Source organism: Aeromonas sp. SE22 (genome assembly GCF_038739755.1).
In the GTDB taxonomy this organism is placed as follows: Bacteria; Pseudomonadota; Gammaproteobacteria; order Enterobacterales; family Aeromonadaceae; genus Aeromonas; species Aeromonas jandaei.
In genome coordinates this window covers 172,324-287,666 of the sequence record NZ_JBCGFD010000003.1, presented here as the reverse complement: position 1 = coordinate 287,666, position 115,343 = coordinate 172,324, and the positions used below count along the sequence as shown (strand labels likewise).

The 115,343-nt window shown below is 59.8% G+C and carries 98 protein-coding genes, 1 tRNA gene, 1 other RNA gene and 2 riboswitches (1 of these 102 running past the window's edge); of the genes, 37 read left to right on the top strand and 63 right to left on the bottom strand.

All coding sequences use genetic code 11. From position 1 onward, the window contains the following. Both AAHA39_RS08275 and AAHA39_RS08270 read right to left on the bottom strand, forming a co-directional pair. On the bottom strand, positions 1 to 686 hold the 5' portion of the coding sequence (locus tag AAHA39_RS08275; RefSeq protein WP_320656229.1) for a FecCD family ABC transporter permease. The gene continues 331 nt to the left of window position 1, outside the view; only the first 686 of its 1,017 coding nucleotides appear in the window; its start codon is at positions 684 to 686; the stop codon falls past the left edge of the window. 176 nt (positions 687 to 862) lie between these two features. Continuing rightward, positions 863 to 1,666 (bottom strand): siderophore-interacting protein, encoded by an 804-nt coding sequence (locus tag AAHA39_RS08270; protein WP_320656230.1) that lies wholly within the window; start codon positions 1,664 to 1,666, stop codon positions 863 to 865. 322 nt (positions 1,667 to 1,988) lie between these two features. On the opposite strand from AAHA39_RS08270, the gene AAHA39_RS08265 reads away from it, so the two are divergent. Next, a complete protein-coding gene (locus AAHA39_RS08265) occupies positions 1,989 to 3,506 on the top strand; it encodes an HD domain-containing phosphohydrolase (RefSeq protein ID WP_071911019.1) in 1,518 nt (505 codons plus the stop codon). Between the two features lie 79 nt (positions 3,507 to 3,585). Here AAHA39_RS08265 and AAHA39_RS08260 read toward each other — a convergent pair whose 3' ends face one another. Continuing rightward, the gene (locus tag AAHA39_RS08260) at positions 3,586 to 4,851 is read right to left on the bottom strand and encodes a TIGR03503 family protein (RefSeq protein WP_320656261.1); all 1,266 of its coding nucleotides are present in this window, start codon (positions 4,849 to 4,851) and stop codon (positions 3,586 to 3,588) included. Further along, positions 4,848 to 5,582: a DNA polymerase III subunit epsilon gene (gene dnaQ / locus AAHA39_RS08255; RefSeq protein WP_043849544.1), complete on the bottom strand. Its 735-nt coding sequence runs from the start codon at positions 5,580 to 5,582 to the stop codon at positions 4,848 to 4,850. Before dnaQ ends, AAHA39_RS08260 begins: the two co-directional genes overlap by 4 nt. Positions 5,583 to 5,634: 52 nt before the next feature. On the opposite strand from dnaQ, the gene rnhA reads away from it, so the two are divergent. Then, positions 5,635 to 6,099, top strand: a complete 465-nt coding sequence (gene rnhA / locus AAHA39_RS08250) for a ribonuclease HI (RefSeq protein ID WP_043849545.1) — start codon at positions 5,635 to 5,637, stop codon at positions 6,097 to 6,099. Here the strand turns inward: rnhA and AAHA39_RS08245 are convergent. Next, positions 6,087 to 6,809 (bottom strand): methyltransferase domain-containing protein, encoded by a 723-nt coding sequence (locus AAHA39_RS08245; RefSeq protein ID WP_320656231.1) that lies wholly within the window; start codon positions 6,807 to 6,809, stop codon positions 6,087 to 6,089. The genes rnhA and AAHA39_RS08245 overlap by 13 nt on opposite strands. A 72-nt stretch (positions 6,810 to 6,881) precedes the next feature. Here AAHA39_RS08245 and gloB point away from each other — a divergent pair, with 72 nt between their 5' ends. Next, positions 6,882 to 7,646, top strand: coding sequence for a hydroxyacylglutathione hydrolase (gene gloB, locus AAHA39_RS08240; protein ID WP_268016982.1), 765 nt, complete (start codon positions 6,882 to 6,884; stop codon positions 7,644 to 7,646). Between the two features lie 70 nt (positions 7,647 to 7,716). Next, positions 7,717 to 9,267 (top strand): lytic transglycosylase, encoded by a 1,551-nt coding sequence (locus AAHA39_RS08235; protein WP_320656232.1) that lies wholly within the window; start codon positions 7,717 to 7,719, stop codon positions 9,265 to 9,267. A gap of 373 nt (positions 9,268 to 9,640) precedes the next feature. Here AAHA39_RS08235 and astE read toward each other — a convergent pair whose 3' ends face one another. Together astE and AAHA39_RS08225 are read right to left on the bottom strand one after the other, a co-directional pair. After that, entirely contained in the window at positions 9,641 to 10,666 is a 1,026-nt protein-coding gene (astE, locus tag AAHA39_RS08230) for a succinylglutamate desuccinylase (protein WP_320656233.1), read from the bottom strand. Between the two features lie 272 nt (positions 10,667 to 10,938). Beyond that, positions 10,939 to 11,148, bottom strand: coding sequence for a DUF1127 domain-containing protein (locus AAHA39_RS08225; protein WP_005337823.1), 210 nt, complete (start codon positions 11,146 to 11,148; stop codon positions 10,939 to 10,941). Positions 11,149 to 11,674: 526 nt separating this feature from the next. On the opposite strand from AAHA39_RS08225, the gene AAHA39_RS08220 reads away from it, so the two are divergent. After that, entirely contained in the window at positions 11,675 to 12,568 is an 894-nt protein-coding gene (locus tag AAHA39_RS08220) for a DNA replication terminus site-binding protein (RefSeq protein ID WP_320656234.1), read from the top strand. A 110-nt stretch (positions 12,569 to 12,678) separates the two neighbouring features. Here the strand turns inward: AAHA39_RS08220 and AAHA39_RS08215 are convergent, their stop codons facing one another. The 3 genes from AAHA39_RS08215 to AAHA39_RS08205 all read right to left on the bottom strand — a co-directional run bounded on the left by AAHA39_RS08215 (position 12,679) and on the right by AAHA39_RS08205 (position 18,760). Continuing rightward, positions 12,679 to 16,515: a DEAD/DEAH box helicase gene (locus AAHA39_RS08215; protein ID WP_320656235.1), complete on the bottom strand. Its 3,837-nt coding sequence runs from the start codon at positions 16,513 to 16,515 to the stop codon at positions 12,679 to 12,681. A gap of 434 nt (positions 16,516 to 16,949) precedes the next feature. Continuing rightward, positions 16,950 to 18,035: an ATP-binding protein gene (locus AAHA39_RS08210; RefSeq protein ID WP_320656236.1), complete on the bottom strand. Its 1,086-nt coding sequence runs from the start codon at positions 18,033 to 18,035 to the stop codon at positions 16,950 to 16,952. Continuing rightward, on the bottom strand, positions 18,032 to 18,760 hold the full coding sequence (locus tag AAHA39_RS08205; protein WP_199427257.1) for a response regulator: 729 nt from the start codon (positions 18,758 to 18,760) through the stop codon (positions 18,032 to 18,034). Before AAHA39_RS08205 ends, AAHA39_RS08210 begins: the two co-directional genes overlap by 4 nt. A 157-nt stretch (positions 18,761 to 18,917) precedes the next feature. Here AAHA39_RS08205 and AAHA39_RS08200 point away from each other — a divergent pair, with 157 nt between their 5' ends. Beyond that, on the top strand, positions 18,918 to 20,075 hold the full coding sequence (locus tag AAHA39_RS08200; RefSeq protein ID WP_320656237.1) for an efflux RND transporter periplasmic adaptor subunit: 1,158 nt from the start codon (positions 18,918 to 18,920) through the stop codon (positions 20,073 to 20,075). 15 nt (positions 20,076 to 20,090) lie between these two features. Next, positions 20,091 to 23,225, top strand: a complete 3,135-nt coding sequence (locus AAHA39_RS08195; RefSeq protein ID WP_320656238.1) for a multidrug efflux RND transporter permease subunit — start codon at positions 20,091 to 20,093, stop codon at positions 23,223 to 23,225. An 86-nt stretch (positions 23,226 to 23,311) separates the two neighbouring features. On the opposite strand, the gene AAHA39_RS08190 is transcribed toward AAHA39_RS08195, so the two are convergent. Then, positions 23,312 to 23,401 (bottom strand) — tRNA-Ser (locus tag AAHA39_RS08190). A gap of 382 nt (positions 23,402 to 23,783) precedes the next feature. On the opposite strand from AAHA39_RS08190, the gene AAHA39_RS08185 reads away from it, so the two are divergent. Together AAHA39_RS08185 and AAHA39_RS08180 are read left to right on the top strand one after the other, a co-directional pair. After that, a complete protein-coding gene (locus AAHA39_RS08185) occupies positions 23,784 to 24,695 on the top strand; it encodes a L,D-transpeptidase family protein (RefSeq protein ID WP_320656239.1) in 912 nt (303 codons plus the stop codon). 24 nt (positions 24,696 to 24,719) lie between these two features. Beyond that, positions 24,720 to 25,706, top strand: coding sequence for a DUF481 domain-containing protein (locus AAHA39_RS08180; protein WP_320656240.1), 987 nt, complete (start codon positions 24,720 to 24,722; stop codon positions 25,704 to 25,706). A 65-nt stretch (positions 25,707 to 25,771) separates the two neighbouring features. On the opposite strand, the gene AAHA39_RS08175 is transcribed toward AAHA39_RS08180, so the two are convergent. From AAHA39_RS08175 to AAHA39_RS08160, 4 genes are all read right to left on the bottom strand, one after another. Continuing rightward, positions 25,772 to 27,187: an SLC13 family permease gene (locus AAHA39_RS08175; RefSeq protein WP_320656241.1), complete on the bottom strand. Its 1,416-nt coding sequence runs from the start codon at positions 27,185 to 27,187 to the stop codon at positions 25,772 to 25,774. A 224-nt stretch (positions 27,188 to 27,411) separates the two neighbouring features. After that, positions 27,412 to 28,137, bottom strand: a complete 726-nt coding sequence (locus tag AAHA39_RS08170; protein ID WP_320656242.1) for a MaoC family dehydratase — start codon at positions 28,135 to 28,137, stop codon at positions 27,412 to 27,414. 243 nt (positions 28,138 to 28,380) lie between these two features. After that, positions 28,381 to 29,325, bottom strand: a complete 945-nt coding sequence (gene rlmF / locus AAHA39_RS08165; RefSeq protein ID WP_320656243.1) for a 23S rRNA (adenine(1618)-N(6))-methyltransferase RlmF — start codon at positions 29,323 to 29,325, stop codon at positions 28,381 to 28,383. A 150-nt stretch (positions 29,326 to 29,475) separates the two neighbouring features. Beyond that, positions 29,476 to 29,964: a C40 family peptidase gene (locus AAHA39_RS08160; RefSeq protein ID WP_033114246.1), complete on the bottom strand. Its 489-nt coding sequence runs from the start codon at positions 29,962 to 29,964 to the stop codon at positions 29,476 to 29,478. Positions 29,965 to 30,239: 275 nt separating this feature from the next. Between AAHA39_RS08160 and AAHA39_RS08155 the strand changes: the two genes are divergently transcribed. Together AAHA39_RS08155 and AAHA39_RS08150 are read left to right on the top strand one after the other, a co-directional pair. Further along, positions 30,240 to 30,959, top strand: coding sequence for a 4'-phosphopantetheinyl transferase family protein (locus tag AAHA39_RS08155; protein WP_320656244.1), 720 nt, complete (start codon positions 30,240 to 30,242; stop codon positions 30,957 to 30,959). After that, positions 30,959 to 31,807, top strand: coding sequence for a tetratricopeptide repeat protein (locus AAHA39_RS08150; RefSeq protein ID WP_320656245.1), 849 nt, complete (start codon positions 30,959 to 30,961; stop codon positions 31,805 to 31,807). The genes AAHA39_RS08155 and AAHA39_RS08150 overlap by 1 nt, the downstream gene beginning before the upstream one ends. A 133-nt stretch (positions 31,808 to 31,940) precedes the next feature. Here AAHA39_RS08150 and AAHA39_RS08145 read toward each other — a convergent pair whose 3' ends face one another. Then, positions 31,941 to 32,183 (bottom strand): Lpp/OprI family alanine-zipper lipoprotein, encoded by a 243-nt coding sequence (locus AAHA39_RS08145; protein WP_033115038.1) that lies wholly within the window; start codon positions 32,181 to 32,183, stop codon positions 31,941 to 31,943. A gap of 225 nt (positions 32,184 to 32,408) precedes the next feature. After that, on the bottom strand, positions 32,409 to 33,062 hold the full coding sequence (ribB, locus tag AAHA39_RS08140; RefSeq protein WP_043852165.1) for a 3,4-dihydroxy-2-butanone-4-phosphate synthase: 654 nt from the start codon (positions 33,060 to 33,062) through the stop codon (positions 32,409 to 32,411). Positions 33,063 to 33,168: 106 nt separating this feature from the next. Beyond that, positions 33,169 to 33,324, bottom strand: a riboswitch (FMN riboswitch). A gap of 229 nt (positions 33,325 to 33,553) precedes the next feature. On the opposite strand from ribB, the gene purU reads away from it, so the two are divergent. Beyond that, complete coding sequence (gene purU / locus AAHA39_RS08135; RefSeq protein WP_041208675.1) at positions 33,554 to 34,390, top strand: formyltetrahydrofolate deformylase; 837 nt, start codon at positions 33,554 to 33,556, stop codon at positions 34,388 to 34,390. A 67-nt stretch (positions 34,391 to 34,457) separates the two neighbouring features. Here the strand turns inward: purU and AAHA39_RS08130 are convergent, their stop codons facing one another. Together AAHA39_RS08130 and cls are read right to left on the bottom strand one after the other, a co-directional pair. Beyond that, positions 34,458 to 35,720 carry a DUF945 family protein gene (locus tag AAHA39_RS08130; RefSeq protein WP_320656246.1) on the bottom strand — a complete coding sequence of 421 codons (1,263 nt, stop codon included), beginning with the start codon at positions 35,718 to 35,720 and terminating at the stop codon, positions 34,458 to 34,460. 103 nt (positions 35,721 to 35,823) lie between these two features. Further along, positions 35,824 to 37,305, bottom strand: a complete 1,482-nt coding sequence (cls, locus tag AAHA39_RS08125; RefSeq protein ID WP_041208679.1) for a cardiolipin synthase — start codon at positions 37,303 to 37,305, stop codon at positions 35,824 to 35,826. 95 nt (positions 37,306 to 37,400) lie between these two features. On the opposite strand from cls, the gene AAHA39_RS08120 reads away from it, so the two are divergent. Continuing rightward, positions 37,401 to 37,943, top strand: a complete 543-nt coding sequence (locus AAHA39_RS08120) for a DUF1439 domain-containing protein (protein ID WP_198505962.1) — start codon at positions 37,401 to 37,403, stop codon at positions 37,941 to 37,943. A 9-nt stretch (positions 37,944 to 37,952) separates the two neighbouring features. Here the strand turns inward: AAHA39_RS08120 and AAHA39_RS08115 are convergent, their stop codons facing one another. After that, positions 37,953 to 38,393: a GNAT family N-acetyltransferase gene (locus AAHA39_RS08115; RefSeq protein ID WP_042058211.1), complete on the bottom strand. Its 441-nt coding sequence runs from the start codon at positions 38,391 to 38,393 to the stop codon at positions 37,953 to 37,955. A 271-nt stretch (positions 38,394 to 38,664) separates the two neighbouring features. Here AAHA39_RS08115 and AAHA39_RS08110 point away from each other — a divergent pair, with 271 nt between their 5' ends. Next, complete coding sequence (locus AAHA39_RS08110; protein WP_320656247.1) at positions 38,665 to 39,417, top strand: lytic transglycosylase domain-containing protein; 753 nt, start codon at positions 38,665 to 38,667, stop codon at positions 39,415 to 39,417. 80 nt (positions 39,418 to 39,497) lie between these two features. Here AAHA39_RS08110 and aqpZ read toward each other — a convergent pair whose 3' ends face one another. Together aqpZ and AAHA39_RS08100 are read right to left on the bottom strand one after the other, a co-directional pair. Further along, a complete protein-coding gene (gene aqpZ, locus AAHA39_RS08105) occupies positions 39,498 to 40,187 on the bottom strand; it encodes an aquaporin Z (RefSeq protein ID WP_033115030.1) in 690 nt (229 codons plus the stop codon). Positions 40,188 to 40,461: 274 nt separating this feature from the next. After that, positions 40,462 to 40,671: a DUF1653 domain-containing protein gene (locus tag AAHA39_RS08100; RefSeq protein ID WP_201965795.1), complete on the bottom strand. Its 210-nt coding sequence runs from the start codon at positions 40,669 to 40,671 to the stop codon at positions 40,462 to 40,464. 387 nt (positions 40,672 to 41,058) lie between these two features. Between AAHA39_RS08100 and AAHA39_RS08095 the strand changes: the two genes are divergently transcribed. Continuing rightward, positions 41,059 to 42,273 (top strand): pyridoxal phosphate-dependent aminotransferase, encoded by a 1,215-nt coding sequence (locus AAHA39_RS08095; RefSeq protein WP_043851260.1) that lies wholly within the window; start codon positions 41,059 to 41,061, stop codon positions 42,271 to 42,273. A 63-nt stretch (positions 42,274 to 42,336) separates the two neighbouring features. On the opposite strand, the gene AAHA39_RS08090 is transcribed toward AAHA39_RS08095, so the two are convergent. Further along, positions 42,337 to 43,812 (bottom strand): YfcC family protein, encoded by a 1,476-nt coding sequence (locus AAHA39_RS08090; RefSeq protein WP_320656248.1) that lies wholly within the window; start codon positions 43,810 to 43,812, stop codon positions 42,337 to 42,339. A 163-nt stretch (positions 43,813 to 43,975) separates the two neighbouring features. Then, positions 43,976 to 45,169: an enoyl-ACP reductase FabV gene (fabV, locus tag AAHA39_RS08085; RefSeq protein ID WP_005361765.1), complete on the bottom strand. Its 1,194-nt coding sequence runs from the start codon at positions 45,167 to 45,169 to the stop codon at positions 43,976 to 43,978. Between the two features lie 299 nt (positions 45,170 to 45,468). Between fabV and AAHA39_RS08080 the strand changes: the two genes are divergently transcribed. Beyond that, complete coding sequence (locus AAHA39_RS08080; RefSeq protein ID WP_320656249.1) at positions 45,469 to 46,362, top strand: sugar ABC transporter substrate-binding protein; 894 nt, start codon at positions 45,469 to 45,471, stop codon at positions 46,360 to 46,362. An 8-nt stretch (positions 46,363 to 46,370) separates the two neighbouring features. After that, positions 46,371 to 47,120: a substrate-binding periplasmic protein gene (locus AAHA39_RS08075; protein WP_320656250.1), complete on the top strand. Its 750-nt coding sequence runs from the start codon at positions 46,371 to 46,373 to the stop codon at positions 47,118 to 47,120. Between the two features lie 124 nt (positions 47,121 to 47,244). Here the strand turns inward: AAHA39_RS08075 and AAHA39_RS08070 are convergent, their stop codons facing one another. The 4 genes from AAHA39_RS08070 to AAHA39_RS08055 all read right to left on the bottom strand — a co-directional run bounded on the left by AAHA39_RS08070 (position 47,245) and on the right by AAHA39_RS08055 (position 50,408). Beyond that, a complete protein-coding gene (locus tag AAHA39_RS08070; RefSeq protein WP_320656251.1) occupies positions 47,245 to 47,832 on the bottom strand; it encodes a histidine phosphatase family protein in 588 nt (195 codons plus the stop codon). Between the two features lie 161 nt (positions 47,833 to 47,993). Continuing rightward, complete coding sequence (locus AAHA39_RS08065; RefSeq protein ID WP_320656252.1) at positions 47,994 to 48,647, bottom strand: helix-turn-helix transcriptional regulator; 654 nt, start codon at positions 48,645 to 48,647, stop codon at positions 47,994 to 47,996. Positions 48,648 to 48,712: 65 nt separating this feature from the next. Then, a complete protein-coding gene (locus AAHA39_RS08060) occupies positions 48,713 to 50,002 on the bottom strand; it encodes an L-cysteine desulfidase family protein (protein WP_320656253.1) in 1,290 nt (429 codons plus the stop codon). Between the two features lie 22 nt (positions 50,003 to 50,024). After that, on the bottom strand, positions 50,025 to 50,408 hold the full coding sequence (locus AAHA39_RS08055) for a Rid family detoxifying hydrolase (protein ID WP_033115021.1): 384 nt from the start codon (positions 50,406 to 50,408) through the stop codon (positions 50,025 to 50,027). Positions 50,409 to 50,658: 250 nt separating this feature from the next. Here AAHA39_RS08055 and AAHA39_RS08050 point away from each other — a divergent pair, with 250 nt between their 5' ends. From AAHA39_RS08050 to AAHA39_RS08040, 3 genes are all read left to right on the top strand, one after another. Then, on the top strand, positions 50,659 to 51,954 hold the full coding sequence (locus AAHA39_RS08050) for an amino acid permease (protein WP_201929396.1): 1,296 nt from the start codon (positions 50,659 to 50,661) through the stop codon (positions 51,952 to 51,954). A 191-nt stretch (positions 51,955 to 52,145) separates the two neighbouring features. Continuing rightward, positions 52,146 to 54,152 carry a methyl-accepting chemotaxis protein gene (locus AAHA39_RS08045; RefSeq protein ID WP_320656254.1) on the top strand — a complete coding sequence of 669 codons (2,007 nt, stop codon included), beginning with the start codon at positions 52,146 to 52,148 and terminating at the stop codon, positions 54,150 to 54,152. A 275-nt stretch (positions 54,153 to 54,427) separates the two neighbouring features. Continuing rightward, entirely contained in the window at positions 54,428 to 54,718 is a 291-nt protein-coding gene (locus AAHA39_RS08040; protein WP_320656255.1) for a hypothetical protein, read from the top strand. 50 nt (positions 54,719 to 54,768) lie between these two features. Here the strand turns inward: AAHA39_RS08040 and AAHA39_RS08035 are convergent, their stop codons facing one another. Both AAHA39_RS08035 and speA read right to left on the bottom strand, forming a co-directional pair. Further along, entirely contained in the window at positions 54,769 to 54,957 is a 189-nt protein-coding gene (locus AAHA39_RS08035) for a hypothetical protein (protein WP_033115019.1), read from the bottom strand. A gap of 269 nt (positions 54,958 to 55,226) precedes the next feature. Next, positions 55,227 to 57,128 carry a biosynthetic arginine decarboxylase gene (gene speA / locus AAHA39_RS08030; protein ID WP_043851250.1) on the bottom strand — a complete coding sequence of 634 codons (1,902 nt, stop codon included), beginning with the start codon at positions 57,126 to 57,128 and terminating at the stop codon, positions 55,227 to 55,229. A 966-nt stretch (positions 57,129 to 58,094) separates the two neighbouring features. Between speA and pepT the strand changes: the two genes are divergently transcribed. After that, a complete protein-coding gene (gene pepT, locus AAHA39_RS08025) occupies positions 58,095 to 59,318 on the top strand; it encodes a peptidase T (RefSeq protein ID WP_320656256.1) in 1,224 nt (407 codons plus the stop codon). Positions 59,319 to 59,461: 143 nt separating this feature from the next. After that, positions 59,462 to 61,174, top strand: coding sequence for a lysophospholipid acyltransferase family protein (locus AAHA39_RS08020; RefSeq protein WP_342690010.1), 1,713 nt, complete (start codon positions 59,462 to 59,464; stop codon positions 61,172 to 61,174). 77 nt (positions 61,175 to 61,251) lie between these two features. On the opposite strand, the gene AAHA39_RS08015 is transcribed toward AAHA39_RS08020, so the two are convergent. The 4 genes from AAHA39_RS08015 to AAHA39_RS08000 form a co-directional block, all read right to left on the bottom strand. Continuing rightward, positions 61,252 to 61,563, bottom strand: a complete 312-nt coding sequence (locus AAHA39_RS08015) for a SelT/SelW/SelH family protein (protein WP_042031353.1) — start codon at positions 61,561 to 61,563, stop codon at positions 61,252 to 61,254. A gap of 40 nt (positions 61,564 to 61,603) precedes the next feature. Further along, entirely contained in the window at positions 61,604 to 62,725 is a 1,122-nt protein-coding gene (locus AAHA39_RS08010; RefSeq protein ID WP_041208706.1) for an adenosylhomocysteinase, read from the bottom strand. Positions 62,726 to 62,922: 197 nt separating this feature from the next. Then, a complete protein-coding gene (locus tag AAHA39_RS08005; protein WP_320656899.1) occupies positions 62,923 to 63,660 on the bottom strand; it encodes a hypothetical protein in 738 nt (245 codons plus the stop codon). Next, positions 63,660 to 64,220 carry a YceI family protein gene (locus AAHA39_RS08000; protein ID WP_219270896.1) on the bottom strand — a complete coding sequence of 187 codons (561 nt, stop codon included), beginning with the start codon at positions 64,218 to 64,220 and terminating at the stop codon, positions 63,660 to 63,662. The genes AAHA39_RS08005 and AAHA39_RS08000 overlap by 1 nt, the downstream gene beginning before the upstream one ends. A 109-nt stretch (positions 64,221 to 64,329) precedes the next feature. Here AAHA39_RS08000 and AAHA39_RS07995 point away from each other — a divergent pair, with 109 nt between their 5' ends. Then, on the top strand, positions 64,330 to 65,226 hold the full coding sequence (locus AAHA39_RS07995) for a LysR family transcriptional regulator (RefSeq protein ID WP_104014340.1): 897 nt from the start codon (positions 64,330 to 64,332) through the stop codon (positions 65,224 to 65,226). Here AAHA39_RS07995 and AAHA39_RS07990 read toward each other — a convergent pair. Then, positions 65,223 to 65,636: a hypothetical protein gene (locus AAHA39_RS07990; RefSeq protein ID WP_320656898.1), complete on the bottom strand. Its 414-nt coding sequence runs from the start codon at positions 65,634 to 65,636 to the stop codon at positions 65,223 to 65,225. The two genes, AAHA39_RS07995 and AAHA39_RS07990, sit on opposite strands and share 4 nt — an antisense overlap. Positions 65,637 to 65,702: 66 nt before the next feature. On the opposite strand from AAHA39_RS07990, the gene AAHA39_RS07985 reads away from it, so the two are divergent. Continuing rightward, a complete protein-coding gene (locus tag AAHA39_RS07985; RefSeq protein WP_320656897.1) occupies positions 65,703 to 67,433 on the top strand; it encodes a formate--tetrahydrofolate ligase in 1,731 nt (576 codons plus the stop codon). 71 nt (positions 67,434 to 67,504) lie between these two features. Here AAHA39_RS07985 and AAHA39_RS07980 read toward each other — a convergent pair whose 3' ends face one another. Together AAHA39_RS07980 and folE are read right to left on the bottom strand one after the other, a co-directional pair. Beyond that, positions 67,505 to 69,154 carry a methyl-accepting chemotaxis protein gene (locus tag AAHA39_RS07980; protein ID WP_320656896.1) on the bottom strand — a complete coding sequence of 550 codons (1,650 nt, stop codon included), beginning with the start codon at positions 69,152 to 69,154 and terminating at the stop codon, positions 67,505 to 67,507. A gap of 381 nt (positions 69,155 to 69,535) precedes the next feature. Further along, on the bottom strand, positions 69,536 to 70,192 hold the full coding sequence (gene folE, locus AAHA39_RS07975) for a GTP cyclohydrolase I FolE (RefSeq protein ID WP_033115004.1): 657 nt from the start codon (positions 70,190 to 70,192) through the stop codon (positions 69,536 to 69,538). Between the two features lie 227 nt (positions 70,193 to 70,419). Here folE and moeA point away from each other — a divergent pair, with 227 nt between their 5' ends. Both moeA and moeB read left to right on the top strand, forming a co-directional pair. Further along, positions 70,420 to 71,646: a molybdopterin molybdotransferase MoeA gene (moeA, locus tag AAHA39_RS07970; RefSeq protein WP_320656902.1), complete on the top strand. Its 1,227-nt coding sequence runs from the start codon at positions 70,420 to 70,422 to the stop codon at positions 71,644 to 71,646. Beyond that, positions 71,643 to 72,398 carry a molybdopterin-synthase adenylyltransferase MoeB gene (moeB, locus tag AAHA39_RS07965; RefSeq protein ID WP_320656895.1) on the top strand — a complete coding sequence of 252 codons (756 nt, stop codon included), beginning with the start codon at positions 71,643 to 71,645 and terminating at the stop codon, positions 72,396 to 72,398. The genes moeA and moeB overlap by 4 nt, the downstream gene beginning before the upstream one ends. A gap of 94 nt (positions 72,399 to 72,492) precedes the next feature. Here the strand turns inward: moeB and AAHA39_RS07960 are convergent, their stop codons facing one another. From AAHA39_RS07960 to moaA, 16 genes are all read right to left on the bottom strand, one after another. Then, positions 72,493 to 73,269, bottom strand: coding sequence for an alpha/beta fold hydrolase (locus AAHA39_RS07960; protein ID WP_182925828.1), 777 nt, complete (start codon positions 73,267 to 73,269; stop codon positions 72,493 to 72,495). A 76-nt stretch (positions 73,270 to 73,345) separates the two neighbouring features. Then, the gene (gene modC / locus AAHA39_RS07955; RefSeq protein ID WP_320656894.1) at positions 73,346 to 74,422 is read right to left on the bottom strand and encodes a molybdenum ABC transporter ATP-binding protein; all 1,077 of its coding nucleotides are present in this window, start codon (positions 74,420 to 74,422) and stop codon (positions 73,346 to 73,348) included. Continuing rightward, positions 74,419 to 75,099 (bottom strand): molybdate ABC transporter permease subunit, encoded by a 681-nt coding sequence (gene modB / locus AAHA39_RS07950; RefSeq protein WP_320656893.1) that lies wholly within the window; start codon positions 75,097 to 75,099, stop codon positions 74,419 to 74,421. The genes modC and modB overlap by 4 nt, the downstream gene beginning before the upstream one ends. Positions 75,100 to 75,203: 104 nt before the next feature. Next, positions 75,204 to 75,932 (bottom strand): molybdate ABC transporter substrate-binding protein, encoded by a 729-nt coding sequence (gene modA / locus AAHA39_RS07945; protein WP_320656892.1) that lies wholly within the window; start codon positions 75,930 to 75,932, stop codon positions 75,204 to 75,206. 84 nt (positions 75,933 to 76,016) lie between these two features. Continuing rightward, positions 76,017 to 76,490 (bottom strand): molybdopterin synthase catalytic subunit MoaE, encoded by a 474-nt coding sequence (gene moaE, locus AAHA39_RS07940; protein ID WP_320656891.1) that lies wholly within the window; start codon positions 76,488 to 76,490, stop codon positions 76,017 to 76,019. 100 nt (positions 76,491 to 76,590) lie between these two features. Further along, entirely contained in the window at positions 76,591 to 76,836 is a 246-nt protein-coding gene (moaD, locus tag AAHA39_RS07935; protein WP_064339746.1) for a molybdopterin synthase sulfur carrier subunit, read from the bottom strand. Beyond that, complete coding sequence (gene moaC, locus AAHA39_RS07930; RefSeq protein WP_208738011.1) at positions 76,833 to 77,342, bottom strand: cyclic pyranopterin monophosphate synthase MoaC; 510 nt, start codon at positions 77,340 to 77,342, stop codon at positions 76,833 to 76,835. Before moaC ends, moaD begins: the two co-directional genes overlap by 4 nt. 9 nt (positions 77,343 to 77,351) lie before the next feature. Beyond that, entirely contained in the window at positions 77,352 to 77,858 is a 507-nt protein-coding gene (gene moaB / locus AAHA39_RS07925) for a molybdenum cofactor biosynthesis protein B (RefSeq protein WP_041208733.1), read from the bottom strand. A gap of 258 nt (positions 77,859 to 78,116) precedes the next feature. After that, positions 78,117 to 78,710, bottom strand: a complete 594-nt coding sequence (locus AAHA39_RS07920) for a cytochrome c3 family protein (protein ID WP_320656890.1) — start codon at positions 78,708 to 78,710, stop codon at positions 78,117 to 78,119. An 11-nt stretch (positions 78,711 to 78,721) separates the two neighbouring features. After that, positions 78,722 to 79,177: a nitrate reductase cytochrome c-type subunit gene (locus tag AAHA39_RS07915; RefSeq protein WP_033114992.1), complete on the bottom strand. Its 456-nt coding sequence runs from the start codon at positions 79,175 to 79,177 to the stop codon at positions 78,722 to 78,724. Continuing rightward, positions 79,177 to 80,052 (bottom strand): quinol dehydrogenase ferredoxin subunit NapH, encoded by an 876-nt coding sequence (gene napH / locus AAHA39_RS07910; protein WP_320656889.1) that lies wholly within the window; start codon positions 80,050 to 80,052, stop codon positions 79,177 to 79,179. Before napH ends, AAHA39_RS07915 begins: the two co-directional genes overlap by 1 nt. Beyond that, positions 80,049 to 80,783 carry a ferredoxin-type protein NapG gene (napG, locus tag AAHA39_RS07905; RefSeq protein ID WP_104014318.1) on the bottom strand — a complete coding sequence of 245 codons (735 nt, stop codon included), beginning with the start codon at positions 80,781 to 80,783 and terminating at the stop codon, positions 80,049 to 80,051. Before napG ends, napH begins: the two co-directional genes overlap by 4 nt. A 14-nt stretch (positions 80,784 to 80,797) precedes the next feature. Then, positions 80,798 to 83,287, bottom strand: coding sequence for a nitrate reductase catalytic subunit NapA (gene napA, locus AAHA39_RS07900; RefSeq protein WP_043851229.1), 2,490 nt, complete (start codon positions 83,285 to 83,287; stop codon positions 80,798 to 80,800). A 154-nt stretch (positions 83,288 to 83,441) separates the two neighbouring features. Continuing rightward, positions 83,442 to 83,699, bottom strand: coding sequence for a chaperone NapD (locus AAHA39_RS07895; protein WP_215805196.1), 258 nt, complete (start codon positions 83,697 to 83,699; stop codon positions 83,442 to 83,444). A gap of 13 nt (positions 83,700 to 83,712) precedes the next feature. Beyond that, complete coding sequence (napF, locus tag AAHA39_RS07890; protein WP_320656888.1) at positions 83,713 to 84,246, bottom strand: ferredoxin-type protein NapF; 534 nt, start codon at positions 84,244 to 84,246, stop codon at positions 83,713 to 83,715. 238 nt (positions 84,247 to 84,484) lie between these two features. Next, the gene (moaA, locus tag AAHA39_RS07885; protein ID WP_320656887.1) at positions 84,485 to 85,480 is read right to left on the bottom strand and encodes a GTP 3',8-cyclase MoaA; all 996 of its coding nucleotides are present in this window, start codon (positions 85,478 to 85,480) and stop codon (positions 84,485 to 84,487) included. Continuing rightward, positions 85,468 to 85,608, bottom strand: a riboswitch (molybdenum cofactor riboswitch). (Overlaps the previous gene by 13 nt.) An 84-nt stretch (positions 85,609 to 85,692) precedes the next feature. Here moaA and narQ point away from each other — a divergent pair. The 3 genes from narQ (at position 85,693) to AAHA39_RS07870 (ending at position 88,722) form a co-directional block, all read left to right on the top strand. Beyond that, positions 85,693 to 87,405: a nitrate/nitrite two-component system sensor histidine kinase NarQ gene (narQ, locus tag AAHA39_RS07880; RefSeq protein WP_041208739.1), complete on the top strand. Its 1,713-nt coding sequence runs from the start codon at positions 85,693 to 85,695 to the stop codon at positions 87,403 to 87,405. Further along, positions 87,405 to 88,043: a two-component system response regulator NarL gene (gene narL, locus AAHA39_RS07875; protein ID WP_033114985.1), complete on the top strand. Its 639-nt coding sequence runs from the start codon at positions 87,405 to 87,407 to the stop codon at positions 88,041 to 88,043. Before narQ ends, narL begins: the two co-directional genes overlap by 1 nt. A 103-nt stretch (positions 88,044 to 88,146) precedes the next feature. Further along, on the top strand, positions 88,147 to 88,722 hold the full coding sequence (locus tag AAHA39_RS07870) for an LON peptidase substrate-binding domain-containing protein (protein WP_033114984.1): 576 nt from the start codon (positions 88,147 to 88,149) through the stop codon (positions 88,720 to 88,722). 248 nt (positions 88,723 to 88,970) lie between these two features. On the opposite strand, the gene AAHA39_RS07865 is transcribed toward AAHA39_RS07870, so the two are convergent. After that, positions 88,971 to 91,067, bottom strand: a complete 2,097-nt coding sequence (locus AAHA39_RS07865) for an ATP-binding protein (RefSeq protein ID WP_320656886.1) — start codon at positions 91,065 to 91,067, stop codon at positions 88,971 to 88,973. 15 nt (positions 91,068 to 91,082) lie between these two features. Beyond that, positions 91,083 to 92,267, bottom strand: coding sequence for an FIST signal transduction protein (locus AAHA39_RS07860; RefSeq protein ID WP_320656885.1), 1,185 nt, complete (start codon positions 92,265 to 92,267; stop codon positions 91,083 to 91,085). A gap of 116 nt (positions 92,268 to 92,383) precedes the next feature. Here AAHA39_RS07860 and AAHA39_RS07855 point away from each other — a divergent pair, with 116 nt between their 5' ends. Beyond that, a complete protein-coding gene (locus tag AAHA39_RS07855) occupies positions 92,384 to 93,298 on the top strand; it encodes a gluconeogenesis factor YvcK family protein (protein ID WP_320656884.1) in 915 nt (304 codons plus the stop codon). A 29-nt stretch (positions 93,299 to 93,327) separates the two neighbouring features. Here the strand turns inward: AAHA39_RS07855 and AAHA39_RS07850 are convergent, their stop codons facing one another. The 3 genes from AAHA39_RS07850 to lpcA all read right to left on the bottom strand — a co-directional run bounded on the left by AAHA39_RS07850 (position 93,328) and on the right by lpcA (position 95,466). Continuing rightward, a complete protein-coding gene (locus AAHA39_RS07850; protein WP_043851223.1) occupies positions 93,328 to 93,663 on the bottom strand; it encodes an Hpt domain-containing protein in 336 nt (111 codons plus the stop codon). 297 nt (positions 93,664 to 93,960) lie between these two features. Beyond that, positions 93,961 to 94,752 carry a class II glutamine amidotransferase gene (locus AAHA39_RS07845; RefSeq protein WP_320656883.1) on the bottom strand — a complete coding sequence of 264 codons (792 nt, stop codon included), beginning with the start codon at positions 94,750 to 94,752 and terminating at the stop codon, positions 93,961 to 93,963. A 135-nt stretch (positions 94,753 to 94,887) separates the two neighbouring features. After that, positions 94,888 to 95,466: a D-sedoheptulose 7-phosphate isomerase gene (gene lpcA / locus AAHA39_RS07840; RefSeq protein ID WP_033114978.1), complete on the bottom strand. Its 579-nt coding sequence runs from the start codon at positions 95,464 to 95,466 to the stop codon at positions 94,888 to 94,890. 256 nt (positions 95,467 to 95,722) lie between these two features. Here lpcA and fadE point away from each other — a divergent pair, with 256 nt between their 5' ends. Beyond that, positions 95,723 to 98,179 carry an acyl-CoA dehydrogenase FadE gene (fadE, locus tag AAHA39_RS07835; protein WP_201965739.1) on the top strand — a complete coding sequence of 819 codons (2,457 nt, stop codon included), beginning with the start codon at positions 95,723 to 95,725 and terminating at the stop codon, positions 98,177 to 98,179. Between the two features lie 156 nt (positions 98,180 to 98,335). Continuing rightward, positions 98,336 to 99,610, top strand: coding sequence for an amidohydrolase (locus AAHA39_RS07830; protein WP_041208746.1), 1,275 nt, complete (start codon positions 98,336 to 98,338; stop codon positions 99,608 to 99,610). A gap of 96 nt (positions 99,611 to 99,706) precedes the next feature. Here the strand turns inward: AAHA39_RS07830 and AAHA39_RS07825 are convergent, their stop codons facing one another. Next, positions 99,707 to 100,069, bottom strand: coding sequence for an RnfH family protein (locus tag AAHA39_RS07825; RefSeq protein WP_104014309.1), 363 nt, complete (start codon positions 100,067 to 100,069; stop codon positions 99,707 to 99,709). After that, entirely contained in the window at positions 100,062 to 100,496 is a 435-nt protein-coding gene (locus tag AAHA39_RS07820; RefSeq protein ID WP_005344096.1) for an SRPBCC family protein, read from the bottom strand. The genes AAHA39_RS07825 and AAHA39_RS07820 overlap by 8 nt, the downstream gene beginning before the upstream one ends. A 169-nt stretch (positions 100,497 to 100,665) precedes the next feature. Between AAHA39_RS07820 and smpB the strand changes: the two genes are divergently transcribed. Next, the gene (gene smpB, locus AAHA39_RS07815; protein WP_005344095.1) at positions 100,666 to 101,154 is read left to right on the top strand and encodes an SsrA-binding protein SmpB; all 489 of its coding nucleotides are present in this window, start codon (positions 100,666 to 100,668) and stop codon (positions 101,152 to 101,154) included. Between the two features lie 162 nt (positions 101,155 to 101,316). Further along, positions 101,317 to 101,676: a transfer-messenger RNA gene (gene ssrA, locus AAHA39_RS07810) on the top strand. 94 nt (positions 101,677 to 101,770) lie between these two features. Here ssrA and AAHA39_RS07805 read toward each other — a convergent pair. The 3 genes from AAHA39_RS07805 to AAHA39_RS07795 form a co-directional block, all read right to left on the bottom strand. Further along, complete coding sequence (locus AAHA39_RS07805) at positions 101,771 to 102,646, bottom strand: aldose 1-epimerase (protein WP_320656882.1); 876 nt, start codon at positions 102,644 to 102,646, stop codon at positions 101,771 to 101,773. After that, complete coding sequence (locus tag AAHA39_RS07800; protein WP_320656881.1) at positions 102,643 to 104,097, bottom strand: sugar porter family MFS transporter; 1,455 nt, start codon at positions 104,095 to 104,097, stop codon at positions 102,643 to 102,645. Before AAHA39_RS07800 ends, AAHA39_RS07805 begins: the two co-directional genes overlap by 4 nt. 72 nt (positions 104,098 to 104,169) lie before the next feature. Further along, positions 104,170 to 107,457 carry a DUF5107 domain-containing protein gene (locus AAHA39_RS07795; protein WP_320656880.1) on the bottom strand — a complete coding sequence of 1,096 codons (3,288 nt, stop codon included), beginning with the start codon at positions 107,455 to 107,457 and terminating at the stop codon, positions 104,170 to 104,172. A 119-nt stretch (positions 107,458 to 107,576) separates the two neighbouring features. On the opposite strand from AAHA39_RS07795, the gene AAHA39_RS07790 reads away from it, so the two are divergent. The 3 genes from AAHA39_RS07790 (at position 107,577) to AAHA39_RS07780 (ending at position 115,125) form a co-directional block, all read left to right on the top strand. Beyond that, positions 107,577 to 108,779: an ROK family transcriptional regulator gene (locus tag AAHA39_RS07790; protein WP_320656879.1), complete on the top strand. Its 1,203-nt coding sequence runs from the start codon at positions 107,577 to 107,579 to the stop codon at positions 108,777 to 108,779. 409 nt (positions 108,780 to 109,188) lie between these two features. Continuing rightward, positions 109,189 to 113,400, top strand: coding sequence for a formate dehydrogenase subunit alpha (gene fdhF, locus AAHA39_RS07785; RefSeq protein WP_320656878.1), 4,212 nt, complete (start codon positions 109,189 to 109,191; stop codon positions 113,398 to 113,400). Between the two features lie 372 nt (positions 113,401 to 113,772). Beyond that, entirely contained in the window at positions 113,773 to 115,125 is a 1,353-nt protein-coding gene (locus tag AAHA39_RS07780) for a tyrosine-type recombinase/integrase (RefSeq protein WP_136501424.1), read from the top strand. Positions 115,126 to 115,343 lie beyond the last annotated feature (218 nt).

Below are 115,343 nucleotides of genomic sequence, written 5' to 3'. Positions count from 1 at the left end.
AGCGCCTGGGCCTGACTGTCCCCCATCTGCATCAGGGTCAGCTGGCGACAAAGCAGCAAGGTGATGACAAACGCCGCCAGCACGAAGGGCAGCACGGCTATGATGGCATCGAGATTGGCCGCCGACAGGGAGCCGAGGTTCCAGAAGCGGTACTGCTCCAGCACCATCTTGTTGGAGAGCAGCAAAAAGCTGGAGAGACCGCCGAAGGTGGCCGAGAGCGCCACCCCGACCAGAATCAGCTTGAGGGGGTTGGAGCGGCCAATCATCATGCCGAGTCCCAGCACAATCACGTTGCCGAGCAGCGCACCGAGTCCTGCCCAGAGCAGATAGCCATAGGCGGACTCCACCCCGAACCAGGTAAGCCCCACCACCAGCGCAAAGACGGCCCCGGCGTTGACCCCGAGCAGGCCGGGCTCCGCCAGCGGGTTGCGGGTCGCGCTCTGCAGCAAGGAGGCAGCCAGAGATAACGAGGCGCCGACCACCATGGCACAGAGGGTGCGCGGCAGTCGCAAGGTATTGAGCACCATGGCGAGTTTCTCGTCACTGACCCACAGGGGATTGTGCGTCAGATACCCGAATACCTCACGGGCACCATAGATGCCGGCCCCGGTGGCCAGCGAGAGGCAAAACAGCGTGCAGAGAAGGAACAATGCCAGCCAGAACAGAGGGGTCTGGTACTTAACCACCCTTTACGACTCCTTGCGTTGGGGTCTGACAACATCCAGCCAAACCGACGTGAAAACAGGGCGCTCTTGTGTCAACGGAAATAAAAACGCCGCCCGGACGAATACCCGGACGGCGCAATACTAAATGCAAATCATTTTTATTTGCAAGTTTTGATGTGTGACTGGCTCTCTTCTGCTCAGCTATCCATCACATCATGGCGGGTCTGATGATAGGCCTCTTCACTCTTGCCTCTGCGCCAATAAGGAACCGCGTAGAGCGACTGGCGATCCACCTCGAGCACGGAACGAAAATGGCGACGCAGCGGCAGCACCAGCGCCTCTTCCCCACCTAGCCAGAAGAAACCGCCATCCCGGGAGAGAGGCAAGGCCTGCACATGCTCCAGAATACCGCTGGTTGCAGGCTCTCCCACAAACCAGTGACAGTGTACGCCGACCGGCAGTGTCAGTGGCTGGACATCCGCCTGATCCGGCAACAGGATGGCAATCTCCCCGCAGGTATCGGCAGGCATCACTTCGCACATCGCCATGATGGCGGGCAAGGCGGTGAGATCGCCCACCAGACAGTAGTGCTCGGCCGGTTGCAGCATGGGGTTGGGGCCACCCGGCCCGGACAGGATCACCTTATCCCCCGCCTTGGCATGGATAGCAAAAGCACTGGCTGGCCCGCTATCACCATGCAGAACAAAGTCGATATCGAGCTCCAGCTCATCACGGCGAAATGCACGGATGGTGTAGGTACGGATGACCGGCTTGTCCGCTGGATGGCTCCAGCGCGGGCCGCCCGCCGTCATGGCTGGCATGACGGGTTCGCTCTGGTGAGGCTGGGCCAGCATCACCTTGATATGGGCGCCGCCGCAGGTAAAGGGATAATCGGCCAGTTCACGGCCGCCAAACGTGATGCGCCGCAGATGAGGGGTAAGTTGTTGCACTCGCTTGACCGTCACCAGACGGGGGCGATTGGGAGGCAGGCTCTGGGTCACGAATAAACTCCTCTTCGAATCAACCTGCATGCTACCCTTAAATAGGAATAATTATCAAATAAGATCTATTATCGTCTTCATCCTTGACCCGAGCCGGATTGGCTTTTTCCCTCGTGCGGCTCAACCGGGCGAGGGACACAAGGTGGTGCATTGGGACACCTTGATTCACAACAGAAAGCCCGCACCTCACCTGGATTGGCCAAAGGGTTCCATTTGCTTATTTCGACCATAGTTTTGCGAGATCAAATTTTATTTCTCAATAAGTTTCCTATCCTTAGTTGAGCAGTTAATGTAAGCACAGGATGCCAAACAGGATTGTATGATGGATGACGAAATCCTGATTATTGATGACGACGATCTTGCTCTCACCGATGTGCAGCAAGCGGGCTGGAAAGTGATGATCGTTGACGATGAACCCGAGGTTCATCGCATCACCAAGATCACCCTGAACAAGTTCGAGTTTGACAATCGCCCCATCGACTTTCTGCACGCCTATTCCGCAGCACAAGCCAAGGAGCTGCTGGCGACTACGCCGGATGTCGCCCTGCTGCTGCTGGATGTGGTGATGGAAGTCGACCATGCCGGTCTCGACGTCGTCAAATACGTCCGCGAAGATCTGCAAAACAAGATGGTGCGCATCGTGCTCAGAACCGGCCAGCCCGGTCAGGCTCCGGAAGATGACGTTGTCACCAACTACGACATCAACGACTACAAGGACAAAACCGAGCTTACCTCCCAGAAGCTGCGAACCCTGCTGCGTGCCAGTCTGCGTTCATATAGAGATATCCGCACTCTGGAAAGCAACCGGCAAGGGCTCGAAAAAGTTATCGAAGCCTCCAAGGGAATTTTCGAGAAGCGGGCCCTGCGCCAGTTTGTTGAGGGAGCACAAGAGCAGCTGAGCGCCCTGCTCCATCTGGGTGAAACCCAGATCTACGACGTAAAACAATACACCTACGAGGTAAAAGATCAGCTGCTTGAACCCCTGCTGCCGGGCCATGCCGCGATGCGACTGACAGATGCTCCCGAGATCCTGCGCCAGGCCATGGCACAAAGCAGCAACGTCTACGGTACCAACCAGATGGTGCTCTACTGCCAGAACCCGCGTCACCACCTGCTGTTCCATATCGAGACAACGCGCCAGCTTAGCCAGATTGATACCAGCCTGCTCACGCTCTTTACCGAAAACATCATAGTGGCGCTGGAGAACATCCGTCTCAACGAAGTGATCGCCGATAACCAGCGCGAAATCATCTACCGCATCGGTGAGCTGGTCGAAACCCGCTCCAAAGAGTCGGGACTGCATGTCAAACGGGTCGCGCTCTATACCGAGCAGTTCTGCCATCTGCTCGGGATGAGCGAAGAACAGAGCGAGCTGATAAAACGCGCCTCGCCGCTGCACGACATCGGCAAGGTCGGCATTCCTGATGCCATCTTGCACAAGCCGGGCAAGCTCACTCCGGAAGAGTGGGAGATCATGAAAACCCACGCCCAACTGGGACAGGACATGCTCTCCGGCAGCGACTTGGCACTGTTCCAGATCGGCGCCACCATAGCGGGCAATCACCATGAAAAGTGGAATGGCAGCGGCTATCCACGTGGCTTGAAAGGGGCGGATATCCCGCTGGAGGGGCGTATCGTGGCGCTGGCCGATGTGTTCGATGCGCTGGGGTCTGATCGCTGCTACAAGAAGGCATGGCCGCTGGAAAAGGTGCTGGCTCTCATCGAAGAGGAGAAGGGACAACACTTCGATCCCCAGCTGGTCGAGCTGATGATGGCCAATCTCGACAAGTTCCTCGAGATCCGTGAGCAGAACAAGGATGTCTATATCGGCGAACACTAGCCCTGCTTTCCCAACTAACATTCGAAAATGCACAATAAAAAACCGCCCAAGGGCGGTTTTTTATTATTTGAACTTGCCGTTACTGCTCCGGCAAGTTGAGATCCAGCTTGGCAGCGGGTTGTTCTGCTTGCTGACTTTCCGCTTGAGCTGCTGCCAGGGCGCGTTTCAACGCCTTGCGTTTTTGCAGGATGATAAACCCGACCCCGCCCAGAATAACCAATAGTCCGCCACCACCGGCCAGCGCCCAGATCAACCAGCCCATTCCCCCCTTCTCCTCCGCTTCCCCGGTCGCTTTGGCGCTGGAGGTTGGCTCGGCAGCAGAGACCGGCGGCGGAGGTGGAGGTGCCGGCGGGAAGACATTGAAGGTTTTCACCGGCATAGCGATCTTCACTTCACGGCCAAGGCGGGTGGTGCCGTAGAGCGCAGCCTCTACCTGATACTGCCCAGGCTCCTTGATGACGGAAAAATCGACATCCAGTTTGGGTGCTGTCGCCACTTCGCTAAACGAGTAGTAGCCACCGGTTTTGCTGGTGACTGTGCCCTTGAGCGCCACAGAGGCGGGATCCAGCTCGTCACGGTCGACCAGCAGTGACAACTTGGCACCCAGCTCTTCGGAGGGAGGCGCCAGATTGTAGGTAAAGGGATAAGGATAAAGCAGCACTTCCTGATAACGCGCCCGGACAAACACCTGATTGCCGGTACTGAACATGGCGCGGTATTTGCCCGCCGGAATATCCTGCAGGATCGCCTCCGCCGTCATGACGCCATCACCCGGAACCTCATCAAGCCCCTTACCGTCGTCAAGGTAGTGGCCAATCTCCTGATCGAGCACCGTATTCTGCTTGCCAGCATCGCTGAAGGATTGCAGTTTGACCTTCATCCCCAGATCGGAGAGGTAGTACTTGTCCTTGGGGGGCTGACCATCGATCGAGAGCCACGCCTTGAGCTTGACCACCTCTCCCTGATAGAGCTGCATCGGCAAGGCGGCGATGTCCATCCGGATATCGGAGAGGATCCGCACCCGGTTGTCGGGATCCACCTCGCCAATCGCCTGCCACGGGCCCGGCATGGGATTGCGCAGGGTAATGAGATCATGCTCCGGCAGCGCCAGCCAGCCCACATCATCCGGTTTGACCTTGCCCACGTAGAGCTTGCTGCCATCGGGGCGCACCAGGATCACCGAGGGAGTACCCGGCTTGCGCTTGATGATGAAGGTGATCTCCTTCACCCCGTAATCGATGCGAAAGCGGTTATCCAGCAACGGAATATCGGAAGGGGCAAATACCTCAGTCGCCGAAGCGCCGAGCGACCCCAGCAGTAAAAAAGAGGCCAGCCACTTGCTCATTGCCGCCACAGACAGCTCCCTCCCTTCTTCTGCACCAGATCCAGTCTCGCTTCATGCAACGCCTGCACCTCTTCGCCCGCTCTGATCACCTTGAGCGCCGGTCGGTTGCTCTCCAGGCGGCGGATGCTGGTGTCCTGACTGCTCTCGTTTTCACTGCTTTCGGTGGCCAGATTGAGTTTGGTCTGGCCGCCGGTCATCAGCAGGTAGACATCCGCCAGGATCTCCGCATCGAGCAAAGCCCCGTGCAGGGTACGGTGCGAGTTGTCGATACCGTAGCGATCGCAGAGCACATCCAGGTTGTTGCGCTTGCCCGGGAAGAGATCCCGCGCCATCGCCAGGGTATCTGTGATGGTACAGATATCGGCCGTCTTGAAGTTGAGTCCGAGCTTGCTGAACTCGTAGTCCATGAAGCTCACGTCAAACGGCGCGTTGTGGGCGATCAGCTCGGCGCCGCGGATAAAGTCGAGGAACTCGTCGGCAATCTGGCTAAAAGAGGGTTTGTCGCGCAGGAACTCGTCGGTAATCCCGTGAACCTGAATGGCTTCCGGGTCCACCAACCGATCCGGCTTGATATAGACGTGGTAATGGTTACCGGTGAGCTTGCGGTTGATCACCTCCACACAGCCGATTTCGATGATGCGGTGGCCAAGGTAAACAGGGCCGCCACCGGTATTCATACCTGTGGTTTCGGTATCCAGGATGATCTGGCGATTCAGTTGGGGTGTGTTCATGATCCAATCTATGTCAAACTTCGGCTTTACTCGCTAGTTTACCCCAAGCCTCATGTTAAAACAGATTGATTTGTATACGGATGGTTCCTGCCTCGGCAACCCGGGCCCGGGCGGTTATGGCGCCGTTATGGTCTATGGCAAGCACCGCAAGGAGATTGCGGCCGGCTTTCGCCTCACCACCAACAACCGGATGGAGCTGATGGCCGCCATCATGGGCCTGCGCACCCTCAACGAACCCTGCCAGGTGCGCCTCACCACCGACAGCCAGTATGTGCGCCAGGGGATCACCCAGTGGATCATCGGCTGGAAGAAGAAGGGATGGATGACCGCCAACCGTCAGCCGGTCAAAAACGTCGATCTCTGGAAAGAGCTGGATGCGGAAGTGAGCCGTCACCAGATCGAGTGGCTCTGGGTCAAAGGGCACTCGGGTCATCCGGAGAACGAACGCTGTGACGAACTGGCCCGCGAGGCGGCCTGCGGCAAGGAGCTGGCCGAGGATACCGGCTACCAGCCCTGACGGGCCATACCCGGTGTGGCGAGGGACTTTGGCAGTTGCCAGCGGCGGCGCACCGGGATCAGCGGAAAGCGCCGTTTACGGGCGGCAATCACATAGACAGAAGCAAACGCCCGGCAATAGTCCCGCCCTACACTCTCCTGCCACCAGTTGTGCCAACTCTGTTTGCCCATAAACGAGTAACCGAAGCGCTCGTCAAACATCACCTCGCACCCCAGCAGATGGAGCCAGTCGGTGACTCGCCCGGGGGTAAACATCCGCGCCGACCAGGGCACCTTGCGCCGCAAAAAAGGGATGCAGTGACCTATGCCCACCAGACTCATGGGGTTGTAGCCACTGATAATCAGCCAGCCATCGTCGGTCAGCACCCTTTCGGCTTCGCGCAACACCTGATGGGGATCGGCAGAGAAATCGAGGCAGTGGGCCAGCAGACAGGCATCGACACTGCCGGTACGCACCGGCAATGCCAGTGGATCGCCATACATGTCGAGCAGCCGCCCCTCGGAAGCGACGCCTACCTGATGGCGAATGGATGAGCGTTTGCAGGAGAGTTCGGCGCTCAGGGCGCCAATCTTGAGCAAGTGATAGCCAAAAAGGTTGGGACACCAGCTGTCGAGCCGCTCCTGGATCTCGGCGGCAACCCAGTCCCCCATAGGCAACGCGGACCAGCTGGTCGGGATCTCGATTTGTTGTTCGGTACGTGCCACCTGCATAATAGGGCTCAACTCGCGGTTTCGAACGCCATCCTGTTATATAAGATACCCTCCCTAAAGAGAAGCAGACTCATGTATCCAGTGATCACAGTTCCTGCCTTTAATGACAACTACATCTGGTTGATTAGACACGAAAATCACTGTCTGGTTGTCGATCCGGGCGAAGCAGCCCCCGTGCTGGAGCGGCTCGCGGCGCTGGGGCTGGTGCTCGATGCCATCCTCCTGACCCACCATCATCACGACCATGTAGGCGGGGTTGGCGAACTGCTCGAACAGTTCCCCCATGCCAGGCTATATGGCCCCAAACTTGACCCAATGCCGGCCCACCATGGCCAGTGGCTGGAAGATGGCGATCAGATCAACTGGCACGGTCTTGCCCTCGAGGTGATCCATGTGCCCGGCCATACCCGCGGCCATATCGCCTACCATGGCAGCGGCATGCTCTTTTGCGGTGATACCCTCTTCTCGGCCGGTTGTGGTCGCCTCTTTGAAGGGACGCCGGAGCAGATGTATCACTCGCTGCAACGGCTCGCAGCCCTGCCCGATGACACCCTCATCTATTGTGCCCACGAATACACCCTGTCAAACCTGCGCTTCGCCTACGCAGTCGAGCCGGACAATCCGGCGATCCGTGATCAGATCGGGCTGATCAGCAAACTGCGGCAACAGGGGCTGCCAAGCCTGCCCAGCCGACTGGGGGATGAACGCAGGTTTAATGTTTTTCTGCGCTGCGAGCTCGATTCAGTGAAATTTTCTGCTGAAAAGCAGGGGCTAAAATGCGTGGAAAATCCGGTAGATACCTTCACGATCCTGCGCCAATGGAAGGATGTTTTTTGAACAAACCTTGATCAGGGGGGGATTGCCCCTTATGATGCGAGCTGTTTTTCTTAAAAATGACCGGAACGAGATGAAGGTACGAACGGCCTTATTGGCAGCGCTGTTGCTCAGCGGCTGCCAAAACCTGAGCCATCAGGATGACCGGGCGCTAACGGCAATCGAGCCGATCAAGTCCCCCCAGGTCAACAAAAAAGCGCATAAAAAACACTCTTCACGATTTCTGTTTGGCGATGAACAGCTGGACGAAATGGAAGATACGGACAATCTGTGGGTGCGTATCAGCGATGATATGCAACTGGAAACTCCGGACAATGCGCGCATCCGCCAACAACGTGAGTGGCTGTTGCGCAATGATAAGCATCTGGCGACCATTGCCAGCCGGGCTGAACCCTACCTCTATCTGATGGTAGAGGAGATTGAACGGCGTGAGCTGCCAATGGAGCTTATTACTGTCCCGATGATCGAGAGCATGTTTGATCCTCATGCCCGATCCCGCAGCAATGCCGTCGGTTTGTGGCAGTTTGTGCCCGCCACCGGCAAGAACTTCGGTCTGCGCCACGACAACTGGTATGACGGACGGCGCGATGTGCTGGCCTCAACCAATGCGGCGCTCGACTATCTGGAATACCTGAACCGCTTCTTTGATGGTGACTGGCTGCAAACGCTGGCCGCCTACAATGCCGGTGAAGGACGGGTTCGCAACGCCATCCAGCGTAACCAGCGTGCCGGCAAACCGACCGACTACTGGTCGCTCGACCTGCCGCGCGAAACCCAGATGTATGTGCCCAAGATCCTGGCCATGGCTGACATGATCAGCAATGCCGACAAGTACAACGTCCAGCTGCCGGTGCTCGCCAACGAGCCGAAGCTGCGGGTGGTGGAAACCGGCAGCCAGATCGATCTGAACGTGGCGGCCCAGCTGGCTGGTCTGCGCACGTCAGAGCTCAAGGAGGTCAATCCTGCCCTGAGTCGTGGCGTGATGTCACCGCGCGGCCCCTACCGCCTGCTGGTACCGGTTGAATATGCCGATACCCTGGAGCTGGCACTAGCCGATCTGCCCAAGAGCGAGCGTATCCGTACCCGCTCCTATCAGGTCACCAGTGGCGACACCCTGTCACGCATCGCCCAGAATCACGGCGTCAGCGTGAGCGAGCTGAAACTGGCCAACAATCTGCGTGGCAACAGCCTGCGTGGCGGTCAGCGTCTGGTCATTCCGACCAGCGGCCATGCCGTCAGCAGCAAGGCAAGTGCTGCCCCGCAGCAGCTGGCCAGCCGTGGCAGCAGCCAGAAAGGCAAGGTGAGCTACAAGGTGCGGGCAGGTGACAACCTGTGGAGCATCAGCCAGGCGCACGGCGTCTCCCACGAGGAGCTCGCCAAGTGGAACGGTTTGAACGCCAAGTCGGCCCTGAAACCGGGCATGAAGCTGGTGGTCTATCCCAAGCAGGGGAAGAAAAGCGACAAGTCGATGGTCTATCAGGTTCGCCGTGGTGACTCCATCTCCTCCATCGCCGCGCGCTTCCAGGTTGCCATCAACGATGTGATGCGCTGGAACCAGCTCGACAAAGGGGATTACCTGAAACCGGGTCAGGAGATCACCCTGTTTGTGAAGAACAACAGCTGATCCCTCGCCAACGTCATTAAAAAAGGGAGCCAGTCAGATGACTGGCTCCCTTTTTTTATCCCCTTCACTCGCCATGACACAGTTCGTGCTCTTCATCCCGATAGGGCCGGACAGCGCTGAATCGCTGCCACACCATATCCATCAGATCGGCCAACCCCTTGAGCGGCCTTACAGGCACTCTCTGTGGCCATCCCGGAGAGCTTGCTGGTCACTATAAGCTGGATTTATGGCATTTCCCAAAATGCCCCAACTTTTGCTTATACCGCACCTCTCATCCCATGACATGACCAAACCGGCCGTAAGAGAGCGGAAAACCCCATTCGCCCGCTCGTCTGGATACGATTCACACCCGCCCCAAGGGCTATTGCACGGCTTATTCCCAGAGCCGGGTCGGTACCACCAGCAACACGGTACGCTGACCAATCGCCACGTTGGCATTGGGGAAGACCACCGCCTCGCGGGGCTGCTCGACGGCGTAGCGCTGCTCGCCATCCTCGGCCAGCACGAACCCTTGCGGGAATTCGGTGAAGTTGTCGACATCGCTGGCGAACAGGAAGCGAAACTGCTCCGATTTTTTGGTGATCACCCGATCGATGGCAAACAGGGTGAAATCATCCGCCCGCCACGGCTCCAGCGCCACCTCATCATGGGTCACCAGCTCCTGCAGCGCCTGGCGGGTTTCGATAAAGCGGGTCATGTCGTTCTCGCCAAATGGCCGCACCTTGCCCAGCTCCACCGTGAAGGCGTGGGCGCCGTGCTGGCGCGAGCTGTAGTAGCTGAAGGTGGTGGTCGGGCTGGCAGAAAGCAGTATGGTGCGCACCCCGCAGGCACCGAGGAACTGCACCTGCTCGCGGCAGTGGGGCCGCTCGTGGGGGAAGGGGTAGACGGCAAACTTCTCGTGGCGCGAGCCGCGAATGGCGGTGTGCAGGTCGTAGTGGTAGCGGGGGCGGGCCGGATCGGCAAAAAAGCGGCTCACATACTGCTCGAGGCGCATGGCGCGGATCCGCTCCCGGTTGCAGAGTCCCTCCCCCTTGCTGTGGGCGCCGGAGAAGAGGCGGTTCATGTTCTCCTCCACCTCCCGCAGCCCGAGGTTCATCGCCGCCGGATTGCCAAACAGGAACAGCACCCGATGGCGGGCGCTCAGCTCGCCCGAGAGCAGACGGGTCAGCAGCTGGTTGCAGATCTCGATGGGGGCGGTCTCGTTGCCGTGAATACCGCAGGAGAGGACGATATCCTTGCGTCCTCCGGGCTGGCCGCCCGCTCCGCTGACAGGCTCCAGACAGATGACACCGGTATCCCAGACGCTGACCCGCGTGCCGTCCGGCAACGCGAAATCAAAGGGATCGAGCTGCCACTCGTGGCTGCGGGTCATGGCCAAAAAATCGTGCTGGGGAATCATCCGTCTCACCCTCTTGCGCTGGAATACTATGGCCGGATTATACGCAAGGCGTTGCGGCTTAAAACCGATTTTTAAACAAATTCAAACATTAACGATACAAATAGCGGCAAGGTAAAACGGCAGCACCGGGCGGAGCAACAACGGGATATGAAGGCGGGGAAGCGAGGGCAATAACGGGGCGAACAACAGCAGGGTTGACGGGGTGACCTGATGTCACCCGACCGTCAGCATACAAGTATCAGCAGATAAACGAGGCATCCATGCCCGGTTGATCAACCACGCCAGAACGGCTTGGTGGTCTCTTGATAACGGTCAGCTTCGTTCAGGCCGATGTCTTTGAGCAGGTACTCGGGCAGCTCGGAGAGCTGGCGACGGCTGCGGCTGCGCTCCAGCCAGGTCAGAACGGTCATTTTAACGCGAGCAACCAGATTCAATTGGCTGGAATGCTGGTAACCGGTTTCGGTATAAGTCATGTTGGCCATGATGTGGCTCCTCTGAATATTTGTTTACGCACTGGGCTTCAATTTGATGCGCAAAGCTTAGTCAGGGAGTCAGACCGACTCAATTGACGAATTTTGATACGTTACATTAGTAAATCTAATGTCTAAGAACGGCAGGATTTAATTTTAACACTTTGATTTTAAACAACTAATTATTTTAACGGTTGGCCAGCAGAGTCGCACAGCATATTGTGCTGCATGGCACCCATCTATATATGCATTTTACTGCTTTACATATGCAGGGACGAGCAAGGTGTGAACAGCAGGCAACAGCGGAGTTACACGAAATTGTTAATTTAATGATCTTGTGGCGATCTTTATTTAACACAATGAAACATAAATAAAACCAGCACCGCATCCCCATTCAGAGGCGCACATTGCCCCTCCCCAAAGTGCCTCTTGGCACTCCAGCCGCATGCTGGTATGTTTATTTATACAGTAGTTTTGCTACCCGCAGCTGATGTCATATCTGATGTCGTCAACAGCGGGTCAGACCACAGGATCATCGATGGATACCTTTACCCCTACTGCCGCCCTGCGTCAACAGATGGAGGCCATTGAAGCCTCTCTGGATCAGCTGGCCACCCTGCTCGGCCAGCTCGAACTGCAGGAGGCCCATGTCTATCCCCTCCCCCCGGTGGCGCAGGGCGAAGAGCACGACCCCATCAGCCAGATTGAGGTGGGTTACCTGAGCGGCGACGAGGCACTGGCCGCCACCCTGTCGGCCTATCGGGACCACAGCGCCCGCCCCGGCTGCTCCACCAAGGCCACCCGTCGTCTGCCGGGCTGGCTGCGCTTTCCCGCCGCCGCCGCTCCGCTGATCCAGCCGCAGGTAGAGGAGATCAACCAGCGCAAGCTCGAGTTCAAGGCGCTGGTGCAGCAGGCGGGCGGACGGGACGAGAAGTTCGAGCTGGTACATACCGCCCTGCCCGGGGTGATCACCCTGCAGGTCTACCGCAAGCTGACGTGGCTACATGGAGAGCTGCACTCCCTCGGTTTTACCTGGGCCGACAAGCAGACCATCAATCGCCTCACCCGCGAACAGGTGCTGGAGATGCTGGAGCGCAGTCGTCGCTACATACCGGCTCTCTCCAACAACGAGGAGTGGAGCAAGATGGTGGATCAGGAGGTGTACGACATTCGCCGCCTACCCGCCGATGCCGAGCTGCGGATCCGCCGCCCGGTCAAGACCCATCCGATGATCAACCTGCTCTGGCAGGATCGCACCCCGCGCAAGCAGCAGATCAAGGCGAGCCTGCCGCTGCTGCTCTGCTCGGACAGCCCGCCCGCGGTCACCCATCTGGGCAACTATCCCCCCAAGAGCCGGCAGGCGCGGCGGGATCGCAAGATTGGCGGCGAGCCCATCATCGAGCGGCTGCATCTCTACCTCTATCAGGGCTAACGCGACGAGCCAGCTAAAACCGGCACGCAGAAACGACAGAGGGGAGCACATCGGCAAGATGTGCTCCCCTCTTTCATATGGCATGGCCATGTCGCTGGTGCTACAGCGGATCAGCTCATCAGCAGGGCCCGCAGGCTCTCCACATCCAGCCCGCGCACTTCCGACTGGCCGCTCAGCAGACCATCGGCCAGCGCCCGCTTCTCGTCGTGCAGGGCGACAATCTTCTCCTCCACCGTCTGCTCGCACACCAGCCGATAGACGGTCACCGGCTGGGTCTGGCCCATCCGGTGGGCCCGATCGCTCGCCTGATCTTCCACCGCCGGGTTCCACCAGGGATCGAGGTGCAGCACGGTATCGGCCTGGGTGAGGTTGAGACCGGTGCCCCCCGCCTTGAGGCTGATGAGAAACAGAGGTACCGCCTCGTGGCGAAAACGCAGGATGGAGTCCTGCCGCGCCTTGGCCGAACAGCCGCCATCCAGATAGCAGTAGTCCCATGACTTCTGCTCGATGCGGGCACGCAGCAGGCTCAGCAGATCGACAAACTGGCTGAACACCAGCACCCGATGACCGCCATCGATCGCCTCCTCCAGCAGCGCCATCGCCTCATCCAGCTTGCTGCTGGTCTGCGACCACTCGGGCATCACCAGCTCCGGCGAACAGCAGAGCCGGCGCAGTCGGGTTAACCCGCTCAACACGTGCATCAGGGCCCGGCCATCGGCACTTTGCACCTGCTGCACCACCTCGCGCCGGGTCGCCTCGTAGAGCTGACGCTCCTCGGGGGAGAGGCTGATGTGGTGGATGATCTCGGTCTTGTCCGGCAGCTCGGTCAACACCTCCTGCTTGAGGCGGCGCAGGATAAAAGGGCTGATCACCGCCCGCAGCAAGGCCATGTGCTGGGGATCCTTGACCGCCTTGCCAAAGCGGCGCTTGAACTCGCCGAGACTGCCGAGCAGCCCCGGGTTGATAAAGGTGAAGAGACTCCACAGCTCGCCCAGATGGTTCTCGATGGGGGTGCCAGAGAGGGCGAGGCGAAAATCGCCATCGAGCTGGAACAGCAGCTTGGCACGCTGGGTACCGGCATTTTTGATCTGCTGCGCCTCATCGAGCACCATGGAGGACCAGCGGCGCGCCTTGAGCGCCTCCGCCAGACTGCCGAGCATGCCGTAGTTGATGAGGATCACCTGCCCCGCTTTGGCATCGCGAATAATGCGCTCGCGCTCGGCGGGATTGTCAAAGATCACCACCTCCAGCTCGGGGGCGAAACGGGCGACCTCCTCCTGCCAGTTAGTGACCACCGACTTGGGCACCACCACCAGCGCCGGCCCCAGATGCTGGCGCATCCGCAGCACGATCAAGGCCTGCAGCGTCTTGCCAAGCCCCATGTCATCGGCCAGACAGGCGCCAAAGCCGTGATGGGCCAGGGTCGCCATCCAGCGCACCCCCTCCTTCTGGTAATCCCGCAGCGCGGTGAGCAGCTCGGGCGGACAGGCCACCTCCTGCTGCCACTCCTGCTGCAGGGATTGCCACGCCGCGTCCCCCTCGGTGGTGATAACCGAGAGCAGACGGGTGAGCGGATAAGCCAACTTGTGGTTGATCCGCTGCTCGTCGTCGAGCATGGCCCCCAGCATGGAGAGCCGCTCCACCAGCTTGTCACTCAGCATCAGGCTGGTCTTTTCGTCGAGCTGGACGGTGCGCTGGCCCGGGGTCAGCTGGCGCAGGATCAGGCGCAAGTCGAGGATCTGGTGTTCATCAAGGGCGAGCGCCCCCTCTACCTGAAACCAGTCCTGACGCCGTTCGATACGCAGGCTCAGGGCCGCCTCATCGAGACTCTTGAGGCGCGCACTGTCCTGATGCCAGTGAATGACCACGCCGGCATCCACCAGCTCGGGCAGGGCATTGACCAGCGCCAGTGCCTGCTCTCCTTCGAGGCGCCACTCGCTGCCGGGCAGATCGATGGGAAGCTGATTGCGCAGCAGTTGGGCCTGCCCCTTCTCGGCGGCAAGATCGCGCTGCCAGTAGTGGTTGCCCTTGATCCCCTGACGGATGATGGTCTCCCCCTTGCCCAGAGGCTGGGGAGGCAGCTCGTCAAAACGGGTCACCAGCTTGACCGCCAGCTGGCCATCCTGCCAATCGAGCTGCACCGAAGGAATGCCCGGCCAGGGGGCCAGTTCGGCATTGCCGTGCAATCCCTCAACCTGGCTGTGCCAGGGCAGATCGGCGATCCCGTCAAGGGTGCGCTGTAACTCGCTCATCCCCTCGGCGGGCAGCAGCGGGATGGATTCGAGCGCCGGCAAGCGGTCGAGCAGCGGCTGCGGGGTGAGGATGAGCTGCCACAGATCCTGCGCCAGCGGCATGATGTGAGCGCCGCGCGCGGCTGCAGCGGGGATCAGCAGGGCGCTCATCCCCTCTTCGGTCGCCACAATTTGCAGCAGCGGCGCCGTGATGGCGAGCTGCAGCTTCTGCCCCTTGGCGTTGAACAGGCGCGGATGGTCGGCGAGTGGCACCCAGACATCCCGGGGCAAGCGTCCCATCACCCGCGGCAGGGTGCGTACCACCGCCCAATCGTGCTCATCGAGCAGGGCCGCATACTGGGTGGAGAGCAGGGTGGGATCGACCCGGCGGCCTGCCGTCCACTCCCCCTTGGTGCTGAGCTTCTGGATCTTGCACTCCAGCTCGGGGCCATCGGCATGAAGCAGCCACACCAGCCGCTCCTGCGGCTTGCGAACGCCACTGGCGCGGCCCAGCCCCTGCAGCCAGTTGAGCCAGCTGGCAGAGGCGGCCCCCTTCTCCTCGCCGGACTCTTCATCTTCCGCGTCGTCATCGGCATCGCTGCTGCGCAGCTGGCCAAGTGGCGCCCCTGTGGCCGCCTCGCCCAGCAACAGGCGCAGCAGATCCTGACAAAACGCCATCAACCGGTGATGGGGTTCGGCATCGAGCAGGTGGGAGAGATCCCACTTATGCAGCATGGCCACCTGCGCGCTCTGGGCGCCGTGACGGGCCAGCGCGCAGAGATCGAGCCAGAGGTAGCCCCAGTGCAGCTCCTCTACCGGCAGTTGCAGGGTATCGAACAGCCCGACCGCCTGACCGTGCCGCTCCCCGGCCCACTGACTGAGCAAGTCGGCCAGCAGCGGAAACTGCCCGCCGAGGCTGCGCTGCCACTTCTTGCGCTGCTCGCTTGCGATAACGGGGTCAGCCTGTTGCAGCCAGCCCAGCCAGAGCAGGGCACTGAAGGCTCGGGGCCACTGCCCCTCATGCCCCTCGGCCTGCCACTGGCCAAGGGCCGTGAGCAGCCGCTCACCCAGCGGGCCGCTCTCTCCTTGCGAGGCAACCGCCTGCAGGGCAGGCCACAAGAGGCTGGAGTCGGAGCTCTCGCCATCACCGCAGAGCCAGCGCCACTCCGCCTCGAATGCCCGCCCTTGCACCTGTACCTCGGGGGCACAGCGGGTCAGTGCACTCGCCAATGGCCAGCGCTCTTCATATGGGGCATCGAGCAGCAGTTGCAGCGAGAAGTGCTCCAGCAGCAGTTGCTGCCAGGCGGGGCTGGAACCGGCCAGCAGCTGATGGGCATCGGGGGTATCGAGCAGGGTGAGCAGATCGCCGGGAGAAAAGAAGGCCGGGATCTCGCCCGCCTTGCCCCGGCACAGTTCGCGCACCACTCCGTGAACCAGATCCTGACCGGTCACCGAGGAGACCCGGCTCCAGTCTGGAGCGGCGCACACACCGGCCCGCACGCCCAGGATCAGCGCCAGCGTCCCCTCGGCAGTCAGGCTCCATTGCTGCTCCCCACGCAATCTGACAAGGCCGGCGTCATGGAGCCGGGTCAGGTGGCTGGCGAGCTCATGGCCCGCCTCCAGCGTCTCTTGTAACAGACGGGTACTGGCGACACGCTGCAGTTGCAAGGTACTGAGCAGGAGATAACTATCCGAAGAGAGGGTGGAGGCAGACATCAAAACTCACGGGCAGATGCAAAAGCGGAATTTTAACGGTAAAGCGCCGGCCACTCGACCCTTTACAGTGAAATAACTCAAAAAAAAACGGCCATCCGTGATGACCGTCGAAAGTAACGAAGGAAATAGCCGGATTTACCAGTTATCTCCCACAGCGGGAAAATCGGGAGCGCTAGCCCCTAATTCGTGGAGCCAATGCTAGAGGTTGGCGCTTCAAAAAGCTTTGAAGCGGATCACAGTTGAAAAGGATTTCTGAAAACGGTTTCAATTTTTGACAGCAAGAAACCATGATTTCGCACCAAATGAGCCATGCACCAACCTCCCTTGTTCCCCCTGCACAAGCGGTGGAAAGTCTGTATGGCACTAGCTTGTCGAATGCCACTGTGTAGGCAGCGGTCAGAAGCATAGCTTCGCCATAACCTGCTACCCGCTGGCTATGTTTCAGGGCAACCGGAAATGGCCGATATGGGCCAGGAGAGCACGAATCGGCTCCCTCCCCGTCCGGTAGATTGGCAAACCGCGCTGCCGCCGTGCGCCTCTGCAATCGCCTTGACCACGGCGAGCCCAAGTCCGCTACCACCGCTCTTGCGCGAGCGTGACGGATCTCCCCGACGAAACGCATCGAAGATACAGGCGGCGATCTCCTCGCTGATGCCTGGCCCCTCATCTTCCACACTCAGAACGCACACACTCTCCGAGCGATGCAGCCGCACGGTCAGCAGGCCCGGCAGCGCGTGCTTCTGGGCATTTTCCAACAGCGCCATCAGGGCCTGACGGATACGAAACAGATCGCAGCAAACATGCAGTTCGCTATCCAGCTCCCGCTGCAACACAAATCCGCTCGCCGCCAGAGGGCTGGCAAATGCCTCAAGCACCACGGCAAGCTCGTCGGCCAACCTGACCTCGGTCCGCTGCAACTCCAGATGGCCGCTGTCGTTGAGGCTCAATACCCGCAAATCCTCGATCAGGTGATTGAGCCCCTCCACCTGACGCAGCAACCCCTCGAAGAGTTCGCTGCTGGGAGGAAATACCCCTTCGGCCAGCCCCTGCAAGCGGCCACGCAAAATGGTCACCGGTGTGCGCAATTCGTGGGCAATGGCGGCATTCCAGAACTCCCGCTCGCGGGTCATGTTCTGCAGCCGCTCGGCCATGGTGTTGAAGTCGCGCACCAGTTGCGCCGTCTCCCCGATCGCCTGCTCATCCTCCGGCACGCGCGCATCGAGCTTGCCCTCGGCTACCTCGCGCAGGCTGGTTGCAACCGAGTTGAGCGGAGTCAGGATGCGGCGAGAGAGGCGAACCGCCACGTACAGCGCCATTCCCAATGAAAGCAGGATGGTAGAGCCGATCCATAACATCTCGACTCTCGAAGGAACCCAGGTCTCGGAGATACTGTTAGGCAAATACGCCGTAGTGACGGCATAGAACACATAGGTACCGATCACCGCAAGGGAGATGATGCCGAGCGCCATCAGCCCCAGGGAGCGGATGATTTGCCTGCGCAGGCCTGGCGCCGATCTCATGCATCGCCCCCGAAGCGATAGCCAACCCCCCAGACACTGGCGGGGACTCCCTGAATGCCGTGTGTCTCCAGTTTTTTGCGCAACTTGCTGATGTGGCTATCCACAGTGCGCTCCTGGGTATCCCCCTCGGGCAGGCAGTGAGTCAGCAGTTCGGCGCGACTGAACACCCGTTTCGGCGCCCGCATCAAAGAGGCGAGCAACTTGAACTCGGTCAGGGTCAGCTCCAGCACCTGCTGCTGGTCATCGCGGAAAATGCTGGCCTCGTGGCTCTCCAGATCGATCTGAAACTGACCGACCCGCAACACGTTCGCCGTGGCTGGCGTTACGGCCCGGGTGCGCCGGAGCACGGCCTGCACTCGCGCCACCACTTCGGCCGGATTGAAGGGTTTGACCACATAGTCATCCGCCCCCATGCGCAGCCCCATCAGCTTGTCGAGATCCTGATCGAGGGCGGTCAACATGATCACCGGCGTATCGCCACGCGCCCGGATCTCGCTGAGCACCTGCCAGCCATCCAGTAGCGGCATCTGCACATCCAGCAGCAGGAGATCGGGTTTGAATGCCTGATGCATGGCCAGCGCTTCACGGCCATCGGCGGCGTGCAGGGAGCGCAAGCCATGACGTTGCAGGTAAGCGGCGAGGATGTCGGCGATCTCGGCTTCATCCTCTGCAATCAGTACCAGTGACTGGCCCGCCGGGCTGGCGGAAGCATTGAGATGGGACATAGTCGGACTCGAAAAAAGGTGGCGTTGAACTTTATCATCGCCTCCATGGATTCTCCACAAAGCCTCGAATCATTCGCAATAGCCCCTCGCCATAATGGCCGCTCGATGCACTCTCCGGTCACATCACACCGGAGAGACGGTTTAACGAGGTGAGTGGATGATGTTTGTCAAACAGCGGTATGCGGGCGCCCTGCTCGCCGTCATTACCGCATTCGGGTTGGCGGGTTGCGACGCTGCGCCGCAAGAGCAGGAGGCACCCGCCCTGCCTCAGGTGTCGGTGCTGACTCTGACTGGTCGGGAGCTGGTCATCAACGAGGATCTGCCCGCCCGGGTGGCGGCACTGCGCAGCGCCGACATTCGCGCCCAGATCAGCGGCATCGTGCAGCGCCGCCTGTTCGAGCAGGGCGCCGAGATCAGCGCAGGCACCGTGCTGTTCCAGATAAACCCGGCCCCCTTCAAGGCCGATGTCGACAGCGCCGCCGCCGCATTGCAAAGGGCCGAGGCGGTGCTGGCCCACGCCCGCATCCAGATTGACCGCCTGAAGCCACTGCTGCGCACCGACGCCATCAGCCGCCAGACCTATGACGACGCGGTCTCCCAACGGGATCAGGCGGCCGCCGATGTGGCCCAGGCCAGGGCGACTCTGGCCCGGCACCAACTGAACCTGCAATTTGCCAGCGTGGAGGCCCCCATCGCCGGACGCATCGATCAGGCGCTGGTGAGTGAAGGGGCCCTGGTGTCGCCCACCGATGCCACCCCCATGGCCAGGATCCAGCAGATTGATCAGGTCTACGTCGATGTGCGCCAACCGGCCTCGGTGCTGGAATCCCTGCGCCAGCAGGCTGGCTCAACGGCACCGGAACTGGCGGTGGAGATCCTCGGTAGCAATGGCACACCGCTGGGAATGCAGGGGCGCATCCTCTTCTCCGGCATAGAGGTCGATGCCGGAACCGGTGACGTACTGCTGCGGGTACTGGTGGACAACCCGGAGCGGCGGCTCTTGCCCGGCCTCTACGTACAGGCGCGCATTCCCCGGGCCCGCTATGCCAACGCCCTGACCGTGCCCCAGCAGGCGGTAGTTCGCACATCGGGTCAGACCAGCGTGTGGGTGGTGGATGGCCAGGGGCAGGCACAGCTGGTTCCGGTCAACACCGCTGAACTGGTGAATAGCCAGTACCGCATCGCGTCCGGGCTCAGTGCCGGGCAACAGGTGGTGATCGAAGGGCTCGACCGTCTGACCCCGGGGATTCAGGTCATTGCCTCCCCCTGGCAACCACCCGCCGTCAGCCAACCGGCTGACGGTGGCATTCGCTGAATCGGAGAGTTATCCATGCCGCAGTTTTTTATCCATCGCCCGGTGTTTGCCTGGGTGATCGCCCTGTTCATCGTGCTGGCAGGGGTCATCGCCATCCCCAAGCTCCCCATCTCCCGCTATCCCTCGGTGGCGCCGGTGTCGGTGACCCTCTATGCCACCTATCCGGGCGCCACGCCGCAGACCCTGAACGATGCGGTGGTGAGCCTTATCGAGCGCGAGCTGTCGGGAGTGAAGAACCTGCTCTACTTCGAGTCGTCGGTGGACGCCTCGGGCAGCGCGCAGATCACCGCCACCTTCAAGCCGGGCACCGATCCGGAGCTGGCCCAGATGGACGTGCAAAACCGCATCAAGGCGGTCGAGCCTCGCTTGCCACAAACGGTGCGGCAAACCGGCCTGCAGGTGGAGTCCGCCACATCCGGCTTTCTGATGATGGTCGGCATGACCTCACCGGATGGCCGCTTCGATGAGGTTGCCCTCAACGACTACATGGCACGCAATATTGTGCAGGAGTTGCGCCGCATCGACGGGGTAGGACGAGTGCAACTGTTTGGCGCCGAGCAGGCCATGCGCATCTGGGTAGATCCGGCCAAACTCGCCGCCTATGGGCTGACCATCAGCGAGGTGGCGCAGGCCATCGAGCAGCAGAACATCCAGATTGCACCGGGGCGCCTCGGTGATGAACCCGCCCTGCCGGGACAGCGCCTGACGGTTCCCCTCACGGTTCAAGGCCAACTGACGACACCCGAGGCATTCGCCGCCATCGTGCTGCGAGCCGGTGGCGATGGCGCCAAGCTGGTGCTGGGTGATGTCGCCCGGGTCGAGCTGGGGGCGCAATCTTACGCCTTTTCCAATCGGGAGAACGGCGTGGCCGCCACCAGCGCCGCCATCCAGCTCTCCCCCGGCGCCAACGCCGTGCGTACCGCAGATGCGGTGCGCACCCGTCTCGCCCAGCTCGCCCCCACGCTGCCGGCGGGCATGGCCTATTCGATCCCGTTTGACTCGGCCCCCTTCGTCAAGGTCTCCATCGAAAAGGTGATCCACACCTTGCAGGAAGCCATGGTGCTGGTGTTTCTGGTGATGTTTCTCTTCCTGCAGAACCTGCGCTACACCCTGATCCCGGCCATCGTCGCCCCCATCGCTCTGCTTGGCACCTTCGCGGTGATGCTGCTGGCCGGTTTTTCGATCAACTCCCTCACCATGTTCGGCATGGTGCTGGCCATCGGCATCATAGTCGACGACGCCATCGTAGTAGTGGAGAATGTCGAGCGCCTGATGGCCACCCGGGGGCTGTCGCCCCGTGAGGCGACCTCGCAGGCCATGAAGGAGATCACCGGAGCGGTGATCGGCATCACCTTGGTGCTCACGGCGGTGTTCCTCCCCATGGCGTTTGGCAGCGGCTCGGTGGGGGTCATCTACCAGCAGTTCACCCTGTCGATGGCGGTGTCGATCCTCATTTCGGCCTTCCTCGCCCTGACCCTGACGCCTGCGCTCTGCGCCACCTTGCTGCGTCCGGTCAGTCCGAGTCATCATGAGAAGCGCGGCTTCTTCGGTGCCTTCAACCGGGGTTTCGAGCGGTTCACGGCAGGCTACGGTGCGCGGGTAACCCGGCTGGTCGGGCGCAGTGGACGGATGATGGCAACCTTTGCCGCCCTCTGCGCAGTGCTGGCCCTCGCTGCCGCCCAGCTGCCCTCCTCTTTCCTGCCGGACGAGGATCAGGGTTACTTCATGACCTCCATCCAGCTGCCAACCGGCGCCACCAGCGAGCGTACTCTTGAGGTGGTCAAGGCCTTCGAGGCTCACGTCGCCTCTCGCGAGACGCTAGACACCAACCTGGTGGTGCAGGGCTTCAGCTTCTCCGGCGCTGGCCCCAATGCCGCCATGGCCTTCACCATGCTCCAAGATTGGGATCAGCGTCATGGCGCCACGGCAGCCGAAGAGGCAGATCTGGCACAAGCAGCCATGGCAAATATTCCTGAAGGCACGGTAATGAGCCTGCTGCCGCCCGCTATCGACGAGCTGGGCACCGCCTCCGGCTTCACCCTGTTCCTGCAAGACAGAGCCAACCGGGGGGACGCCGCGCTGCTGGCCGCTCAGGCCCAACTGCTGGAACTGGCCGCCAACAGCAAGGTGGTCAGTGATGTGTATCCCGACAACCTGCCTCCCGGCGAGAGCATTCACCTCGAGATCAACCGACAGAAGGCCGAAGCCATGGGACTCTCGTTCGCCAGCGTAAGCAGTACCCTGTCGGCCGCGATGGGATCGCTCTACGTCAACGACTTCCCAAACAGCGGGCACATGCAGCAGGTCATTCTGCAGGCAGACGCGTCGGCGCGCATGCAGCTCGATGACGTGCTCGGCCTGCGGGTGCGCAATGCCAGCGGCGGCATGGTGCCCCTGCGGGAGGTGGTGACACCGGAATGGCGCGAATCGCCGCAACAGATGATGCGCTTCGATGGCTTCCCTGCCGTGCGTATTGCCGGGGGGGCAGCGCCCGGCATCTCCAGCGGAGCGGCGATGGCGGAGATGGAGCGTCTGGTGGCGCAATTGCCGCCAGGCTTCGCATTGGCCTGGACGGGACAGTCGTTGCAAGAGCGCCAGTCGGCCGAGCAGGCACCCCTGCTGATGCTGTTGTCCGCGCTGGTGGTCTTCCTGGTGCTGGCGGCACTCTACGAGAGCTGGTCGATCCCGCTCTCGGTGATGCTGGTGGTGCCGCTGGGCCTGCTCGGTGCCGTCGCGGCCGTGATGCTGCGCGGCATGCCCAACGACGTCTTCTTTAAAGTAGGCATGATCACCATCATCGGTCTGTCGGCCAAGAACGCCATCCTCATCGTGGAGTTTGCGCGCCAGTTGCACGGCGAAGGGCGCTCGCTGCTTGATGCTGCTGTCACTGCTGCCCGCCTGCGCCTGCGCCCCATTCTGATGACGTCGCTGGCCTTCACCCTCGGGGTGGTGCCCTTGATGCTCGCCAGTGGCGCCAGCGCGGAGACCCAGCACGCCATCGGCACCGGCGTGTTTGGCGGCATGATCAGCGGCACCCTGCTGGCCATCTTCTTCGTGCCGGTCTTCTTCGTCTTCGTCATCGGCACCCAGGCGCGCATTCAGGCCTGGCGGGCACGGCGAGCATCCAACCGCATTCATCCGGCTCGATGACAACAGATACACAGGCGGCCGGATAGTCCCTCAGCACATCACCAAAAGAAAAAGCCCAACCTGCGAAACAGGTTGGGCTTGGTATGTGGCGGAGAGACAGGGATTCGAACCCTGGGTGGCATTGCTGCCACAATTGATTTCGAGTCAATCCCGTTCGGCCACTCCGGCATCTCTCCGTGGGATGATTTTTTACCCAAGCAAGGGGAATAATGCAATGAAAATTTCTTACTTATCAATCGAGTGAATGCTTTTTAGCCAGCAATCTCTCCCTTACTCTCCATGCAACCCCTGTCGACACCAAACAAGCCAGACAGGATTGTCTGGCCAGATAAAAAGATTCACCCATCTTGTCCTGTTTGCCATTCGAGTCAGTTTTTCGCGGTTTATCAGCCCCTTGTGACAAAATGGGTGACAGTCGCCGCTTTTGGCTGGTTTACTGTCGCCTCAACGCGCTTTTGTCGCAAATAGCCTTGCGCAACAAGGCCAAAAAAGAACAGAGATGACTGTCGGGGCATTAAGTCGCAATCACCTTGCCCCACTCCAACCGATGGAACACCGATGCCAATAAAACCCCTCCTCTTTCTGCTGCTGGCCCTGATGTCTGCACTCCCCGTACAGGCCAGAAGTTATCCACTTCCCGCAGCTGGCAGCCGCCTGATTGGTGAGCTGGAGGATTACTTCATCCAGCAGGATGAGTATCTGGAGCTGGTTGGCAAACATACCCAAATTGGTTTTTTGGCGCTGCTTGAAGCAAATCCCGGTGTTGATCCCTATTTACCCAAGCCGGGCACCCGCTTGACCCTGCCGACCCAGATGCTGCTGCCCGATGTCCCGCGCGAGGGGATCGTCATCAATCTGCCCGAGCTGCGCCTCTACTACTTCCCAAAAGGGAAGCAGGAAGTGATCGTGCTGCCCATCGGGATCGGCGACATCGGTCGCGAGACACCCGAGATGACCACCACCATCATCGAGAAGACACCGGATCCGAGTTGGGTACCGGGCCCCATGGTGCGCAAATCCTGGCTGGAGCAGCAGGGGATCACACTGCCAGCGGTTGTACCACCGGGACCGGACAATCCTCTCGGCAAATTCGCCATGCGCCTTGGTTATGGCAAACGGGACTATCTCATTCACGGTACCAACAAGGATTTTGGTGTAGGCCTGCGGGTGAGCGCGGGCTGTATCCGGCTGCGCCCTGATGATATCGAGTCCCTCTTCAAGATGGTGCCAATCGGTACGCCGGTGCGGGTCATCAATCAACCGGTCAAGGTTGCCATCGAGCCTGACGGCCGTCGCTGGCTGGAAGTGCACTCTCCTCTGTCACGCACGGAAGAGGAGATGGAGCAGGGCGCGCCTCTTGTTCTCACCCCGGAGGTAGAACAATTTATTGCGGCCCCCGAAGTAGAACAGAGTGCAGTCGCTGAGACTCTGGCACTGAAGAATGGCTTGCCCAAGCCCATCAGCGGCTGACACGGCACGGAGTCGCCCCAAACCATGAGATACCTGCTGCTCTTTTTGCTGCTCTCCAGCCGGCCGCTTTGGGCCAAAGACATCCTATGGATGCAAAATGGTGATCGCCTAACCGGTACCATTGAAGAGATCACCGACCAGTCGGTACGGATTGCCCTGCCCTATAGCGGGTCAGTGACCGTCAAACGTGATGCCATAAAACGCTGGCGACTCGAAAAGCAGGAGAAGCCCAAGGCGACAGCCAAGGGCGGCATAAAACTGTTCGAGGATGGGAATGATGAGCGCAATGCCTGGCTCTGGAGCGGCAGCGGCGATCTCAACGTCAAGATCAGGGACAACGACAAGAAGACCAACAACGTCAACGTCAAAGGCACAACTGAAGTGGCTAATCTCGACTGGCGTTACACCCTTTCGGGAGAATATAACTACGAGACCTCCAACAACGTCACCGATAGCCATGACTACAAGGTGACTCCCACCCTCGACTATTTCTTCGATCAACACTGGTTTATTCGCAGCTCGGTCAATGCCGAATATGACATGCTGGCCGACTACTATTTCAAACTCGACTTTGGTTCGGGCCCCGGTTATCGATTCTGGAATGACAAAAAACGGCGACTCGAGCTTATTGCCCAAGGCGGTATGCAGCGAGCCTACTATCGCAACAATGAGCTGTTGAGCATCTTTTATTCAAGCTCACATACCATCAGCTATCCCATCGGGGAGCTACTCTGGGACTACCGCCAACCGCTCTCCTTCTGGCAGCAGCCATTCGAGCTGTTCAGCAAAGGAAGCTATACCAAGTATCTGGCTCAACCCTCCCCCTATATCACTCTCAACCAGGATATATCTGGCAGCATTGGCATGCGTTACTACTTCAACGACCACCTGCGCCTCTCATGGAGCACTGAAGTCGAACGAGAGGAAGGGGAGTTAAACCTGGGCCCGTTCAGCCAATCTCTCAACAAGACCGATTACAAGCACCTCCTCAGTCTGGGTGCCAGTTTCTAGGCCCCAAAAATAAAAAGGAGGAGCCAAATTGGCACCTCTTTTTTATTAGACCAACAGAGTGGCAACTAGATCAGCCCCCAAGCCGCGATTTGATAGATCCACAGCATCGCCAGCATGGTGCCCACCATCCCCATAATGACGCCGATCCGCACCATCTGACGGCTCTCCACCAGACCGGTGGCGTGGGCCAGCGCATTGGGCGGCGTACTGATGGGGAGCGACATGCCCAGCGATACCGAGATGGTCACCGCCAGGATCAGGGTATGGCTGCCGCCCCACTCGGCAAGCTCCGGCATGCTGACCGCCAGTGCAGCCACCAGCGGCAGCAGCAGGTTGGCTGTCGCCGTATTGGACATAAAGTTGGCCATCACCACCGCCAACAGGCAGGCCCCGACCAGTACGGCGAGCGTGGAGTACTCATGGAACGGTATGTGAGTAATGAGACGCTCCGCCAGCCCTGAGTCCTCCAGCGCCAGACCCAGCGCAATCCCGCCCGACACCAGCCAGAGCACATCGAGGGAGATCTTGTGCAGGTCATCCTTGGTGATGATCCCTGTCGTCAGGAAGACGGCGACCGGGATCATGGCGACGACGTAGGAGTTCATGCCGTGCAGATCACCGAGCAGCCAGAGCACTATGGTGGTAATGAAGGTGAGATAGACCACCCAGGCCCGGGGCGTCTGCATGAAACGCCCCTCGATTTTCAGCTCGATCTGTTTGAGCGGGCTCGGGAAGAAACGCCCCAGCAGAAACCAGCCAAGCAGCAGCAAGAGCGCGACGAAGGGCACCGCAAAACCCATCCACTGACCAAACGAGATGGCATGCTCGCCAGTAAGATATTTGAGAGCCACCGCGTTGGGCGGCGTACCTATGGGGGTACCAATTCCGCCCAGATTGGCCGCCAGCGGAATGGCCAGCACAAACCCCACCTTGGCCGGATCCCGCTCCGGGAATACCGCCAGTACCGGTGCCAGAATGGCCAGCATCATGGCCGTGGTAGCGGTATTGCTCATGAACATGGAGAAGGTGGCGGTAATGAGCATCAGCCCCAGCATCACGACTCTGGGGTTGCGACCGAAGGGACGCAGCAGCACCCGCGCCAGATTCACATCCAGATGGTACTTGGTTGCAGCGATGGCCAGAAAAAAGCCACCGAGAAAGAGCATGATGACCGGCGAGGCAAAGGTTGCCATCACCTCGGTCGACTTGAGCAGCGAACCAAACCCGGGCTCGTTCTTGCCTGCCGTCATGAACCAGAGCCCCTTGTCGGAGAGCAGCAGTAGCTCCAGCACGATGATCAGCACAGAGGTGGCGAAGATGGGGATGGGCTCCAGGATCCAGCAGAGCGCCGCCAGCACGAAAATAGCGACCACCCGCTGCTCGACCACAGTAATTCCCTCGAGCGGGATCCAGTGCGTCGGGATCAGCAGGATAAAGAGACTGAACAACAGTGGCAGAATAATCTTGTGATTGATGGGCACTATCGTCTCCAGAATAGGGATTGAGAAGTCGATAGTGGCATAACATGCTGCCGTTTCAGGAAACGGACTTGCCAAAATGAGAGCTGGCTAACCGCATACAACGCGATTTTGTGAGTCATATCAAGCACAAGCAGCGTCTCTGAACGTTCATGCAGCGCCTGACGGCCAAAATGAAAACGGGCTCGCTATTGCGAACCCGTTTGCTCATCGTCAACGAAGAGGGATCAGAAGTAGATGCGAGTCACCGACTCAATCACGCAACCCGGGCGGCGGATCCCTTCGATCTCCACCTTGATCTCCTTGAGCAGCTCAAGTCCGCCTTTGATGGGGGTAACCCGTGCCAGCTTGGTGCGAGCGCGGATGTTGCTCTCCACCTTGATGGGGTACGGGAAACGCACCTGATCCAGCCCGAAGTTCACTACCATGCGAGCAGTCGGAAACTCAGGGGTGGACTCATCCACCGAGCCGGTCAGCTGCGGCAGCAGAGCCAGCGTCAGGAAACCGTGCGCAATGGTGGTCTTGAAGGGCGACTCGGCAGCCGCACGCTCCGGATTGGTATGGATCCACTGATGATCGCCGGTCACCGCGGCAAACTGATCGATCATCTGCTGGCCGATATGGAGCCACTCGCCGACATGGGTCTCTTCGCCGATCTTGCACTGCAGCTCGGCATAGAGCGCAGCGGCTTCGCCTTCCAGCTCAATGGCAGGATCCTGCGCCACAGCAGGCTGACCGTTAGCCACTTGAGCCACGGTGTCGGCATTCTGCTGCTGTGCGTTCTGGGCTTCGCTTTGCAGGTCCAGCACCCGTCCCAGCAGAGGGTGAAGATGTGCCTTTTGCTGAAACTCACGCCAGTAGTCGCGGATAGCCGGAGAGAGCCAATCCTTGAGCTCAAAGGGGTGCTGCGCCAGAATTTCGCGCTTGCGCTTCAGAAAATCGACAACTTTCATGTTCCGATCCCTATGTGATTCAATGCCGGTAAAGAGGTCTAACCAGTCCTATTTTATTAAAGTTACAGCTGAAAGTGCAAAAAAATCTCGGCGTACACCTGTACCAAGGCAGAAGTCACTACTCATATCACATCAAAAAGCATTATCTACCAATGAGGAAATCGATTTCCAACAGGGATCTCGCCCTCACTTCTATCCCAATGGCGATCAAAAAAGGCCCGCAACGGGCCTTGTTCAATCCGCTCAGCGCGGGGCTGACCACCATTCACGCATGCCGGCATCATCGAAGAAGGTCCAGGCCAACACCCGGCTCACCTTGTTGCCCTGCGCCATCTCAAGCACCCGAACCTGACGTGCCCCAACCCAGGTCAATGCCTTTTTGGCGGCTGGCAGATTCTCCTTCTTGGAAACCAGCGAGCTGAACCAGAGGCACTGGCTGGCGAACTCCTTGCTCTGATTGATCATCCTGGCCAGAAACGCCGCCTCGCCCCCGTCGCACCAAAGCTCGGCTTTCTGGCCGCCAAAATTGAGTACCGGCGCCCCCTTCACCTCTTTGCCCAGATTGCGCAGCTTGCGCTCGCTCCCCTTGCTCGCCTCTGCCAGCGATGCGTGGAAGGGAGGATTGCAAAGGGTCAGCGCAAAGCGCTCCTTCGGCCCTATGATGCCGCGAAAGACATCTTCGGCATTGCCCTGCAGGCGACACTCGATCTGGTTGCCAAGTCCGTTGCTTTTGGCCAGCAGAGCCGCCGCTTTCACCGATACCGGATCGATGTCGGAGCCGACAAAACGCCAGCCATATTCACGGCTACCGAGCAGAGGATAGATACAGTTAGCTCCGACCCCGATGTCCAGCACCCTCACCCCTTTGCCGGCAGGTACCTTGCCGGCACTCTCGGCCAGCAGATCGGCAACCCGGTGCAGATAATCGACCCGCCCCGGAATGGGTGGACAAAGATAACCGGCGGGTAGATCCCAGTGAATAATGCCGTAGTGGTGAGCCAGCAACGCCCGGTTCAGAGCCTTGACCGCAGCGGGATCGGCAAAATCGATGGTGAGATTGCCGTAGTCGTTGGTAAAGAGATAAGTGGCCAGCTCCGGAGTCTGCCGGCAGAGCGCCTCAAAATCGTAACCATCGAGATGGCGGTTGCGGGGATGGAGTCCGGATTTGCGGTCATTGCGGGATGTCATGCTGGGCCTGCCGAAGAAAAACGGGCCCACACTATAGTGATTTGGCCTGCGAAAGTCTAAATCGCAGCCATAAAAAACCGGGCTTCAGGAGCCCGGTTCAAGTGAGGTTGGAAAAACAGTCCGTACTGCGAGCCGTTTGTCCAGCCTGACTCAGATATCGATCCGGCGCGCTTGCCAGAACTTGCTGCGCCAGTATTGGCTGTCCAGCTTGGAGCGGGTCACACCGGCTCGGGTCGAGGCGTGGATAAACTCGCCATTCCCGACATAGATGCCGACATGATTGAGACGACGATTGATTTTGAAGAAGACCAGATCACCCTCGACCAGATCCTTCTTGGAAACACGAGTCCCTTCATGGACTTGGGAGCGGGTGTCTCGGGGTAACTCGACACCGACGGCATTGCGGAACACTTCACGGGCAAAGGCGGAACAATCGATACCACGCTGGCTACTGCCACCCATCCGGTACGGAACGCCACGCCACTCTTTATAAACTGTCAGGATTTCATTCACATCAGGTGTTTGCGAAGCTTCCGGTTCAATAACGGGTTCCATCATGGAAACTTCGATCTTGCTCGCGACCTCGGTTTGGGGTGCCGAGGCACAACCCACCATTCCGAGCGCGACCAGCAGTAGCATCAGGTGGCGCAATCCTTTATCCCCGCAAAAATAGAAATCTTGTTAAAATACGGCCCCGAAAGGCAATTAATAAGGCAACAGCACCCGACTATATCCAAGAATTCTATCGAGGCAAGTGAAAATCCCTATCGGGCTCACATTTTTGCAAGGAAATGCACGATTTTTCATAATTAATGTGATCATGGCCAAACAATATACAATCGCAAAAGCGGCCATCCGGCTCAGAGATAAGTGGCATTTATCCCTGCTTCACCACCCTTTTAAAGTGAAAAATTATGATCGCTACCGATCTTTTTTTGTTAAATCCGGCCCTGATTGCTCAGGAGTTGCTCACTACCCTGCCCGAGCTGTTATCGGCCGATGAACACCATATTTGGCAGCAAATGAGCCACAATTCGCGCCGTCAGGAGTATCTGGTCAGCCGGGCCGTGTTGCGCCAGCTTCTGGCACAGAGACTGGCCACTTCGCCATCCGCGTTGCAATTTAGCAACGGGGAACATGGCAAGCCGCAGCTGCAAGATGGGCGCTGGCATTTCAATCTCAGCCACAGTGGATCCTGGCTGGTGCTGGCACTTTGTCAGCAAGGGCCGCTCGGAGTGGATATCGAGCTGGGCAAAAGACGGCACTCTCCCCTGCCCCTTGCCCGGCGGTTTTATGCACAAAGTGAATATGAGTGGCTCTGCGCCCTGCCGGAGAATGAGCAGGAGAGCGCCTTCTACCGGCTCTGGTCACGCAAGGAGGCCGTACTCAAGGCCCACGGTGGTGGCATCGCCGCCGGGCTTGAGAAAGTACGCTTCATCCCTGATGAGGCGTGGCGCCTCGATAACCAGCTCGATGAGCAGCACTATCAGGTTCAGGATTGGCCCTTTGCCAGTGGCTGGCTCAGCCTTGCCGCCGCCACGACTGCGGTCAATGGCTACCGGCTGGATGAGCGCTTGAATTGCCATCCCCTCACCCCCATGTTGTTCCAAACCCTTTCGGAAGAGTCCAACTGATGATCGTCGACATTACTCCCCAGAATTTTCACGCAGAACTGATCGATGCCTCCATGAAGAAGCCGGTCGTCATCTATTTCCATGCGCCGCAGATGCCGGAGTGCCAGGGAATGACGCCGTTGATCGAATCGCTGGTTGGGCCTGCCAACGAACAGGTCACGCTGGCCAAAGTAGACATGAACAATCCCCAGCTGCAACCGCTGGCCAGCCAGCTCGCCCTGCGCGCCCTGCCGGCACTGGTGCTGTTCCATCAGGGACGTCCGGATGAACAGGGGATCATTGAAGGTCCGCAGGATGAAGCGACCCTGCGCCAGTTCTTCGCAGCCTTCGCGCCAAAAGAGGAAGAGGAGCTGTTTGCCAAGGGGCAACAGGCACTGGCCGACGGCCAGCCCGGCGAGGCTTATGCTCATCTGGGCAAAGCTCATCAGATCGCTCCGGAGCGCCACGACATCAGCCTCTGGCTCATTCAGGCCGCGCTCGATCTTAACCTGCTCGATGAAGCACAGGAGCGGCTCGGCAATATTCCGATGGTGGCACAGGATAGCCATTTCCATGCCCTGACCTCACGGCTGGCACTGGCTCTGCAAGCGGCGGACAGCCCTGAGCTGCGTGCGCTGGAGGCTCGCCATGCCGAAAATCCGGATGACTTTGCGCTGGCGCAGGAGCTGGCGGTGCAATACAACCAGGCAGGTCGTCAGGAAGAGGCGCTGGGACTGCTGCTTGCCATCCTCAAGCGGGATCTTGCTTTTGGCGATGCCAGAAAGACCTATCTCGACATTCTGGCAACCATGGGCAGCACACCTGTGGCACAAAATTACCGTCGCAAGCTCTATAGCCTGCTCTATTGATCGAGTCTTGAAGGGATGAAGAAGGGGCGTGCCGGGAGACCGGCATGACCTCTGGGGTCAAAAGGGAATGCGGGGATGGGGAATTTCAGGCAAAAAAAAATGGCGCATAACTGCGCCATTTTTTTCGCATGGCTTACTTCTTGTACTTAGTAGCCATGTTGTCGATGCGCTGGTTAGCACGCATAGCTTCTTGCTTGGCTTCAGCAACATCAGCAGCGATCTTGGACTGATCAGCACGAACAGCGCTAACATCTTGAGCCAGCTGGTCAACTTTGTTAGACAGATTCTGAACGGAAGTTTCCAGTTCGCTAGTGTTTGCGCAACCACCCAGCAGAGCGGACAGACCAACAACACCTACCAACAACAATTTTTTCATTTTTAAAGCTCCCTTGAACTCGCCAGACGTTTAGCAAGCGGCGTGATTATGGCACAAAAAAATCATACTTTGCATAGTCCCCAGCACAGATAAATGCATTAAAACCCTCATTTTTTTTTGAATGAACAGTTTTTGTTCAGATTCGGCTAAAAAATGAGTGCCGCGTGATGAGGACACGGACAAAGACTAACCAAAATTTTCGCTTATTACAATTTCGTATGAGCCTCAGGCTGTTCGTTCTGACAGCAATTGGCGATATTGCACCAAATCTTCGATGGTGATCACGGGCATCCGGTGCTGACGACCGAAAGAAATCAGGTCTGGCAAGCGGGCCATGGAACCATCTTCCCTGGTCAATTCGCACAACACCCCGAACGGTTTCAGTCCGGCAAGCTGCATCAGATCGACCGTCGCTTCGGTGTGGCCACGGCGCACCAGCACGCCTCCAGTGCGGGCACGCAACGGGAAGACATGGCCAGGCCGGTTGAGATCACCCGGTTTGGCCCCATCGGCAATGGCGGCACGAATGGTGGTGATGCGATCAGCCGCCGAGACACCGGTAGTGACCCCCTGCGCCGCTTCGATGGTGACGGTAAACGCGGTCTGATAGTGGCTTGAGTTGGCCTCCACCATCATCGGCAGTTCGAGCTGACGCACCCGCTCATCGGTCAGGCAGAGACAGACGATGCCGGAGCACTCGCGGATCATCAGCGCCATCTGTTCATTGGTCATGGATTCGGCGGCAAAAATGAGGTCGCCCTCGTTCTCCCGATCTTCATCATCGGCCACCAGCACCCCCTGGCCTGACCGCAAGGCAGTCAGAGCCGCTTCGACACGGGCAATTGGATCACCGAATTCACTGAGTAGAGACTGATTCATGGTAAAGCTCCCAAACAAGAAAAGGACCAGAATCAGGGCATGGAAAGGCAGACAGGAATGGCCATGCAGCAGCCAGCCCCCAAGGAGGCAGAGAGTGCTATGTCTGTCTTATCCTCTTTCATCCGGACTATGACCGTCGGCTCCGGCATCTCACCGGATCTGCTGACCCCGCCCCGGCAGACCGGGGTCGGGCGCTCGCGGGCTCCCCGAGTCAGATCGGGATACCGCCGGTGGGGAATTTCACCCCGCCCTGAGAATAAGCGCTGACAGCCTAAAGAAAAGCGCTGGCAGATACCAGCCAAAAACCGGCTCAAGCTGAAAAACCTTTGCCAGTCGGATTCGATGTTCTCCCCTTTTCCCATCGCACTCCTCTTGTGGCTGTAGCGCTCACCGAATTTCTTTCTGGCCACAATTTGTTTGTGGCATAGTGCCAAAAAACGCGCAGCCTGCGCAGAGACAGGCGCCAACACCACAAACGGAAAATGACAGAGATGGAAAAGAAAATACTGCTAACGGATTGCCCGGACGCCAAGGGCCTCATCGCCAAGATCACCAACATCTGCTACAAGCATCAGCTCAACATCATCAAGAACGATGAGTTCGTGGATCACGAGAATGGCCGCTTTTTCATGCGTACCGAGCTGGAGGGGCGTTTCAATGACGAGACCCTGCTGGCCGATCTCGATGATGCCCTGCCCGCTGGCGCCCAGCGCCGTCTGGTAAAGGCTGGCAAAAAGCGCATCGTCATTCTGGTGACCAAGGAGACCCACTGCCTCGGCGACATTCTGATGAAGAACTACGCCGGCGCGCTGGATATGGACATAGTCGCGGTGATCGGCAACTACGACACCCTCGCCGAACTGACCGGCAAGTTCGATATTCCGTTCCACACCGTCAGCCACGATGAGCTGAGCCGTACCGAACACGAAGAGCAGGTACGCGCCATCATCGACGGCTATGCGCCGGACTACGTGATCCTGGCCAAGTACATGCGGGTGCTGACCCCCAGCTTCGTCGAGGCTTATCCGCGCAAGATCATCAACATCCACCACTCTTTTCTGCCCGCCTTTATCGGTGCCCGCCCCTATCGCCAGGCATTCGATCGCGGGGTCAAACTGATCGGCGCCACCGCCCACTTCGTCACCGACGATCTGGATGAGGGCCCCATCGTCGAGCAGGACGTGATCCATGTTGATCACACCTTCAGCGCCGATGACATGGCCAAGGCGGGCCGCGATGTAGAGAAGTCTGTGCTGAGCCGGGCGCTGGAGCTGGTACTGAACGAACGGGTGTTCGTCTACGGCAACAAGACTGTGGTGTTCAAGTAACAACACTCGATAGTCCGAAAACAACAAAGGCTCCCGCGGGAGCCTTTGTTGTTTGTGTGAAAACCGGTCAGAGTGGCAGGTCGTTGACCGTCATCGATCCTTTGTCCAGCTTCAGCTCGGCATTGAGCTTTTGCTGATCGGCCTTCAGATAACCCATGGCGGTCAGCTGCTCCAGCATAGGAGCCAGCTGCGGCACCGCCTTGCCCAGCTTGTCGCTGAGTGAGGCGTGGAGCTGGCCGCTCAGCGCCTGCATTCCCTCTTCGCCGTTGAAGAGCTTGTCCAGCGAGGTAGAGGCAAGTTTTACCTCTCCCTTCATGGCTGCCACTTCGCCATTGAACCTGGCGCTCAGATCCGTCAGCTCCAGAGTCGCGCCGCGCGCCAGCATCTTGTCCAGCGCTTGCTGGATCGCTGTATCCTCCACCCCTTTGCCGCCGGCAGCCTGCAACCCCTGATACCCTTCCAGATCCAGTCCGTTGAGGTGCAGCTCCAGATTACTGTCGGTCACCGCCAGCGAGTCTGTCTCGTTCTCCAGATTGAGCTTGGCCAGCTTCATCCGGTAGCTGCTGGAGAGGGTCTGGGCGTTGTCACCCTTGAGCTGGGTCTCGGTAGTCATGCCCTGCAGGGACACCTTGACGCCGTCAGGTAGTTGCATGGTCAGAGCAGAAAGGCTCATCTCGCTTTGCGGAGAGAGCCAGACCCCGCTGATCTCGGCCAGATCGGCGCTACCCTTCATCTCGGCCAGCACCAGATCCATCTTGCTCTGCTCTTCGTGCACCGTCATTCCCTGCCAGGTCATGGCGACATGGCCAGTCCCCTCCAGATCGCCGTGGAAATCACCGGTGAGCGGCAGGAAGTGGAACTCGTCCAGCCCCTGTTTCACCTTGAACTCGTCAGCCCAGAAACGGCTGCTGTTGCCCCGGGTCCAGAGGCTGCTGACCGACTCTAGGCCAAACTGCCACTGCTCCATGCCGAGCGCAGTGAAGACCGGCGCCAGTGAGCCCTGTTTGGTGTCGAGCAGGAAGTGGCTCTTGATATAGAGCGGCATGATGCGGCTCTTCACGGCAAACTCCAGCTCAAGGGGTTGCCCCCCTTCCAGCTCGCTGTCGAGCGCCGCCAGCTCCTGGGGAGTGACCACCAGCTTCAGAACCCCATCACGGGTAAAGAGGTTGCTGCTGCCGGGTTGCCACTGCAGATCCAGACCGCTCTCGTTTTCGACCTTGGCGATCTGCTCCGCCATGATGCGGTCGAAACTGTTGCCCGTGTACCAGCATGCAGCCAAACCACCACCTACCAGTGCCGCACCCACGGCAAGGGCCACTATTTTTTTCATATATCCATGTCTCTCCAGGAGTTGTCGCTGCACTCTACGGGGCAAGCTCGGCACTAGGCAAGTCCGATCAGAGGCTCCGTCTGTAATCTTCTGTAACCGGCCATTACAACAAGGGACTGAAAAGGTAGAAGATATTCTCCATCACCCTCTTGTACCAGGGGCGAGCCTGCCAGCTGGCAAGCGTCATTGGCGTGGCTTCCGCCATGTAACCCTGCACCAGCTGAGTCATCTGGGCAACGAAGTGCGGGTTGTCTACCAGCAGGGTTACCTCAAAGTTGAGCCAGAGACTGCGCCTGTCTAGATTGACCGTCCCCACCAAGGCAAAATCGTCGTCCACCAGCACGCTCTTGGTGTGGAGCAGGCCGGCATCGTAGCGATAGATCTCCACCCCGGCCGCCAGCAGCTCCTCCATAAAGGCGTTGCAGGCATAGTTGGCCATGATGGAGTCATTGCGAGCCGGCAGCACCAGCTGCACCTGTACTCCGCGCGCGGCCGCCGAGCTGAGAGCGGCTGCCAGCGGATCATCCGGCACGAAATAGGGCGTGGTCAGCACCAGATGACTGCGTGCCTGATAGATGGCAAGCAGCAGGCTTTGCTGGATGCAGTCGCCACCAACGAACGGACCGGACGGAATAAGCTGGGCGCGATAGTTGGTCTGTGGCCACACTTCCGGCTCGTGCTGCAGGCTGTCGAGCAACCGCTCGCCGGTCTCCACTTCCCAGTCCCAGACAAAGATGGACCACATCAGCGGCACTATGGGCCCCTGCACCCGGATCATGATATCAACCCACTGGCCGACCCCGGCATCCTGCTTGAAGAAACGGGGATCCACCATGTTCATTGAGCCGGTGTAACCGACCCTGTCATCAATCACCACCAGTTTGCGGTGCATTCGCAGATCCTGGCGCTGGAAGGGGATGCGCCAGGCACCGACCGGCAGTACCTCCACCAGCTTGACCCCCGCTTTGCGCAGCTTTTTCGGCCAGCCCGAGCGGAAGAAGTGCTTGCTCCCGACCGAATCCAGCAGCAAGCGACAATCCACGCCGCGCTGTGCCACCTCCATCAGCGCTTCGCACACATCGTCGGCATCGCCGCCGGGGTGCCAGATGTAGAACTCCATATAGCAGGAGAGGGTCGATTTGCGGATGTCCTGAGCAATCTCGCGCAATATTTGCTCGGGTCTGCTGAGCAGGGTCATCCGGTTGCCGGAGAGCATCGGCATGGCGAGCCGCCCCTGGATGAGGTCGTGGAGCGGCTGGGCCTTCTCCCCCACCTCGCAGCAGTGCTGGGGGAAGAGACGAGCCAGCTGACGGATCCAGATGGCATAAGGGCGATACATGGCTTGCGCCCGCTCACCGCGGCGCCGCCCCAGCTTGATCTCGCCAAACAGGACGTAGAACCCGACCCCGGCAAAGGGGATGGCATAGATGAGGGCCAGCCAGGCCAGCGATACCCCGATGGGCCGCCGCTTCATCACCACCCGAATTGAAACACCGGTGACGATGACGGTGTGAAACAGCAGCAGTAACCAGCCGAGAAAACGGGAAAACAGCAGGTGGAGATCGTATTCGAGACCGTCGAGCAACGGGAACTCCTTCTAATCGACAAGGGGCGGTGGGCAGATCCCACACGGCAGGAATGGTATGCTGTAGGGCAAATCCATTCTATCAGGTCGCACGCATGATTCTGCAATCTATGCTGCTCAGCCTGGCCATGCTAGGCCAAGGCTCATATGACATCAATGAGCAACAGATAAACCAGTACCTGCAATCCCAGGTTCAAGTCGACAAACAGCTGGAGCTGCCCGGTATCATCAAGGCCCATGTGAAGCTTGAGCAGAGCGATGTACAACTCGGCCGCCAGCGTCCGGATACCGCCCGGGTCTATGGCAAGGGCAAACTCAAGATAGCCCTGCCCGACAACACCGAATATGATGCTCGCCTGCAGATGACCTATGAAGCGAGACCCCGTTACGACAAGAGCCAGAGTGCCCTGTTTCTCGACAACATGAAACTGGTGGAGTACAAGCTGGAGCCGGAGGCGGCGGAGAAGAAGTTTGGTCTGATGCTCGGCATGCTGCTGCAAAGCATGGAAAAAAGGCTGGAGAGCCAGCCCGTCTACAAGCTCAATGACAAGGATCCGCAGCAGGCCTGGCTCAAAGATAATCTGCTGGGGCTGGAGCTGTCACCGGGCAAGATCCATCTGCTTACCAAAGAACGCTGACCCCCACGTTCAATTCGGGAGGGGCTGGGTGGTCTCCCGCACCAGCAGCTCCACCTGATATCCCTGTTGCTGTTGCCGCTCAAAAAGAGAGAAGAGAGAGCCTCGCAATCTGTGCAGTGGCAGATCGGCAAAACCGGCTTTGATGTAGAAGGGTTTCTCGAATGGCAAGGCCTGACACACCACCGGCTTGTCGTCGAGTCCGTCGCAGGCATGCTGCAGCAGGCGGGATCCCAGCCCGAGTGACTGATAGTGAGGCAGCAGACGAAAGCCGCACAGATGGTAGAAATCCTCTTCGTCCCGCACCCTGACCGCCCCGACCAACCAGTGAGCATCGCGCACGACAAAGATCCGCTCGGCCAGATCCGGCACGTAGTGGGAGAAGGTCGTTTCGTAATAGTCCCTGATCAGAGAGAGGTCGGCGTCACAGTACTCTTCAAAGGTGAGTTCCATCGCCAGCGAGCTTGCCACAAACAAATCCTTTTGCAATCAATGAGTAGTGCCATGTGGTTGCTGCTAATCCGACCAGATGACGAGAGCAAGATAGCACGCCTTTCATTAACAAAAAAGTCGATATCCACCAGAGGCCAACGAGAGCATAAGCAGCTCTGTTGCACACCGTGATCCCACTCACCTGCCGGCAACGCTCACCCTGTTTTCCCGCTTGTTCTGCCCCCCTCATGATGCTTTACTCAACACACGCATAGAGGAAGGAGTTTGCGGTTTGAAAGCATGGAAGCTGGCAGGCCATCTGTTGTTGATCCCCCTGGCAGGATGGTGCGAAGCGCCGCCTCCTGCCGAGGTGGTTTTTCTGTCGGCAGCCCCCGTTCCGCCTCTGCGCCTGCCGCTTGCAACCCCCGAGCCCGAGACACAGGCACAGGCACAGGCACAGGCACAGGCACAACAGGGGAACAAGCAGATCCATGTTTACAAGTCGGTGCAGAAGAACGGCGTGATCCGCTACTCGGACATGGTGCCGGAGCAAGGCAACTACGAGTTGCTGCTCTTTAACGACTGCTTCGCCTGCGACCCGAAATCGGACGTCAACTGGCACACTACCGGGCTTTTTCTCTATGACTACGCCAGCACTATCAAGGCGGCGGCAGACACCTATCACGTAGAACCAGCCCTCATCCGGGCACTCATCCACGCCGAATCGGCCTTCAATCCGATGGCGATCTCTCGCAAAGGGGCCATGGGTCTTACCCAGCTGATGCCGGAAACGGCGCGGGAGCTGGGGGTTGGCAATGCCCTGCTGGCAGAGCAGAACATCTTCGGCGGGGTAAAATATCTGGCGGGATTGCTCAAGCAGTATGACGGCAACATAGCGCTGGCTACCGCAGCCTATAACGCGGGTGCTGGCGCCGTGCAAAAACATGGCGGCATCCCCCCCTATGCCGAAACTCGCGCCTATGTGGAGCGTGTCCAGCTGCTGCATCAGCGATACAAAGAGATGCTGCAGGCCAAGGGGCTATAGGCCGTCAGGTTTTTCCCACCGCCAGAAAACAAAAAACACGCCCTTGGGCGTGTCGATACCACACTTTGTTTCGCGAACGATTACTTCTGCTCAGCCGCCACCAGGCGATAAGCCAGCGCACCCAGAATGGCACCGACAATCGGGGCAACCCAGAACAGCCACAGCTGGCCGATAGCCCAGTCACCGACAAACAACGCAACACCGGTACTGCGGGCAGGGTTGACCGAGGTATTGGTCACCGGAATGCTCACCAGATGGATCAGGGTCAGGCACAGGCCGATGGCAACCGGAGCAAGCGCAGCTGGCGCACGGCTGTCGGTAGCGCCCATGATGACGAACAGGAAGAAGCCGGTCATCACAGCTTCGCACACCAGTGCTGCCATCATGCTGTAGCCGCCCGGAGAGTGCTCACCGTAGCCATTGGAGGCAAAGCCGGCGGAGAGATCAAAACCGGCCTGGCCACTGGCAATCACATAGAGTACGGCAGCGGCGGCAATTGCCCCCAGAACCTGCGCCACTATGTAAGAGAACACGCCGGAAGCCGGAAAACGACCGCCAGCCCACAGACCGATGGTGACTGCTGGATTGAGATGGCAACCGGAGATATGGCCGATGGCATACGCCATGGTCAGCACGGTCAGGCCGAATGCCAGCGATACGCCCAAGAGGCCGATCCCCACATGGGGGAAGGCTGCAGCCAGCACGGCACTGCCACAACCTCCCAATACCAGCCAGAAGGTTCCCAAAAACTCTGCTGCTACAGGTTTCACACTATGTCTCCCGATAAGATGAGATAAAAAGGCCCACAAAGGGGCCATGCGTTAACACGCGCAGCATTATGGGAGGAGCAATGGCCGATGCGAACCCGGTTACCAGCCGTCACAAAATGTGATTCATGTCACAATTATTTGATTAATAGAGATATTTATCAGTAGCAAGCCACACAGAGGCTGTTGCCAACAAGGAGCCTCATGCGACAACTTGTGACTCCAAAGGCCTGTTCTGTCTATTTGTTGATCAACAATTCAGGGCCACACCAGCGGATCACTTGATCGGCGAAAATCGGCTGACCACCTGACCCTGATGCTCAATCCACTCCATGAACATGGCGACGGGGCGGGCGTAGACGGTGCGATCCTGTTCCGACTGATAGATCACCAGCTGCTCGCCTGTCTCGGTATGGCTGGCCAGGGTCAGCACCTGATAGTAACCCCCCTTGAAGTGACGATAGCGACCGGGTGTGGGTGCATGCATGGGATACCTCTGCTGATGGAACAGGACGGGAAAGGAGAAATATGCGCTGGCCAGTGCCAGTTGTATCAGCTTTTTCTCGTCGAAAATGACGATGAAGAGGCTTTTTTACACAAGGCAATCGTGCCAGAGAGCGTGAAGATTTCAACACAGTAGAGTAGCTTTGTTAATCACTCCCCCATCTTTCACTGGTGAACCTTGCCAAGTACAAACGATCGTGCTGAATTTAACCTTTTAATAACTCTGTTTTGGGGCTAAAAATCAGGAATTTCTACTAAAAAGAAGATTGTTCTAGCATTCAATTCTGTGAAGAATAGGGGAAAAGATATTTGATACTAAAAATCGCCTTTTTCGCCAACGCGTCCCTGTGGGGAAGGAATCACTGTCACCATGTTCACTATCGACAAGTCGCACAAGCTCGACGATGTCTGCTATGACATCCGCGGCCCGGTGCATAAAGAAGCTCGCCGTCTCGAAGACGAAGGCCACCGCATTCTCAAGCTCAACATCGGCAACCCGGCCCCGTTCGGCTTTGATGCGCCGGAAGAGATCATCAAGGATGTGATCCTCAACATGCCCCAGAGCCAGGGCTACTGCGACTCTAAGGGGCTCTTCTCCGCCCGCAAGGCGGTGATGCAGTACTACCAGCAAAAAGGGATGCGCAAGGTCGACATCGACGACATCTACATCGGCAACGGCGCCAGCGAGCTTATCGTGATGGCGATGCAGGCGCTGCTCAACAACGGCGACGAGATGCTGGTGCCCTCCCCCGACTACCCGCTCTGGACCGCCGCCGTCACCCTCTCCGGTGGCCATGCAGTGCACTACCGCTGCGACGAAGGGGCTGACTGGTATCCGGATCTCGACGACATCCGCGCCCGCATTACCCCGCGCACCCGCGGCCTGGTGCTGATCAACCCCAACAACCCGACCGGCGCTGTCTACGGCAGCGAGTTCCTGCTGGAGGTGATCGAGATCGCCCGCCAGCACAACCTCATCATCTTCGCCGACGAGATCTACGACAAGATCCTCTACGACGATATCTCCCACACCAGCGTCTGCACCCTGTGCGACGATGTGATGGTGGTGACCTTCAACGGCCTCTCCAAGGCTTACCGCGCCTGCGGCTTCCGTCAGGGCTGGATGGTCATCACCGGTCCCAAAGGCCGTGCCCGCGGTTACATTGAAGGGCTGGAGATGCTGGCCTCCATGCGGCTGTGTGCCAACGTGCCGATGCAGCACGCCATCCAGACTGCGCTCGGCGGCTACCAGAGTATCAACGAGCTGATCCTGCCAGGCGGCCGCCTGCGCAAGCAGCGGGACAAGGCGTGGGAACTCTTGAACGAGATCCCCGGGGTCTCCTGCGTCAAACCCAAGGGGGCGCTCTACATGTTCCCGCGCCTCGACCCCAAGGTGTATGACATTCGCGACGACCAGAAGATGGTGTTCGACCTGCTGCAGCAAGAAAAATTGCTGCTGGTGCAAGGCACCGGCTTCAACTGGCCGGCGCCGGATCACTTCCGGCTGGTGTTCCTGCCCCGCGAAGAGGAGCTGGAGGATGCCATCGGCCGCCTCGCCCGCTTCCTCAAGGGCTACAAGCAGTAAGCAAGGCTCATGAAAAAGGCTCCCGCGGGAGCCTTTTTGTTATCTGTCGTTTTATTCATGCCATCAACCGTGCAGCAGGGCGCCAGCCACCAGTACCGCCATGGTGATGAGAGCCACCCCGATGATGAAGGGCAGCACCCAACGCACGAAGCGATCGTAGGGGATCTTGGCGAGCGCCAGCCCCGCCACCAGATGGGCTGCGGTGGGGGCAAACAGGTTGATCCAGCCGGAGGCGGACTGATAGGCGGTGATCACCAGATCCCGCGAGATGCCGGAGAAGTCAGCCAGCGGCCCCATCAGCGGCATGGAGACGGTCGCCAGCCCCGAGGTGGACGGGATGAAGAAGCTCAGGATGATGTGCACCAGATAGGCCATCAGGATGAAGACCGACGAGGAGAGTCCGCTCACCAGCCCCTCGGCCCAGTGCAAGATGGTGTCGATGATGACGCCATGCTCCATCACCACATAGATGCCGCGCGCCACCGCTACCACCAACGCCACCCCGATGAGGTCTCGCGCCCCGTTGAGGAAGGTCGCCACATAGTTGGACTCCGGCATCCGGTTGATCAGCGCGATCAGGATGGAGGCGCTGAAGAACAGGGTGGAGAGCTCGTCAAACCACCAGCCAAAGGTGGGCAGCGCATCGATCCCCAAATCCGACCAGGGCACCACCGCATAGATCATCAGCAGGAAGGTGCCGAAGAATACCAGCATGGTGAGCTTCTGCTTGCCGGTGAAGGCGAGGTTGCCGCTCTTCATCTGGGAGAACTCGTCGTCATAGACGATGTCGGCCAGCACGGAGCGGGACTTGTCCTGCTGCACCTGCTTGGCGTAGCGCATCACGAACCAGGAGGCGAAGATCACCAGCAGCAGCCACTGGATGACCCGCAGGCCAATCCCCTCACCGATGGGAATGCCGGCAAAACCGGAGGCGATGCCGGTAGCAAACGGGTTGACGGTGGAGGCGAGCACCCCGACCCCGGAGCCAAGCAGGATAATCCCCGCCGCCACCATGCGATCAAAGCCCGCCGCCATCATCACCGGCACGATCAGTGCCCAGAAGGCCACCGTCTCCTCCGCCATGCCAAAGGTGGATCCGCCGAGGGCAAAGAGAGCGATCAGCACAGGAATCAGCAGCAGCTCGCGCCCGGCAAAGCCGCGCACAATGGCTCCTACCCCGGCATCCAGAGCCCCGCTCTGCATGGTTACCGCGAGAAAACCACCGATGATGAGCACGAACAGCGCCACATCAGCGGCCTTGTGAAAGCCCTGAATAGGGGCCTTGAGCACATCGAATACCCCCTGCGGATGAGAGGGCAACTCGGTGTAGCTGCCGGGCACCGGCAACAGACGCTCATCGCCGCTGTAGTCAGCCACGGCTGCTGCCGCCACCGGCTGCTGGGTCTTGGCCGTCACATAGTTGTATTTGCCCGCCGGCAGCCCCCAGGTGAGGGCCGCCATCAGGGCGATGATGATGAAAAGCAGGGTATAGACAGTGGGGAGTTGGCGCTTTTTGGGCGCTTCATTTGGAGTGGTCATAGCTTCCGTACCTCGGCAATGCCGTCATGTGATCCGATCACCGCCAGACTAGCGGGTTTGATATGGGAAAAAGGTGATCGCTGATAATAAAATTCCGTAACTTAGCGGTATTTTTGCCAAAAAAACAGGGCCCCGCGGGGCCCCGTTTTCACTTGAGTCAGACTCAGAGCTCGACCACGTCGAATTTCACGTCCGGATTCACATCCGCATCGTAATCGACCTCGTCCAGACCGAAACCGAACAGGCGCAGGAACTCCTGCTTGTAGCCGGTGTAATCGGTCAGCTCGGAGAGGTTCTCGCTGGTGATGGATGGCCACAGGTCGCGGCAGGTCTGCTGCACGTCTTCGCGCAGTTCCCAGTCATCCATGCGGATGCGGGCCTGATCGTCCAGCGCCATGTCGGAAGCGTAGAGGCGGGTGCGCATCATGCGATCCACCTGCTCCATGCACCCTTCGTGAATGCCCTTCTCTTTCATGATCTTGAAGGCCATGGAGATATAGAGCGGCATCACCGGAATGGCGGAAGAGGCTTGAGTCACCACGGATTTCAGCACGGCCACGTGAGCGGTGCCGCCCTTGGCAGCCAGATCGCCACGGATGGCGGCTGCGGCGCGGTCCAGATCTTCCTTGGCGCGACCCAGAGTGCCATGCCAGTAGATTGGCCAGGTCAAATCGGTACCGATGTAGGAGTAAGCTACGGATTTGGCACCGTCAGCCAGCACGCCTGCATCGCGCAGGGCGGCCATCCACAGCTCCCAATCCTGACCACCCATGACGGTGATGGTGTTCTGGATCTCTTCCTCGTTCGCCGGCTCAACGGTGGCGGTGATGATCTGATCCTTGTTGGTATCGATGGCGGTAGTGGTGTAGACCTCGCCGATCGGTTTGAGGGCAGAGCGCACCACTTCGCCGGTTTCCGGCATCTTGCGCACCGGAGAGGCCAGGGAGTAGACCACCAGATCAATCTGACCCAGATCCTGCTTGATGAGCTCGATCACCTTGGCGCGGCACTCGTTGGAGAAGGCATCGCCATTGACGCTCTTGGCGTAGAGGCCTGCCTCTTTGGCAGCCTTGTCGAAGGCGGCGGAGTTGTACCAGCCGGCGGTACCGGTCTTGGACTCGGTGCCCGCTTTTTCAAAGAAGACGCCGAGGGTGGCGGCGCCGGAGCCAAAGGCGGCAGCAATGCGGGAGGCCAGACCATAACCGGTGGAAGCGCCGATCACCAGCACCTTCTTGGGACCATTCTCGATGGTGCCCTTGGCTTTGGTGTAAGCAATCTGGCGACGAACATTGGCTTCACAGCCAACCGGGTGAGTGGTGGTGCAGATAAAGCCGCGAACCTTGGGTTTGATAATCATATGGGGTCTCGGATCCGTTTAATGGATGAAATCGGGGCATAAGATACCTCATCTTGCCGCGATAAGGTGCTCTGATGTGTTGAACGGCGACAAAAATCCACCAGCCCACGACAGAAATGAAAGAGAAATAGCCTCCCAGAGCTTTGGTTGCCCCACGGCACATTCGGGCACTTGCCAGAAGCCGCTTGCCCACCCATGGCTGGCATATACTTGGACAACATCGTGGCGCTGGATGATTGGCCCAACAGGGCGGAGGTAACATGACCAGATGTTGGCAAAGATGCTTGTTGTGGGCGGCTGTGGCACTGTTTGCAGCCAGTGAGGTATCAGCCAAACCAACTGTCGGCATGGTACTGAAATCGGTCCGCAACGAGTTTTTCATCGAGATGGCGAAAGGGGCAGAGACCTATGCTGCGGACCACCCGGACGCCCTGACACTACAGCTAGAAGGCATCCAGCAGGAGGTGGATGTCACAGGTCAGGAGGCGATCATCCGCAAAATGATCGGCCAGAAAGTGGATGCCCTGGTGGTGGTACCGACCGATTCGGTCGCCATGCTGCCCGTCCTGATGGAGGCGATCCGCGCCGGCATTCTGGTTATCAACATGGACAACAAGCTTGATGACAGGGCGCTGGTGCTGGAAGGGGTCAATGTCCCCTTCGTCGGCCCCAGCAACTTTGCCGGCGCGCGCAGTGTCGGCGAATATGTTGCCAAAAAGCTCCCGGCGGGCAGTAAAATCGGGCTGATCGAGGGCCCCCCCGGTGCCATCAACAGCCGGGCTCGCAGTGACGGATTCCGGGCCGCCCTGCGCGCAGCAGACATGGTTGTCGCCGGCGTGCGCAGCGGCTATTGGGACACAGCTCAGGGCAAGAGCGCCACTATCGATCTCCTCAAGGCAACCCCGGACGTCAAGGCGCTGCTCTGCGGTAACGACAATATGGCCATAGGTGCCGCCCAAGCCTTGGCTGAGCTGGGGCTCAAAGGCAAGGTGCTGATCGGTGGCTATGACAATATTCCGGGGATCCACCCCTATCTCAGCGATGGATCTGTGGTGGCAACCGCAGACCAGTATCCCGGCAAGCAGGCACAATATGCGCTCGACCTCGCCCTGAAAGCACTGGCGCAGAAAATAACGCAAGCCGATCTGCCCGGTATAGTGCAAACCCCTGTGGAGCTGGTCACACATCCTTAGGAGGCTAGATGAAGGGGTGGTGGGTATTGCTGCTATTGTGGTGTCAACTTGCATCGGCCGGGCCAGTGCTAAACATCTATGCCGATGCCTACCCCCCTTTCATTCAGGTTACCGGAGAACAGCTGAGCGGCCCTTATGTCGATGTCTTTGCCCGCTTGGCCAAGCAGCAAGGGATAGAGATTAATTTGCAAGCCAAGCCCATGCGGCGCCTGCTCAAGATAGTGGCCACCGAGCCAAACAGCTGCGGACTTGGGGTGCACTTCTCGGCCGAGAATGCCGAAACCCTGCACTACGTTGCGCGCATAGCCCCCATCACCCTCGCAGTCTACGCCCGGCAGGAAACGATTCCCCCCCTGAGCAACATAGAAGCGCTACGCAACTACCGGATTGGTGCCATCGATGTAGCTGAGCTGAGGGAGCTGCTTGATAACGCAGCGATCCGCTACGAGCTGCTGCCCAAGGCCAGTCTGGGGATCGCCATGCTGCAAGCCGGGCGCTTCGACCTGTTGATTAGCGACGAGCTCCCCGAGCTGATCACCTCCCCCAGACATAAAAACAGGCTCCAGCGAGTGATGATCCTTGCCCGGGTGGAAAGGTGGCTAGCCTGCCATCCGCAACTCCCGCCCGACACAGTGAAACACCTGCGCACATCGCTCTCCCTTGGAGTCTTTGGCGATGCCATGGCCGATATCTGGCAAGGATATGGTTTGAGCTCGGTATATGAAGGGGTCAGACGGGAGTGGATTGTGATTCCCTGACCACATCCCTATTCAACCTTCTCTCGCGGCCAACTTCAGCAATGTCAGCACAGGTTTCCTCTCCTGTTTTCGCTCTCCCCCGCCTTTCACCTCGAGCTATCAATGGTGCCCCCGCTTGAGGCAGTCAGCAGGCTATCCGGGTGATCTTGCCCGCTTGCAGCTTGTAGAAGGCATCCTGCGGCAACTCCTGAGCCCAGATCGCCGCCTCATTGAGGTCGGCATAGACGCCACGCAGCATGGCGCCGAGCAGACCGTGGGAAATGACGATGGCACGCTCGGCGACCTTCGGGTCCAGCAGCCACTGCTGGGCGCGACGCTGAATGCAGAGGACGCTCTCGGCCCCCGGCGCCTGCAGATACCAATCGCCCCTGCCGGTATCGAGTTCAGGGTGAGACTGGCAGAGCTCGGGGATCCGGCACCCTTCCCACTCCCCCATGCCGAGCTCCATCAGCCGCTCATCCCAGATGATGCGATCAGCGGGCAAACCCAACTGCTCGCACACCAGCAGGGCGGTCTGACGTGCGCGCCCGAGCGGGCTGGCGTAGACGGTCCAGCGGGCGGGATCCGCCAACTCGTCGGCAAGCCGCCGTCCCATGGCAATAGCTTGCGCTTCCCCCTTCTCGGTCAGATCGGAGTTACAGCGTCCCTGCAGGCGCTGTTCGGCATTGAAAAGGGTCTGGCCATGGCGCAGCAGATAGATGATTCGTGACATGTGATTTCCAGCTGATTCAACGAGATGGGAACAAGGCGACAACCCGGGTGGTGCGGTAACGGCTTTCATTGTCCATGCAGGGTAACGCACAGCCAGCGTTACGGCCTGTAACTCTGGCTGTTGTCGCTTGTGCAGAATATGGGGAGGCAGGTGTCATGCACCTACCCCTTCTTGATCTCCCGCAGGTAGCGGTAGATGGAGTGGACCGAGATGCCGAGCTGGCGCGCGGCGATCTGGGCACTGTCTTTAAGCTCGAAGATCCCCATGTCGTGCAGCTGATTGACGATAACCCGGGTCTTCTGGGAGGGCGGCACGGCGTCATTACCGCGCACCTCGGCACTGACCGTATCTATGGTGCTGTTGAGCGCTTCGTCGATGTTGCGGGCAAACACCTCGGGGGTAGCGTGGTTCTCGCTGGCATGCATGCACTCGGGCATCATGGCGCGCAACACGGATTGCAGCGGGGCATCCATGTCGGTGTTGATGCAGAGCAGTCCGATTGCCTTGTGCTCCCCGTTGCGAATGACGGTGGTGAGCGAACGCAGGGTCTTGCCGGTCGCACACTTGGTCATGTAGGGGTTGGAGATATCCTGCCCGCTCTTGAGCTTGATCATCGCCAGGTTGGTGATGGGGGCGCCGACGCTGCGGCCGGTGATATGACCGTTGGCAATCTTGATGATCGAGGGGTTGCGCACATCCAGACTGTGGAGCAGCACCTCGGTGTGCTGACCATACATGGCGGCGATACCATCCACGATGATCTCCATCGATTTGAGGATCTGGAAATCGTTCTGACTCAACTCTTGCAGCTTCACATTCGGACCTTCTTGCAAGGGCTGCTGCCGGGCGATGGACGCCGGGCAGCAGCCGACAGGGACACTCAGGCGGACATGATATCAATAATGGTGCTGTCTGTGGCAGACATGCCGTCCTTCACCATCTGACCCACGTTGCGAATGGTCTGATCCACGTTGTCGGAAACGATCCCCTGCCCCGACACCGAGTGGCTGTTGAGCGCCATCAGGAAGCCACGTACCGCCGCGCCGGAGGAGGTGCTCACCTTCATGGCGCAGGAGGCTTTGGCTCCGTCACACACCATGCCGGCACTGTCACTCAGCACGTTCTGGATGGCGAAGCAGGATTGCTCGAAGCTGCCGCCAGCGAGATAGACCATGGCCATGGCGGCTGCCGCGCTGGTCACGGTATTGCCGCAGAAGGCCGACAGCGGCGGATAGTGGGACTTGATATAGATGGCGCCCAGATGGCTCATGATGAGAGCGCGAGCCAGCTGTTCTTCACTGGCGCCATAGCGCTCGGCAATCACCATCACCGGAATGGTGGCCGCGATGCCCTGGTTGCCGCTGCCAAAGTTGCTCATCGCCGGCAGAGTGGCTCCCCCCATGCGGGCATCGGAGGCAGCCGCCGTCATCATCACGATGCGGTTCATCACATCCTCGCCGATGAGGCCGGCATCGATGTTCTGCTGCATGGTACGACCGATCTCGAGACCATAGGGGTTGTTCATCCCCTCGGCGGAGAGCTTGCCGTTGAGTTCGGAGGCCTTGAGGATGAACCTGATCTGCTCGAACTCCACCTGGGTAGCGAACTCATAGATGGCGGCGATGCTGATATCCACGCCATCGCAGATGGCGCCGGTGGAACCGCTCTGGTTCTGATCGGCGGTGAAGGTCACCTCGCCATCGCGACGCTGCTCGACGATGCGGGTATGGCCACCGCACAGGGTCACTTCGGCGCTGTGCTCTTCACCTTTTTCATCAGAGCCATAAACAGTCACGCGGCAGAAGATAAACTCGGGGGCAGCAGTGCGGCTGACCAGCACGCCACCTGCATCGATCAGGGCCTGGGCACGGGCCACCTGATCTGCGGTGATGGCGGCCAGCACCTCCAGTCCGCCATCGGCATTGCCACCGAGAGCGCCGGCTGCGGCGGCAATCGCCAGACCAATCTTGCCGGTACCCGGCACATAGACACCCATCGAGTTCTTGTAGAGATTATCCGACACCGCCACCTCGATACGACGCGGTGCGCAGCCCAGTTGCCGGGCGGCAACTGCGGCGGCATAAGCGGCGGCGATAGGCTCGGTACAGCCCAGCGCCGGTTTGACAACCTGTTGAATAATCTGCAGATACTGCTGCCACGCTTGTTTCATTGATTGAACCTTTCTCTATCCGTTACCGAGCGATGTGGGCGATCGCTTCCACTTCAACCTTGACGCCCATCGGCAGATCCTTCACCGCGAAGCAGCTGCGCGCCGGACAATCTTTCTGGAAATAGGCTTTGTAAACCTCGTTAAACGCGGCAAAATCGCTGATCTCGGCGAGATAGCAGGTAGTCTTGAGGACTGTCTCCAGCGAGCCGCCGCCCGCCTCCAGCACTGCTTTCAGGTTTTCGAGTGCCTGACGACTCTGTGCCTCAATACCGCCGGCAACCACGCCGCCCTGCTGTTTGCACACCGGCAGCTGGCCGGAGGTAAAGATGAGGTCGCCATAGGCAGTGCCATGGCTGTAAGGTCCGATGGCGTCGGGAGCCGAGGCCGCAGTGATGATTTTTTTCATATTACCCACTCCGTAATTGCAATTATTTTTGCATTCATAGCTCTGCTTTTGCTCAACATTATTTGCTTTTTAGTTTATCCATTCAACAAAAAGATAAAAAAATGGCGTAAAAAGGCATCTTTAGGTCTCATAGTAAACCGTGATCACCCTCCTGATTTGAATAAAAGAGAGCGCGGACGCATTGTTTGCAACACATTCATTCAACTATATTTGCGCCCGCTCTTACCCTTACAACGACAAGAAGGTTCTAATGGACGCGCATAGCACCACACTCAACGGCCCCATGATGGGCACCCTGGAATGGAAAGAGGCGGTTCGCTTCGACAGCACCGACTGGGGCTGGATCATCATGAGCATCGGCATGGCCATCGGCGCGGGGATCGTCTTCCTGCCGGTACAGGTGGGGCTGATGGGCTTGTGGGTATTTCTGCTCTCAGCGGTAATAGGCTATCCGGCCATGTATATGTTCCAGCGCCTCTTTATCAACACCCTGGCCACCTCGCCGGAGTGCAAGGATTACCCCAGCGTCATCACCGGCTACCTTGGCAAGAACTGGGGTGTGCTGCTCGGTGCGCTCTATTTTGTGATGCTGGTGATCTGGGTCTTCGTCTACTCCACCGCCATCACCAACGACAGCGCCTCCTTCCTGCAAAGCTTCGGCGTCACCGACGGCCTGCTCTCGGAAAATCCCCTCTACGGTCTGGTGCTTATTTGCGGTCTGGTGGCGCTGGCCTCGCGCGGTGAAAACCTGCTGTTCAAGATCTCCACCTTTATGGTGCTGACCAAGATCAGCGTAGTGGCCGTGCTCGGCCTGATGATGGTGGACAAATGGGATGCGGCCAACATCACCGCCATGCCCGCCGCCGGTGACTGGATGAAGGATGCCATCATCATGCTGCCCTTCACCCTCACTTCCATCCTCTTTATCCAGAGCCTGAGCCCCATGGTGATCTCCTACCGCTCGCGGGAGAAATCGCTGGAAGTTGCCCGCTTCAAGGCGATGCGCGCCATGAATATCGCCTTCGGCATCCTGTTTGTGGTGGTGTTCTTCTACGCTGTCTCCTTCACCCTGGCCATGGGTCACGATCAGGCGGTCAAAGCCTCCGAGGAGAACATTTCTGCACTGGCCATGGTGGCCCAGGGGATGCCCGGCCAGACCCTCAAGCTCCTGAGCCTCACCCTCAACATCTTTGCGGTAATGACCGCCTACTTCGGCGTCTATCTGGGCTTTCGTGAAGCCTGTCAGGGGCTGGCAATGAACCTGCTGCGCCGGGTGTTGCCGGACAACCGCATCAACAAGGGATTGGTGGGCAAAGGGATCATGGTGTTCACCGTCATGCTCTCCTGGGGTGCCATCGTGCTCAACGCCCCGGTGCTGAGCTTCACCTCCATCTGCAGCCCCATCTTCGGTATGGTGGGTTGCCTCATCCCGGCCTATCTGGTCTATCAGGTTCCGGCGCTGCACAAGTACAAGGGCACTTCCCTCTACATCATCATCGTCACCGGCCTGCTGCTCTGTGTCTCGCCCTTCCTGGCGTTCAACTGATTAGCCAGATAACCAGACAACCAACAGACGGGTCACCTTCGGGTGGCCCGTTTTCATTGCTATTACGCTGGCAACAGAACAAAAAGCCAAGGGGATCACAACTTCCCCCTCTCCCTGACCGAAGTGCTGCGGCGAGGAGTAATATTCAGCCATAACCGCATGCACCCGTCTTTCGGGTATCGAGGCCTCATATGAAATGGATTTTCAACCCGGCTATCAGGCTGGGCAACCAGCTCTCCTTCAAATACAAATTTCTGCTCTGGTCCTGTCTGATGCTGCTGCCGCTGGCCTACAGCATGGCCAATCTGCTGGGACGGCTGCAGGATGACAACGAACAGGCACGCAAGGAGCTGGCTGGCGTCATCAATCTGGCCCCGGTACCCGCCATCGAGCAGGCGCTGCTGACCCACCGCAATCTGGTCACCCAGCACGCCTACGAACAGAATCCGGTGGGAGAGGATAAGGTCAAAGCCGCCGCCCAAGCCGTGGACGATAGCCTGCGCGCCTTTGCCGATACCCGTCAGGATAATCCCGCTTTCGACGCCCTCAAACAGGGGTGGGCTACCCTGCAGAGCGAAGGGAGCAAGCTGGAGGTTGATCAGAGCAATCTGCGCCACGACAAGCTACTGACCGAAGTGCGCCACCTCTACAAGAACATCACCGCCGCCAGCAGCCTGATCCAGGATCCGGCGCTCGGCACCTATTACATGGTGATCCTCACCAGCGAACGGCTACCGCAACTGCGCGACCTGCTGGCTCAGGTGCGGGATCGCGCCGCCACTATCGCCGACTTCGGCCTGTTTCAGGCGGAAGGATACAGCGGCCTGCGCTTTCGCCTTGACCTCATCAACGCCACCCTGCAGGAGCTGGAAGCCGACCTGACTCTGCTCTACCAGATTGAACCCGCCTATCGAGCCGAGCTGGGTCAGCAAACCGACGCCCTGCTGCAACAGGTGCGTCAGGGGGTCGATACCATGGAAAACAAGATGATGAAGGATCAGCTGGTACAGCTCTCAACCAAGGAGGTGCTGGCGCTGGGAGATGGGCTCGACAACACCATCACCAAGCTGGCAGGCCAGGTGCGCCAGCGGCTGGAAGCTGACCTGCATCAGCGCATGGCAGCCAACCAGCGCCACTTCTGGTGGGTCACGGCGCCCCTGACCGCCATCCTGTTGCTCTACATCTACCTGATGATCGGCGCCTATCTCTCCCTGCGCGACACCGTTGGCCGGGTACGGGAGATCGCCGCCCGGGTCAACGCCCAGGATCTCAGCCAGCATATCGAGATTGTCGGTCAGGATGAGCTGGCCGCCATCAGCCGGGATTACAACGTCACCCTGGAGACCCTGCGCACTCTGATGCGGCGGGTACGGGAAAACGGCGTCACCGTGGTGGAGAGCGCCACCGAGATTGAGGATCGCACCTGCCGATCCCAAGAGGTGATCGCCGCCCAGCAAGGGGAGACCCATCAGGTGGCCACCGCCATCAAGGAACTGGCTGCGACTTCACAAGACATGGCGGGCAACGCCCTGCAGGCTGCCCGCATGACTCAGGAAGCCCAGCAGGTGGTGGGTCAGGGCGAGGCAGTGGTCGATCGCACTATCAAGGCGATCGACCATATCAACCGCGAAGTACTGCGCACCGCCGAGAGCATTGGTCAGCTGGAGCAGCAGTGCAGCCAGATTGGCGGCGTCATCAGCGTGATCCGAGGTATCGCCGAGCAGACCAACCTGCTGGCACTCAACGCCGCCATCGAGGCCGCCCGGGCGGGAGAACAGGGACGCGGCTTCGCCGTGGTAGCCGATGAAGTGCGCTCGCTAGCCAGTCGCACCCAGGGGGCCACCGTCGAGATCCAGCAGATGATTGAACAGCTGCAATCCGGCGCCCGCGCCTCGGTCAATGCCATGTCTGCCGCCAGCCGCGAAGCGCAGGAGGGGGTCGGTCTGGCCCAGGAAGCCCAACACGCTTTTGGCGCCATCACCGAGAAGGTGGATCGGATGGTCGATACCAATGCCATCATCGCCAGCGCCATCGAACAGCAGGGCGCCGTGGTCAACGAGATCGAACGCAACGTGGTGCGCATCTCGGATGGCAGCGACGAGGCGCTGCAGGTCGCCAACGAGGCGCGCGATGCCGCTCGCCAGATCCACCAGCTTACCGAGCAGTTGCGCAGCATGGTGCAGAGCTTCATCCTCTAAACCAGCCCGTTCGGGTCAGCCATCAGTTAAAACCAGCCCCGTCGGGCTGGTTTTTTATGCTCTGCTTCTACCCCGCTAACCCCGAGCGGGGTGATGCAAAAACCGTCATCGCTGTTGCGCGCAAGAGTGCCGCCAGAGTAAGCTCGGACGAAATAAAAAGAGTCGAACGCTACCTCCTTCCTGCACAAGTACAAGATACCGGCAAGAAAGTGGAAAAGCAGTTCAACCCGCGGAAGGTCACATCACGACAAACCCGTTCAGGCGAGGTATCGCAGATGGCGAAGTACCAGTTTTTCACCATGCCGGACTCCAACCGGCAGCACTACACCTTTATCGACATGGCCTCCCCCACCTTTCTGCTCGAAAAAGAGTCGCTACTGACGCAGGGATTTGAAGTCGAGGAGGATTTTATCGATGCCCCGAGCCCGCAAGAGGCGGTGGAGAAGTATCGCTCCAACTTCCTCTACGTGGCCGATGAAATAGGCAAATCAGACAGCAGCTACGCCTTTGCCGTCGCACTGCTGGAGATGGGCAAGAGAGTGTTTGGCCGCAACTCGGGCCATTAATCGTTAAAGAAGGATTGGCCATCGCGCCCACAGACGCGATGGCCACTGGTTTAACAACAGGCCAGCTGGCGGAGCATCTCGATCAGCTCCTCTTCGCTGCTCGGCTCATAAGCAAGCTGCAGACAGGGGGCCGCGCCACCCATCAGCATGTAGACATTGGTGCTGCAGTGGTCGTAGTGATACCACTTACCATTGATGCAGACGTCGGTATAGCACCTCGGATCCCTTTCCAGTTCCATATTCACATCCTTTTGTTACATCTCCACAACATCACTTCTGACCGTAAAGTAACCGCCGCGGATCACACTTGATGCAGATCAAGAGAAGCGGCTGACAACCGCAGATATCTGCCGGATCTGTGGCCTGCACGGCCCGGAGTGGCCCATTGCTATCCGAATGAAGATGGGGAAAGCCCCGCGACAGCATTGCGGGCGTTCCACAACAAAAACGGCGCCCGCAGGCGCCGTTTTTTCATCACCCCGCCAAAGCGAGGGGCAAGCCAAAAGGCTTATTCGTCTTCCAGATAGGCGTAGCCTTGCAGACCCAGCTCCAGCTCGTCGAGCAGGGCTTTGCGGGTTGCGTCGTCCAGCGCCGGGTGGGAAGCGATCCGCTGATAGTTCTCGCGGATCACGGACGGGTCGATGTTGACGTAACGCAGCAGCTGGTCGACGGTATCGCCGCGCACCACGTTGCGAATGTCCATCTTGCCCTCTTCGTCCAGCCACACTTCCGCGCAGTGGGTATCACCGAACAGATTGTGCAGGTCGCCCAGGATCTCCTGATAGGCACCCACCAGGAAGAAGCCGACGTGGCACTCTTCGTTCTCGCCGTAAACCGGCATCGGCAGGGTGCTCTCGACCCCCAGACCGTCGACGTAGTGCTCGACCTGACCGTCGGAGTCACAGGTGATATCCATCAGGATGCCGCGACGGCTGAGCGGACGCTCGAGACCGGAAAGCGGCATCACCGGGAATACCTGACCGATACCCCAGGCATCCGGCAGGGACTGGAACAGGGAGAAGTTGGCAAAGCACTTGTCAGCCAGCTTTTCACTCAGCTCGTCAGCCAGCGCACGGTGGTTGCGGTTGACCGGATTGAGCAGCTCTTTGAGCGCCAGACAGGTGTTCTGGTGCAGCATCTCGGCCCAGGCACGCTGTTCGAGGTTGAGCAGACCCATGGTGTACTGGGTGTTGACGTCAGCCAGATCGGCAACCGAGTCGTGGAAGATCTCCAGCAGGGAGGGATCTTCACCGCTCAGATCCTGCCACCCTTTCCACATGTTCTGCAGAATGGTCGGCGCATCTTCGCCCGGCGCGCTGATGTCGTTCATCTCCACCCCTTCGGCACCAATGATGTTGGTGACCAGCACGGCGTGGTGAGCGGTCAGGGCACGGCCGGACTCGCTGATGATGGTCGGGTGCGGCAGGTCGAACTCGCGGCAGACATCGCCGATACCCCATACCACGTTGTTGGCGTACTCGGAGAGGCTGTAGTTGGCGGAGCAGTGGCTCTGGGAACGGGTTCCCTCGTAGTCCACACCCAGGCCGCCACCGACGTCAACGACTTCGATGTTGGCACCGAGGCGACGCAGTTCAGCGTAGAAACGGCCGCACTCGCGGATACCGCCCTGAATGTCGCGGATGTTGGCAATCTGGGAGCCCAGATGGAAGTGCAGCAGTTGCAGGCAATCCAGCTTGCCGACACTGCGCAGACGCTCGATCAGCGCCAGGATCTGGGAGGCTGACAGACCGAATTTGGACATGGAGCCGCCGCTCGACTCCCACATGCCGGAGCCGGTGGAGGCGAGCTTGGCGCGCACGCCAATATTGGGCTTGATGTTGAGACGAGCTGACTCGTCCAGCACCATCTCCAGCTCGGAGGGCTTCTCTACCACGATGTAGACCTTGTGGCCCATCAGGTTGCCGAGCAGAGCGTGGCGGATATATTCGCGGTCTTTGTAACCGTTGCAGACGATCACCGAGCCTTGCTCATGGTGATGGGAAAGCACGGCCAGCAGTTCCGGTTTGGAACCAGCTTCCAGGCCAAGCCGGGGCTTGTCGCTGTAGGACTGGCTGATGGTCTCGATGACACGACGCTGCTGGTTTACCTTGATCGGGTAAACGCAGAGGTAGTCCCCTTCATAGCCTGACTTTTCGATGGCCTGACCGAAGGCATTGAACAGCGCATCGACCCGGCTCTTGAGAATGTCGGGAAAGCGCAGCAACACGGGGGTGGTCAGCCCGGACTGACGCAACTGTTCGATGGCGTCAGAAAGCACGATTTGTGCGTCAGGGCGTGACTTGTCGGGAGCAACGGTCACATGACCGGCGTCATTGATATTGAAAAAACCCGCACCCCAGTAGGGAACGTTGTAGACCTTCAAGGAGTCCTTGCTGGACCAGTTAGTCATGGGCTATGCCTCGCAAATGAGCGACGGGAAGTCGCCTTCGTTACCCTCAATCACATCCAGACCATCTTGTGCAAAGCAGTGTTGCGCTTTGCACATCGCGGCAAGCCAGAGGCTGCCTGGTGGATCTTGGGAAGTAACGAGTCTTGATGTGGGGCTGGTGGCTTTACATCAAGCTCAACGGTATGCGGTGCTACTTTACGTTGCGCCGCGGTACTTTGATGACAAACGACATCAGCCACGTCGTCCGTTCATCATTCGGCAGCCATCACGACAGCAGGAGAGGGTTCCAAGGAAGAGAAGCGAAGGCGCCAGCACGCATGCGTGTTGATAGACGACAACAACCACAGCCCAGCTCATATCCAGTGACCGCCCATGACAAGGGAAGATGATGAGCCGTTGGCCCACTCGGTCAAAAGAAAGATGAGTGTCTGTTGTTCTCCCTGATACCGGAGCCTAACCGGTATTAAAGAAACCATTCCCCAGCAGTGTCTGTCGTTTCTGCGTGCCTCGCCCTATAGGCGTATGATCCTTCAGGTTTCTGGCGGCTCTGCCTGCTTCAGGGTTACCTTCGGATCGGCGCGGAGTGTACACACTTACTGCGGGCGGTGACAATAAAAAATAGTGCTCAAAATCCGCTTTTAATAAGCCTCTCAAATCTTGCTGGCGGGCAGGCGGGGGCTGGGATAGCGCATGATCGCCCCACCCCGTTATGCGCGATGAAAAGAGTCGCTTTTCCCCCTCCAAAGAGGCAGCCCTTGTGATGCGGGACTTGCAGGCCAAACACCCCGTTGCCGACCATGATTAAAAATCCCCGAAGTGGCGACTTTTATGCGCAATAAACCGGCAGCGGCTGTGCTTGTGCCCGCTGGTAGGACCAAAGCAAAAAATGGGAAAAACCTGCGCTGACGCAATGAGTGGTGGGGCTGGATTGGCGCAAAATGAGCGTTCACAACCGGAGGCTGATTAATGGATACCCTGCTTGAGCGTTTTTTGCGTTACGTGACTTTTCATACCCGCTCTGACGAGACCAATCCCGCCTGCCCGAGCAGCGAGGGACAACTGATCTTCGCCCGCGCCCTGCAAGAAGAGATGGAAGCGCTGGGGCTGACCCAGGTCACTCTGGATGAGCACGGCTACCTCACCGGCTGCCTGCCGGGCAACCAGCCGGATGCTCCCGCCATCGGCCTGATTGCCCACATGGACACCGCCGATTATGAAGCCGAGCACGTGGTGCCGCAGATCATCGAGAACTATCAGGGCGGCGATATCTGTCTTGGCAAGGGTGACGAGGTGCTCGCCATCCGTGACTACCGCTTCCTGAAAAACTATCTGGGGCAGGACCTCATCACCACCGACGGCACCACCCTGCTGGGCGCCGACGACAAGGCGGGTATCGCCGAAATCCTCAGCGCCATCGACCATCTGCAGGCGCACCCCGAGATCCCGCGCGGCGATGTATGGGTCGGCTTTACCCCGGACGAAGAGATTGGCCGTGGCGCCAACTTGTTCCCGCTGGACCGATTCCCGGCCAAGTGGGCCTACACCGTCGATGGTGGTGAGCTGGGCGAGCTGGAGTTCGAAAACTTCAACGCCGCCAGCGCCAACATCCGCTTCGTCGGCAACAACGTTCACCCCGGCACCGCCAAGGGGAGCATGATCAACAGCCAGACCCTAGCCGCTCGCTTCCACGCCGCCATGCCGACCGACGAGACCCCGGAGTGCACCGAGGGATATGAGGGCTTCTTCCATCTGGCCCAGATGAGCGGCACCGTGGAGGAGAGCACTCTGCACTACATCATCCGCGACTTTGACGACCAGCGTTTCGCCGAGCGCAAAGCCTTGATGGAGAGCCGGGTAGCCGCCATGCAGGCCGGGCATCCCAAGGCGCGCATCGAGCTGACCCTGACCGACAGCTATCGCAACATGCGCAGCCAAATAGAGCCGCACATGCATATCGTCGAGCTGGCTCGCGCCGCCATGGAGGCCGCCGACGTAGTGCCCAAGATCAAACCCATTCGCGGTGGTACCGATGGCGCCCGCCTCTCTTTTATGGGCCTGCCCTGCCCCAACATCTTTACCGGTGGTCACAACTTCCACGGCAAGCACGAGTTCATCCCGCTGCAATCCATGGAAAAAGCGGTCGCCACCCTGGTCGAGCTGGTGCGCCTCACCTCGGTCTGGCGCGGCTAAACCGGCCATCGTCACCACAGTGACAAGCAAGAGGGGAGCCGCTTAACCGGCTCCCCTCTTTGCCATCAAACTGTCATCCGGTCGACATCTGCCGGGAACAGTAACCCGCCATGCTGGGGGCAAAGGATCGCCGGAGCCCCCAGATGTTCACTATCGATACCCTGTTTGCCCAGCACTTCCCGCGCCTCAATGGCCATCCCCGGCTGGCCAGCCTCGGCAAACGAGCCCTTGGCTGGCTGCTCAACGAACCCGCCTTTAACGACTTTGCCCTGCGCCATCCTCACCTGCGCGGCCTCGACTTTGTCGAGCAGGTGCTGGCGGAGCTGGCGGTAGATTGCCGGGTGAACGAGGCGCAGCTTGAACACATTCCCGTCAGCGGCCGGGTCATTATCGTTGCCAATCACCCCATCGGCTCCATCGACGGGCTGGCATTGCTGCGCCTGCTCGGTCGCATCCGCCCCGATGTGAAAATCGTTGCCAACCGCTTGCTGGCCCAACTCGCGCCGCTGCGTCCCCTGCTGCTGCCGGTAGACAACATGGAGGGCAAGACCGACCGGCAGGCCATTCTGGCCATGGGAGATCATCTTGCCAGGGAGGGGGCGCTGGTGATCTTCCCCGCCGGCGAAGTGTCGCGCCTCGGCCCCGGCGGAATCAAGGATGGCCCCTGGCAGGGCGGTTTTATCAAGCTGGCCAAGCGTACCGCCACCCCGCTGGTGCCCATCCACGTGGGAGGGCGCAACAGCGCCGCCTTCTATCTCGCCTCCTGGCTCAACAAACCCGCCTCTGCCCTGCTGCTGGTGCGCCAGCTGTTTCGCCAGCAGGGGCAGACCCTGCCGCTCACCATAGGTGCACGCATCCCGGTCACCGGTTTTCAGGAGCTGCCGGCCAAGAGCGCGGCAAAACTGGTGCGCAGCCATCTCTACCGGATTGGCTGCGGCAAGCCGGGACGACTGCAGACCGAAGCCCCCATCGCCCTGCCGGAGGATCGTCGCCAGCTCAAACAGGCCATCGAAAGCTGCGAGCAGCTCGGCACCACCCCGGATGGTCAGGGGATCTACCTCTACCGCCGCCACGAGGCGAGCCACTCGGTGATCCTGCGCGAACTGGGTCGGCTGCGGGAGATCGCCTTTCGCGCGGTGGGGGAAGGTTCGGGCAAAAGGCGGGATCTCGACCCCTTCGATGATGACTACCACCACCTTATCCTCTGGGATCCTGCCCGGCTCGACATCATCGGTGCCTACCGCTTCTCGCCGGTGGCCGAGCTGCTGGCCAGCAAGGGGCTGGGCGGTCTCTACAGCCACACCCTGTTCGGCTTTGAAGAGAAGCTGTTGCCGCGGCTGGAGCTTGCCATCGAGCTTGGCCGCAGCTTTATCCAGCCCGCCTACTGGGGCAAACGGGGGCTAGATTATCTCTGGTTCGGCATCGGCGCCTATCTGGCCCGCTATCCTCGCTATCGCTACCTGTTTGGCCCGGTGTCGCTCTCCGGCAGCCTGCCACCTCAGGCCAAGGATCTGCTGGTGAGCTTCTACCGCCAGCACTTTGCCCCCGAGCTGGCGCTCGCCCCCTCCCGCCGCCCCTATCCCGCCACGCCAGCGCTGTTTACCGGTCTCGACTACGGTGTCGACCTCAAGGAGCTCAAGGAGCGTCTCGGCAATCTGGGTTGCGCCATTCCCACCCTCTACAAGCAGTACTCCGAGCTGTGCGAACCGGGCGGCGTCCAGTTCATGGACTTTGGCATCGACCCCGACTTCAACCACTGCATCGACGGCCTGGTGTGGGTCGATGTGAGCCGCATCAAGCCCCACAAACAGGCACGCTATATCGGCCCCCTCGCCAGCACGATAACCGGCGAATAGCCGGAGCTGACGGGCAACAAATGAAAAAGAGAGGGAGGCCAGCGCCTCCCTCTCTCATCTTGTCCGGCAATCCACTCTTACTCGGCAGCAGGTTTGCGATCCGAGTGACCCAGATCCCGCTCGGGTGCGATGACATCGCGCACCCGCTGCTTGATCTCCTTGGCCTCGGGGAAGCCCTCGTCGACCACCCGATCCCACACCAGCACACCATCCACCAGAATGCGGAACTCCCCCTTGCTGGCGGGCACCAGCGCTACCTCGCCCAGCTCGCTGTCGAAGGTGGAGAGCAGCTCCTGCGCCAGCCATGCAGCCCGCAGCATCCAGCGGCAGAGGGTGCAGTAGCGGATCTCGATCCGCGGTTTACCTGGGGAAAGGGTCATGTCGCTCATGCGGTTCTCCATCAAAGGCGTCGAAAGGGAGCAGGGTAGCTCACTGCTCGACCCCGTGGAAGTCGGCCAGCCAGTAACGGGCGATGGTGCGCATGGTGGACTCCGGCAGCTCGAACAGGCCGGGCGCCAGCGGACCGGCGGCCAGCATGCGGATCCCCTCCATGATCTCAGCCAGCACCAGATAGACATATTCGCCAATGACGGCACCATGGACAAAATTGACCGCCTCGCCCCGGTTAAGCAGGTAGATCTGGGTGCCATCGGGCCGGTTGAGGGCCAGCACATGGGGGCACACCTCCTCCATCGGCCAGGGCAGCTGGGCCAGCGAGAAGGCGAACTCGTCGTCGGCGGAGGTGACCGAGGCGACCATGGTGCCGGGGCGCAGCAGTTGCAGATCCGCCAGATCGAGCGAACCGTTGCCGGTGGAGCAGATCACCAGCTCGGCGCGGCTCAGGGCCTCAGACTTGCTGATGAGACGAAAACCGTGGGAGAGCGCCTCCACCTGACGCAATACGTCGGTCTCTACCAGCCCGAGGTGAAGGTTGCGACAGCGCAGGTCGCGCGCGATGCTGCGCCCCACCTTGCCATAGCCAAACAGCGCCGCCTCGCAGACGTTGAAGGTGCGGTTGAGATTGCGGGCCAGCGACTCGGCGGAGTAGACCACGCTCAGACCAATCTGGATATCCTCGGCCTGTTTCAGAGGGCTGCGCGCCACCGAGACCACCGGGGTCGCCAGCACCTCCTGCTCATAGCGCTGATGGCCGTTTTCGGTCATCTCCACCACCCCGAGCAGACGGGGGCCAAAGTATTCGCTCAGGGTCACCTGTGTCGTGGCAAAATAGCCACCGATATCGAGGATCAACAGCCTCTCATGGGGGGCCACCAGCGGCGCGATCTGCTCGATGACGCCCTGCGGACAGTTGGTCCACTGGCGATTGAGTGGTACGACCGGATAGTGGCGGGAGACCCACTCCAGGGTCGGGCCGTGTACCGATTTGGGTTTGGGCAGGATGGCGCCGATACGGCCAATCTGGCTGAGAGCCTCGATGAAACGGGGACGATCAGGAAGCAGGTGGGTAACCAGCAGAATGCAGAGACCTTCGATACGGCCCTGCCCGGTGAAATGGCGAAAAAACAGATGCTCAGATCCTTGACTGCGCAACTGTGGCCTCCTTAATTTGCCCCAAAATGTGTGCTGCAAAGCAAGCAAACAGAACCCGGCGCAGCCGGGTTCTGTGTGTGTCCAGATAAGTGAAAATCCTTTTTATCTTAAACACATAGGAGGGCTCAATCTTTATCTCTCAAGAGTATGAGCAAGTATGCAAAAATAACCGTAATTGGCTGTTTTTCATGCGAAAATCAGTACAAAGAAGCAGCAGGCCAAACATGCCACAGACTGAGTCCGCTACCCGCCCCGGCCAGCAGGATAAGAGCCCCCCAGCGCAGTGGTGCTCCCTTGCCGCGCAATAGCCACTCCAGCAGCGGCAGCAACCAGACCGGCAGCAGAACCACCAGCGGCACCTCCACATATTGCCAGGCGAGCATCTGGACGAAAGCGAGGGCCAGCGCCAGACCGGCAGGCGCCACATTGACCCCGGCAAACGTGGCAAGCAGTGCCCGAAAACCGGCGAAGGCGGCCAAGGCTCCGGCCAGCTGGGCAATCAACAGGCTGCCATCGATACCGATCACCAGCGCCAGCCAGATGAAACCAAGGGCAAAACCAAGCCCCTCGCGGCTGTCACCGTGCAAGACGCTCCAGCCAAACCAGAGGATGGCGGGCAACAGCGCCAGCCAGATCATCGGCTCGCTTGTCAGCACCGAGGCCAGCCCCTGCCACCAGATCAGGGCGCCGACAACAGTAAAGAGCAGCAGCGAACCACGCAGATCGCTCACCTGCACCGCGATGGCCGGCACCAGCAGCGCGAGCGGCAGCCACTGCCACGCCTTGACCGGCAGACCATAGGCACCGCCCAGCAAGGATCCCACCAGCCAGATCGCCAGTGCGCCCCACAGATACCCCAGCCGTGGCCAGCGCCACGACAGCAAAGCGGCTCCCAGAGGAGCCGCCAGGGTTTGCAGCAGAAGTGAAGCACCCATTACTTGCGCACGCCTTCAACAAACAGATTGATGCTCATCTCATCCGGGATGTTCGGCACCATGTAGTTCACGCCAAAGTCGCTGCGTTTGATGGTGGTGGTAGCGTTGAAGCCGCTGCGGTAGCCACCCCAAGGATCCTTGCCTTCACCAACCTTCACCAGATTGAAGGCCACCTCTTTGGAGACGCCGTGCAGGGTCAGGGTGCCTTTCAGTACGCCTTTATCCTTGGTTCCCTCATAAGCAGAGCTGACGAAAGTCATCTTCGGATACTGCTTCACGTCGAGAAAATCGGGGCTGCGCAGGTGCTTGTCACGGGGCTCATGGTTGGAGTCCACGCTGGCGGCATCCACTTCGAAACTCGCCTTGGCCGCTGCCGGATTGGCGTCATCAATGCTGAAAGTGCCGCTGAAGGTGTTGAAACGACCCACCAGCTCGGAGAAGCCAAGGTGGCCCACCTTGAACTGCACTGTGGTGTGCGCCGGGTCGACATCGTACTCCGCCGCCATCAGGGGGGCAGCCATAAAGAGGCAGGAGGCCAGCAGGGCTTTGCTCATTTTCATCCGTTCGTTCCTTCATCTTGGGGTTCACATGATTGGCTGACATGCTAACCTCGTCGTCAGAATGAATAATCAGTGATTCATTAAATTCATTATTTACTGAGGATGGAAAATGGATCAGATCGCCGCCATGCGCACCTTCATCAAGGTGGTGGAGTGCCAGAGCTTTACCAAAGCCGCCAACCAGCTTGGCATCTCGGTGGCCATGGCCTCCAAACTGATGCAGCAGCTGGAGGAGTCCCTTGCCACCCGGCTGCTGTCGCGCACCACCCGTCAGGTCAATCCCACTGAAGCGGGCCAGTTTTACTACCAGCGCTCCCTCGCCCTGCTGGCGGAACTGGAAGAGACCCACAGCCAGCTGACCCACCACAACCAGCAGCCCAACGGCACCCTCAAGCTCTCGGTGCCGATGGACTTTGGCTACCTCCACCTCTCCCCCGCCCTGCCGCTGTTTCGCGAGCGCTTCCCCGATCTCAAGCTCGATATCGAGTACAGCGACCGGCGGGTTGCGCTGGTGGAAGAGGGGTTTGATCTGGCGCTGCGCATCGGCCACCTCAGCGACTCCTCGCTGGTGGCGCGCCAGCTTGCCACCATTCGGGTCGAGCTTTGCGCCAGCCCCGGCTATCTGGCACGCAAGGGGTGGCCGGAGAAGCCCGAAGATCTCAAGCAACACGACTGTCTGGTCTACACCCTGACCCAGCCAGAGTGGCACTTCAAACGGGAAAGCGAGCAACAGAGCATCCGGCCACAGGGGCCGCTGCGCGCCAACAACGGGGTGGCGCTGACCCGCGCCGCTTGTGATGATCAGGGCATCATATTGCAGCCCACCTTCATCGTCGGAGAAGCCTTGCAGGATGGCAGGCTAGTCAGCCTGCTGCCAGAGTGGGAGAAGGGCGAGGTGGGGCTCTATGCGGTCTATCCGCACCGCCGCTTCGTCTCGGCCAAGGTGCGCTGCTTTATCGAGTTCGTGCAGGAGCGCTATCTCGCCCCGCAGCAGTGGGAAGCTTAAGCCTTGGCGGGCGTTGCCGGGGACAGGAGTGCCCGCAGTTGCAGCGCATCCGGGGTCAGCTGCCAGCGCGGCAGGCGGGTGCGGATGGTGGCAAGCTGTTGTTCGCTCAACGCATAGGGAAGAGCTACCGTCACCTCGGGGCAATCGAACATGGCGGCCAGCTGCAGGATCAGGATGAGGTTGGCCTCATCACTGCGGCGATTGTTGACCCGCTTGGCAATTTCCTGGCGCAGCTGGGTTTGCGGATCCTCGGTCATCGCCTGCCAGCCAAAACCAAACAGGGGCACCAGCGCACTGACAATGCCAAGGGCGGTCAGCGGCCGTTTGGGTGGATGATAGAGCGCGTTGAGATCCAGCAGAAGAGGCTCCTGCATCTGCTCACCGCCACCAAATAAAATCGTTTTCGTCATTGGATTACCCATTATATTCCACTAGACTGCGCCGCATATTAAGCCCGCCATGCCAACGAGGTGCTGATGCTAAGCGATATCGAGATCTCCCGCCACTCCCCCCGCCTCCCCATTCATGAACTGGCCAAGCGCCTCGCCATCCCGACCGAACTGCTCAGCCCCCATGGCCACTACAAAGGCAAACTCAGCCTCGACCTGCTCAAGTCGCAGCCAGAACAGAGCGGCAAGCTGGTGCTGGTGAGCGCCATCACCCCCACCCCGCTGGGCGAGGGCAAGACGGTGACCACTCTGGGCCTCTCCATGGGGCTCAACCATATCGGTCAACCCAGCATCGCCACCATTCGCCAGCCGAGCCTCGGCCCGGTGTTCGGGGTCAAGGGGGGCGCAGCCGGCGGCGGTCATGCCCAGGTGGTGCCGATGGAGGAGATGAACCTCCACCTCACCGGCGATTTTCACGCCCTGACGGCGGCCCATAATCTGGCGGCGGCCGCCCTCGATGCTCGCCTGTTCCATGAGCGCAAACTCGGCGACCAGTTCAGCGCCAAAACCGGCCTGCCGCAACTCGATATCGATGCAGACAACATTCTCTGGCCACGCACTCTCGACATGAACGACCGCGCCCTGCGCCACCTCACCATCGGTCAGGGTGGCGCCGCCGACGGGGTGGAACGCTGCGATCGCTTCGTCATCACCGCCGCCTCCGAGCTGATGGCCATTCTGGCGCTGGCGAGCGATCTGAAAGACCTGCGCCAGCGCATCGGTCGCATCCAGCTGGCCCGCGATATCCACGGCAAGCCCATCACAGCCGAGCAACTGGAAGTGGCGGGCGCCATGACAGTGCTGCTGAAAGACGCGCTGCAGCCGACCCTGATGCAGACCACAGAGCAGACCCCGGTGCTGGTACACGCAGGTCCCTTTGCCAATATCGCCCACGGCAACTCCTCGGTGATCGCCGACCGCATGGCCCTTGGCCTCACCGATTACGTGGTGACCGAAGCGGGTTTTGGCTCCGACATGGGGCTGGAGAAGTTCTTCAATATCAAGAGCCGCCAATCCGGCCTGACCCCCGCCTGCGTAGTGCTTGTGGCCACAGTGCGCGGCCTCAAGGCCAACAGCGGCCTGCTCGACATTCGCCCGGGCAAGCCGCTGCCGGAAAACCTGCTGCGTGAGGATCTGCCGACCCTCCAGCAGGGTTGCGCCAACCTCGTCTGGCACATCGCCAATGCCCGTCGTTACGGCGTGCCCGTGGTGGTCGCCATCAACCGCTTCCCCACCGACAGCGAGGCCGAACTGGCGTTGCTGGCCCGTGAGGCGATGCAGGCCGGCGCCTGTGGCAGCGCCATCTCCAACGCCTTCACTCTGGGTGGCTCTGGCGCAAGCGAGCTGGCCCGCGCCGTGGTTGCCGCCTGTGAACAGCCGGGCAAAGTCAAATTGCTCTACCCCGACGAAGCGAGTCTCGACGCCAAGCTGGCGACTCTGGTGGAGTGTGGCTACGGTGGCTGCGGGGTGCAGCTGTCGGACAAAGCTCGCCAGCAGCTGGCACAACTCTCTGCCGAGGGGTGGGATCACTTGCCGGTCTGCGTAGCCAAGACACCGCTCTCCATCAGCCATGACCCGGCCCTCAAGGGGGTACCGACCGACTTCGAAGTGCCCATCGACGAGGTGAAGCTCTGCGCCGGTGCCGGTTTCGTCTATGCGCTGGCGGGCCCCATCATGACCATGCCGGGCCTTGGCAGCCTGCCGGCCTATCGTCACATCGATATCGATGATAACGGCGATATCGTCGGCCTGAGCTGAGCCCTTCCACAACGCCAGAAACAACAAGGCCCCGTCACTGGACGGGGCCTTTTGCTATCTGCCAAACGCTCTTAGAGGGTAAAGCGCTGGGTCATATGATGCAGCGAGGTGGCCAGTTTGCTCAGCTCGATGCAGGCCTGAGCGATCTGCTGCGCCCCCTGGGCATTCTCATCAGCCGCGTTATGGATGTTGACGATGCTGCGGTTGAGCTCTTCGGTCACCGCATTCTGCTCCTCGGTAGCGGTAGCGATCAGGGTGTTCATGTCGGTGATGTGCACCACGGCACCGTTGATGGTATCGATGCTGTGTCCCGCTTCCCGTGCCAGACCCACACTCTCCTGCATCTGCTGACGGCTCAGCTGCATGGCGCTGCCCGCCTCGGCGGTGCGAGCCTGCAGCACCTCGATCATCTTGCTGATCTCGGCAGTGGAGTTCTGGGTTCGCTGGGCCAGGGAGCGCACCTCGTCCGCCACCACGGCAAAGCCACGCCCCTGCTCGCCAGCGCGGGCCGCCTCGATGGCTGCATTGAGGGCCAGCAGATTGGTCTGCTCGGCAATACCGCGAATGACGTCGAGCACCATGCTGATATTGGTGCTGTCCTGCTCCAGCTGCTGCACTACGGAGCCCGCCTCCTCAATCTTGACCGACACCGCCTCGATGCTGCCGATGGCGCTGCGCACCACCTGATTACCCTGGGTCGAGGTGCGGGAGGCATCCTTGGCAGCGCTCATGGCATCCGTGGTATTGCGGGCCACCTCGTTCACTGTGGACTGCATCTCGTTCATGGCGGTCGCCACCTGAGAGACTTCGCTCTGCTGACGCGCCATGCCGCTGGCAGATTGATCGGAGATGGCACTCACCTCCTCCACTGCGCTGCTGAGCTGACTCACCGAGCCGGCGATCTCGCTCACCAGATCAGCAAGGGCGCCCTGCATGCGGTCAATGGCTGTGCCGAGCTGACCCAGCTCGTCACGCTTGAAGCGATTGCCACTGATCCACTCCTGCAGCTCCCCCTTGCCAAGCGCGCCGCTTGAGATGCGCTGGGCCTGACGGGCCAGCATCACCAGGGGATCGCGGATCTGGCGGGTCAGCACGGTAGAGAGCACGGCCGCCAACCCCAGTCCCAGCAACAGGGCAATGATGATGCTCAGCTTGGCGCTGTCAAATGCCGCCACCACCTGAGCACGGGAGCCCACAGAGTAGCCATGGTTGATACGGATCAGATCCGCCACAGACTTGGCCAGATTGGTGTAGAGGGTGACCCCCTCGCTCATGAACAGCTGCTGGGCCTCGGCCAGCTGGCCGCCATCCTGCATCACTCTGATACGCTGGTGCAGGGCCACGTACTTGTCCCAGTCCTGTTTGACGATGTCGAAGGTGCGGCGTTCTTCCACATCCTCAGCCCAGATGGTGACATCGTGGGCTTTTACCTGCCTAGCGACCTCTTGCAGGCTCTGTTCGCCGAGATCGCGATAGTGGGCCTTCTGCTGCGGATCAGCCGCAACCAGAAACACATCCAGTTCATAGCGGCGCAGGGTGTTGATGGTCTCGCCCAGCGTGCTGGTGCGCACCACGGCGGGCAGTATGCTGTCGGTAAAACCGATGGCTGCCCGGTTCATATTGCCAAACTGCAGCAGCGAGAAGCCGCCGATGAAGGCCATCATCAGGCCGAGCATGGCGAAGCCGGCAGCGAGTTTCTTGCCAATGGTCATGGTATTCATGGCATGTCCTGGATTTGAGTGAACAGATAACGCCCGTCTGAACCGTATGAATACGGTTCGCTGTCACCACCTCCATGGCGGCTCATCCAGCCTTGATCAATCTGTGTCCCTACCTGAACGAAGCGAACGCGTTAACAAGATGACCGCCCACGGCAGCAGTAGCGGCAGGCTATTTTTTTGGCCAAAAAGCCAGCAAAACGAGGCACCTTGCTGGCTTGCTTGCACTCTCCAGGAGAGCCAGACAAGCCATGGCGACTTATATCGACCGGGAGGGGCGATCCCTTGAGGAGATTTATCGATGAAACTGACGGGCTGCGAGCAGGAAAAATTGAGAGAAATATCAAGGAGACACGGTGCTGCGGCACCATGTCTCCTTGCCTGTCAGCTCTTCAGGCCGGAGAGAAACTCGGCGCGAGTATCGGGCTGGGTCTTGAACACACCACCGAGGGAGGTGGTGGTGGTATAGGAGGTGGAATCCATCACCCCGCGCGCCTTGACGCAGTAGTGGGTCGCCTTGATGCTGATGGCCACATCCTTGGTGCCAAGCAGGGTCTGCAGCGCCAGCAGGATCTGCTGGGTCAGTCGCTCCTGAACCTGGGGGCGGCGAGCAAAGAACTGCACGATGCGGTTGATTTTGGAGAGCCCGATCACCTTGCCGCGGGGGATGTAGGCCACATGGGCCAGCCCGTCGATGGTGACGAAGTGATGCTCGCAGGTACTGGTGAGACTGATGTCCCGCACCATGATCATCTCGTCCACCTGCATCTTGTTCTCGATCACCGTCACCTTGGGGAAGGTGGAATAATCGAGGCCGGAGAAGATCTCGTTGACGTACATCTTGGCAATGCGATGCGGCGTTTCGGCCAGACTGTCATCGGCCAGATCGAGCCCCAGCGTCTCCATGATGGCGCGCATGTGGCCTTCGATCTTCTCCCGCTTCTGCTGGCTGTCCAGCTCGTTGGCAACCAAGGGGGTTTCCAGTCCCTGGGCCTCGAGGGCCGCCCTGACCAGCAAGGCTTCCTGACTCAGTGTTGTCATTCTCTTCTCTCCCATGCTCAGGGACGTCGGGGCCGCCACGCAGGCCACCCCAAGCTTGATGATTGTAAGGCGGCATAGTAAACGGCCATTGCCGCCAATATTCAAGTCAACTTGCGTCCGTCATCATACTTTATGACCATAGCCCGACTTTTACCGCCCCATCCGCTGCCCATCCCCGGCAATTTTTGTGATAATCCCGCCTTCAATCATCACAAGAGGTCATGACGATGGGATTTGATACCAGCGGACTACTGCCGTTAAGCGATGCCCTGCAAGGAATGCTGGAGCAACTCGCCTGCTGTTGCGACAGCGAGCAACTGCCCCTGCCACAGGCCCTTGGCCGGATCCTTGCCAGCGACATCGCCTCTCCCCTCGCCGTGCCCCCGTTCGACAACTCCGCCATGGACGGTTACGCCGTGCGGTTGGCCGATCTCGCCGCCGGCATCCCGCTCATCATGGCGGGCAAAGCCTTTGCCGGTCAGCCCTATCAGGGCGAGTGGCCCGCCGGCCACTGCGTGCGGATCATGACCGGCGCCCCGGTTCCCGCAGGGACAGATGCAGTGGTGATGCAGGAAGAAACGCAGGCCGACGGCGATCGGATCATTTTTCTGGCACAGCCCGAACCGGGCCAGAATATCCGCCGCGCCGGCAGCGATATCGGCAAGGGGGCCTGTGTGTTGCAAGCCGGCACCCACCTTACCCCGCGCGAGATGCCGCTACTGGCCTCCCTCGGCATCGCGACCGTGCCGGTACGCCGACCGCTGAAAGTGGCCATCTTCAGCACCGGCGATGAGCTCAAGCCAGTTGGCACCCCCCTCGCTCACGGCGACATCTACGACTCCAACCGCTACGGCGTGCGGGCCATGCTGGCGCGGCTGGGCTGCGACTGCCTCGACCTTGGCATCATCCCGGATGATCCCGCCCAGCTGCGTGCCGCATTTATCCGCGCTGATGAAGAGGCCGATGTGCTCATCACCACCGGCGGCGTTTCGGTAGGGGAAGCGGATTTCACCAAACAGCTGCTGGACGAGCTCGGCGAGATCGGCTTCTGGAAGCTGGCCATCAAGCCGGGCAAGCCATTTGCCTTCGGCCGCCTGCCCCGCGCCTGGTTCTTCGGCCTGCCGGGCAACCCGGTCTCCGCCATGGTCACCTTCGATCAGCTGGTGCAACCGGCGCTGGCCAAGCTGGCTGGCCAACGCTTCGAGCGCCCGCTTCAGCTGCAGGCCGTCACCACCGAGCCGCTCAAGAAGAGCCCGGGCCGACTCGACTTCCAGCGCGGCATCCTGAGTCAGGGACCAAACGGTCTCGAGGTACGCAGCACCGGCTCGCAGGACTCCGCTGTGTTCAGCTCCCTGTCGCGGGCCAACTGCTACATCATTCTTGAGCGCGAGCGGGGCCGCGTCGCTGTGGGTGAAACCGTCACCGTCGAACCGTTCGGGGGATTGCTGCTGTGAGCGAGATCCTGAGCGACGTCGAGCTACTGCGCTACAACCGCCAGATCATCCTCAAATCCTTCGATTTCGAGGGGCAGGAGGCGCTCAAGCAAGCCAGGGTGCTGGTGATCGGCGCCGGCGGTCTTGGCTGCGCCGCTAGCCAGTATCTGGCAGTGGCCGGAGTCGGCCAGCTTACTCTGGTCGATTTTGACAAAGTGGAGCTCTCCAACCTGCAGCGGCAGGTGCTGCACACCGATGAGCGCATCGGCCACTACAAGGTGGACTCAGCAGCGCAGTCCCTGCGGGCCCTCAACCCCTGGCTTGAGGTAGAGACCAACACGGCCGTGGCCGATGAGGCGCAGCTCGATACCCTGCTGCCCCGACACCAGCTGGTCTTGGATTGCACCGACAATCTGGCCATTCGCAACCTGCTCAACCAAAAGGCGCGCCAGCACAGGGTTCCGTTGGTCAGCGGCGCCGCCATCCGGCTGGAGGGTCAGCTCTGCAGCTTCACCTGGCGGGAAGATGAACCCTGCTACGCCTGCCTCAGCGCCCTGTTTGGCGAGCAGGCTCTCACCTGTGTCGAAGCCGGGGTACTCGCCCCCGTGGTGGGTCTGGTGGGCAGCCTGCAAGCACTCGAAGCCATCAAGATCCTCGCCAGCATGGGCAAGAACTACAGCGGCCGCCTGCTGATGATCGACGGCCTTGGCGGCACCTTCCGCGAGATGAAGCTGCCCAAGCGCCCCGACTGCCCGGTCTGCTCACACGCTTAAAGCCGATGGGACAGCATGATCAAAAAAACCGAATCCTGTGGTTCGGCTTTTTGTTATCTGCACCCTTTGTCATCTGCACCTAACAGCCGTCTCTTCAATGGGTCGTGAGGATCCGTTGCAATAGGTGGTTAAAGCCCGAGGGATCTTCCGCTGGCCAGGCGTGGTGACCCTCGGGGGTGTGGATGGTGGCGTTGGGCAGGGAGGCGAACTGCTCCACCCGCTTGGCGAGCGGCAGATAGTCGTGACTGGTGGAGATGATGGCCACCGGCTGCCAGATGTTGCCGAGCCGGGCGCGTACCGACCAGCCGGGCAGCGCCTCCAGCAGCGCCTTGTAGGTTTTCTTTTTATTGCGCACGAAACGCAGCCGGAAGGTGTGACGTACCTGAGCCAGCTCCGGGCCGGGAAAGAGCTCGCGGCCGAGCCACCAGGCGAGCGGACGCATGCCAAACCAGCGCAGCCACTTGAGGCGCTGGGCAAGCCGCTCCTGCTCTTTGGGAGTCTCCAGCAGAAATTCGCTAAAGCCGTTGACCAGCACCAGCCCCTGCACCTTGTGCGGCAGTTGCAGCGCCAGCTCCAGCGCCACCATGGCCCCGAGCGACAACCCCACCACCCAGGCGGGGCCGGATTGCTCATCAAGCCAGCGCACTACATCTGCCGCCAGAGTGGCCACGTCGAACGGCCCCTCCTGCATGCTCTGGCCGTGGCCACGCAGGTCGAGCGCCACCACCCGGTAGTGCTCGGAAAAATGCTCTATTTGTGCCTGCCAGTCGAGGCTGGAGGAACCCAGCCCGTGCAGCAGCAACAACAAGGGGCCCTCCCCCGCACTGCGCAGGGCAAGACCGTTGGATTTCATCACCTGATTGCGGCGCATCAGTTCATTGCCTCTCGACTCATCCGCTGAACCATCCTGTTGTTCGTTTTTTATGCTTCAACCAGATATATCCCGCTCAGCCCTCGCTGACCAGACTCACCGCCTTGATGTAGGCGTAGATCTGCTGGTTCGGGGCAAGCGCCAGCCGTCTGGCGGAGCGGCTGGTGATCCGGGCCAGCAGTATCTGCTGACCCAGCGCCAACTGCAACAGGGTCTGGCCGGGGCGTACCTCGCGCTCGGCCAGCAAGCGGGTGGTGAGGCAGTTGGAGAGGCTGGAGTGCTCGATGGGGGCGGTGGCGATCACCACGTCCCGCCCGGCCACCTTGATCTGCAGGGGCCCCCCCTCGTCCGGCACATGAGTCATGGTGACCCGCAACTGCTGCTCACCAAGCAGCAGAGTTGCCATCTGCTCGTCGTTATCGTAGTGAGAGAGGGTCGCCGTCAGCATCACCCCGGCATCGTCGCGACTGGCAAGCGAAAGGTCGGTACGGGCAAAGATCTCGCTCGGTCGACCTTGCGCCTCCACCCGGCCATCCGCCAGCAGCACCAGCTGATCGCAGAGCAGGCTCACCTCCTCCATGGCGTGGCTGACGAAAATAATCGGAATGCCGCTCTCCTGCTGCAACCCCTTGAGCACGTGGGCCTGATGGATGCGGCTGCGTCTGTCCAGCGCGGAAAAAGGTTCATCCAGCAACAGCAGATCCGGTTCGGCCAAGAGGGCCCTGGCCAGCGCCACCCGCTGACGCTGGCCGCCGGAGAGGCCGTGGGCTGGCTGGGCCAGCAGTTCGGCAAAACCGAGCCGCGCCGCCAGCGCCTCGGGCTGCCAACGCCCTCGCCCCTTGCGGGCAGCCAGCTGCAGGTTGCCAAGCACACTCAGATGGGGGAAGAGGCGCGAATCCTGAAACACCAGACCGATGCGGCGCGCCTCGGGCAGCAGATCGCTCAGCGCCCGGCCCTGCCAGTTCAAGGTGTCGCCCGGTGCGCGATCCAGCCCGGCGATAATGCGCAGCAAGCTGCTCTTGCCGCAGCCGGAGGGGCCGAACAGACCGAGGATGCCCCCAAGCTCCAGCGCCAGCTCACAATCGAGAGTAAAGGTGCCGAACTTGCGCTGCACCTTGAGTTGCAGCGGATGTGCCGTGAGGATTTCACTCATCCGAACAGCCTCCGTTGCCGACGTTGCAGCACCCCGTACACCAGCACCAGCATCACCAGCGAGAAGCCCATCAGGCCGCCTGCCAGAATATGGGCATTCTGGTAATCCATTGCCTCCACATGATCAAACAGGGCGATGGAGAGTACCTGGGTTTCGCCGGGGATATTGCCGCCAATCATCAACACCACCCCGAACTCCCCCAGGGTGTGGGCAAAGCCGAGCGCCGCCGCCATCACGAAGCTGGGCAGCGTCATCGGCAAGATGATGTGAAAGAAGCGCTCAACCGGGCCCAAGCCCAGGGTGGCGGCGGCCTCCAGCTCCTTGTTGCCCATGTTGACAAAGGCGGAGGTGAGCGGCTGCACCACGAAGGGAAGCGAGTAGAGGATGGAGGCGAGCAGCAGGCCGGTAAAACTGAACGCGAGCGGCGCCCCGAAAGTATCGCGCCACCAGGCTCCCAGCCCATAGGAGGGGGAGAAGGCCAGCAACAGATAGAAACCGAGCACCGTTGGCGGCAGCACCAGCGGCAGGGCCACCAGGGCTTCTACAACGGGTCTGAGCCGATGCTGGCTGCGCGACAACCACCAGGCCAGCGGCGGCGAGAGCAGCAACAGGATGACGGTGGTGCTGGCTGCCAGCTTCAGGGTGAGCCAGACCGCCAGCAGATCCCCTTCACTCATCGCCTTCCTCCCGGGTAGATGCCGACAACCATGGAGAGTGTGTCTTCATCGCACTGGCGGGCCGACCCGAAGGCCAGCCCACCGTTAGCAGGCCTGCCATGCCATCACTGCGGCAGTGCATAGCCCGCGGCCTTGATCTGTGCCTGACCCGGCCCCTTGAGCCAGACGACCAGCGCCTCGACCGCGGCCCCTTTCTTCAATACCAGCCCCTGCTGTTCGATGGGGGGGTAGAAATCAGCCGGCACGGCCCAGGCCTCGCCGGTCTTGCCCGCTTCCACCAGGTTGGCCCAGGCGACAAAGCCCAGCTCGGCGTTGCCGGTGTCGACGAACTGCCAGGTCTGGCCGATGTTGGTGCCGGTCAGCAGGCGGTACTGCTTGGGATCGATCTTGAGATGGTCGAGGGCCGCCATGGCAGCGGTGCCGTAGGGAGCGGTTTTCGGGTTGGCGATAGCAAGGTTGCCTTTCCAATTGCGCAGAGTTGCCTCGTCAGGCGCAGGCCCTCCCTTCTTCCATAGCCCCAGCTGGCCGATGGCATAGGTGAAGCGCTCGCTCCCCTTGCCCTCCTGCTCCAGCTTCTGCGGGGTTTTCACATCGGCGGAGAGGAAGAGATCGAACGGAGCACCGTGGCTGATCTGGGTATAGAGCACCCCGGTCGCGGCGGAGGAGATGGCCAGGGTGTGCCCGGTCTTGGCGGTGAACTCCTTGCCGATACGCTCTATGGTGCCCTTGAAGTTGGCGGCCACGGCTACCTTGACCTCGTCGGCCTGCACGGCACCGACGTGCAACGCACTGGCGCAGACCCCGGCAATGACAACGGATAACAGCGGTTTCATTCCTTTACCTCCTGACTGGGGCAGCTTTTGTTACTCCCCAAAACAGGGCCACGGCTCCCGATGAACCTGCGCCCCTCAAACAGGTCAAGCTTGCCAGCGGGCGGCGGCAGAGTTGTCGCTCTCCTTGGCCTCGACCCAGCGTTGTACCCCTTCGGCGGTCAGCTCTTTTTTCCAGAACGGCGCCCGGGTTTTCAAGAAATCCATGATGAAGTGGCAGGCCTCGAAGGCCGCTTCGCGGTGAGCACTGCTCACCACTACCAGCACGATCTGATCGCCGAGCAGCAGCTCGCCAATGCGGTGAATCAAGGTGCACTCCTGCAGTGGCCAGCGCTCGCGCGCCTCCTGCACGATGGCGGCCAGCGCCTTCTCGGTCATGCCAGGGTAGTGCTCAAGGGCCAGCCCCTTGACGTGCTCCCCCTGATTGAAGTCGCGAACCTTGCCGACAAAGCTGACCACGGCGCCGGTGTCCTGCCGGTTGGCAAGGCGGGCATATTCGTCGGCCAGCGAGAAATCCTCCCGCTGTACCAGAATGCGATCCGTCATGGTTGCGTTGCTCATCCTTAACCTCCGGTCGTTACTGGAGGGGCAGGGAAGAAGGCCACCTCATCGCCACCACACAGCTCAGTGGTGCGATCCACGGTCATTATTTCACTCATCATCAACCTCCGGTAACCGGTGGGAAGAAGGCGACCTCATCGCCATCGTGGATAGGCGTGTCCAGCGGCACCAGGGTCTGGTTGACCGCCACCAGCAGTTTGCCAGCCTCGAGAGCCAACGCCCACTTGTCGCCGCGCTCAGACAGGGCTGCACGCAGCTGCTCGGCAGTGGCGTAGTCGCAAGGCAGGCTCAGCTCGTCGCAGGCCACCAGCTCTCTTACTTGCGCAAAAAAGAGTACCTTGATCATGCTTGCTCCCCGCTATTCGAACCCAACTGAAAATGGCCGGACTTGCCGCCTTTTTTCTCTACCAGACGTACCTGTTCGATCACCATGTCCTTTTGCACCGCCTTGCACATGTCGTAGATGGTCAACGCTGCTACCGACGCGGCCGTCAGCGCCTCCATCTCCACCCCGGTCTTGCCGGAGAGCTTGCAGAGGGTGCGGATATGCACCCGGTTCTGCTCGGCCAGCGGCACTATCTCCACCTCGACCCGGGTCAATGCCAGCGGGTGACAGAGGGGAATGAGATCCGCGGTCTTCTTGGCCGCCATGATGCCGGCGATACGGGCGGTGGCGAACACGTCGCCCTTGTGGTGCTGGCCGCTCAGGATCAGGGCCAGCGTTTCCGGCGCCATGGCGATAAACGCCTCGGCACGAGCCTCACGCTCGGTCACCTGCTTGTCGGTCACATCCACCATATGGGCTTCGCCGCTCTGGTTAAGATGAGTCAGGTTGGAATGGTTCTGGTTCATCACTTGCCCTCAAAGATGGGAGACAAAGTTGCACGGCTTGGTGCGGGCATCGAGCTGATCGCGGATAAGCTTCTCCCACCCCAGCTGACAGGCGCCGGTAGAGCCCGGCAGGCAGCAGATCAGGGTGCGATTGGCCAGGCCCGCCAGCGCGCGGCTCTGCATGGCGGAGCCCTTGATTTCGGCAAAGGAGAGCTGGCGGAACAGTTCGCCAAAGCCCTGAACGGTGCGCTCGAACAGCACGCCGACCGCCTCGGGCACCCGGTTCTGCTCGTTGAAGCCGGTACCGCCGTTGACCAGCACCACCTGCACCCCCTCATCGGCGATCCAGTCGCTTACCTGAGCGCGGATACGAAACAGGTTGTCGGGGCAGAGCGCGCGATCGGCCAGCTGATGGCCCGTTTCAGTCAGGGCGGAGACCAGATAGTCCCCCGAGCTGTCATCGGCGGCAGTGCGGCTGTCGGAAACCGTCAGCACGGCGATCTTGAGGGGAATGAATGCGTTGTTTTTCTGTCCCATCGGGCAGCTCCTTGTGGCTATGGGCCGTCAACGAGGCAGGAAGAGAAGAGAGTATGAGAGGCCATCCGCCACTACCAGAACCGGTGTGGACAGAGTGGACTACTTGCTCAAGCGTTTGACGGCGGGCTGATTCTATCAAAGGTTTCACGAGATATGGGATTTAAAAGACTCACAAATCTGATGCTTGTCCCAGATATGCCGACTTGTTGCGGCACGCCCCAAAACACAGGCCGGGTTGCCCCGGCCTGCACTGCATGGTTAGAACCCCTTCACCCCGGTCATGTCGGGTAGCTGGTGCGCAATCCCCTTGTGACAGTCGATACAGGTGGCCTGCCCCTCCTTGCCGAGGTTGGCCGAGTGCATCTTGGCGGCTCGCTGCCCCTGCAGGGAGAAGTCCATGTACTCGAAGTTGTGGCAGTTGCGGCACTCGCGCGAATCGGTCTCTTTCATCCGCTGCCACTCCCGCTCCGCCATCTCGCGGCGGTGACTCTCGAACTTCTCGCGGGTGTCCACCTTGCCGGTGATCATGCCCCACAGCTCCTTGGAAGCCTGCACCTTGCGGATGATCTTGTAGGTCCACTCGTGCGGTACGTGGCAATCAGGGCAGCTGGCACGCACCCCGGAGCGGTTGGAGTAGTGGATGGTGTCGCGATACTCCTCGAACACGTTATCCTTCATCTCGTGACAGCTGGTACAGAAGGCTTCGGTGTTGGAAGCCTCCATGGCGGTGTTGAAACCGCCCCAGAAGATAACGCCGCCAAAAAAGCCCATCAGCAACAGCACCCAGAGGGCCGCCTTGGAGGGGGACTTGAAGGTGATCCACAGACGCTGGATAAAGCTGGGTAATTTCATCTATGGATTCCTCAGTTCAGCGCTTCAACCGGTTTGAACGTATTCCCCACCAGCGGCTTGGCATCCGCTTGCGGCACGTGGCACTGCAGGCAGAAGTAGCGACGCGGCGACACTTCGCCCAGGGTCATGCCATCGCGGGTTTCGAAGTGGGTGGGGCTTATTTTGGGGGCCTTCATGGCACTGGCATTCTTGAAGCTGTGACAGGCCAGGCACTTGTTGACCTTGGTATCCACCTCGTAGTTGCGGATATCGTGGGGGATCAGCGGCGGCTGATGCATGTACTGGCGATCATAGGGCTCGCCATCCTTGCGGAAATTCTTCATGGGGGCGGCATTGGCATCGGTCACCAGATCGGTGGCGCCCCGCTCGGACTTGAGCCCGCCGGTGCTGTTGGTGATCTCGGGGACGGCCGCCATCAGGGAACCCGCCATCAGACAGGCCAGCATTGCTCCAATCAGCTTTTTCATTATGTGTTCTCCGACGTTTTTTCTGCCTTGATGGCAAAACCTACAGTGATTTCAAAAACTTGTTCCGCGCAAACATCGATGCAGCGGCCACAGTTGGTACACTCCTGAGCCGCAATCAAGGGCCCGTGACCGCGCTTGGCACCGTGAACGGGGCCGCGCAGGATGGGACGCTCCGGGCAGACCGCATAACAATCCATGCAGTTGTTGCACCGCTCGCGCCCCTTGGCAGAAATCTTGATGAATCCGACCCGGTTGAGCAGGGCATAGAAGGCCCCCACCGGACAGAGATGACCACACCAGCCCCGCTCAACCACGAAGAGATCGAACAGGAACAGCACCGCCAGCAAAGCCCAGCCCGCCCCCATGCCAAACAGCAGACCACGCATGGCGAGCGACACCGGGTTAACCAGTTCCCACACCAGCACGCCTGTCACCACCGGCGCCACCAGCACCATGGCGAGCAGCCAATACCGGGTAGCACGGCTAAACTGACCGTTGCCCTTGAGGCCAAGTCGCCCCCTGAGCCAGGCCGCAGCATCCGTGATGAGGTTGACCGGACAGACCCAGGAGCAGAAGACCCGCCCCCCGACCAGCCAGTAACCGACCAGCACAATGGCAGCACCCAGCCAGAGTGAGGTGATGGGCCAGTGGCCCGCCGCTACTGACTGCAGCAGAGTCAGCGGATCGGTCAGCGGCACCGTCTCCAGCAACAGCGAGCTGGAGAGGTTGCCCTTGAGGATCCAGACACCCGCCAGCGGCCCCAGCAAAAACAGCGCGAGCACGCTGAATTGACTCAGCCGACGCAGCAGCAGGAAGCGGTGGGAACGCCACCACCCCAGCTTGATGCGCGCCTCTTCCCCCGGATAACGACTCATAACCCCTCCGGTTTGCGGGTGGGCAGGGTGAGCCTGTCGCCAATGAGCGACTTGCCCGCCTTCGCCTTCTCTTCCCAGCCAAGTCGGTAGTGATGACCCAGCTCCCCCTTGGCGAGCTGACGGGGTACCACCTTGATGGCCGCCTCCTCCAGCACGCAGGCATGTTCGCACTTGCCACAGCCGGTACAGATATCGCTGTGCACCGTGGGCAGGAACATGGCGTGCTTGCCGGTACGCTGGTTGTGCTGCAGATCCAGGGTGATCGCCTTGTCGATCAGCGGGCAGACCCGATAACAGACATCGCAACGCAAACCCAGATAGTTGAGGCAGGTCTCGTGATCGATGAGTACTGCTACCCCCATCCGCGCCTGATCGATATCGGTCATCTGCTGATCCAGCGCCCCACTCGGGCAGGCCACCACACAAGGGATGTCATCACACATCTCGCACGGGACGGCGCGCGCCTTGAAGTAGGGAGTCCCCGTGGTCACCGGCTCAAACAGCCGGGCCAACTTGAGCGTGTCGTAGGGGCACGCCTCGACGCAGAGTCCGCAGCGCACGCAGGCGCCGAGGAACTCAGCTTCGTCGAGGGCGGCAGGGGGACGCAGCGCCTGAGCCGGCACTGCATGCACCTGCTGGCGGGCCATGCCGCCGAGCCCCACGCCAAGCAGGCTCACACCGCAAGCCCCTTTGGCCATGTCGGCCAGAAACTGGCGACGACTACGACTCATCTCGACTCCCCGCCTCAGGCCTTCATCACCTTGACGGCACACTTCTTGTAATCCGTCTCTTTGGAGAGCGGATCGGTGGCGTCCAGGGTCAGCTTGTTGACCAGCTGGCTCGCATCAAAGAAGGGCATGAAGACCAGTCCCTTGGGCGGACGGTTACGACCACGGGTCTCGACCCGGGTTTTCACCTCACCACGGCGGGAGGAGACAATCACCTCTTCGCCACGGCGCACGCCACGGGCTTTGGCATCGTCCGGGTGCATGAAGAGCACCGCATCCGGGAAGGCACGATAGAGCTCGGGCACCCGACGGGTCATGGTACCGGTGTGCCAGTGTTCCAGCACGCGACCGGTGGAGAGCCACAGGTCGTACTCTTTGTCCGGCGACTCGGCGGCAGGCTCGAACGGCAGGGCGAAGATGACCGCCTTGCCATCGGGTTTGCCATAAAAACGCACCCCCTCGCCCGCTTTCACATAGGGGTCAAACCCTTCGCGATAGCGCCACAGAGTCTCTTTGCCATCCACTACCGGCCAGCGCAGACCGCGCGCTTCGTGGTACTGATCGAACGGAGCCAGATCGTGACCGTGACCACGGCCGAAGGTGGCGTACTCTTCGAACAGACCTTTCTGGACGTAAAAACCGAAGTGCTCGGCTTCGTCGTTCAGCAGCCCTTTGCTCTGCTCTTTCGGGAACTGGTTGACCTGACCGTTGGCATAGAGCACGTCGAACAGGGTTTTGCCCTTCACTTCCGGCATCTTGGCAATCAGCTCAGCCGGCCACACCTCTTCCACCTTGAAGCGCTTGGAGAACTCCATCAGCTGCCACAGGTCGGACTTGGCCCCTTCCGGCGCTTTCACCTGCTGGTGCCAGAACTGGGTCCGGCGCTCGGCGTTGCCGTAGGCCCCCTCTTTCTCCACCCACATGGCGGTGGGCAGGATGAGGTCAGCGGCCTGGGCGGTAACAGTCGGGTACGGGTCAGAGACCACGATGAAGTTGCGCGGGTCGCGATAGCCAGGCAAGCGATCGGTATTCATGTTGGGACCGGCCTGCATGTTGTTGTTGCACATCACCCAGTAGGCGTTGAGCTTGCCATCCTTGAGCATGCGATCCTGCAGCACGGCGTGGTAACCCACCTGCTCCGGAATGGTGCCTTCCGGCAGTTTCCAGATCTTCTCGGCGATGGCGCGATGCTTGGGATCGGTCACCACCATGTCGGCCGGCAGACGGTGGGCAAAGGTGCCCACTTCCCGCGCGGTACCGCACGCAGAAGGCTGACCGGTCAGGGAGAAGGGGCCAGAGCCCGGCTCGGAGATCTTGCCGGTGAGCAGGTGGATGTTGTAGCAGAGGTTGTTGGCCCAGACACCGCGAGTATGCTGGTTGAAACCCATGGTCCAGTAAGAGACCACTTTCTTGCTCGGATCGGCATAGAGCTTGGCCAGCTTTTCCAGCTTCTCTTTGGAGACGCCGGAGAGCTTGGAGACCGACTCAACATCGTAGTCGGCCACGAACTTGGCAAACTCCTCGAAGGTCATCGGAGTGGCATCGCCGCTGTCCGGGTTCTTCGCTTTCTGCTGCAGCGGGTTGGTCGGACGCAGACCGTAACCGATGTCGGTGACACCTTTCTTGAACACGGTGTGCTTGTTGACGAAGTCCCAGTTCACCTTGTCGTTCTGGATGATGTAGTTGGCGACATAGTTGAGGATCGCCAGATCGGTCTGGGGGGTAAATACAATGCCGTTGTCCGCCAGTTCGAAGCTGCGGTGCTCAAAAGTGGAGAGCACGTGCACCTGTACATCCGGGTTGGAGAGACGACGATCGGACATCCGCGACCAGAGGATGGGGTGCATCTCGGCCATGTTGGAGCCCCACAGCACGAAGGCATCGGCCTGCTCGATATCGTCATAGCAGCCCATCGGCTCATCCATACCGAAGGTACGCATAAAGCCGACGACCGCGGATGCCATGCAGTGGCGGGCGTTGGGGTCGATGTTGTTGGTACGGAAACCGGCCTTCATCAGCTTGGCGGCGGCGTAACCTTCCCAGACGGTCCACTGGCCGGAACCGAACATGCCAACGGCAGTCGGCCCCTTCTCTTTGAGGGTGGCCTTGAACTTCTCGGCCATGATGTCGAAGGCCTGATCCCAGCTGATGGGAGCGAAGTCGCCATCCTTGTCGAACTTGCCGTTCTTCATCCGCAACATGGGCTGAGTAAGGCGATCCTGACCGTACATGATTTTGGAGAGGAAGTAGCCCTTGATGCAGTTGAGGCCACGGTTGACCGGCGCATCGGGGTCGCCCTGAGTCGCCACGACACGGCCATCCTGGGAACCGACCAGCACAGAGCAGCCGGTACCGCAGAAGCGGCAAGGCGCTTTATCCCAGTGGATGGCAGTCTTGTCGGTACTGGTGATGAGATTGGCCGCCAGGGTGGGGGCACTGACACCGGCCACGGCAGCGGCAGCCGCCACCGCGTTGGCCTTCATAAAGTCGCGTCGACTCAGCTTCATGACATATCCTCGCATTGCTTGTCGCGTAAGTTATCGAGTGTATTTAACTGGCGCTCGCTCAAGGCTACGAACCGCATACCAGTGCCTCGTTTTTATCGCATCAACTAGAAACCACTCAGTCAGATCATGGAGACCCGACTTCACGGCACCTTATTCATTGCTGGGCATCGAGTTCATCGAACTGATGGTAAATCAGGGCGGCAGATAACACGCCCGGCATCGCCTGTATCGCATCGATGGCCGCCATGATCGGCCGCTGGCTTGCCCCCTCCAGGGTCACCACCAGCTTGCCTTCGTCGGTGACGGCGTGGATCTCGGCACCGTCGAGGGCCGCGATCTCTTCTGCGAGCTGGTGACGCAAGATGGGCTGGGTCAGCACCACCAGACTCGAAACATGAAACTCCTGACTCATTGTGACTCCCGGGTCATTCAATGCCTGATTCATTCTGACTCTTTTGTGCACTGGCTGCCGAGCCATCCACCTTGATGCTGCCAACCGGGCAGTCCTGCACACAGGCACCACAGCCGTTGCAGCTATCCAGCTCAATGACCGGGGTGGGTACCCGCCCCAGTGTCGGAATAAAGCGAATGGCCCGCGGTTCACAGCTGTCCTGACAGCGCTGGCAATAAACCTGACCATTGGCCAGGCAGTTGGCGGCAATGGACGCCTTGTATTGCCAGGGCGTCTCCGATGCTGGCCGAAACAGCGGCTCCTTGCAGGCGGTAACGCAGTCACCGCAAAAGGTGCACTCGCCGCGCTGAAAGTCGACGGTGGGGAAACCTCCCTCTCCGTTGATCAGGATCTGCTCCGGGCAGGCGGCCAGACAATCACCGCAGCGGGTACATCCGGTCGAAAATTGCGGCCACGCCACCGACCAGGGCAGTTGCACCGGAGGCTCAGCAACCCGCAAGCGGCCCCGAAACAGGCCACGGCGGGCAAGATCGATCTCTTCCGGCATATTGACTCCCGTTTCAGTGATGAAGGGTGCGGCACGAGTCCTTGATTGGCATTTTCGATACCAATTATAAGAGTGGGTGTATATTGCGGCCCTGACAAGTTAAGGGATATACCACCAGGGAGATAAACAGGGGGGATTTTTGCGCCAGATCAAAGCCTTGGCGCAGAACAAAAAGGGAGGTATCGATGAAAATACCTCCATATGAGGATTGCTATTTAATCAATGGCTATTTTTGTGGTCAGCCACCGATTGAAGCAAGGTGAGGGGTTGCTCCGGCATTGCCTTCGTGCAAACGGTGGGTGGCACTCTTGCCGCTCAGGGCAGAACGAATCCGCTGTTGCAGCGCCTCCTGCTGCTCGTCTGCAGTTAGCAGATCCCGCAGCTCGACCCCATTGTCGCCAAACAGACAGAGGTGCAGCTTTCCTGCCGAGGAGACTCGCAGCCGGTTGCAACCGGCACAGAAATCCTTGCTGTAGGGCATGATGAGACCCACCCCACCCAGCGATTCCGGATGCATGAATACCTGCGCCGGGCCATCATCCTTGCCGCGCAGCTGCTGCAGCCAACCACTCTCCAGCAGGCGCTGCTTTATCCCCTCACCGCTGACATGGTGATCGCGAAACAGGGTATCCATCTCGCCGGTCTGCATCAGTTCGATAAAGCGCAGCTCGATGGGCTTGTGCTTGATCCAGCCTAGGAAAGCCTCCAGCTGATAGTCGTTCAGCCCTTTGAGGAGCACCGCATTGATCTTGACCGATTTGAAACCGGCGGCCAGTGCCGCTTCGATCCCCTCCATCACCTCTGCCAGCTTGTTCTCACCGGTGATTTGGTGAAACTGGCGCGGGTCTAGGCTGTCGACACTCACATTCAGCGCATTGAGTCCGGCGTCAAACCACTCGCGGGCCCGCTCTTTCAAGCGATAACCGTTGGTGGTCATGGCGACTTTCTCGATGCCAGGCGTGGTCGCGATCACATTGACGATCTCGGTAAAGTCACGACGCAAGGAGGGCTCGCCACCGGTAATGCGCACCTTGCGGGTTCCCATGGCAGCAAAGCCATGCACTACGCGGCGGATCTCGTCGAGCGAGAGAAAGGATTTTTGTCCTCCCTTGTGACCTTCCGGAGGGCGATAGCCATCCGGCAGACAGTAGGTGCAGCGGAAGTTGCACACATCGGTCACCGAGAGACGCAAATAGTAAAAACGACGGGAAAAACCATCTTCAAGAGGCAACATAAACACCTTTCCAAATACGGGAGGCCAGGGCATTTCTTTCCTGACCCTTACAGCTCGAACATCGGCTGACGGCTGGTTCCCCCCTATCGCAAGGACTTAGGCAGAACCGCTCGGAGTTCATCTAGTTTTTCGATGCTAACACAAGTTGGAGTACACTCCCACGCATCTTGACGACGCCTTGTCACAATTCAGAGGTCAATATCAACATGAGCATGGGACACAGATTCAGAGTCCATTCGGTCAGCAGCGCCATCGGGCGCGCCATGGTATTGATCCTCTTCATGGCCAGCCTTATTGCGGTCGTTGCCATGGTCACCCTCTTCTACTCGGTACCCGATGCCAAGGCGATCAACCTCTCCGGTTCGCTGCGGATGCAGGCTTACCGGATGGCTTACGAAATCGAGCGGGGCGAGAGTGTACTGGGCCGCCTCTCCCAGTTTGAAGAGACGCTGCACGCCGCAGAGCTGCAGGAGACCCAGCGCTGGATCACCCCCGCCTCCCTGCGCCGCACCTATGGCGAAGTGCTCGATCAGTGGCAGGAGATGCGTCAGCACATCGAAAACAGCACCCCCAGACGGTACACCGACAACACCGAGAAGTTTGTGGCGGCCATCGACAATTTCGTCAATCAGATGCAGTACCACGTCGAGTTCAAGGTACGGATGCTGGCACTGGCTGAGGGGCTAGGTCTGCTCGCCATCATCCTCATCGCCTGGTTTACCGTGCGCTTTACCCGCAAGCAGGTGGTCGCCCCGCTCAATCAGCTGGTCTATTGTGCTCGCCAGATCCAGCGCCAAGATTTCGATCTGCAGCTGCCCAGCCACGGTGAGAATGAGCTGGGGGAACTGTCGCGCGCCTTTGTCACCATGGCCGACGAATTGGGCAAGCTCTATCGGGAGCTCGAGAACAAGGTGGAGGAGAAAACAGCCAAGCTGCAACAGGCCAACGACACCCTCTCCTTCCTCTACAGCACAGCCCAGAAGCTGCACGCAGCACCGCTCAGCACCCGCACCCTCATCAAGCTGCTGGACAGGGCGGCAGCCCACCAGCATATCGATTACATCCGACTGACCCGCTTCGAAAATAACGCCATGCCGGTCTACACCTCCGGGCGCACCGGCTGGCCCGGCGATCTCGATGCGGTAGCCAGTTTCTATCTGCAGATGGATGATCAGGAGTTTGGCCGGCTCGACATCATCAGTCAGCACCCCATTGACGAGCGGCTGATCAGAAACTTCACCATGTTGCTGGCCCAGGTGCTGCACAAGGATCAGACCCTGCTGCAACACCAGCGGCTGCTGTTGATGGAGGAGCGGGCCGTCATCGCCCGCGAGCTGCACGACTCGCTGGCGCAGGCTCTCTCTTACCTCAAGATCCAGTCCACCCTGCTCAAACGCTCCTACGCCAAGGGGCAACAGGATAAGGCACAGGAGGCGATGCAGCAGATCGACGAAGGGCTCAGCAACGCCTACACCCAGCTGCGCGAGCTGCTCGGCACCTTCCGCCTCACCATAGGGGACGCCAATCTGGGTGAAGCGATCCGGGTGATGCTCGATCAGCTGCAGCCCCAGACCAACGCCGAGATCCGGTTCCACTACGGTCTGGCCGACTCGGATCTTGAAGCGGGCCAGCACATCCATATTCTGCAGCTGATCCGTGAGGCAGTGCTCAACGCCATCAAACATGCCAATGCGCAAGTGATTGATGTTAGCTGTGAGACCCTCGCCAGTGGTAACATCGAGGTTCAGATTTCAGATGACGGTGTCGGTATTGGACTCGCCAGCTCGGCGATTAACCATTACGGCTTGAGTATCATGAACGAACGCGCCAACAAACTGCACGGCCTGTTGACCATCAACGAACAGCAGCCACAAGGCACCCGTGTGCATCTGACTTTTCCCACCAGTCTAGCGAGAGACGCCTGATGGACGAGATGAAATACAGTGTTCTGGTCGTAGATGACCATCCCCTGATGCGCAAAGGGATTGTGCAGTTACTGGCTCTGGAAGAGAACATGGAGGTGATCGGTGAAGCCTCCAACGGTACTGACGCCGTGGCATTGGCCAAGGAGTCCGAGCCGGACCTGATCCTGCTCGACCTCAATATGAAAGGGCTCTCCGGTCTCGATACCCTCAAGGCACTGCGGGCCGAAGAGGTCACCTCCCGGGTCGTCATCCTGACCGTCTCCGACGCCCGCCAGGATGTGGTAGCCCTGCTCAAGGCCGGTGCCGATGGCTACCTGCTCAAGGACACCGAACCGGATCTGCTGCTGGCCCAGCTGGCCGACGTGATGACCGGCAAGCAGATCCTGAGCGAGCCGCTGCGCCCCTACCTCGAGAATATCTACGAGCTGGATCACCTGCAGCAGAAGCTTGAGAGCTTAACGCGTCGCGAAATGCAAATCCTGCGTGAAATTGCAAAAGGCCTCTCCAATAAACAGGTCGCTTCCGTGCTCCATATCTCCGAGGGTACGGTCAAGGTTCACGTGAAGAGCCTGCTGAAGAAACTCGAGGCGCAGAGCCGAGTGGAAGCGGCTGTCATGTATCTTGAGCAGCGTAACTAAACGCCCTCAACCGCCCGAAAAGCCACCCTCCGGTGGCTTTTTTCATTCTCTGGCACAGTCGCTGCATTGACCTATTCAGCAACTACTCAATGGAGGATGGAACATGAAACTGCAACCTTTGGCCCTGTTCCCCTTGCCTTCCCACATACTCCCGGGCGGCAAGCTGCCTCTGCGTTTGTTCGAGCCCCGTCATCTGCAGATGCTCAAAGAGTCATTCATCAACGATCAGGGCTTTGGCATCGTGATGGAAGAGTCGACTACCTCGGGACAAGCAGGTCGCATCCTGCCGGTCGGTACCCGGGTCAAGGTGACCGACTTCTACACCCTGAACGATGGGATGCTGGGGATCACCGTACTGGGGCTGGAGCGCTTCTGCATCCACGAGATGGAGACCGACGAACTGGGACTGCGTCGCGCCAAAGTGGAAACGCTGCCCAACTGGCCCAGCACCCACTCCGATTTCCACGACAAATTACTGGTGAATCGCCTGCGCGAGGTGTTCGAGCAGTATCCGGAACTTGATGAACTCTACCCGGAGAAGCGCTTTGAAGATGCCGCCTGGCTCTGTCAGCGCTGGCTCGAAATCCTGCCGATGCCGATTTATGAAAAACAGATGCTGATAGCCAAACAGAACAGCGAAGCGGCTCGCAAATTCCTGCATCGCCTGATTTCACAATGACAAAAACAGCTTTGCAAAATGCAATTATTCCAACAATGAAAATCGAAATTTCGCATTTTGCAAATGAGTGGGAACACAACAAGCCATAACAAGAGAGAGCCGCTGCGCTAAACGGCCAAATTGAACATAAAAGAGTCATTTAAAAGTTGGCACAGATTTTTCATATAGATTTGTACAACCCGATTTATCCCGTGCTCTCTTCAGTATTTGCTGAAGATCTGGTCAACCCACAAAGTTGACCATTTTTTTTATCCGCGCGTCGGCAAACGCTGACCAAAGTGACGCTGCAGACAGTCACGCAGTCGTGACAAGGTGATCGGCTTGGCGAGAAAATCATCCATCCCCTGCGCCAGACAGCAGGCCTTGTCCTCTGCCATTGCATTGGCCGTCAACGCGACGATGGGCATGGTGTAACCCATCTCCCGCAGCCGTCTGGTCGCCTCCAGCCCGTCCATCTGCGGCATCCGCATATCCATCAGGATCAGATCCGGCTGCTGTTGCTCCACTTGCGCCAGCGCATCCAGCCCATTGACGGCCAACCGGACATGGCTCACCAGTTTTTGCAGCATCAGTGACACCACCAGCTGATTGACCGGGCTATCCTCCACCACCAGCACATCGAGCGGCAGCAGGGCGGGAGCACTCTCTTCCCGCGCTGGCTGGCAGTGACAGGGCAGCGCCATGTTGCTGAGCTCAAACCAGAAGCAACTCCCCTTGCCTGGCTCACTCTCCAGCCGGATCTCCCCACCCATCAGGGAAACCAGCCGCTTGCTGATGGCAAGGCCAAGGCCGGTCCCCGAGAAGCGACGGGTGGCCGAGTTATCAACCTGCGAGAAGGGTTCAAAAAGCTGGGCCTGATCCTCCGGGGCAATCCCGATCCCGGTATCACTCACCGAAACCCGCAATTTATCCTCATGCCAACTCAGCCGCAGGGTCACCCTCCCCTCATCGGTAAATTTGAGGGCGTTGTCGAGCAAATTGCCAATCACCTGGGAGAGCCGCATCGGATCTCCCTGTAACTCCCCGGGCACCACATCGTCTACTTCACAGCACAACTCGATCCCCTTGGCATCGGCCCTTGCCTGCAGCGGCTCGATAAGCGACTGGCAGAGGCGTTCTGTCTGCATCGTCTCACAGTGAAATACCAAGGTCTGGGATTCGATTTTCGAGAAGTCGAGCACATCGTCGATGATGGTTTGCAGCAATCTGGCCGAGTGGGTCGCGTGACGCAGCAGGCTCTGCTGATCCGGTGCCAGCTCGGCATGTTGCAACAGATCGAGCATGCCCAGCACCGCATTCATCGGGGAGCGGATCTCGTGGGTCATCATGGCCAGAAACTGGGATTTGGCGCGGTTGGCCGCCTCGGCTTCGTCCCGCGCCCGAGCCAGCTCCTCCTCACGCCGGATCTGGCTACTGATGTCCCGGGCGGTGCCGCGATAGCCGATAAAGTTGCGATCTTCATCGAAGCTGGGCTCGGCGCTCACCTCCATCCAGCAAGGCCCCCCCTGCAGAGCGACCTGCATTCGCACTGCGCGAACCGGCTGACGCTGTTCCAGCAATTCGAGGTAGACGTTGGCTTCCCGGCTGCCCTTGTTGCAAACATAGTCATAGAGGGTCGGCCGGGTAGAGAGCGGCATCTGTTCATCGAGATAGCCGGGCTCGGAGGCGTAGCTGAGTCTGTGCTCGGCATCCGTCTCCCAAAACCAGTCCGACGCCATGGCGGCGAAACTGCGAAAACGGCGCTTGCTGGCCTGCAGAGCCTCGGTCTTGACTGCAACTTGCTCCTGCAAGCGTGCCCGATAGGTGATGTTGACCAGTGCCTGCGAGATGAGCGGGCGGCAACGCTGCATCGCCGCCTTGCTGGTGAGATCGAACGTGCCGGCACGGGAGTGGCGGCAGATGATGGTGGCGCTAAATCCTGGGGCCTGGAGCCCGGTAAGCATCAGGCTCGCCCATCCCGGAACTGCAGCGAGATCCGCCAGCTCCGGCAACTGGGAAGGGTCGTAGATCACCAGCGTCTCTCCCGCAATCGCCCGGCCAAATGCCGGCGTCATGGCCCAGTTACGTCCCTGCTCCACAGGATCGGTAGTGAGGTGAGTAATCCCCGTTTTTCCCTCCCAAGCCACCACATCCGCATGCTCAAACCCGATAAAAGGCTTGAGCACCTGAATGAGGCTCTCCAGCACCTGCTCCGGCGTCTGGGCATCGGCCAGCGTCGCTACCCCGCTCAACAGGGTCTGGGATTCATGCCGGTATTTGGCCTCGCGCTCACGACAACGCATCAGATCGACCAGAGTGGTCTGCAGTTTGTCGCCCAGGGCTTCCAGTTCGCTGTTGCCAATCATCTTGTTGCCTGTTCTCTAACGGGTCAGGAAGATCACGCTCGATACCATCAGGTTGCCGTGAGCCAGCTCACCATGGGGCAGCCGCCCCTGCTCGCCGAACGTAAAGGGAGTGATAAAGGGGATCTTGCCGAGACGAGCACGGCTCTGTTCGACAAACTCGCACAACATATCACCAAGCGCCAAACGACAACCAGCACAAAAGATGATAAGCGCGCCGATAGGCTGTAATTCAACATCGACACCATAGCCCGGCTCGATCCGGATTGCATTGAGGCTACGTTGCAGCAATCCCTCCTGACTGCTGTACATCAGGAGCAACCGTTCGCCCTGCACCACGTCGGTAAAGAGGCGCAAGCCTCCCTGCTCGGTAACCGCCTCCGGATGAGAGAGCTTGTAATAGGGAATACCATCGAGGGAGCCCACCTGACGAGCCAGTGGATTGAGCGTGGTTTCGCGCAAGATGGGGCCCACAGGCCAGGGGGACTCGCGCCCGCACCAACGGGCATAGACCTCTGCGGCAGGCTGGTGATCAATAGTCAGCACCTCCCGCCCATGGCAGGCGGTGATCTCGCCGCTGCATTCGGCGGGGACGTAGCCGGAGTGAAACTGAAACGCGAGCTGGCAATCGGGATAGAGCACCGCCAGCACGATGCCATCGCGGGTCATCGACTCATCCCAACAGAGTTGCCAGTTGCCGCTAACGCTGTTGTCGGCCGCAGAGCCGCCGACCACGGGTACGGATGCGCCCAATTCTGCCTCAATGCCGGCCAGCAGACCTTCTTCCTGGCCGGGGCTGGCATGAAAGAGGATAAGCTGGGGCAGCTCGCCGGGTCGGCCACAGTCACTCATGGCGCGACGCAGCAACTGCCGCACATCAACCTGACTACCGCTGGCTCCTGCTATGCCGTAGGCACCCGCCTCATCGTAAAATGCCGCCGCAGCCAGACCATATCCCTGTCGGGCATGATGGCCCACCTCGGTCATCACCCCACCGCAGGAGCTGCACCCCAGAAAACGGGTGGTCGGGAATTGGCGTTTTAGCTCGGAACAGACTATCTCGCCCTCATGGGCCTCGGTAAAATAGATCAGCAACAGGGAGGGAGCCTGCATGGAATGGTGGCGCAGTCGCGCACAGATCTCTTGAGCCGCCAGCGCTGAACTTTCAGCGAGGGAGTGAACGGTCAGAAATTTCAACACCATCTCCTTGTCGTATTAACGGATGCCAACCGCAAGCAAAAATCATACCCTTATCAAACAATTACCTCGATTCACTTGCTAATATAGCGGTCAACTGAGACCAATGACAGGATGCCTTCATGTGGCAGAAAAACATCAATGACTTCGAGCGGGTCGTAGCCATCGGTGGTGGCCACGGTATGGGACGAGTGCTCTCATCCCTCTCGTTCTTGGGTCAACGCCTGACCGGCATAGTCACCACAACAGATGATGGTGGCTCCACCGGACGCCTGCGCAAGAGCCAGGATTGCATCGCCTGGGGCGATCTTCGCAACTGCCTCAATCAGCTGGTGACCGATCCCAGCATCGGCAGCATGCTGTTTGAATACCGCTTCGCCGGCCGGGGCGAACTGGCGGGACATAACCTCGGCAACCTGATGCTGCTGGCACTCGATAACCTCTGTGTCCGTCCTCTTGATGCTATCAAGCTGATCAGCGACATGCTCAAAATCGAGTCACAATTGTTACCCATGTCTGAATTTCCGACCGATCTTTGCGCCAACATGGAGTGTGGCACCCGGATCCTCGGAGAGGTCTCGATTGACCAGCTCGCCTCCCCACCGCTCTCTCTTGGCCTGATGCCCGAAGTGCAGGCCACCAGAGAGGCGGTACAGGCGCTGCAACAGGCGGATATGGTCATCCTCGGGCCGGGCAGTTTTCTCACCTCCATCATGCCCCCCCTGCTGCTGGCCGAGATCGCCCAGGCCATCAACGAGAGCAACGCCATGGTGGTCTTTATCTGCAATCTGGTAGCGGAGAAAGGGCCAGCTGGCCAGCTTGATCTGAAGAGCCAGTGTCGCTGGCTGGAATCAAGAATAGGTCAGGGACGGATTGACGCCATCCTCGCCCCCAGCGAGGCCGGAGGAGCAGGGGAGTGGCAAGGCAAACTGATCGAGGCGGAGTTGGGGGAGAGCGAACTGCCTCACCGCCACGATCGCTTGAAGCTGAAACTTGCGCTGGACAGAGTGATCCATCATCTGCTCAACGCACGCTGATTAATCTGCATGCGCCGAACCAAACAGCCTCACTGATAGGTTGCGAGGAAAGAGAGAACCTGGGGCAGGGAGTGCTCCAACTCTTGCAATTGACGCCCCGCTTCACCGGCATCGGCCTGCTTGCAGGCCATCTCCAGCGCCATCACCTGCTGGTAGCTGGGCATGGCGCCGTAGCTACCACAGGATGATTTCATGCTGTGGGCCACTCTGGCCAGTTGTGCCCAATCGCCCTGCTCATAAAGTGGCCTGAGCTGACCCAACTGCTCACCCACCTCTTCGATAAAGACAGAGATCACCACCGGCAACATCTCCTGACCAATGTCATCGGCCAACTGCTGTAATACCTTGCGATCTACCCACTCCATGTGTGCCTCCCCTGAAAGGTATTCAAACAGACCATACTATAGATAATTCCATCAACAAGATCGCCTGCACAGCCGTTATTCCTCTGATGATGAAGTGAGCTCCAAGGTGGAAAACGTGAGAGATCTCTCACTATCAATACAGTGCAAATGGCAAAAGATACAAAAAAGTTGCCACAAATTAACAGCTAAATAACAATTCGTTTTGTCAGAGTGATATTGCTCAGCAACACCTCTCATCCCTTTTTGCCTTTATGGCTGCTGCGAAGAACCAGGGGAGTTTTCTACCCTGGTATTTTTTTATGGTGTGACGCCGATTTGGTTAGTCGCCACCCGCTCCCCAAGCCGGAACAGATTGAATTCGCCGGGGGCCATCTTGATCCAGTTCTCATTGCCGGTCAGCGGCCGCGTCGTGACCAGCGTCACCACATCGTTGGGTGTGGTCTCGCTCTGGAAATCGATCACCACCTCTTCATCCAGCAAACTCGCCTCGCCAAAAGGCGCGCAGCGAGTCAGCCAGTGCAGGTTGTTGCTGCAGTAGGTCATCACATACTCCCCGTCCGAGAGCAGCATGTTGAATACCCCCAGCTTTCTGAGCTCATCACACAAGGTGGCCATGTAGCGAAACATGGCGGGAAAGTTGGCGGGACGCTTGGGGTACTTCTGCTCCAATCGGTCGAGCAGCCAGCAGAAGGCGTGTTCGCTGTCGGTGTCTCCCACCGGTCGATGTCGCCCGGTTGGCAACTTCTTGTAGCCGGTGAGCTGGCCATTGTGGGCAAAAGTCCAGTAACGGCCCCACAGCTCGCGGGTAAAGGGGTGGGTATTTTCCAGCGAGACGCAGCCACGGTTGGCCTGGCGGATATGGCTGACGACAGCGCAGCTCTTGATGGGCAGCGCCTGTACCAGTCTGGCGATGGGTGACTGGGCGCTGGGTTCGGGATCCTTGAAGGTGCGAAAGCCCTTCCCTTCGTAAAAGGTAATGCCCCAGCCATCCTTGTGGGGGCCGGTCTTGCCGCCACGCAGCATCAGGCCGGTAAAACTGAAACAGATATCGGTCGGCACATTGGCACTCATGCCGAGCAGTTCGCACATATCCGGATGCCCCCTTCCTTGACTACATAACAACTGGCTTCGCACTCGGGCTGGCCAGCAAAAACCGGATTTAGAGGTGCAGAGAGAAGCACATTACTGGTACTCCTCCCTGCTCCTTTATCGACGAGTTGCCGATTACTTGGCCATCTCTTTTTCGACCAGCTGGATCAGGATGTGGATCACCTTGATGTGCACTTCCTGAATGCGATCGGCATAGCCAAAGTGCGGCACGCGGATCTCGATGTCGGCCAGACCAGCCATCTTGCCGCCATCCTTGCCGGTCAGGGCGATCACTTTCATCCCCTTGGCGCGGGCAGCTTCGATGGCCTTGATGATATTGCCGGAGTTGCCGCTGGTGGAGATACCGAGCAGCACGTCGCCACGACGGCCGACCGCTTCCACATAACGGGAGAATACGTAGTCATAGCCAAAATCGTTGGAGACACAGGAGAGGTGGCTCGGATCGGATATGGCGATACCGGCGTAACCCGGGCGGTTCTCGCGATAGCGACCGGTCAGCTCTTCGGCAAAGTGCATGGCATCGCAGTGAGAGCCGCCATTGCCGCAGGAGAGCACCTTGCCCTCCTCCTTGAAGGAGTCGGCCAGCAACTTGGCAGCCGCTTCGATGTTTTTCAGGTTCTGCTCGTCAGCCAGGAAAGCCTGCAGCACGCTGGCAGCTTCAGTCAGTTCGTTGCGGATCAATTCTTGGTACATGATGTCTCTTCCACTGTTTTTAGTGTGCGTGTAAGTCACCGCTATTCTCGCATAAGCCAATCCCGGAGTCGCCCCCTCCCCCCTGCAACACAACCCTGTTGCCACGAGCGTTACGGGGATCACAGTCGCAAGGTAATGAAGATGTAAACAGCTTGATAACTTTGTGCGTATGAATTACAACAGGGGCCACATCCAACAGGTCTGACCTCTGGATCAGTGACGCCACGTTGGCAATCTTTCACGCAAGGAGCAAGCAATGACGACGACCCTCACTCTGCTCGGGGTGATCCTGGTTATCGGAGCCCTGGCCTACCGCCGGACATCCCTGTTCATCTCCACCCTGGTCACCGGCGCGGCGCTGGTGCTTGGTGCTATCTATGGTCATGTGCCCTTGCTGGTCTGGGCGCTGTTTGCGGTGATCGCCATCCCGCTCAACCTGGTGGAATTTCGCCGCACCCAGATAACCAAGCCGCTGTTCAAACTCTACAAATCGATCATGCCGGAGATGTCTCGCACCGAGAAAGAGGCGATTGAAGCGGGTACTACCTGGTGGGAAGCCGATCTGTTCGCAGGCAACCCGAACTGGAAAAAACTGCACGCCATTCCGGTCGCGACCCTCTCGGCTGAAGAGCAGGCCTTCCTCGACGGCCCGGTGGAAACCGTCTGCCGCATGGTCAGCGACTGGGAAGTGACCCACGAGCGTGCGGATCTCTCCCCCGAGGTGTGGCAATACCTGAAGGACAACAAGTTCTTCGCCATGATCATCAAGAAGAAATATGGCGGCCTCGAATTCTCGGCCTACGCCCAGTCCTGCGTCCTGCAAAAGCTGTGCGGCGCCAGCGCCGTGCTCGCCTCCACCGTCGGCGTGCCCAACTCGCTGGGCCCGGGCGAACTGCTGCAGCACTATGGCACTGACGAGCAGAAGGATTACTACCTGCCCCGTCTGGCGGTGGGCAAAGAGATCCCCTGCTTCGCCCTGACCAGCCCGGAAGCAGGTTCTGACGCAGGCTCCATCCCCGACTTCGGTATCGTCTGCAAAGGCGAGTGGGAAGGCAAAGAGGTTCTCGGCATGCGCCTCACCTGGAACAAACGCTACATCACCCTCGCCCCCATCGCCACCGTCCTGGGTCTCGCCTTCAAACTGCGTGACCCCGAGCACCTGCTGGGTGACGAGGAAGAGCTCGGCATCACCTGCGCGCTGATCCCTACTCACATCAAGGGGGTCGGCATCGGCCGTCGCCACTTCCCGCTCAACGTGCCGTTCCAGAACGGTCCGACCCAGGGCAAGGATGTGTTCGTCCCGCTCGACTTCATTATCGGCGGCCCGGCCATGGCCGGTCAGGGCTGGCGCATGCTGGTCGAGTGTCTGTCGGTAGGCCGCGGTATCACCCTGCCCTCTAACAGTACCGGTGGCGTCAAGATGCTGGCCCTGGCGAGCGGCGCCTACAGCCGCATCCGTCGCCAGTTCAAGCTGCCTATCGGCAAAATGGAAGGGATTGAAGAGCCGCTGGCCCGCATCGGCGGCAACGCCTACATCATGGGCGCCGCAGCCAACCTGACCGTGACCGGCATCGACCTTGGCGAGAAACCCTCGGTCATCTCCGCCATCGTCAAATACCACCTTACCGATCGCGCCCAGAAGTGCATCATCGATGCCATGGACATCCACGGCGGCAAGGCCATCTGCATGGGCCCCAACAACTATCTGGCTCGTGGCTATCAGGGTGCCCCCATCGCCGTGACGGTGGAAGGGGCCAACATCCTGACCCGCAGCATGATCATCTACGGTCAGGGCGCCATCCGCTGCCATCCGTACGTGTTGCCGGAGATGCTGGCGGCCAGCCACCCGGATCAGGAGCAAGCCCTCAAGGACTTCGACAAAGCGGTATTCAGCCACGTCGGTTTTGCCATCAGCAATATGGTACGCAGCTTCTGGCTGGGTGTTACCGGCGCCCGTTTTGCCGCAGCACCTTATGGCGACCAGACCAAAGGTTACTACCAGAAGCTCTCCCGCCTCTCTGCCAACCTGGCCTTCCTGTCAGACATGGCGATGGGCACCCTGGGTGGTGAGCTCAAGCGCAAGGAGCGAGTCTCCGCCCGCCTCGGCGATGTGCTGAGCCAGCTCTATCTGGCCTCCAGCGCCCTCAAGCGCTATCAGGACGAGGGACGCCAACAGGCCGACCTGCCGCTGCTGCACTGGGCACTGCAAGATGCCCTGTTCAAGGCCCAAGAGGCGATCGACGAGCTGCTGCGCAACTTCCCGAACCGCTGGATTGGCCTTGCCCTGCGCGCCGTGGTGCTGCCGCTGGGTCGCGACATGAAGCGTCCGAGCGACAAACTGGACAACCAGGTTGCCCGCCTGTTGCAAACCCCGAGCGAGACCCGCAGCCGCCTGGCCAAGGGTCAGTACCTGACCCGCGAAGAGGGTAACCCCTTCGGTCTGTTGGAGCAGGCCCTCGATGACGTGCTGGCTGCCGAACCGCTGTTTGACAAGGTGTGCAAGGCTGATGGCGTCAAGCGCCCCTTCCTGGCACTGGACAAGGTGGCCGACATCGGCCTCGCGGCTGGCGTGCTGAGCCAGAGCGAAGCGGAGCTGCTGCGCCGCGCCGAAGTAAGTCGCCTGCGCACCATCAACGTCGATGACTTTGACCCCATCGATCTGGTAGCCAACAAGAAGCTGTTTGAAGCCTCGGCTTACCATCGCGCCGCCTGATATCAAGGCAATCTGACAACGCCTCCCTTGTGGAGGCGTTTTTTATTTCATGACTGCAACAGCTTGCCCAGCTCCCCCGACCAGCGCCCTTCCCCGTGTCCTCGCCCGCAAAACAGTGCACAATAGCCGGCAAACCGAATCACAAAGGAAGCCAGGATGACCCTTGAGCACCTGATCCAGTGGCGCCGCGACCTGCACCGCCTGCCGGAAGCGGCCTGGAAAGAGTTTCGTACCACCAGCCTGATTGCCCACCATCTGAATGAACTCGGCTATCACATCGTGCTTGGCGACAAGCTGCTGGCCAGCAATCTGATGATGGGGCGCGATGTCGATGTGGCCGCCGAGAAAGCCCGCGCCCGCCGTCAGGGTGCCCATCCCGACTGGCTGGAGCGCATTGGCGACGTGACCGGGCTGATGGGAGAGCTGGATACCGGCCGCCCCGGCCCGACTCTGGCTTTTCGCTTCGACATCGATGCCGTGGAGGTGGAGGAGTCTGCCGCCGAGCAGCACCTGCCGCAGCAGGAGGGCTTTGCCTCCCACAACAAGGGGTGGATGCACGCCTGCGCCCACGATGGCCATACCGCCATCGGTCTGGGGCTGGCCAGCCGCCTGATGGCGATGAAAGAGGAGCTGTGCGGGCGCATCAAGCTCTTCTTCCAACCCGCTGAAGAGGGGTGCCGCGGTGGCAAGGCGCTGGCCGCTGGCGGAGCGCTTGATGACGTGGATGCCCTGCTCTCGCTCCATATCGGCATTCATGCCGGCAGCGGCGAGCTGGTGATCAACCCCACCGAGTTCCTCTGCTCAACCAAGTTCGACGTCCACTTCATGGGCACCGCCGCCCATGCCGGGCTCGAGCCCAATGCCGGCAGCAATGCGCTGGCTGCCGCCTGCATGGCTACCACCGCCATGCTCGGCATTCCGCGCCACCGCGACGGCATGACCCGCATCAACATCGGCCAGCTCCACGCCGGCAGCGGGCGCAACGTCATTCCCGACCATGCCGAACTGCACGGTGAAACCCGCGGCGCCGACAGCGCCCTCAACGACTACATGTTCAGCCAGGTGCAGCGCATCGTCGAAGGCACCGCCCTTGCCCACGGCGTCACCTACCGCATCATCAAGCAGGGTGAGGCCATCGCGCTCGATAACAGCCCGGCACTGCAGGCCGAGCTGGCGGCGCTGGCTCGCAAGCAGGGGCTCGCCACCATCCAGACTCGCCGCTTTGGCGCCAGCGAAGATGCCGGTTTTCTGATGGAGCGGGTGCAAAAGCAGGGGGGCGAAGCGGCTTACCTGATCCTTGGCGCCGATCTGGCAGCGCCGCACCACCACAACGCCTTCGATTTCGACGAGCGGGTGATGCAGAGCGGGGTTGATCTGCTGGCAGCGTGGGCCCATGCCAGACTGGGGAATTCGGCTCTTATCAAGGGATAAACCCGGTGGCCATCAGCTCGGAAACCTGAGCAAACAGGATCAAAAAGGCGCCCATCGGCGCCTTTTTATTTGCCAACCGCTTGCCGCGGCGCAATGTCACTCAGCCGGTTGGCCATCACCACGCTTGCGGTTGGTATTGGGACGACCGCCGGTCACAGCATCGGCACGCCCCTCCTCCTTGGCCTTCTCGGCACGCTTTTTGCGCATCTCGCGCGGATCGGCGATGAGCGGGCGATAGATCTCGATGCGATCGCCATCCTGCAGCAGATCGCTCCCTTTTACCGGGCGGCTATAGATGCCGAACTTGTTGACTGCAAGATCGATCTCGGGGTGTTTTTGCACGATGCCGGACTGCTCGATGGCAGCCTGTACGCAGGTCTCGGGAGAGACCCGCAGCGCAATCACCGTCTGACGCTGCGGCAGGGCATAGACTACTTCGATATTGAGCTGATCAGGCACCGTACACCACCTTGGCCCGGTTGGAGAACGCGGAGACCATGGAGCTCACCAGATCGCGGAACACCTGGCCAAAGGCCACTTCGATGAGCTTGGAGGTAAATTCGAAATCGAGGTCAAACTCCACCTTGCAGGCATCCACGTCGAGGGGAGTAAAGGTCCACCAGCCAGCCAGCTTGCTGAAGGGGCCGTCCACCAGCTCCATCCTGATCTGGCGGTTTACATCCAGCTGGTTGCGGGTAGTAAAGGTTTTGGCGATGCCCGCCTTGGCCACATCGACCGACGCCATCATGTAATCGTCACCCGCCTCATGAACACGGCTGCCGACACAGCCGGGCAGAAACTGCGGATAGGCATTCACATCGTTGACCAACTTGAACATCTGTTCGGCACTGAACATCACCAGGGCACTGCGAGTAATACGGGGCATGGCTTTTCCTCATCCAATCGCCGCGATTTTATCACCATGTTGGCGCTTTTGGAGGTAAAACCTCGGCCAAACTGCTCAGAAAGCGGCCACTTGACCCGTCGCGCGTTTTACAGCCGCCCCCGCCTACGTATAATACGAGCCTCCTAGTCATTGCCGGAAATCGCCCGTCATGAGCAAAAAAAACAGTAAAAACAAAGCCGGGTCCAGCACCATTGCACTCAACAGAACCGCGCGCCACGAATACTTCATCGAAGAGAAGATCGAAGCGGGTCTGTCCCTGCAAGGGTGGGAAGTCAAATCCCTGCGGGCGGGCAAGGCCAACATCAGCGAAGCATATGTCATCTTCCGCGATGGCGAAGCCTACCTGTTCGGCTCCAGCTTCCTGCCACTGCAAGCGGCCTCCAGCCATGTGGTGTGTGACCCGACCCGTACCCGCAAACTGCTGCTGAGCCGTCGTGAACTCGACAAACTCGAAAGCCTGATTGCCCGTCAGGGCTATACCGTCGTCCCCCTCGCCCTCTACTGGAAACAGTGCTGGGTCAAGGTCGAGATCGGTCTGGTGAAGGGCAAGAAAGAGCACGACAAGCGCGAAGATACCAAGGCCCGCGAGTGGGATCGGGAAAAAGCGCGCATCATGAAAAACAAGTACCGCGGCTAACTCTCTGCTGTCCGGGCGATTCCCGTCCGGACACCTCACTTCCGGTTCCCTTCCCCCGGTCACTGCGCACAATAAATCGGCAAACAGACCACCAGCTGGCGGGAATAGCCATCAACGCCTTGCCATACCAGCATTTTTGCGTACAATCGCTCTTAACAACTTGGGGCTGATTCTGGATTCGACAAGATTCACGAAACCCAAGGTGCATGCCGAGGTGCGGTAGGCCTCGTTAATAAACCGCAAAAAAATAGTCGCAAACGACGAAAACTACGCACTCGCAGCTTAATAACCTGCGCTGAGCCCTTCTACCCTAGCTTGCCTGTGTCCTAGGGAATCGGAAGGTCATCCTTCACAGGATCGTGTGGAAGTCCTGCTCGGGGCGGAAGCATTAAAACCAATCGAGCTAGTCAATTCGTGGCGTGTCTCTCCGCAGCGGGTTGGCGAATGTAAAGAGTGACTAAGCATGTAGTACCAAGGATGTAGTAATTTTGGACGGGGGTTCAAATCCCCCCAGCTCCACCAAACGTTTGGAAAGGGCCACCTCGCAAGAGGTGGCCCTTTTTATTTCTCCGTTTTCGGCAAACACCCAACCCGCACAATACCACCGCTGATCTAGCTATGGCTTACAAAGTGTTGTCGGTTCAGGCATCAGGGTGATGGTCATGGCGATGCTCATGGTGTCACCGCGCTGCAGTAGACGCAGGCCGGGGTGACCGGCCATATGGTGGGCATTGGCGGCATGACTCTGGGGCTCAAGACAAACAAAACCGCTCGCTTCATCCGGCTGATAGAGCATCAGGAAGGAGGCGTCGCTGGCCACCTTCAACCGCTGCCGACGAGCGGGATGCTCCAGCTCGGCCGTACCATGCCAGCCACCGTAACAGTGGTTGAGCCACCCTTGTGGGCGCTGCCACTGGCGAAAGTCGAGGTGGGGCGCAAGCCTGCTCGACCAATCGGTCGGCAGATTATCCATTCCCTCCTGCCAGACGCCACTCGCCAGAAAGCGAATCTTGGTCTGCTCGTCGCGCCAGAAGAAGGGATGAAAACCGGCGCCGTAGAGACAGGGCGCCTCCCCCAGATGGGTCAGACTGATACGTGCGATCAGGCTCACCCCCTGTAACCGATAGTCAATCTCGGCCAGATAGTGAAAAGGGACGCATTGGCTGGCAAGCTGCAGCGTCACCGAACTGGCTGAGCCTGCCACCCGCTGCCATGGCAGCAACCAGCCATCGCCATGCAGGAAGAAGTCGGGATCAACCGGGCTTTCTGGCAAGCCATGCTCCTTCCCCCACAACTCAAAACGATTGCCTGCCACCCGGTTGGCCAGCGGCACCATGGGAAAGAGGGCGCTTTCGCTGGGATGACAAGATGCACCGGGGTCACTATCGCGCAACAACGGTCGCCCCTGCTCATCCTCCAGCCCCAACACACAGGCTCCTTGGGTTGAAACCCGCATCCGAAGATGCGGGTTGCTCAATGTGTAAACCGTCATGCCGAGGCGCTCGCCTTGGTCGGCGTCAGCTCCACCTTGCCTTGGGCCAGTTGGGCTTCCAGTGCCTCCAGCGTCACCCCTTTGGTCTCGGGCACCTTGCGATAGATAAAGATGAGACCGGCGAAACAGATGATGCCGTAGAGCAGGAAGCTGCCAGCGGCCCCCAGCCCGGCGTTAAGCAGCGGGAAGGTGTAGGTCAGCACGAAGCAGGCGATCCAGAGCGCCAGGGTTCCGGCCGACATCGCCAGCCCGCGCACCCGGTTCGGGAAGATTTCGGAGAGCAGCACCCAGGTCACCGGCGCCAGCGTCAGCGCATAGATGGCGATGGCCGCCAATACCAGCAGCAATACCGGCACGCCCAGTACGCCTGTGGCATAGGCCGCCGCCATCATGCCGTAGATGATGGTCAGCCCCGTCGAGCCAATCAGCATCAGCTTGCGACGGCCAAGCTTGTCCACCATGGGCAGCGCGATCAGGGTAAACAGCAGGTTGATAAGACCGGTGGCGACGATGGATTTGAGGGTGCTGTTGATGTCAAACCCGGCGGAGGCAAAGATCTCCTGCGCATAGTTGAAGATGACGTTGATACCGCACCACTGCTGGAACACCGCCAGCACCATGCCGATGATGAGGATGGGGCGCACCGAGGGTTTGCCCAGCTCCGCCAGCGATACCTTGTGCACCGACTCACCCACCAGAGTCTGGCGGATCTCGGCCAGCGTCTGCTTGGCATAGGCATCCCCGCCAATCTTGCCGAGCATGCGGGCCGCCTGCTCATACTGGCCATCTTTGGCCAGCCAGCGTGGTGACTCCGGCACGAAGAACATCAGCACCAGAAACGCCAGCGCAGGTACCAGTTCGGCCCCGAACATCCAGCGCCAGCCGGACTGGCCGTTCCAGGTCGCCAGAATATCGGCCTGAGTGGCGTTGCTCGCAACCGGATCGGCGATCATCAGGTTCACCAACTGAGCAGCCAGCACGCCGATGACAATGGTGAGCTGGTTGATGGCGACGAACTTGCCCCTCTTGTCGGCTGGGCTTATCTCGGCGATGTACATGGGCGAGAGCGCAGAAGCCAGACCGATACCGATCCCCCCTACGATGCGATAGACCACGAACAGATCGAAGTTGCTGGCCGCAGCCGTGCCCCATGCCGAGATGGTAAATAGGATGGCGGCCAGGATCAGCGGCTTCTTGCGGCCGAAGCGGTCGGCTGACCAGCCAGAGATAGCTGCCCCCAGCACACAGCCCACCAGCGCCGAGCTCATTGCCCAGCCCGACTGGGCCGGATCGGTGATGGAGAAATAGGCCTCATAGAAGGGCTTGGCCCCACCGATGACCACCCAGTCGTAACCAAACAGCAGACCTCCGCAGGCGGCCACCAGGCAGATCATCCAGACGTAGCCCATGTTGAGCCGGTGCGTATCCGAGCGATGTTGAGTGTGTTCCATGACTCATCCTTATTATCTTGTCGATTGTAGGGTGCAGTGGCGCCCCGTACCGTGGCGGGGCGCCCGTTGTTGTTATGGCTGTGATGGATTGAGTGACAGCTCGCGGCAGATCAGGGCGAACAGCTGCCCCTTGTCGTGGGCCGGGTTGAGGGTCAGCAGCTCGCGCAGGGTCTGGGTACACGCTTCGCGTTGATCCAGCCCCAACTGGCCGAGCGCCCGGACCAGCAGACAGTGCTGGTGGTGTTTGTGCTGCGGGTCGTCATCCAGCACGATGAGATCCGGCAGCGAGACGGCAAAGAAGTCCGCCTCGACCGACTCGCCCATTGCCTGCTCGGCCCAGCCGACCATCCCTTCAAACAGACGCTGCGCCTCGGCAACCCGTCCAAGACGAGCCAGCGCCATACCCTGATAGAAGAGATAATCCACCGGCTGATCGTTGTAGTAGCGGCTGGCCCCCAGCGAACCCTGACCCAGACAAGCCTGTTGCAGGCACTGGGCCGCCAGACTCTGGTTGTCACAGGCCAGATGGCAGAGCGCCAGCAGGAAGTGGATGTCATTGTCGGTTTGCCCAACCAGACGCCCCTCCCCCAGATTGAGGGGATAGTGCAACGCCTGTTGCAGCAACGGAATAGCCTGCTCGTGGCGTCCCTGAGTCATCAACACCAAGGCACGGCGCTGCTGGTTGATGAGGTACTGGCCGGTCACCTTGCCCTCACCCCCCTCCCAGGGGTGGAATTCGCGCAGCCGCAAGATCTCGGCCGCCGCATCCAGCTGACCGGTAATGTGATAGAGGCTGAGCAGTTCGGCGGTCAGATCGTCGCGCTTGAGGGCGACCGCACGGTGCGCCTCCAGCAGCGCCAGCCGCTCTGCAGGAGCCATGGCACAACGCTTGTGCAGTTGATCCAGCTCGAACAGCAGTCGCGCATCGTCCGGCTTGAGGGCAAAGGCCCGGCGCAGACACTGCTCGGCCGCCGCCATATCACCCGCCTTGTTGAAGTGGTGAATACCGAGGTTGCGCCAGACCGGGGCAAAGTCCGGTGCCTGCTCGCACACCCGCTGCCACAAGGCAATCGCCTGCCCGTAGTTGCGCTTGCTGTAGTGAAAGCAGCCCAGCAGGTAGCTGGCAAACCAGCTGTGGGAAAGCTGCGCCAGCATGGCCACCTCGCCTAGGGTGTTGGGGAAGCGCACCTTGCGGCCAAACGCCTGCTCGGCTCGCGCCAGCAGGGCATCCTGCGCCTCACCTTCCGGCAACAATGCAACCTCGAACAGCAGCGGCAGGGTCTCCTCCACCTGCAGTGTTGAGAGCAGTTGCTGCGCCAGCTCGGGGCGACCCCAGCTCAGCAGTTCGCTGACGAGGAAGCAGAGGTTGGTGCCACGCCCGTTGCACAGGGTGCGCAGCGCTTCAAGATCGTTCGGCTGCTCGCTTGCCAGCCAGCGCAGGAAGGCCAGCTGATAGTGAAGTGGATAACGAACGCGCTGCTCGTCGATATAGGCAATGGCCGCCTCCTGCTCACCAGACTCCAGCAGCGCCAACCCCTTGAGAGCGATGGCGCCGTAGTGGGTACCGTTGACGGCGAGGCTGCGCTCGACAAATTGCAGCCCCTGCGAGGCATCGCGGCGCACCATGGCGATACGGGCCAGCCCGAGGAAGCCGCCATCGCGACAGTTGCCGCTCCAGGTCGCCTTGTAGAAGTCATCAAAGGCTGCATCGAACTGGCCGAGTCGCTCCTCGATATGGCCGCGCAGCAAGCTCGCCTTGCCACATTGGGGATTCTTGTTGAGGCGATGGGCACGGGTTAGCGCCTGATTGACGTAGACCAGCGCCAGCTCATAGTTGGCACGGTTGTACTCCAGGGTCGCCAGCGCCAGGTTGCAGCGATAGTCGCCGCCATCGAGCTCCAGCCCCCGCAGGTAGTAATCAAAGGGCGAACGGCTGGCGTGCAGATACTGCTCCAGATGCTGGCCGATGAAGTAGAGCTCGTCGACCGAGTCGAGATTGACGGCGGGCTCCGGCGCGGTGGCCGGATCCGGCAGGGCTTCGCCCGCGGGCTGATGCTCGAGATAACTCAGCACGCACTGACCCTGTTCATCCAGCAGACGGGCCTGCAAACGTCCCTCGCTGGTGATGGCCTGCGGCTCAAGCCAGGCCTGACCCGGCTGCAGATCCAGAGGTTGCGTAAACAGTACGCCGCCTTCGTCGCTTACCTCGAAGCTGGCCCCGCGAAGTGGCGCTACCGCATAGACCCCGCAGACAAGGCCGTCATCGCTGCGCTCCAGCTTGATGGCGGCGCGGGTGTTGGCGTTTTGCAGAGTGCCGAGGGTGTTGTAGGGCAGGAAGTTTTGCACGAACACTTTCTCCTCCCCCGCATCCAGCCAGGTGAAGTCGGGCTGGTTGTCGGTATAGACCCCGGTCATCAGCTCGATGTAGGGGCCGTTTTCGTCGGTCAGGTTTCGATCCCAGGCCAGACCGAAGTCACAATTGCCCCAGCTCCACTGCTTCTTGCCCGGCGAAACGTGGTGATCCGCCACGTGCAACAACCCGCCCTGCTCGTCATGGCAGTAGGCACCGACGAAGCCATAGTCAGACTTGTCCGCCATATACGAGGTGGGCACCGGAATATTGCGGTAACGGGAGATATCGACTCCGGCGGAGTAGTCCACCTTGTAGTAGGTGCCACGGGCGATGGGGAAGGCGCTGACGTCGCGCTTGCCGTGGTCGTAGACGGCGGTGACATCGGGCGGGAAGACGCTCTGGTGGGCATCGCCCCCTTTCACTGCCGGGTTGGACCACCAGAGGAAATGGCGCGGTGTGTCGTTGCCGTTGAACACCTTGCCGGTGATCTCGATGAGCGCCTTGTCGGGATAGAGGGTGAAGCCCGCCATCACCTGCAAACCACGCATCGGCTCCACCTCGCCGAGCCAGACAGTCCTGGCGCCCCCCTCCAGTTCCGTAATGGTGAAGTCCACCGGCATGAAAGTGGTGGGTCTGTGGTGCTGCGGCCAGTTGAACTCGATGCCGCCGGAAATCCAGGGCCCCACCAGCCCCACCAACGCAGGTTTGATCACCTCGTTGTAATAGACGAAGTCGCGATTCATCACCTTGTCGTAGGCTCGGTGGATGCGACCGCCCAGCTCCGGCAGCAGCATCACCTTGATGAAGTCGTTCTCCAGCCAGACCGCCCGATAGGACTTCATCTGCTTCTGACCGGTGAGGGTATCGATCACGCCATAGGGATAGACGGCCCCCGAGGAGCCCTGATAGACCCGCTTCTCGAGAAACATGGGGTTGGGATCTTCGGCGCCCACCTCGTAGGTCGGCAGGGTGATAGTTTCGACCCAGACCTTGACATCAGCTCTCATCAATCTCGCCTCACTTAATACTTGTTAGTAAAAATTTCAGTGAGACCAGATTAGAATGGTTAAACCACCATTAATTGCTGAAAGATCACGCAATACAGTAAGCGGAGTTTAGTGAAGTGATGAGCACAGGGTTGAACAACCAGAAGGTACGCCACCACAACAAGCAGGTGCTGCTGGCTCTGCTCTACCAGCTCAAGGAGGCGAGCAAGTCCACCCTGGCGCGCCACTGCGAGCTCTCCATTCCGGCGGTCAGCAAGATCCTCGACGAGCTGGTGGCTGAGGGGGCCATCAGCCACAGCGAGCAGAACCTCTCCCAACGCGGCATCAATGGCGGCAGCTACCGCATCGCCAGCGGTCAGGGGGCGATCCTCTGTCTCAATATCAGCCCCACCAGTCTGGAGAGCATTTTGGTGGACAACCTGATCACCCCCCTCGACGACTACGCCGGCCAGAAAATTGCGCCGCAAACCCCGGACGAGCTGCTGCGCCTGATCGAGACCTGCTACTACCAGCACAAGCGCCGCCACAAGGGGCTGGCGATCCGGCTGGCCATCGCGGTACACGGTCAGGTCAACCCGGCCAGCGGGGTGTCGCAGACCATGCCACAAGCCCCCTGGCACGCACCGGTCGAGCTCAAGTATCTGCTGGAGGAGCGCCTCGGCTGCGAGGTGATGGTGGACAACGACTGCATCATGCTGGCGCTGGCCCAGAAGTGGCAGGGCGAGGAAAACGTCGGCGATTTTTGCGTCATCAACGTCGACTACGGCATCGGTTCAGCCTTCATCATCAATGGCCAGATCTACCGGGGTGCCCTGTTTGGCAGCGGCCAGATCGGCCACACCATCATCAACCCGGATGGCAGCGCCTGTGCCTGCGGCCGTTACGGCTGTCTGGAGACGGTCGCCTCCCTCTCGGCCATCAAGAAGCGAGCCCGGGTCTTTCTCAAGCAGCAGGGGACAGATCCCGCTGTGCTGGCGGAGGGGCGTGTCGACACAGCCCAGCTGCTGGCACGCTATCAGCAGGGAGAACCCATGATCCGGGCCATGGTGGACGAAGGAGCCCGCGCCATTGGCCTGAGCCTCTACAATTTTCTCAACATCCTCAACATCAACCACATCTGGCTCTATGGTCGCAGCTGCGGTTTTGGCGAGGAGTGGCTGCAGACCATCATCCACCAGACCGGTGCCAACCCGTTCGACTGCAGCGATGCCGTCAATGCCACCCACATCCGTTTTGGCCAGCTCAGCCGCGCCCAGCAGGTGATGGGGATTGGCTATCTCTACGTTGAGCGCGAGCTGGGGGCGAATCAGCCCACCAGATAGCGCTACACCCACGCAGCGAGTTGAATGCAGGCAAAAAGGAGTAGCCAGCACTGCCTGTTCGGCTGCTCCCAATGTCGCTTGCCGCCCCACAAACCGAAACAAAAGTTGCACATTTTATGACAAACTTCGCCATTCCATCACGGATAAATACCATCAAAAATACAGTTTAAAGCTGCTTGAATAGCCATAAACATCAATACAACACCATGTTTTAACTAGATATAGGTAGCCAGCACCGGGTTATCGTTCCACAAAGAGCCACCACGGGTGAAATCGTTTTCTTTTTAGACAAAGAACCTGAGTTAAATCAAATAAAGTTGCATATCATCTTTGGTATGGTGAGGTCATACCAAGCGGTCTTCTCTATCGCTTCCCTGCTGGCCCAGCCAGATGCAGCATTTTCTGCGCCTTGAAACCGAGTTATGACGCCATGCTCACCATCACCCTCGATGGAGCTCAGTTGACGGTTGACCCGACCCAGACCCTGCTCCAGATAGCAAAACAGCACCAGATCGACATCCCCTCCCTATGCGGTGACAACACCAGCGCTCCCAAAACGCCGTGCGATCTCTGCGTGGTCGAGATTGCCGGGCTCGGCATCCGGCGCGCCTGCGAGACGCGCCCCGAGGCAGGGATGATGATCACGACCCAAAGCGATGCCCTGCGCGCACACCGCCAGCAGGCGCTCGGCCGCATCCTCGCAGATCACTACGCCGATTGCGAAGCCCCCTGCCAACGCGCCTGTCCGGCCGGGGTGGACATTCAATCCTATCTGCATCACATCGCCATGGGGGAGCACGAGGCGGCCATGGCCGTCATCAAGCAGACCCTGCCGATGCCCCTCTCCATTGGCCGGGTCTGCCCCGCATTCTGCGAGGCCGAGTGCCGCCGCGCGCTGGTGGATGAGCCGCTCGCCATTCGTCAGCTCAAGCGCCATGCCGCCGATCTCGATCTGGCCGAGGTTGCCCCCTATCAACCGGCAAAGAAGCCCGCCAAGGGCAAGCGGGTGGCCATTATCGGCAGCGGCCCGGGCGGCCTCACCTGCGGTTACTATCTGGGTTACGAGGGGTTCGAGGTCGATCTGTTCGAGGCGATGCCCGAAGCGGGTGGCTGGCTGCGCTACGGCATCCCCGAATACCGGCTGCCCAAGGCGATCCTCGATCAGGAGATCGACCTGATGTGCCAAAGCGGCATGCGGATCCACACCAGGCAACGACTGGGCCACCAGATCACCCTCTCGGCGCTGTGCCGCGACTATGATGCGGTCTGTCTGGCAGTCGGCGCTTCCAAGGCGGTACCGATGGATTACCCGGGCAGCACCCTGGCAGGTTGTTATCTCGGGGTCGATTACCTCAAGGATCGGATGCTGGCCAAGCGGCTCACCACCGGCAAGAAAGTCGCGGTGATCGGCGGCGGCAACACGGCCATCGACTGCGCCCGCACAGCGGTACGCCTCGGCGCCGAAACCACCCTCATCTATCGCCGCACCCGCGCCGAGATGCCCGCCGAGGCATATGAGATTGACGAGGCGGAGCACGAAGGGGTGCGCTTCATGATGCTGACCAATCCGGTGGAGAATCTGCCGGACAGCCGTGGTCGCGTCTGTCAGGTGCGCCTCGAGAAGATGGCCCTCGGCGAGCCGGATGCCTCCGGTCGCCGCCGCCCGGAGCCCACCGGCGAGTACCTCATTGAAGAGTTTGATACCGTGATTGCGGCAGTGTCGCAGCAGCCTGATCTCAGCTTTATGGAAGGGGAGCCCCTCACCCTCCCCTTCACCCGCTGGCAGACGCTGGAGTCCCATCCCGAGACCATGCACAGCGGCCACGGCAACCTGTTCGCCATCGGCGATCTGCGCCGCGGGCCCGCCACCGCCATCGAGGCGGTTGCCGATGGCCGCAAGGCGGCGCTGGCCATCGATCAGTTCCTCCACGGTGACATGATCGACCCGGTTCGCCCTTTCAACGCCTGCAAGGCCCCCAAACTCAAGCAGGTCGATCCCGCCCAGTTTGCTCACCTGAAAAGAGTCGCCCGCACCATCATGCCCCATCTGGCAGAGCAGGATCGCGAGGGCAGCTTTGCCGAGGTGGAGCGTGGTTTGAGTGATGCCGATGCCCGCAGCGAAGCCAGCCGCTGCCTCGAGTGCGGCTGTCAGGCCAACACCGATTGTGCACTGCGCGACTACGCCACCGAATACAAGGTCGACCAGCGCGCCCTCGATACCAGCCAGTGCCAGAAGTTTGCAGTGGATAACAGCAGCGAATTTATCGTGTTCGATGCCAACCGCTGCATCGGCTGCGGCCAGTGCGTGCAGACCTGTGGTGAGCAAGCGGTACAAGGGGTGCTGCGCTTTGCCAAGCACAGCGATGGCACCCTCTCGAACCGCCCGCAGTTCGACACGGGGCTCTCGATGGGCGACTCCCACTGCGTGCAGTGCGGCGCCTGTGTACAGGTCTGCCCCACCGGCGCTTTGGTGGATGCCCGCGACAAGTCGCAGGGGCGCACCGAGCTGCTCACGCCGGTCAATACCATCTGCACCTACTGCGGAGTTGGCTGCGGCGTCACCCTCTATGTCGATGAGGCGCACAACCGCATCCGCTATGTGGAGGGAAATCGCAACTCGCCGGTCAATCAGGGGCTGCTCTGCGTCAAGGGGCGCTTCGGCTTTGACTTTATCCAGAGCGAGGAGCGCCTCACCACCCCGCTTGTCCGTAAAAATGGCGAGCTGGTGCCCGCCAGCTGGCAAGAGGCCATTCAGCTGGTTGCCGAACGCTTCACCGCCCTGCGCCAGCGCTATGGCAGCGATGCGCTGGCAGGTTTCTCGTCGGCCAAAACCACCAACGAAGAGAACTACCTGTTCCAGAAGTTCATGCGCCGGGAGCTGGGCACCAACAACGTGGATCACTGCGCACGGCTCTGCCACGCCTCCACCGTCACCGGGCTGGAGGCGTCACTCGGCAGCGGCGCCATGACCAACGACATCCCGAGCATTGATCACTCGGATCTCATCTTCATCATCGGCTCCGATACCTCTGCGGCCCACCCCATCATCGGCTCCCATATCAAGCGGGCCATCACCATGGGCAAGGCGCGGCTGGTCGTGGCCGATCCGAAACGGATCGAGATGGCCGACCATGCCAGCCTCTATCTGGCCCATCGCCCCGGCACCGACGTGATGCTGCTCAACGGCCTGATGCAGCAGATCATCCAGCACGGCTGGCACAACAAGGCCTACATCGCCGCGCGGGTGGAAGGGTTCGAAGCGCTGCAAGCGGAGGTTCTCTCCCCCACCTATGCGCCAGACAAGGTGGCCCTCGTCACCGGCGTACCGGCCGAGCAGGTGATCGAGCTCGCGCGCCTCATCGGCACCGCCGAGCGCACCGCCATCTACTACTCCATGGGGATCACCCAGCACACCACCGGCCACGACAACGTGCGAGCCATCGCCAACCTGCAACTGCTGTGCGGCAACATCGGTATCGAAGGGGGCGGCATCAACCCGCTGCGGGGCCAATCCAACGTGCAGGGCGCCTGTGACATGGGGGCGCTACCCAACTGCCTGCCAGGCTATCAGAAGGTGGCCAACCCCGAGGTGCATGCCCGTTTCGCAGCAGCCTGGCAGCAGCCAGACTTGCCGCGCACACCGGGCCTCACCCTCACCGAGACCATAGATGCCGCCTGTGCGGGCAGCATCAAGGGGCTCTATGTGATGGGTGAAAACCCGGTGCTGAGCGATCCGGATCAACATCACGTCATCGAAGGGCTCAAGCAACTGGAGTTTCTGGTGGTGCAGGATATCTTCCTCTCCGAAACCGCCCAGCTGGCCGATGTAGTGCTCCCCTCCTGCTCCTTTGCCGAGAAGAGCGGCCACTTCACCAACACCGAGCGGCGGGTGCAGCGCATCTCCCCCGCCCTCAAGGCGCCGGGTGACGCGCGGGAGGACTGGTGGATCATCCAGCAGATCGCCAACACCATGGGTGGCGACTGGCGCTATCAACACCCGCAGGAGATCACCGCAGAGATCTGCCGGGTTACCCCGCAATACGCCGGCATCCAGTGGGACAAGGTGGGTGTAGAAGGGCTGCAGTGGCCGTGCAACGACGCGGCGCCCGAAGGCACTCGCCTGCTCCACGGCAAGCAGTTCACTCGCGGCAAGGGGGAGATGGTCGCGACCCCGTTCCGCTATGCCGCCGAACTGCCCGACGAGACCTATCCCATCGTGCTCACTACCGGCCGCCTGCTGGAGCAGTTCCACACCGGCACCATGACCCGCAAGACCAGGGGGCTCGACAAACTGGCTGGCCCGCGAGTGATGATGAGCGTGGCGGACGCCGAGCGGATGGGGATCAGCAACAGTGAGCGGGTGAAGGTCACCAGCCGCCGCGGCCATATCGAGCTGCCCGCCTTCGTCACCAAGCGGATGCAACCGGGCGTGGTCTTTATCCCGTTCCACTTCGCCGAAGCCCCGGCCAACCGGCTCACCATCAATGCCACCGACCCGCACGCCAAGATCCCCGAATTCAAGGTGGCAGCGGTACGCATCGACAAGATGGAATCCCCGTCGCAAGCTGGAGAGCTCTCCATGCAGAAGGAACCGGCCAAACCAAGCATCGAGGTTGCCTGAGGGGAAAATAGCAAAACCTGAGTAGCCGCCTGCCGGGAGGGTTGGCCGCAGGCCTTCCTCCTTGGTATCGCGATAGCAAAAGAGGGAGATGAGAAGGGGCCACCAGCCCAAAAGCACAAAGGGTTAGCTTCGATGAGAAGCTAACCCTTTGTTTTATATGGTGCCGATAAGGGGAATCGAACTCCTGACCTTCGCATTACGAAGTCAATAAACTCACGTTTAATCCTGTCTTGATAAATCCAACAAAAAAATTCATTTACATTAAATTCAATGAGTTAAATACACGCCAAATTCACTCTTGTCCAACGACATACAACCCTATACGATGCCAAATGTGGTACCCCATGTGGTACCCCAATACGAGGTTTTAGGATGATTTCTCAAGATCGACAAGTCGCGGCAGCAGAGCTTAAAGAAGGTGCAACCGCAACCCGATTTGCTATCAGCTCTAAACATGGTAACGGGTTATCACTCGAGGTTCGGGCCGGTAAGCAAAAACGCTTCGTGTATAGATTTAGGCTACTTGGCAAGCAACAAACCATGGTACTTGGACTATACCCTGCGATGGGACTTGCTCAAGCTCGTGAGCGACATTGTGTTGCGGTGGGGCAAGTCAAACAGGGCATCGATCCCCGTCAGGTTGTTGCAGAAGCTAAACAAAAGAACGAACAGATGCTCGTGCTTGATGAACTGTTTGAGCAATGGCTTAGCCACAAAGCCAGCGTAAAACGCCGTGATGGCGTTCGATCAGAGATTAGCCTTCGAACCGTCACTGATTATCGTCGAATCTACCAAACACACTTGCAAAAGGTCCTTGGTAAATATCGAGTTTGCGATATCACCATGGCCGTCCTCCACCAACACTATCAGAAGCTACAGAAGGTCTCTCTGGAAGGGCTTCGCAAAGCAATGGGGATAATGAACCAGGTGATGGAGGAGGCTATGCGACGACAGCTTATCGAGATGAGCCCCACGTTGGCACTCAAACCCAAAGTGTACAATGCGACCCCCAATCCACCTCGAGATCGCTGGCTACCAATCTCTGAATTACGAGCCTTGTGGCATGCATTAGAAGAGGGCGTTGAAGGTGGCGGAGCGTTAACAGCTGGTGGCCGTGGCATTGCTACGACTTCTGTTCTTTCTGGAAGTGTCGCCAATGCAATTAAAATCGTCATATTGAGCGCGGTTCGTCGAGGTGAAGTGATATCGATGCAATGGGCACACTTGGATGGTGATCGCTGGACGATCCCGGAAACCAAGAATGGGCGCCCGCATGTGGTGACCTTGTCGCCTTTGGCTCAGGAAATCATTTCAGAGCAGCGAATTATAACCTCCTCTACCAGTCCATATGTGTTCGAATCCTCGACGAAGCTGGGTCATGCCATCACTGGTGACGCACTTATGCGTGCCCTTGACCGGCTACAGAAGCGTAAGCTGGCTGAACTTGAGCCTTTTAGCGTACACGACCTGCGGCGCAGTGTTGCAAACTGCTGTGGAATTGAACTTGGTGCAGGACCTCTAGAGATAGAGCATATGCTGAACCACCAGATCAGTGACAAACTCCTGCGAACTTATCAGGCGGGTGCTTTACGTAACCCTGAAAAACTGAGGAGTTTATTTCTTCGGTGGGGGGATATTGTGAAACATCAAATAGCCCAACATGAAGTAGAAAAATCACCTGATGTTATGGGGAACGTAATCCAAGGGACCTTCGGTAAACGCTGAGTTTTCAGCTCAATCAGACCTAAGAAGGAAGCGGCCGATGGCCGCTTCCTTCTATGAGCCTGTTTAGCCTGATATGCTACGCAGCCACCTGATGGGCACATAGCTGATGCGGCGCCTTCCCTGGCCATTAGCCCTGCCTGTCAGGTGGTATGTTGCAGGTGCTCCTGATAGACCTCCTGCCACTTGGAATGCTCAGCTTTATCGCCTCTGGCCAGCCA

Bases quoted from the DNA above. Each gene is read 5' to 3' on its own strand.
- AAHA39_RS08265 (WP_071911019.1), top strand. From the start codon at position 1,989: ATGGATGACGAAATCCTGATTATTGATGACGACGATCTTGCTCTCACC.
- AAHA39_RS08260 (WP_320656261.1), bottom strand. From the start codon at position 4,851: ATGAGCAAGTGGCTGGCCTCTTTTTTACTGCTGGGGTCGCTCGGCGCT.
- dnaQ (WP_043849544.1), bottom strand. From the start codon at position 5,582: ATGAACACACCCCAACTGAATCGCCAGATCATCCTGGATACCGAAACC.
- rnhA (WP_043849545.1), top strand. From the start codon at position 5,635: ATGTTAAAACAGATTGATTTGTATACGGATGGTTCCTGCCTCGGCAAC.
- AAHA39_RS08245 (WP_320656231.1), bottom strand. From the start codon at position 6,809: ATGCAGGTGGCACGTACCGAACAACAAATCGAGATCCCGACCAGCTGG.
- gloB (WP_268016982.1), top strand. From the start codon at position 6,882: ATGTATCCAGTGATCACAGTTCCTGCCTTTAATGACAACTACATCTGG.
- AAHA39_RS08235 (WP_320656232.1), top strand. From the start codon at position 7,717: ATGAAGGTACGAACGGCCTTATTGGCAGCGCTGTTGCTCAGCGGCTGC.
- astE (WP_320656233.1), bottom strand. From the start codon at position 10,666: ATGATTCCCCAGCACGATTTTTTGGCCATGACCCGCAGCCACGAGTGG.
- AAHA39_RS08225 (WP_005337823.1), bottom strand. From the start codon at position 11,148: ATGGCCAACATGACTTATACCGAAACCGGTTACCAGCATTCCAGCCAA.
- AAHA39_RS08220 (WP_320656234.1), top strand. From the start codon at position 11,675: ATGGATACCTTTACCCCTACTGCCGCCCTGCGTCAACAGATGGAGGCC.
- AAHA39_RS08215 (WP_320656235.1), bottom strand. From the start codon at position 16,515: ATGTCTGCCTCCACCCTCTCTTCGGATAGTTATCTCCTGCTCAGTACC.
- AAHA39_RS08210 (WP_320656236.1), bottom strand. From the start codon at position 18,035: ATGAGATCGGCGCCAGGCCTGCGCAGGCAAATCATCCGCTCCCTGGGG.
- AAHA39_RS08205 (WP_199427257.1), bottom strand. From the start codon at position 18,760: ATGTCCCATCTCAATGCTTCCGCCAGCCCGGCGGGCCAGTCACTGGTA.
- AAHA39_RS08200 (WP_320656237.1), top strand. From the start codon at position 18,918: ATGATGTTTGTCAAACAGCGGTATGCGGGCGCCCTGCTCGCCGTCATT.
- AAHA39_RS08195 (WP_320656238.1), top strand. From the start codon at position 20,091: ATGCCGCAGTTTTTTATCCATCGCCCGGTGTTTGCCTGGGTGATCGCC.
- AAHA39_RS08185 (WP_320656239.1), top strand. From the start codon at position 23,784: ATGCCAATAAAACCCCTCCTCTTTCTGCTGCTGGCCCTGATGTCTGCA.
- AAHA39_RS08180 (WP_320656240.1), top strand. From the start codon at position 24,720: ATGAGATACCTGCTGCTCTTTTTGCTGCTCTCCAGCCGGCCGCTTTGG.
- AAHA39_RS08170 (WP_320656242.1), bottom strand. From the start codon at position 28,137: ATGAAAGTTGTCGATTTTCTGAAGCGCAAGCGCGAAATTCTGGCGCAG.
- rlmF (WP_320656243.1), bottom strand. From the start codon at position 29,325: ATGACATCCCGCAATGACCGCAAATCCGGACTCCATCCCCGCAACCGC.
- AAHA39_RS08160 (WP_033114246.1), bottom strand. From the start codon at position 29,964: ATGCTACTGCTGGTCGCGCTCGGAATGGTGGGTTGTGCCTCGGCACCC.
- AAHA39_RS08155 (WP_320656244.1), top strand. From the start codon at position 30,240: ATGATCGCTACCGATCTTTTTTTGTTAAATCCGGCCCTGATTGCTCAG.
- AAHA39_RS08150 (WP_320656245.1), top strand. From the start codon at position 30,959: ATGATCGTCGACATTACTCCCCAGAATTTTCACGCAGAACTGATCGAT.
- AAHA39_RS08145 (WP_033115038.1), bottom strand. From the start codon at position 32,183: ATGAAAAAATTGTTGTTGGTAGGTGTTGTTGGTCTGTCCGCTCTGCTG.
- ribB (WP_043852165.1), bottom strand. From the start codon at position 33,062: ATGAATCAGTCTCTACTCAGTGAATTCGGTGATCCAATTGCCCGTGTC.
- purU (WP_041208675.1), top strand. From the start codon at position 33,554: ATGGAAAAGAAAATACTGCTAACGGATTGCCCGGACGCCAAGGGCCTC.
- AAHA39_RS08130 (WP_320656246.1), bottom strand. From the start codon at position 35,720: ATGAAAAAAATAGTGGCCCTTGCCGTGGGTGCGGCACTGGTAGGTGGT.
- AAHA39_RS08120 (WP_198505962.1), top strand. From the start codon at position 37,401: ATGATTCTGCAATCTATGCTGCTCAGCCTGGCCATGCTAGGCCAAGGC.
- AAHA39_RS08115 (WP_042058211.1), bottom strand. From the start codon at position 38,393: ATGGAACTCACCTTTGAAGAGTACTGTGACGCCGACCTCTCTCTGATC.
- AAHA39_RS08100 (WP_201965795.1), bottom strand. From the start codon at position 40,671: ATGCATGCACCCACACCCGGTCGCTATCGTCACTTCAAGGGGGGTTAC.
- AAHA39_RS08095 (WP_043851260.1), top strand. From the start codon at position 41,059: ATGTTCACTATCGACAAGTCGCACAAGCTCGACGATGTCTGCTATGAC.
- AAHA39_RS08090 (WP_320656248.1), bottom strand. From the start codon at position 43,812: ATGACCACTCCAAATGAAGCGCCCAAAAAGCGCCAACTCCCCACTGTC.
- fabV (WP_005361765.1), bottom strand. From the start codon at position 45,169: ATGATTATCAAACCCAAGGTTCGCGGCTTTATCTGCACCACCACTCAC.
- AAHA39_RS08075 (WP_320656250.1), top strand. From the start codon at position 46,371: ATGAAGGGGTGGTGGGTATTGCTGCTATTGTGGTGTCAACTTGCATCG.
- AAHA39_RS08070 (WP_320656251.1), bottom strand. From the start codon at position 47,832: ATGTCACGAATCATCTATCTGCTGCGCCATGGCCAGACCCTTTTCAAT.
- AAHA39_RS08060 (WP_320656253.1), bottom strand. From the start codon at position 50,002: ATGAAACAAGCGTGGCAGCAGTATCTGCAGATTATTCAACAGGTTGTC.
- AAHA39_RS08055 (WP_033115021.1), bottom strand. From the start codon at position 50,408: ATGAAAAAAATCATCACTGCGGCCTCGGCTCCCGACGCCATCGGACCT.
- AAHA39_RS08050 (WP_201929396.1), top strand. From the start codon at position 50,659: ATGGACGCGCATAGCACCACACTCAACGGCCCCATGATGGGCACCCTG.
- AAHA39_RS08045 (WP_320656254.1), top strand. From the start codon at position 52,146: ATGAAATGGATTTTCAACCCGGCTATCAGGCTGGGCAACCAGCTCTCC.
- AAHA39_RS08040 (WP_320656255.1), top strand. From the start codon at position 54,428: ATGGCGAAGTACCAGTTTTTCACCATGCCGGACTCCAACCGGCAGCAC.
- AAHA39_RS08035 (WP_033115019.1), bottom strand. From the start codon at position 54,957: ATGGAACTGGAAAGGGATCCGAGGTGCTATACCGACGTCTGCATCAAT.
- speA (WP_043851250.1), bottom strand. From the start codon at position 57,128: ATGACTAACTGGTCCAGCAAGGACTCCTTGAAGGTCTACAACGTTCCC.
- pepT (WP_320656256.1), top strand. From the start codon at position 58,095: ATGGATACCCTGCTTGAGCGTTTTTTGCGTTACGTGACTTTTCATACC.
- AAHA39_RS08020 (WP_342690010.1), top strand. From the start codon at position 59,462: ATGTTCACTATCGATACCCTGTTTGCCCAGCACTTCCCGCGCCTCAAT.
- AAHA39_RS08015 (WP_042031353.1), bottom strand. From the start codon at position 61,563: ATGAGCGACATGACCCTTTCCCCAGGTAAACCGCGGATCGAGATCCGC.
- AAHA39_RS08005 (WP_320656899.1), bottom strand. From the start codon at position 63,660: ATGGGTGCTTCACTTCTGCTGCAAACCCTGGCGGCTCCTCTGGGAGCC.
- AAHA39_RS08000 (WP_219270896.1), bottom strand. From the start codon at position 64,220: ATGAAAATGAGCAAAGCCCTGCTGGCCTCCTGCCTCTTTATGGCTGCC.
- AAHA39_RS07995 (WP_104014340.1), top strand. From the start codon at position 64,330: ATGGATCAGATCGCCGCCATGCGCACCTTCATCAAGGTGGTGGAGTGC.
- AAHA39_RS07990 (WP_320656898.1), bottom strand. From the start codon at position 65,636: ATGACGAAAACGATTTTATTTGGTGGCGGTGAGCAGATGCAGGAGCCT.
- AAHA39_RS07985 (WP_320656897.1), top strand. From the start codon at position 65,703: ATGCTAAGCGATATCGAGATCTCCCGCCACTCCCCCCGCCTCCCCATT.
- AAHA39_RS07980 (WP_320656896.1), bottom strand. From the start codon at position 69,154: ATGAATACCATGACCATTGGCAAGAAACTCGCTGCCGGCTTCGCCATG.
- folE (WP_033115004.1), bottom strand. From the start codon at position 70,192: ATGACAACACTGAGTCAGGAAGCCTTGCTGGTCAGGGCGGCCCTCGAG.
- moeA (WP_320656902.1), top strand. From the start codon at position 70,420: ATGGGATTTGATACCAGCGGACTACTGCCGTTAAGCGATGCCCTGCAA.
- AAHA39_RS07960 (WP_182925828.1), bottom strand. From the start codon at position 73,269: ATGCGCCGCAATCAGGTGATGAAATCCAACGGTCTTGCCCTGCGCAGT.
- modC (WP_320656894.1), bottom strand. From the start codon at position 74,422: ATGAGTGAAATCCTCACGGCACATCCGCTGCAACTCAAGGTGCAGCGC.
- modB (WP_320656893.1), bottom strand. From the start codon at position 75,099: ATGAGTGAAGGGGATCTGCTGGCGGTCTGGCTCACCCTGAAGCTGGCA.
- modA (WP_320656892.1), bottom strand. From the start codon at position 75,932: ATGAAACCGCTGTTATCCGTTGTCATTGCCGGGGTCTGCGCCAGTGCG.
- moaE (WP_320656891.1), bottom strand. From the start codon at position 76,490: ATGAGCAACGCAACCATGACGGATCGCATTCTGGTACAGCGGGAGGAT.
- moaD (WP_064339746.1), bottom strand. From the start codon at position 76,836: ATGATCAAGGTACTCTTTTTTGCGCAAGTAAGAGAGCTGGTGGCCTGC.
- moaC (WP_208738011.1), bottom strand. From the start codon at position 77,342: ATGAACCAGAACCATTCCAACCTGACTCATCTTAACCAGAGCGGCGAA.
- moaB (WP_041208733.1), bottom strand. From the start codon at position 77,858: ATGGGACAGAAAAACAACGCATTCATTCCCCTCAAGATCGCCGTGCTG.
- AAHA39_RS07920 (WP_320656890.1), bottom strand. From the start codon at position 78,710: ATGAAATTACCCAGCTTTATCCAGCGTCTGTGGATCACCTTCAAGTCC.
- AAHA39_RS07915 (WP_033114992.1), bottom strand. From the start codon at position 79,177: ATGAAAAAGCTGATTGGAGCAATGCTGGCCTGTCTGATGGCGGGTTCC.
- napH (WP_320656889.1), bottom strand. From the start codon at position 80,052: ATGAGTCGTTATCCGGGGGAAGAGGCGCGCATCAAGCTGGGGTGGTGG.
- napG (WP_104014318.1), bottom strand. From the start codon at position 80,783: ATGAGTCGTAGTCGTCGCCAGTTTCTGGCCGACATGGCCAAAGGGGCT.
- napA (WP_043851229.1), bottom strand. From the start codon at position 83,287: ATGAAGCTGAGTCGACGCGACTTTATGAAGGCCAACGCGGTGGCGGCT.
- AAHA39_RS07895 (WP_215805196.1), bottom strand. From the start codon at position 83,699: ATGAGTCAGGAGTTTCATGTTTCGAGTCTGGTGGTGCTGACCCAGCCC.
- napF (WP_320656888.1), bottom strand. From the start codon at position 84,246: ATGCCGGAAGAGATCGATCTTGCCCGCCGTGGCCTGTTTCGGGGCCGC.
- moaA (WP_320656887.1), bottom strand. From the start codon at position 85,480: ATGTTGCCTCTTGAAGATGGTTTTTCCCGTCGTTTTTACTATTTGCGT.
- narQ (WP_041208739.1), top strand. From the start codon at position 85,693: ATGGGACACAGATTCAGAGTCCATTCGGTCAGCAGCGCCATCGGGCGC.
- narL (WP_033114985.1), top strand. From the start codon at position 87,405: ATGGACGAGATGAAATACAGTGTTCTGGTCGTAGATGACCATCCCCTG.
- AAHA39_RS07870 (WP_033114984.1), top strand. From the start codon at position 88,147: ATGAAACTGCAACCTTTGGCCCTGTTCCCCTTGCCTTCCCACATACTC.
- AAHA39_RS07865 (WP_320656886.1), bottom strand. From the start codon at position 91,067: ATGATTGGCAACAGCGAACTGGAAGCCCTGGGCGACAAACTGCAGACC.
- AAHA39_RS07860 (WP_320656885.1), bottom strand. From the start codon at position 92,267: ATGGTGTTGAAATTTCTGACCGTTCACTCCCTCGCTGAAAGTTCAGCG.
- AAHA39_RS07855 (WP_320656884.1), top strand. From the start codon at position 92,384: ATGTGGCAGAAAAACATCAATGACTTCGAGCGGGTCGTAGCCATCGGT.
- AAHA39_RS07850 (WP_043851223.1), bottom strand. From the start codon at position 93,663: ATGGAGTGGGTAGATCGCAAGGTATTACAGCAGTTGGCCGATGACATT.
- AAHA39_RS07845 (WP_320656883.1), bottom strand. From the start codon at position 94,752: ATGTGCGAACTGCTCGGCATGAGTGCCAATGTGCCGACCGATATCTGT.
- lpcA (WP_033114978.1), bottom strand. From the start codon at position 95,466: ATGTACCAAGAATTGATCCGCAACGAACTGACTGAAGCTGCCAGCGTG.
- fadE (WP_201965739.1), top strand. From the start codon at position 95,723: ATGACGACGACCCTCACTCTGCTCGGGGTGATCCTGGTTATCGGAGCC.
- AAHA39_RS07830 (WP_041208746.1), top strand. From the start codon at position 98,336: ATGACCCTTGAGCACCTGATCCAGTGGCGCCGCGACCTGCACCGCCTG.
- AAHA39_RS07820 (WP_005344096.1), bottom strand. From the start codon at position 100,496: ATGCCCCGTATTACTCGCAGTGCCCTGGTGATGTTCAGTGCCGAACAG.
- smpB (WP_005344095.1), top strand. From the start codon at position 100,666: ATGAGCAAAAAAAACAGTAAAAACAAAGCCGGGTCCAGCACCATTGCA.
- AAHA39_RS07805 (WP_320656882.1), bottom strand. From the start codon at position 102,646: ATGACGGTTTACACATTGAGCAACCCGCATCTTCGGATGCGGGTTTCA.
- AAHA39_RS07800 (WP_320656881.1), bottom strand. From the start codon at position 104,097: ATGGAACACACTCAACATCGCTCGGATACGCACCGGCTCAACATGGGC.
- AAHA39_RS07795 (WP_320656880.1), bottom strand. From the start codon at position 107,457: ATGAGAGCTGATGTCAAGGTCTGGGTCGAAACTATCACCCTGCCGACC.
- AAHA39_RS07790 (WP_320656879.1), top strand. From the start codon at position 107,577: ATGAGCACAGGGTTGAACAACCAGAAGGTACGCCACCACAACAAGCAG.
- AAHA39_RS07780 (WP_136501424.1), top strand. From the start codon at position 113,773: ATGATTTCTCAAGATCGACAAGTCGCGGCAGCAGAGCTTAAAGAAGGT.